Origin of the sequence: Paenibacillus sp. MZ04-78.2, from assembly GCF_024213375.1 — a bacterium.
Classification (GTDB): domain Bacteria; phylum Bacillota; class Bacilli; order Paenibacillales; family NBRC-103111; genus Paenibacillus_G.
In genome coordinates this window covers 170,543-285,885 of the sequence record NZ_JANAVJ010000002.1, presented here as the reverse complement: position 1 = coordinate 285,885, position 115,343 = coordinate 170,543, and the positions used below count along the sequence as shown (strand labels likewise).

108 protein-coding genes, 1 tRNA gene and 4 pseudogenes (2 of these 113 running past the window's edge) are annotated in these 115,343 nt (G+C 54.1%); 79 read left to right on the top strand and 34 right to left on the bottom strand.

The features are described from left to right. Both NLX71_RS03020 and NLX71_RS03015 read right to left on the bottom strand, forming a co-directional pair. Window positions 1-952, bottom strand: partial view of a SulP family inorganic anion transporter gene (locus tag NLX71_RS03020; protein WP_254362008.1) — the 5' portion only. 776 nt of this gene lie to the left of the window's left edge; 952 of the gene's 1,728 nt are visible here — the first part of the coding sequence; its start codon is at window positions 950-952; its stop codon lies beyond the left edge, outside the window. Window positions 953-1,141: 189 nt separating this feature from the next. After that, the gene (locus tag NLX71_RS03015; protein ID WP_254362007.1) at window positions 1,142-1,468 is read right to left on the bottom strand and encodes an ArsR/SmtB family transcription factor; all 327 of its coding nucleotides are present in this window, start codon (window positions 1,466-1,468) and stop codon (window positions 1,142-1,144) included. Between the two features lie 164 nt (window positions 1,469-1,632). On the opposite strand from NLX71_RS03015, the gene NLX71_RS03010 reads away from it, so the two are divergent. Then, window positions 1,633-2,211 (top strand): hypothetical protein, encoded by a 579-nt coding sequence (locus NLX71_RS03010; protein ID WP_254362006.1) that lies wholly within the window; start codon window positions 1,633-1,635, stop codon window positions 2,209-2,211. Window positions 2,212-2,474: 263 nt separating this feature from the next. Here NLX71_RS03010 and NLX71_RS03005 read toward each other — a convergent pair whose 3' ends face one another. From NLX71_RS03005 to NLX71_RS02995, 3 genes are all read right to left on the bottom strand, one after another. Continuing rightward, complete coding sequence (locus NLX71_RS03005) at window positions 2,475-3,950, bottom strand: ABC transporter substrate-binding protein (protein ID WP_254362005.1); 1,476 nt, start codon at window positions 3,948-3,950, stop codon at window positions 2,475-2,477. Window positions 3,951-4,266: 316 nt separating this feature from the next. Next, a complete protein-coding gene (locus NLX71_RS03000) occupies window positions 4,267-5,736 on the bottom strand; it encodes an ABC transporter substrate-binding protein (protein WP_254362004.1) in 1,470 nt (489 codons plus the stop codon). A 321-nt stretch (window positions 5,737-6,057) separates the two neighbouring features. Next, a complete protein-coding gene (locus tag NLX71_RS02995) occupies window positions 6,058-7,536 on the bottom strand; it encodes an ABC transporter substrate-binding protein (RefSeq protein WP_254362003.1) in 1,479 nt (492 codons plus the stop codon). 315 nt (window positions 7,537-7,851) lie between these two features. Between NLX71_RS02995 and NLX71_RS02990 the strand changes: the two genes are divergently transcribed. The 7 genes from NLX71_RS02990 to NLX71_RS02960 all read left to right on the top strand — a co-directional run bounded on the left by NLX71_RS02990 (window position 7,852) and on the right by NLX71_RS02960 (window position 13,464). Continuing rightward, the gene (locus NLX71_RS02990; protein ID WP_254362002.1) at window positions 7,852-8,613 is read left to right on the top strand and encodes an IclR family transcriptional regulator; all 762 of its coding nucleotides are present in this window, start codon (window positions 7,852-7,854) and stop codon (window positions 8,611-8,613) included. Between the two features lie 18 nt (window positions 8,614-8,631). Beyond that, window positions 8,632-9,405 (top strand): SDR family NAD(P)-dependent oxidoreductase, encoded by a 774-nt coding sequence (locus NLX71_RS02985; protein WP_254362001.1) that lies wholly within the window; start codon window positions 8,632-8,634, stop codon window positions 9,403-9,405. A 54-nt stretch (window positions 9,406-9,459) separates the two neighbouring features. Beyond that, the gene (locus NLX71_RS02980) at window positions 9,460-10,371 is read left to right on the top strand and encodes a fumarylacetoacetate hydrolase family protein (protein ID WP_254362000.1); all 912 of its coding nucleotides are present in this window, start codon (window positions 9,460-9,462) and stop codon (window positions 10,369-10,371) included. A gap of 28 nt (window positions 10,372-10,399) precedes the next feature. Next, complete coding sequence (locus NLX71_RS02975) at window positions 10,400-10,714, top strand: UxaA family hydrolase (RefSeq protein WP_254361999.1); 315 nt, start codon at window positions 10,400-10,402, stop codon at window positions 10,712-10,714. A gap of 24 nt (window positions 10,715-10,738) precedes the next feature. Further along, complete coding sequence (locus NLX71_RS02970) at window positions 10,739-11,899, top strand: UxaA family hydrolase (RefSeq protein WP_254361998.1); 1,161 nt, start codon at window positions 10,739-10,741, stop codon at window positions 11,897-11,899. A gap of 31 nt (window positions 11,900-11,930) precedes the next feature. Further along, window positions 11,931-12,725, top strand: a complete 795-nt coding sequence (locus tag NLX71_RS02965; RefSeq protein WP_254361997.1) for an SDR family NAD(P)-dependent oxidoreductase — start codon at window positions 11,931-11,933, stop codon at window positions 12,723-12,725. A 154-nt stretch (window positions 12,726-12,879) separates the two neighbouring features. Continuing rightward, window positions 12,880-13,464 (top strand): hypothetical protein, encoded by a 585-nt coding sequence (locus NLX71_RS02960; protein WP_254361996.1) that lies wholly within the window; start codon window positions 12,880-12,882, stop codon window positions 13,462-13,464. Window positions 13,465-13,535: 71 nt separating this feature from the next. On the opposite strand, the gene nagA is transcribed toward NLX71_RS02960, so the two are convergent. From nagA to mtnK, 5 genes are all read right to left on the bottom strand, one after another. Next, the gene (gene nagA, locus NLX71_RS02955; protein WP_254361995.1) at window positions 13,536-14,720 is read right to left on the bottom strand and encodes an N-acetylglucosamine-6-phosphate deacetylase; all 1,185 of its coding nucleotides are present in this window, start codon (window positions 14,718-14,720) and stop codon (window positions 13,536-13,538) included. Further along, the gene (gene nagB, locus NLX71_RS02950) at window positions 14,717-15,445 is read right to left on the bottom strand and encodes a glucosamine-6-phosphate deaminase (protein ID WP_254361994.1); all 729 of its coding nucleotides are present in this window, start codon (window positions 15,443-15,445) and stop codon (window positions 14,717-14,719) included. The genes nagA and nagB overlap by 4 nt, the downstream gene beginning before the upstream one ends. A 3-nt stretch (window positions 15,446-15,448) precedes the next feature. After that, window positions 15,449-16,309, bottom strand: a complete 861-nt coding sequence (locus NLX71_RS02945; protein ID WP_254361993.1) for a MurR/RpiR family transcriptional regulator — start codon at window positions 16,307-16,309, stop codon at window positions 15,449-15,451. Between the two features lie 254 nt (window positions 16,310-16,563). Continuing rightward, window positions 16,564-17,652, bottom strand: a complete 1,089-nt coding sequence (gene mtnA / locus NLX71_RS02940) for an S-methyl-5-thioribose-1-phosphate isomerase (RefSeq protein WP_254361992.1) — start codon at window positions 17,650-17,652, stop codon at window positions 16,564-16,566. A 21-nt stretch (window positions 17,653-17,673) separates the two neighbouring features. Further along, complete coding sequence (mtnK, locus tag NLX71_RS02935) at window positions 17,674-18,879, bottom strand: S-methyl-5-thioribose kinase (RefSeq protein ID WP_254361991.1); 1,206 nt, start codon at window positions 18,877-18,879, stop codon at window positions 17,674-17,676. A gap of 210 nt (window positions 18,880-19,089) precedes the next feature. Here mtnK and NLX71_RS02930 point away from each other — a divergent pair, with 210 nt between their 5' ends. Then, the gene (locus tag NLX71_RS02930) at window positions 19,090-19,269 is read left to right on the top strand and encodes a hypothetical protein (protein WP_254361990.1); all 180 of its coding nucleotides are present in this window, start codon (window positions 19,090-19,092) and stop codon (window positions 19,267-19,269) included. 77 nt (window positions 19,270-19,346) lie between these two features. On the opposite strand, the gene NLX71_RS02925 is transcribed toward NLX71_RS02930, so the two are convergent. Next, on the bottom strand, window positions 19,347-19,514 hold the full coding sequence (locus NLX71_RS02925; RefSeq protein WP_254361989.1) for an asparagine synthase: 168 nt from the start codon (window positions 19,512-19,514) through the stop codon (window positions 19,347-19,349). A 159-nt stretch (window positions 19,515-19,673) separates the two neighbouring features. Between NLX71_RS02925 and NLX71_RS02920 the strand changes: the two genes are divergently transcribed. The 7 genes from NLX71_RS02920 to NLX71_RS02890 all read left to right on the top strand — a co-directional run bounded on the left by NLX71_RS02920 (window position 19,674) and on the right by NLX71_RS02890 (window position 27,205). After that, window positions 19,674-20,249: a DUF1802 family protein gene (locus NLX71_RS02920; RefSeq protein ID WP_254361988.1), complete on the top strand. Its 576-nt coding sequence runs from the start codon at window positions 19,674-19,676 to the stop codon at window positions 20,247-20,249. Between the two features lie 131 nt (window positions 20,250-20,380). Further along, complete coding sequence (gene sufC / locus NLX71_RS02915; RefSeq protein ID WP_254361987.1) at window positions 20,381-21,211, top strand: Fe-S cluster assembly ATPase SufC; 831 nt, start codon at window positions 20,381-20,383, stop codon at window positions 21,209-21,211. Between the two features lie 29 nt (window positions 21,212-21,240). Then, window positions 21,241-22,554, top strand: a complete 1,314-nt coding sequence (gene sufD, locus NLX71_RS02910; protein ID WP_254361986.1) for a Fe-S cluster assembly protein SufD — start codon at window positions 21,241-21,243, stop codon at window positions 22,552-22,554. After that, the gene (locus tag NLX71_RS02905) at window positions 22,551-23,777 is read left to right on the top strand and encodes a cysteine desulfurase (RefSeq protein WP_254361985.1); all 1,227 of its coding nucleotides are present in this window, start codon (window positions 22,551-22,553) and stop codon (window positions 23,775-23,777) included. Before sufD ends, NLX71_RS02905 begins: the two co-directional genes overlap by 4 nt. Then, entirely contained in the window at window positions 23,764-24,192 is a 429-nt protein-coding gene (gene sufU / locus NLX71_RS02900) for a Fe-S cluster assembly sulfur transfer protein SufU (RefSeq protein WP_254361984.1), read from the top strand. Before NLX71_RS02905 ends, sufU begins: the two co-directional genes overlap by 14 nt. Before the next feature lie 15 nt (window positions 24,193-24,207). After that, entirely contained in the window at window positions 24,208-25,605 is a 1,398-nt protein-coding gene (gene sufB / locus NLX71_RS02895) for a Fe-S cluster assembly protein SufB (RefSeq protein WP_254361983.1), read from the top strand. A 436-nt stretch (window positions 25,606-26,041) separates the two neighbouring features. Beyond that, window positions 26,042-27,205 (top strand): C40 family peptidase, encoded by a 1,164-nt coding sequence (locus tag NLX71_RS02890; protein WP_254361982.1) that lies wholly within the window; start codon window positions 26,042-26,044, stop codon window positions 27,203-27,205. 62 nt (window positions 27,206-27,267) lie between these two features. Here the strand turns inward: NLX71_RS02890 and NLX71_RS02885 are convergent, their stop codons facing one another. From NLX71_RS02885 to moaD, 3 genes are all read right to left on the bottom strand, one after another. Next, window positions 27,268-28,335: an HD-GYP domain-containing protein gene (locus NLX71_RS02885; RefSeq protein ID WP_254361981.1), complete on the bottom strand. Its 1,068-nt coding sequence runs from the start codon at window positions 28,333-28,335 to the stop codon at window positions 27,268-27,270. 165 nt (window positions 28,336-28,500) lie between these two features. Then, window positions 28,501-29,577 carry a ThiF family adenylyltransferase gene (locus NLX71_RS02880; RefSeq protein WP_254361980.1) on the bottom strand — a complete coding sequence of 359 codons (1,077 nt, stop codon included), beginning with the start codon at window positions 29,575-29,577 and terminating at the stop codon, window positions 28,501-28,503. Then, entirely contained in the window at window positions 29,574-30,290 is a 717-nt protein-coding gene (gene moaD / locus NLX71_RS02875) for a molybdopterin converting factor subunit 1 (protein ID WP_254361979.1), read from the bottom strand. The genes NLX71_RS02880 and moaD overlap by 4 nt, the downstream gene beginning before the upstream one ends. Before the next feature lie 247 nt (window positions 30,291-30,537). Here moaD and NLX71_RS02870 point away from each other — a divergent pair, with 247 nt between their 5' ends. The 8 genes from NLX71_RS02870 to NLX71_RS02835 all read left to right on the top strand — a co-directional run bounded on the left by NLX71_RS02870 (window position 30,538) and on the right by NLX71_RS02835 (window position 39,339). Then, window positions 30,538-31,980, top strand: a complete 1,443-nt coding sequence (locus NLX71_RS02870) for a bifunctional metallophosphatase/5'-nucleotidase (RefSeq protein ID WP_254362031.1) — start codon at window positions 30,538-30,540, stop codon at window positions 31,978-31,980. A gap of 96 nt (window positions 31,981-32,076) precedes the next feature. After that, window positions 32,077-32,883 carry an undecaprenyl-diphosphate phosphatase gene (locus tag NLX71_RS02865; protein WP_254361978.1) on the top strand — a complete coding sequence of 269 codons (807 nt, stop codon included), beginning with the start codon at window positions 32,077-32,079 and terminating at the stop codon, window positions 32,881-32,883. A 194-nt stretch (window positions 32,884-33,077) separates the two neighbouring features. Continuing rightward, entirely contained in the window at window positions 33,078-34,172 is a 1,095-nt protein-coding gene (locus NLX71_RS02860; RefSeq protein WP_254361977.1) for an HD-GYP domain-containing protein, read from the top strand. Between the two features lie 174 nt (window positions 34,173-34,346). Beyond that, window positions 34,347-34,673, top strand: coding sequence for a winged helix-turn-helix transcriptional regulator (locus tag NLX71_RS02855; RefSeq protein ID WP_302058056.1), 327 nt, complete (start codon window positions 34,347-34,349; stop codon window positions 34,671-34,673). A 110-nt stretch (window positions 34,674-34,783) separates the two neighbouring features. Next, the gene (gene yfkAB, locus NLX71_RS02850) at window positions 34,784-35,920 is read left to right on the top strand and encodes a radical SAM/CxCxxxxC motif protein YfkAB (protein WP_254361975.1); all 1,137 of its coding nucleotides are present in this window, start codon (window positions 34,784-34,786) and stop codon (window positions 35,918-35,920) included. Window positions 35,921-35,966: 46 nt separating this feature from the next. After that, complete coding sequence (locus tag NLX71_RS02845) at window positions 35,967-37,334, top strand: hemolysin family protein (protein WP_254361974.1); 1,368 nt, start codon at window positions 35,967-35,969, stop codon at window positions 37,332-37,334. Window positions 37,335-37,348: 14 nt separating this feature from the next. Next, window positions 37,349-38,398, top strand: coding sequence for a sporulation integral membrane protein YtvI (gene ytvI, locus NLX71_RS02840; RefSeq protein ID WP_254361973.1), 1,050 nt, complete (start codon window positions 37,349-37,351; stop codon window positions 38,396-38,398). A 56-nt stretch (window positions 38,399-38,454) separates the two neighbouring features. Further along, window positions 38,455-39,339 (top strand): YitT family protein, encoded by an 885-nt coding sequence (locus tag NLX71_RS02835; RefSeq protein WP_254361972.1) that lies wholly within the window; start codon window positions 38,455-38,457, stop codon window positions 39,337-39,339. Between the two features lie 74 nt (window positions 39,340-39,413). Here the strand turns inward: NLX71_RS02835 and NLX71_RS02830 are convergent, their stop codons facing one another. Then, window positions 39,414-40,106 (bottom strand): C40 family peptidase, encoded by a 693-nt coding sequence (locus NLX71_RS02830; protein WP_254361971.1) that lies wholly within the window; start codon window positions 40,104-40,106, stop codon window positions 39,414-39,416. 122 nt (window positions 40,107-40,228) lie between these two features. Between NLX71_RS02830 and NLX71_RS02825 the strand changes: the two genes are divergently transcribed. From NLX71_RS02825 to NLX71_RS02810, 4 genes and pseudogenes are all read left to right on the top strand, one after another. Continuing rightward, a complete protein-coding gene (locus NLX71_RS02825) occupies window positions 40,229-40,432 on the top strand; it encodes a spore coat associated protein CotJA (protein ID WP_254361970.1) in 204 nt (67 codons plus the stop codon). Window positions 40,433-40,452: 20 nt separating this feature from the next. Then, a complete protein-coding gene (locus NLX71_RS02820; RefSeq protein WP_254361969.1) occupies window positions 40,453-40,716 on the top strand; it encodes a spore coat protein CotJB in 264 nt (87 codons plus the stop codon). A gap of 33 nt (window positions 40,717-40,749) precedes the next feature. Next, complete coding sequence (locus NLX71_RS02815; protein WP_254361968.1) at window positions 40,750-41,319, top strand: manganese catalase family protein; 570 nt, start codon at window positions 40,750-40,752, stop codon at window positions 41,317-41,319. Between the two features lie 142 nt (window positions 41,320-41,461). Continuing rightward, a pseudogene (locus NLX71_RS02810) lies at window positions 41,462-42,143 on the top strand (HAD family hydrolase). Between the two features lie 48 nt (window positions 42,144-42,191). On the opposite strand, the gene NLX71_RS02805 reads toward NLX71_RS02810, so the two are convergent. The 5 genes from NLX71_RS02805 to NLX71_RS02785 form a co-directional block, all read right to left on the bottom strand. Then, on the bottom strand, window positions 42,192-43,361 hold the full coding sequence (locus tag NLX71_RS02805; protein ID WP_254361967.1) for a YheC/YheD family endospore coat-associated protein: 1,170 nt from the start codon (window positions 43,359-43,361) through the stop codon (window positions 42,192-42,194). 15 nt (window positions 43,362-43,376) lie between these two features. Further along, window positions 43,377-44,585, bottom strand: coding sequence for a YheC/YheD family endospore coat-associated protein (locus tag NLX71_RS02800; RefSeq protein WP_254361966.1), 1,209 nt, complete (start codon window positions 44,583-44,585; stop codon window positions 43,377-43,379). Continuing rightward, window positions 44,586-45,953, bottom strand: a complete 1,368-nt coding sequence (locus NLX71_RS02795) for a YheC/YheD family endospore coat-associated protein (protein ID WP_254361965.1) — start codon at window positions 45,951-45,953, stop codon at window positions 44,586-44,588. Between the two features lie 165 nt (window positions 45,954-46,118). Beyond that, window positions 46,119-47,288 (bottom strand): YheC/YheD family endospore coat-associated protein, encoded by a 1,170-nt coding sequence (locus NLX71_RS02790; RefSeq protein ID WP_254361964.1) that lies wholly within the window; start codon window positions 47,286-47,288, stop codon window positions 46,119-46,121. 122 nt (window positions 47,289-47,410) lie between these two features. After that, window positions 47,411-48,781, bottom strand: a complete 1,371-nt coding sequence (locus NLX71_RS02785; protein WP_254361963.1) for a YheC/YheD family endospore coat-associated protein — start codon at window positions 48,779-48,781, stop codon at window positions 47,411-47,413. Window positions 48,782-49,270: 489 nt separating this feature from the next. On the opposite strand from NLX71_RS02785, the gene NLX71_RS02780 reads away from it, so the two are divergent. Further along, window positions 49,271-50,368 carry an acyltransferase gene (locus tag NLX71_RS02780; RefSeq protein ID WP_254362030.1) on the top strand — a complete coding sequence of 366 codons (1,098 nt, stop codon included), beginning with the start codon at window positions 49,271-49,273 and terminating at the stop codon, window positions 50,366-50,368. An 86-nt stretch (window positions 50,369-50,454) separates the two neighbouring features. Then, a complete protein-coding gene (locus NLX71_RS02775) occupies window positions 50,455-50,733 on the top strand; it encodes a hypothetical protein (protein ID WP_302058045.1) in 279 nt (92 codons plus the stop codon). 61 nt (window positions 50,734-50,794) lie between these two features. Here NLX71_RS02775 and NLX71_RS02770 read toward each other — a convergent pair whose 3' ends face one another. Next, entirely contained in the window at window positions 50,795-51,127 is a 333-nt protein-coding gene (locus tag NLX71_RS02770; RefSeq protein ID WP_254361962.1) for a hypothetical protein, read from the bottom strand. 149 nt (window positions 51,128-51,276) lie between these two features. On the opposite strand from NLX71_RS02770, the gene NLX71_RS02765 reads away from it, so the two are divergent. Further along, a complete protein-coding gene (locus NLX71_RS02765) occupies window positions 51,277-52,623 on the top strand; it encodes a DRTGG domain-containing protein (protein WP_254361961.1) in 1,347 nt (448 codons plus the stop codon). A gap of 121 nt (window positions 52,624-52,744) precedes the next feature. Here the strand turns inward: NLX71_RS02765 and NLX71_RS02760 are convergent, their stop codons facing one another. The 3 genes from NLX71_RS02760 to NLX71_RS02750 all read right to left on the bottom strand — a co-directional run bounded on the left by NLX71_RS02760 (window position 52,745) and on the right by NLX71_RS02750 (window position 53,961). Beyond that, window positions 52,745-53,032 carry a YtpI family protein gene (locus NLX71_RS02760; RefSeq protein ID WP_254361960.1) on the bottom strand — a complete coding sequence of 96 codons (288 nt, stop codon included), beginning with the start codon at window positions 53,030-53,032 and terminating at the stop codon, window positions 52,745-52,747. 90 nt (window positions 53,033-53,122) lie between these two features. Continuing rightward, window positions 53,123-53,632, bottom strand: coding sequence for a sporulation membrane protein YtrI (locus NLX71_RS02755; RefSeq protein ID WP_254361959.1), 510 nt, complete (start codon window positions 53,630-53,632; stop codon window positions 53,123-53,125). After that, entirely contained in the window at window positions 53,629-53,961 is a 333-nt protein-coding gene (locus tag NLX71_RS02750; protein WP_254361958.1) for a YtrH family sporulation protein, read from the bottom strand. The genes NLX71_RS02755 and NLX71_RS02750 overlap by 4 nt, the downstream gene beginning before the upstream one ends. A 141-nt stretch (window positions 53,962-54,102) precedes the next feature. On the opposite strand from NLX71_RS02750, the gene NLX71_RS02745 reads away from it, so the two are divergent. From NLX71_RS02745 to ppk1, 13 genes and pseudogenes are all read left to right on the top strand, one after another. Further along, window positions 54,103-57,792: a DNA polymerase III subunit alpha gene (locus NLX71_RS02745; RefSeq protein WP_254361957.1), complete on the top strand. Its 3,690-nt coding sequence runs from the start codon at window positions 54,103-54,105 to the stop codon at window positions 57,790-57,792. A 110-nt stretch (window positions 57,793-57,902) separates the two neighbouring features. Continuing rightward, entirely contained in the window at window positions 57,903-58,397 is a 495-nt protein-coding gene (locus NLX71_RS02740; protein WP_254361956.1) for a phosphatidylglycerophosphatase A family protein, read from the top strand. A gap of 129 nt (window positions 58,398-58,526) precedes the next feature. Next, window positions 58,527-58,718 carry a hypothetical protein gene (locus tag NLX71_RS02735; protein WP_010496159.1) on the top strand — a complete coding sequence of 64 codons (192 nt, stop codon included), beginning with the start codon at window positions 58,527-58,529 and terminating at the stop codon, window positions 58,716-58,718. A 33-nt stretch (window positions 58,719-58,751) separates the two neighbouring features. Beyond that, on the top strand, window positions 58,752-59,672 hold the full coding sequence (gene accD / locus NLX71_RS02730) for an acetyl-CoA carboxylase, carboxyltransferase subunit beta (RefSeq protein WP_254361955.1): 921 nt from the start codon (window positions 58,752-58,754) through the stop codon (window positions 59,670-59,672). Further along, window positions 59,665-60,639 carry an acetyl-CoA carboxylase carboxyl transferase subunit alpha gene (gene accA, locus NLX71_RS02725; protein WP_254361954.1) on the top strand — a complete coding sequence of 325 codons (975 nt, stop codon included), beginning with the start codon at window positions 59,665-59,667 and terminating at the stop codon, window positions 60,637-60,639. The genes accD and accA overlap by 8 nt, the downstream gene beginning before the upstream one ends. After that, window positions 60,632-62,389: a pyruvate kinase gene (gene pyk / locus NLX71_RS02720; protein WP_254361953.1), complete on the top strand. Its 1,758-nt coding sequence runs from the start codon at window positions 60,632-60,634 to the stop codon at window positions 62,387-62,389. The genes accA and pyk overlap by 8 nt, the downstream gene beginning before the upstream one ends. Window positions 62,390-62,490: 101 nt before the next feature. Then, window positions 62,491-62,892, top strand: a complete 402-nt coding sequence (locus NLX71_RS02715; protein WP_254361952.1) for an acyl-CoA thioesterase — start codon at window positions 62,491-62,493, stop codon at window positions 62,890-62,892. A 165-nt stretch (window positions 62,893-63,057) separates the two neighbouring features. Next, complete coding sequence (locus tag NLX71_RS02710; protein ID WP_254361951.1) at window positions 63,058-63,933, top strand: LysR substrate-binding domain-containing protein; 876 nt, start codon at window positions 63,058-63,060, stop codon at window positions 63,931-63,933. A 128-nt stretch (window positions 63,934-64,061) separates the two neighbouring features. Beyond that, window positions 64,062-65,192 carry a citrate synthase gene (mmgD, locus tag NLX71_RS02705; protein ID WP_254361950.1) on the top strand — a complete coding sequence of 377 codons (1,131 nt, stop codon included), beginning with the start codon at window positions 64,062-64,064 and terminating at the stop codon, window positions 65,190-65,192. A gap of 24 nt (window positions 65,193-65,216) precedes the next feature. Beyond that, window positions 65,217-66,677: a bifunctional 2-methylcitrate dehydratase/aconitate hydratase gene (locus NLX71_RS02700; RefSeq protein ID WP_302058044.1), complete on the top strand. Its 1,461-nt coding sequence runs from the start codon at window positions 65,217-65,219 to the stop codon at window positions 66,675-66,677. Between the two features lie 45 nt (window positions 66,678-66,722). Further along, window positions 66,723-67,631, top strand: coding sequence for a methylisocitrate lyase (gene prpB, locus NLX71_RS02695; RefSeq protein WP_254361949.1), 909 nt, complete (start codon window positions 66,723-66,725; stop codon window positions 67,629-67,631). Between the two features lie 358 nt (window positions 67,632-67,989). After that, window positions 67,990-68,166 (top strand): annotated as a pseudogene (locus tag NLX71_RS02690) (transposase); the annotation flags it as partial. A gap of 253 nt (window positions 68,167-68,419) precedes the next feature. Further along, window positions 68,420-70,513: a polyphosphate kinase 1 gene (gene ppk1, locus NLX71_RS02685; RefSeq protein ID WP_254361948.1), complete on the top strand. Its 2,094-nt coding sequence runs from the start codon at window positions 68,420-68,422 to the stop codon at window positions 70,511-70,513. Here ppk1 and NLX71_RS02680 read toward each other — a convergent pair. Continuing rightward, window positions 70,479-72,020, bottom strand: coding sequence for a Ppx/GppA phosphatase family protein (locus NLX71_RS02680; protein WP_254361947.1), 1,542 nt, complete (start codon window positions 72,018-72,020; stop codon window positions 70,479-70,481). The two genes, ppk1 and NLX71_RS02680, sit on opposite strands and share 35 nt — an antisense overlap. A gap of 386 nt (window positions 72,021-72,406) precedes the next feature. On the opposite strand from NLX71_RS02680, the gene citZ reads away from it, so the two are divergent. The 7 genes from citZ (at window position 72,407) to NLX71_RS02645 (ending at window position 80,495) form a co-directional block, all read left to right on the top strand. After that, window positions 72,407-73,519 carry a citrate synthase gene (citZ, locus tag NLX71_RS02675; protein WP_254361946.1) on the top strand — a complete coding sequence of 371 codons (1,113 nt, stop codon included), beginning with the start codon at window positions 72,407-72,409 and terminating at the stop codon, window positions 73,517-73,519. 190 nt (window positions 73,520-73,709) lie between these two features. After that, complete coding sequence (gene icd, locus NLX71_RS02670) at window positions 73,710-75,005, top strand: NADP-dependent isocitrate dehydrogenase (RefSeq protein WP_254361945.1); 1,296 nt, start codon at window positions 73,710-73,712, stop codon at window positions 75,003-75,005. A 103-nt stretch (window positions 75,006-75,108) separates the two neighbouring features. After that, the gene (locus NLX71_RS02665; RefSeq protein WP_254361944.1) at window positions 75,109-75,309 is read left to right on the top strand and encodes a hypothetical protein; all 201 of its coding nucleotides are present in this window, start codon (window positions 75,109-75,111) and stop codon (window positions 75,307-75,309) included. Between the two features lie 104 nt (window positions 75,310-75,413). Continuing rightward, a complete protein-coding gene (mdh, locus tag NLX71_RS02660; RefSeq protein ID WP_254361943.1) occupies window positions 75,414-76,355 on the top strand; it encodes a malate dehydrogenase in 942 nt (313 codons plus the stop codon). Between the two features lie 232 nt (window positions 76,356-76,587). Next, the gene (locus NLX71_RS02655) at window positions 76,588-76,866 is read left to right on the top strand and encodes a hypothetical protein (protein ID WP_254361942.1); all 279 of its coding nucleotides are present in this window, start codon (window positions 76,588-76,590) and stop codon (window positions 76,864-76,866) included. After that, the gene (locus NLX71_RS02650) at window positions 76,863-79,988 is read left to right on the top strand and encodes an efflux RND transporter permease subunit (protein ID WP_254361941.1); all 3,126 of its coding nucleotides are present in this window, start codon (window positions 76,863-76,865) and stop codon (window positions 79,986-79,988) included. The genes NLX71_RS02655 and NLX71_RS02650 overlap by 4 nt, the downstream gene beginning before the upstream one ends. Window positions 79,989-80,075: 87 nt before the next feature. Beyond that, window positions 80,076-80,495, top strand: a complete 420-nt coding sequence (locus tag NLX71_RS02645) for a hypothetical protein (protein WP_254361940.1) — start codon at window positions 80,076-80,078, stop codon at window positions 80,493-80,495. Between the two features lie 85 nt (window positions 80,496-80,580). Here the strand turns inward: NLX71_RS02645 and serS are convergent, their stop codons facing one another. Continuing rightward, window positions 80,581-81,870: a serine--tRNA ligase gene (gene serS / locus NLX71_RS02640; protein WP_254361939.1), complete on the bottom strand. Its 1,290-nt coding sequence runs from the start codon at window positions 81,868-81,870 to the stop codon at window positions 80,581-80,583. A gap of 605 nt (window positions 81,871-82,475) precedes the next feature. On the opposite strand from serS, the gene NLX71_RS02635 reads away from it, so the two are divergent. Further along, the gene (locus tag NLX71_RS02635; RefSeq protein WP_254361938.1) at window positions 82,476-83,255 is read left to right on the top strand and encodes an SDR family oxidoreductase; all 780 of its coding nucleotides are present in this window, start codon (window positions 82,476-82,478) and stop codon (window positions 83,253-83,255) included. A 6-nt stretch (window positions 83,256-83,261) separates the two neighbouring features. Then, the gene (locus NLX71_RS26500; RefSeq protein WP_302058043.1) at window positions 83,262-83,393 is read left to right on the top strand and encodes a hypothetical protein; all 132 of its coding nucleotides are present in this window, start codon (window positions 83,262-83,264) and stop codon (window positions 83,391-83,393) included. On the opposite strand, the gene NLX71_RS02630 is transcribed toward NLX71_RS26500, so the two are convergent. Next, a complete protein-coding gene (locus NLX71_RS02630) occupies window positions 83,380-83,682 on the bottom strand; it encodes a hypothetical protein (protein WP_254361937.1) in 303 nt (100 codons plus the stop codon). The genes NLX71_RS26500 and NLX71_RS02630 overlap by 14 nt on opposite strands. Window positions 83,683-83,787: 105 nt before the next feature. Here NLX71_RS02630 and NLX71_RS02625 point away from each other — a divergent pair. Next, window positions 83,788-84,042 (top strand): annotated as a pseudogene (locus NLX71_RS02625) (sporulation membrane protein YtaF); the annotation flags it as partial. 134 nt (window positions 84,043-84,176) lie between these two features. On the opposite strand, the gene yfbR reads toward NLX71_RS02625, so the two are convergent. Next, window positions 84,177-84,758: a 5'-deoxynucleotidase gene (yfbR, locus tag NLX71_RS02620; protein WP_254361936.1), complete on the bottom strand. Its 582-nt coding sequence runs from the start codon at window positions 84,756-84,758 to the stop codon at window positions 84,177-84,179. A gap of 384 nt (window positions 84,759-85,142) precedes the next feature. On the opposite strand from yfbR, the gene NLX71_RS02615 reads away from it, so the two are divergent. The 11 genes from NLX71_RS02615 to phoU all read left to right on the top strand — a co-directional run bounded on the left by NLX71_RS02615 (window position 85,143) and on the right by phoU (window position 97,098). Continuing rightward, window positions 85,143-86,678 carry a fumarate hydratase gene (locus NLX71_RS02615; protein WP_254361935.1) on the top strand — a complete coding sequence of 512 codons (1,536 nt, stop codon included), beginning with the start codon at window positions 85,143-85,145 and terminating at the stop codon, window positions 86,676-86,678. Window positions 86,679-86,995: 317 nt separating this feature from the next. Next, entirely contained in the window at window positions 86,996-88,795 is a 1,800-nt protein-coding gene (pnpS, locus tag NLX71_RS02610) for a two-component system histidine kinase PnpS (RefSeq protein ID WP_254361934.1), read from the top strand. A 98-nt stretch (window positions 88,796-88,893) separates the two neighbouring features. Further along, on the top strand, window positions 88,894-89,613 hold the full coding sequence (locus NLX71_RS02605; RefSeq protein WP_254361933.1) for a response regulator transcription factor: 720 nt from the start codon (window positions 88,894-88,896) through the stop codon (window positions 89,611-89,613). Between the two features lie 88 nt (window positions 89,614-89,701). After that, complete coding sequence (locus NLX71_RS02600) at window positions 89,702-90,148, top strand: aminoacyl-tRNA deacylase (RefSeq protein WP_254361932.1); 447 nt, start codon at window positions 89,702-89,704, stop codon at window positions 90,146-90,148. A gap of 52 nt (window positions 90,149-90,200) precedes the next feature. Beyond that, window positions 90,201-91,205, top strand: a complete 1,005-nt coding sequence (locus NLX71_RS02595; protein WP_254361931.1) for a Gfo/Idh/MocA family protein — start codon at window positions 90,201-90,203, stop codon at window positions 91,203-91,205. Window positions 91,206-91,350: 145 nt separating this feature from the next. Next, window positions 91,351-92,433, top strand: coding sequence for a Gfo/Idh/MocA family protein (locus NLX71_RS02590; RefSeq protein ID WP_254361930.1), 1,083 nt, complete (start codon window positions 91,351-91,353; stop codon window positions 92,431-92,433). 263 nt (window positions 92,434-92,696) lie between these two features. Beyond that, window positions 92,697-93,626 (top strand): phosphate ABC transporter substrate-binding protein, encoded by a 930-nt coding sequence (locus NLX71_RS02585; RefSeq protein ID WP_254361929.1) that lies wholly within the window; start codon window positions 92,697-92,699, stop codon window positions 93,624-93,626. A gap of 193 nt (window positions 93,627-93,819) precedes the next feature. Next, window positions 93,820-94,758: a phosphate ABC transporter permease subunit PstC gene (pstC, locus tag NLX71_RS02580; RefSeq protein WP_254361928.1), complete on the top strand. Its 939-nt coding sequence runs from the start codon at window positions 93,820-93,822 to the stop codon at window positions 94,756-94,758. Next, window positions 94,755-95,612, top strand: coding sequence for a phosphate ABC transporter permease PstA (gene pstA, locus NLX71_RS02575; protein ID WP_254361927.1), 858 nt, complete (start codon window positions 94,755-94,757; stop codon window positions 95,610-95,612). Before pstC ends, pstA begins: the two co-directional genes overlap by 4 nt. A 2-nt stretch (window positions 95,613-95,614) precedes the next feature. Further along, entirely contained in the window at window positions 95,615-96,403 is a 789-nt protein-coding gene (gene pstB / locus NLX71_RS02570; protein WP_254361926.1) for a phosphate ABC transporter ATP-binding protein PstB, read from the top strand. Between the two features lie 35 nt (window positions 96,404-96,438). Then, entirely contained in the window at window positions 96,439-97,098 is a 660-nt protein-coding gene (phoU, locus tag NLX71_RS02565; protein WP_254361925.1) for a phosphate signaling complex protein PhoU, read from the top strand. A 182-nt stretch (window positions 97,099-97,280) separates the two neighbouring features. Here phoU and NLX71_RS02560 read toward each other — a convergent pair whose 3' ends face one another. Next, window positions 97,281-98,051, bottom strand: coding sequence for an HAD family hydrolase (locus tag NLX71_RS02560; protein ID WP_254361924.1), 771 nt, complete (start codon window positions 98,049-98,051; stop codon window positions 97,281-97,283). A 182-nt stretch (window positions 98,052-98,233) separates the two neighbouring features. On the opposite strand from NLX71_RS02560, the gene polA reads away from it, so the two are divergent. The 5 genes from polA to NLX71_RS02535 all read left to right on the top strand — a co-directional run bounded on the left by polA (window position 98,234) and on the right by NLX71_RS02535 (window position 103,815). Beyond that, entirely contained in the window at window positions 98,234-100,921 is a 2,688-nt protein-coding gene (gene polA, locus NLX71_RS02555) for a DNA polymerase I (RefSeq protein ID WP_254361923.1), read from the top strand. 44 nt (window positions 100,922-100,965) lie between these two features. Next, the gene (gene mutM, locus NLX71_RS02550; RefSeq protein WP_254361922.1) at window positions 100,966-101,829 is read left to right on the top strand and encodes a DNA-formamidopyrimidine glycosylase; all 864 of its coding nucleotides are present in this window, start codon (window positions 100,966-100,968) and stop codon (window positions 101,827-101,829) included. An 86-nt stretch (window positions 101,830-101,915) separates the two neighbouring features. Then, window positions 101,916-102,599, top strand: a complete 684-nt coding sequence (ytaF, locus tag NLX71_RS02545) for a sporulation membrane protein YtaF (protein WP_254361921.1) — start codon at window positions 101,916-101,918, stop codon at window positions 102,597-102,599. Between the two features lie 41 nt (window positions 102,600-102,640). Then, window positions 102,641-103,237 carry a dephospho-CoA kinase gene (gene coaE / locus NLX71_RS02540; RefSeq protein WP_254361920.1) on the top strand — a complete coding sequence of 199 codons (597 nt, stop codon included), beginning with the start codon at window positions 102,641-102,643 and terminating at the stop codon, window positions 103,235-103,237. Next, complete coding sequence (locus tag NLX71_RS02535) at window positions 103,234-103,815, top strand: lytic transglycosylase domain-containing protein (RefSeq protein WP_254361919.1); 582 nt, start codon at window positions 103,234-103,236, stop codon at window positions 103,813-103,815. The genes coaE and NLX71_RS02535 overlap by 4 nt, the downstream gene beginning before the upstream one ends. Window positions 103,816-103,890: 75 nt before the next feature. Here NLX71_RS02535 and NLX71_RS02530 read toward each other — a convergent pair whose 3' ends face one another. Continuing rightward, on the bottom strand, window positions 103,891-104,115 hold the full coding sequence (locus NLX71_RS02530; RefSeq protein WP_010496076.1) for an alpha/beta-type small acid-soluble spore protein: 225 nt from the start codon (window positions 104,113-104,115) through the stop codon (window positions 103,891-103,893). Between the two features lie 99 nt (window positions 104,116-104,214). Here NLX71_RS02530 and nrdR point away from each other — a divergent pair, with 99 nt between their 5' ends. Then, window positions 104,215-104,697 (top strand): transcriptional regulator NrdR, encoded by a 483-nt coding sequence (gene nrdR, locus NLX71_RS02525; protein WP_254361918.1) that lies wholly within the window; start codon window positions 104,215-104,217, stop codon window positions 104,695-104,697. 30 nt (window positions 104,698-104,727) lie between these two features. Here nrdR and NLX71_RS02520 read toward each other — a convergent pair whose 3' ends face one another. Further along, the gene (locus NLX71_RS02520; protein ID WP_254361917.1) at window positions 104,728-105,351 is read right to left on the bottom strand and encodes a hypothetical protein; all 624 of its coding nucleotides are present in this window, start codon (window positions 105,349-105,351) and stop codon (window positions 104,728-104,730) included. Between the two features lie 190 nt (window positions 105,352-105,541). Here NLX71_RS02520 and NLX71_RS02515 point away from each other — a divergent pair, with 190 nt between their 5' ends. The 3 genes from NLX71_RS02515 (at window position 105,542) to imm9 (ending at window position 107,568) form a co-directional block, all read left to right on the top strand. Next, window positions 105,542-106,204, top strand: a complete 663-nt coding sequence (locus NLX71_RS02515; protein WP_254361916.1) for a pentapeptide repeat-containing protein — start codon at window positions 105,542-105,544, stop codon at window positions 106,202-106,204. A gap of 165 nt (window positions 106,205-106,369) precedes the next feature. Further along, window positions 106,370-107,032 carry a phage tail family protein gene (locus NLX71_RS02510; RefSeq protein ID WP_254361915.1) on the top strand — a complete coding sequence of 221 codons (663 nt, stop codon included), beginning with the start codon at window positions 106,370-106,372 and terminating at the stop codon, window positions 107,030-107,032. Between the two features lie 59 nt (window positions 107,033-107,091). Further along, the gene (gene imm9, locus NLX71_RS02505) at window positions 107,092-107,568 is read left to right on the top strand and encodes an Imm9 family immunity protein (protein ID WP_254361914.1); all 477 of its coding nucleotides are present in this window, start codon (window positions 107,092-107,094) and stop codon (window positions 107,566-107,568) included. Between the two features lie 80 nt (window positions 107,569-107,648). On the opposite strand, the gene NLX71_RS02500 is transcribed toward imm9, so the two are convergent. After that, window positions 107,649-107,724: transfer RNA gene (locus tag NLX71_RS02500), tRNA-Ala, on the bottom strand. A 237-nt stretch (window positions 107,725-107,961) separates the two neighbouring features. On the opposite strand from NLX71_RS02500, the gene NLX71_RS02495 reads away from it, so the two are divergent. From NLX71_RS02495 to NLX71_RS02485, 3 genes and pseudogenes are all read left to right on the top strand, one after another. Further along, the gene (locus NLX71_RS02495; RefSeq protein ID WP_254361913.1) at window positions 107,962-108,186 is read left to right on the top strand and encodes an AbrB/MazE/SpoVT family DNA-binding domain-containing protein; all 225 of its coding nucleotides are present in this window, start codon (window positions 107,962-107,964) and stop codon (window positions 108,184-108,186) included. Window positions 108,187-108,275: 89 nt separating this feature from the next. Next, a pseudogene (locus tag NLX71_RS02490) lies at window positions 108,276-108,638 on the top strand (Rpn family recombination-promoting nuclease/putative transposase); the annotation flags it as partial. 260 nt (window positions 108,639-108,898) lie between these two features. Then, a complete protein-coding gene (locus tag NLX71_RS02485; RefSeq protein WP_254361912.1) occupies window positions 108,899-109,372 on the top strand; it encodes a YfbM family protein in 474 nt (157 codons plus the stop codon). 81 nt (window positions 109,373-109,453) lie between these two features. Here the strand turns inward: NLX71_RS02485 and NLX71_RS02480 are convergent, their stop codons facing one another. Both NLX71_RS02480 and NLX71_RS02475 read right to left on the bottom strand, forming a co-directional pair. Next, window positions 109,454-110,341, bottom strand: a complete 888-nt coding sequence (locus NLX71_RS02480; RefSeq protein ID WP_254361911.1) for a fructose bisphosphate aldolase — start codon at window positions 110,339-110,341, stop codon at window positions 109,454-109,456. Between the two features lie 117 nt (window positions 110,342-110,458). Beyond that, window positions 110,459-111,700 carry a helix-turn-helix domain-containing protein gene (locus tag NLX71_RS02475; protein WP_309248916.1) on the bottom strand — a complete coding sequence of 414 codons (1,242 nt, stop codon included), beginning with the start codon at window positions 111,698-111,700 and terminating at the stop codon, window positions 110,459-110,461. 146 nt (window positions 111,701-111,846) lie between these two features. Here NLX71_RS02475 and NLX71_RS02470 point away from each other — a divergent pair, with 146 nt between their 5' ends. After that, window positions 111,847-114,123, top strand: a complete 2,277-nt coding sequence (locus NLX71_RS02470) for a glycoside hydrolase family 3 C-terminal domain-containing protein (protein ID WP_254361910.1) — start codon at window positions 111,847-111,849, stop codon at window positions 114,121-114,123. 19 nt (window positions 114,124-114,142) lie between these two features. Continuing rightward, a protein-coding gene (locus NLX71_RS02465) for an MFS transporter (RefSeq protein ID WP_254361909.1) crosses the window boundary here: on the top strand, window positions 114,143-115,343 show its 5' portion. Its footprint extends 116 nt past the window's final position; only the first 1,201 of its 1,317 coding nucleotides appear in the window; its start codon is at window positions 114,143-114,145; the stop codon falls past the right edge of the window.

The window sequence follows — 115,343 nt, the reverse complement described above, 5'->3', positions numbered from 1 at the left end:
ACACGGGGCTTGCCGCCCCGTTCTTAATATTCGCCGCGGTTCTGGCAATCGCGCCCGTCGCCGGAATGCCGCCGAACAAAGGGGTGACGATGTTCGCAATCCCTTGTCCGATCAACTCGCGGTTGCTGTGATGGCGGCTTCCTGTCATGCCGTCGGCTACGACCGCTGACAAGAGCGACTCGATTCCTCCGAGCGCCGCGATGACGCAGGCCGGGCCAAGAAGCGGGATGATTTTCTCAAGCGTCACCTCCGGCACGTGAAACTGGGGAAGCGTCCCGGGAATGGCGCCGTACGTCGACCCGATCGTATGGACCTGCCCCTCGAACAGCACAACCGACAGCACGCTGGATACGAGCAGGCCGACGAGCGATCCGGGCACTTTCGGCAGCAGCTTCGGGGTCGCCAATAACAAGGCGAGACACACGACAGCCGTAATGACGCTGTATGGGTTTACCGTCGACAGGTGCAGCCCGATCTCCTTCATGTTAGATATAAAATCCTCATGCTTGCGGATGCCGCTCAGCCCCAGAAAACTGGCGATTTGGCCGGTGAAAATAAGGACGGCGATTCCGGCGGTAAAGCCGATCGTCACCGGACGGGGAATAAATTGAATCAGCGCTCCGAGCTTGAATACCCCCATCAAGACAAGGATGATTCCCGCCAGCCCGCCGGCGATCAGCAAATTTTCATACCCGTACTGCATCACAATAGCGAACAAACTCGGAACGAACGCGCCTGTTGGCCCGCCGATCTGGAATTTGGACCCGCCGAGCAGCGAGATGAGAAATCCGGCAATCACCGTCGTATAAATGCCGTACTGAGGCTTAACTCCCGCCGCAATGGCAAAAGCCATCCCTAAAGGAATGGCTATAATCCCGACAATCGAGCCAGAGATCAGATCCCGGCGAAAATCATTTGCGCTGTACCCGTCAAATCTTCCCGACCGCTTCATGACAAGACCTTCTTTTCATATATTTGATTATTTGAATATATGGGGAATATACACCCGGGAATCCGTTCTTGTCAATGACGGACAGGTGCCGATTTTTGCCGCATCAACGGATAACACCAAAAAACCGGCCTCCTTGTTATTAACAACAAGAGCCGGTTTTTGCCATTTTTCTTTCATTCGTCTGCAAGATTATTCGTTGCGTATGTTTTCAAGCAGTGAGATGGCGTCCACCAAATGATTATCGAAGATTTGTCTGGTTACCCCGAGGAGGTCTTTAATCAGAGGATCGCGTAACGAATAAATGACGGAAGTTCCCTCTTTGGTTCCGCTTACTACATTTTTGCTGCGGAGCACGGCCAACTGCTGCGATACGGCGGAGCCTTCGCTTCCCAGAATAGCCTGAAGCTCGTTGACGTTTTTGTCCCCTTCGCACAGCACCTCAAGAATCCGGATTCGCATCGGATGCGCCAACGCCTTGAAAAACTCCGCTTTAAACTGCTGGATTTCACGATTCATCGATCTAAGCCCCTTAAAACGTTGAACGTTTGAATATATAAATATCATACCACAGATAAGAAGCGGGTTGTAAAACAAACCGTAACCGTATAATATTGTTACATTCAAATAATCAAAGATTTAACAAATTTGAGTGGCTATTTTCTAGAAAGAGGCGATTGCATATGTCCGGCTTTCGGACTTGGGAACAAAAAGAGCTTGCCCGCCCGACGACCAAACAAGAAGTGATCGAAGCGGGTTTGGCTTACCTCGAAGGCGTGGGGGCGGATCTGATCTGCAAAGTTTGTATTCCGAGCGGCGGCTCCTGCTGCATAAGCTGCCCGTTTCTGGCCGACCGCGTCGGCTGCGGACAGCGCAATACGAGCTGTACGGCTTGGCTGTGCGGTTTCTTGAAGTATATCTATTACGAAGCCGGCTTGATTCGGGAATGGGAAGGCTTCTGGGATGAAGTACCGGGGCAGCAGTTCCGGTACGATACGACCCCGCGCCACTTTGCCGTCCACGGCTGGCTGGAGCCGCCGAAGATCCGTTTTTTATCCGAAGCCTTCGCGGACGATTTGCAGCGGCTCCGGCGGGATCGTCCCGCTGCCTGGCTTGTGGAGTTAAAAGGGAAGCTGGACTGGTATATCGACGAAATATTGGACAGCACCAACCCGAAATTCGTGAAAAGAAAAGAAGCCAAGCTGTACCGTTTGACCAGCGATTTCCAGCGGTTTCATCAGGCCAAGGCCCAGCTTAACTAGTCCGTAAATCTGTTCCGGATAGCGAAAAAGCGCCGTTTCCGGCATCCCGTAAGCATCCCCCGATTCACCCCGCGCCCAAAAAGAAGTACAATAAGCTTAACCTTAACGAAAGCGGCTGAAACGATCTTCCGGGGCTGATCGAACTCGTTCCGGCTGCGTGCGAGATACGAGGGGTTGCAAAAACGGTTCGTTCTGTAAAATAAGGAAAAGAACAGCGGCGTCCGGGGTTTTGTATCCCCAGACGCCGCTGCGTTGTTTAAGCTTTAGTTCTTAGCCGGTTCGGCAGGCTTCTGATCTTTGCCTTCCTTCGCATCCTTGGCATCCTGCTCCTGCTTGGCTTTAATATAAAATTCCTGCCCTTTGTCCTGCATCGTCTTAAGCGCGTCGTCCACCGATTTCTTGCCTTCGACCACGGACATGATTTCGGTTCCGGCCAACTCTCTGAACGGTCTATCAAATCCCATCGGTATTTTGCCAAAGTTTTTGTAAAAGTTGTTCTCGCTCATTTTCAGCATATAGAACGGCTCCATACTGTGTCCGTCGCGTTCCTTAACGTAAGCCGTTCGCGAAAGGAGAGAGCCGTCTTCGGATTTGGCTTGCAACTTCGCCATTTCTTCGCTGTTAATGTACTTGACGAGCTCCCAAGCGGCTCTAGGATTGGACGTGTTAGCGTTGACGGCAAACAGACCGCTAAGGGAGACGGAGTTCGAGACATCCGGATTTTTGGGATCGACCGGTACGGTGACGATATCCCAATTAACCGGCGTCACATCTTTCAGCACTTCCTTGGTGCGTTGAAGGCTGCCCATGGTAAAGGAGTATTCCAACGACATCGCGACTCTTCCGGTGGCGAACAAATCTTTCCTATAATAGTCTTCCATGGTCTGCGATTTATTCGGATCGAATTTTTCGTCGTTGCCGGGAAATACCGCGCCCGATTTCAACGCTTCAACAGTTGTCACAAGCGCATTTTTCCAGCCATCCGATTGGACAGTGACCGTCCCTTTGTCCGGATCGACGACCGATAATCCGCTGGTCAATCCGATGTTGTTCATATATTGATAAGCAAGCTGCTTCTTATCTCCGAAGGCATAAGATGAGTTCTGGGCAAAGCCATAGATCCGGTTATTGCCTTGCCCGTCCTTCGGAAACCGCTTGGCGAGGTCCAGCACTTCGTTCCAGGTCATCTTGTTTTTCGGCAGCGGGACGCCATGCTTCTCGAATAAATCCTTATTATAAAATAACGCTTGACTGTAGAAGGAAGGGGTCAACCCGTATATATTTCCGTTGCCTTTCGCTTTGATTTGCTCTACGAGGCTTGGCAAAATATTTTCGATATCGAACTTGTCCTGCCGGATAACGTCGTCGAGCTGGTACAGCTTGCCGTCATTGGCCCATGTTTCGAACATATCCGGCGTTTGAAACATCAGCACGTCCGGCTTCTCGTCGTCGACAAGCTTCTGGAATTCCTCGTTCATATCCTTGCCGTTGCCGAGGGAGATCCCTTGTGTAGAAACAACTTGTACGTCAATATTCGGAAATTTCGCCGAGAACAAGTTACCGTACTGCTGGAAAAAGGAATTTTTATCCCAGAATACGACTTTGATACTTGCTTTCTCGTCTTTGCCAAGCTCCTTCAGCGTCTTGGACGGTTTGGCTCCTCCGGAATTGGAATTACATCCAGCGATCAGCACGGCTACAGCCAGCCCGGCCGTGAGCCCAATACGACTTCGTTTCATATTGCTTCCCCACCTTTTCCGAAAGACAGCACAATCCCTTACTGTGCCGTCTTTTCCAATTATTTCCCCACCAAACACTATAGACGGATGAAAAGCTGAAAAGCATTCACTTTTTTTCTAAATTTTTCTTTATAATTGCTTTTCAATCCGTTCTTAGGAGAAAAAGAAACGCGAGGAAGAAACAAGTGCTGGTTATCCAGTGGCTGAATGCAAGATACGAGGGGTTGCAAAACTGTTCGTTCGATCTGTAAAAAAAGGAAAAAAACAGCGGCGTCCGGGGCTTTGTATCCCCAGACGCCGCTGCGTTGTTTAAATTTTAGTTTTTAGCCGGTTCGGCAGGCTTCTGATCTTTGCCTTCCTTCGCATTCTTGACATCCTGTTCTTGCTTGGCTTTAATATAAGCTTCCTGCCCTTTTTCCTGCATCGTCTTGAGCGCGTCGTCCGCCGATTTCTTGCCTTCGACCACGGATATGACTTCGTTTTGGGCCAACTCGTAGAACGGTTGAAAAAATTCGCCCGGGATTTTGTTGGGGTTTTTGTAAAGGGTGTGCTCGTTTATTTTCAGCATATAGAACGGCTCCATACTGCGGCCCTCGCGTTCTTTGGCGTAAGCCGTTCGGGAAAGCAGCGTCCCGTCTTCGGACTTGGTTAGCAATTTGGCCATGTCATCGCTGTTGATAAACTTGACGAGCTCCCAAGCCGCTCTCGGATTGGACGAGTTGGCATTGACGGCGAACAGCGAAGAAAGGGAGATGGAATTCGAAACTTCCGGGTTTTTCGGATCGACCGGTACGGTAACGACATCCCAATTGACAGGCGTTACGTCTTTCAGCATTTCCTTGCTGCGTTGAAGGCCGTTAATCGTGTAAGACCCTCCAACCGTCATCGCGAGTTTTCCGGTGGCGAACAAATCTTTCTTCATAGGGTCTTCCGTCATCGGCTTACTCGGATCGAATTGTTCATTGTTGCCGGCAAACACCGCCCCCGATTTTAAAGCTTCCACTGTCGATAGAAGCGCCTCTTTCCAGCCGTCCGATTGGATCGTGACCGCTCCTTTGTCCGGGTCGACTATGGATAATCCGTTGGTTTTTCCCATAGTGGTCATCATTTGAAGAGCAACCTGCTTCTTATCCGAGTAAAAAGAGCCGTTATCCGCATAGCCGTAGATCCGGTTATCGCCTTGCCCGTTCTTCGGGAACCGCTTGGCGAGGTCCATCACTTCGTTCCAGGTCATCTTATTTTTCGGCAACGGGACGCCGTGCTTCTCGAATAAATCCTTATTATAAAATAACACCTGACTGTCAAAGGAAGGGGTCAACCCGTAAATATTGCCGTTGCCTTTCGCTTTGATTTGCTCCACAACGCTCGGCAAAATATTTTCGATGTCGAACTTGTCCTGCCGGATGACGTCGTCGAGCTGGTACAGCTTGCCGTCATTGGCCCACTTCTCAAACATTTCCGACGAATCGAGCAACAGCACATCCGGCTTTTCTTCTTCGACAAGCTTCTGGAATGCCTCGTTCGGGTCCTTGCCACTACCGTAGATGTTTTGCGTAGAAACGACTTGCACGTCAATATTCGGAAATTTCGCCGTGAACATATTGCCGTACTGTTGGAAGAAGTAATTTTTATCAAAGTATAGGACCTTGATGCTTGCTTTCTCGTCTTTGCCAAGCTCCTTCAGCGTCTTGGATGGTTTGGCTTCCCCCCCGGAATTGGAATTACATCCCGCGACTAGCACGGCTACAGCCAGTCCGGCCGTGAGCCCAATACGACTTTGTTTCATCTCTTTTTCTCCACCTTTTCCGAAAGACAGCATATTACCTTACCGCGCAGTCTTTTCCAATGATTTCTTTATCCCATACACTAATAAGACGGATAAAGGGCAGAAAAGATTCGTTCTTCTTTCTGAATTTTTCTTAAGAATTGCTTTACGCTCTGTTCTCGGGAGCGAAAGCAACGTGGGAAGAAACAAGTGCTGGGTATTCAGTGGCTGCGTGCGAGATACGAGGGGTTGCAAAAACTGTTCGTTCGCTTTGTAAAAAAAGGAAAAAAACAGCGTCGTCCGGGGCTTTATATCCCCAGACGCCGCCGCGTTGTTTAAGCTTTAGTTTTTAGCCGGTTCGGCAGGCTTCTGATCTTTGCCTTCCTTCGCATTCTTGGCATCCTGCTCTTGCTTGGCTTTAATATAAAATTCCTTCCCTTTTTCCTGCATCGTCTTGAGCGCGTCGTCCGCCGATTTCTTGCCTTCCATGACGGACTGAATTTCGTTTTCGGCCACCTCGTTGAACGGTTTGTAAAAAAGCTCGTACGAGACTTTGTTGTAGTTTTTGTAAAGGCTGTTCTCGCTCATTTTCAGCATATAGAACGGCTCCATACTGCGACCCTCGCGTTCTTTGGAGTAAGCCGTTCGGGAAAGCAGCGACCCGTCTTCGGACTTGGTTAGCAATTTGGCCATGTCCTCGCTGTTGATATATTTGACGAGTTCCCAAGCCGCTCTCGGATTGGACGAGTTGGCATTGACGGCGAACAGCGAGGAAAGGGAGACGGAATTCGAAACTTCCGGGTTTTTCGGATCGACCGGTACGGTAACGACATCCCAGTTGACAGGTGTTACGTTCAGCGTTTCCTTGACGCGTTGAAGGCTGTTAATCATATAAGGCCCTCCAACCGTCATGGCGAGTCTTCCGGTGGCGAACAAATCTTTCTTCATATGTTCTTCCATCGACATCTGCTTATTCGGATCGGATTTTTCGTTGCCGCCGTCAAACACCGCCCCTGATTTTAAAGCTTCGACTGACATCAGAAGCGCCTCTTTCCAGCCGTCCGATTGGATCGTGACCGCTCCTTTGTCCGGGTCGATGAGGGATAATCCGTTAGTCGCTCCGATACCTTTCATCATTTGATAAGCAATCTGCTTCTTATTATCCATGAAAGCATACGATGCGTTATCCGCAAAGCCGTAGATCCGGTTATCGCCTTGCCCGTTCTTCGGGAACCGCTTGGCGAGGTCCATCACTTCGTTCCAGGTCATCTTATTTTTTGGCAGCGGGACGCCGTGCTTCTCGAATAAATCCTTATTATAAAATAACGCCTGACTGCCAAAGGAAGGGGCCAACGCGTAAATATTGCCGTTTCCTTTCGCCTTGATCAGCTCCACGACGCTTGGCGAAATATTTTCGATGTCGAACTTGTCCTGACGAATGACGTCGTCGAGCTGGTACAGCTTGCCGTCATTGGCAAACTTCTCGAACGTATCCGACGAGTCGAACAACATCACATCCGGTTTTTCTTCGTCAACAAGCTTCTTGAATTCCTCGCTCGGGTCCTTGTCGCTCATAAGGATGTTTTGCGTAGAAACGACTTGCACGTCAATATTCGGAAATTTCGCCGAGAACATATTGCCGTACTGCTGGAAGAAGGAATTTTTGTCCCAGAATAGGACCTTGATGCTTGCTTTCTCGTCTTTGCCAAGCTCCTTCAGCGTCTTGGACGGCTTGGCTTCTCCCCCGGAACTGGAATTACATCCCGCGACTAGCACGGCTACAGCCAGTCCGGCCGTGAGCCCAATACGACTTCGTTTCATCTCTTTTTCTCCACCTTTTCTGAAAGACAGCATATTACCTTACCGTGTTGTCTTTTCCAATGATTTCTTTATCCCACACTAAGTAAGACAGAGGAACGGCGGAAAAGATTTCATCTTTCTTTCTAAATTTTTCTTTAGAATTGGTTTACAATCTGTTTTCTTTCGACGGCGATTTTATTATAAACGCTTTCATCCCGCCTCCCGTAGGGCCATATTCCGATTGACACCTTCGAAAGCGCGATGGTACTATGAAAGTGTCAATTATATAAAACCTTGGTTTTATATACAAAACCAATTGTTTTTTTTGGAGGAAGCATGGACAAGAAATATTGGGTACCTGCCCTCGAAAAATCCAACCTTGTGCTCCAAGCGATCTCGGAGCAGCCCTCCAGCCTGAAACTGATCGATCTGTCGAAGCGGCTCGGAATCAACAAGAGCTCGATGTTTTCCCTGCTTGCCACAATGGAAGCGCTGGACTGGGTCGTACGGGAGGAGGACGCGACGTATTCGCTAGGGTCCAAGCTGGGCTACATTGGAAACGCTTTTTTCAAGCAATTCAGCTTGATCGACCGGTTCCGCAAGGAAGCCTCCGTCACCAAGCACGTCATCAAAGAAACGATTCAGCTGGCGAAGCTGGAACGGAACGAGGTGCTTTATTTGGCGAAGGAGGAGATGCCTTCCCCGGTGCGCTTATCGTCGGAGCCCGGGATCAAATATCCCGCTCACGCGACGGCGCTCGGCAAGGCGATGCTGGCATGGGTCGATGAGCCCGAGTTCGGGGCGCTGTACGCTTCGGAAGCGCTCGATCCGTGCTTGACGCCGCACACGCTGCAGCAGCGCTCCGACCTGATTCGTCAGCTTGAGGACGTGCGGACGAGCGGCTACGCGTATGACTTGCAGGAGGCGGTCATGGGCTTCTGCTGTGTGGCTGCTCCGGTTCGTTCCGGCAACGGGGAGGTCGTCGCGGCGATCAGCTGCTCCATGTTTCAGCACGAATGGGAGGCGAAGCGGGAGCTGGCCCGGCACGAAATATGCGCGCTCGCCGAGAGACTGTCGCAGTATCAAACCACCACTTAACCGAAGGATGTGAGCCCCGTGAGATTGCACAATAAGGTAACGCTCATTACCGGGTCCGGCTCGGGCATCGGGAAAAGCACGGCGCAGCTGTTCGCCCGCGAAGGCGCGACGGTCATCGTCAACGATTTGGCGGAGGATAAAGGGCTGGAGACTGTCGAAGAGATACGCCAGGCCGGAGGGAACGCGCTGTTCGTGCAAGCGGACGTGACGAATCCCGAATCCGTTCAAGCACTGGTGGATACCGTCATCTCCAAGTACGGCCGGATCGATGTGCTGTTCAACAATGCCGGCATCAGCGGCGTGGGGGCGATCCACGAAGTGGAGCCCGAAGCGTGGGACCGCGTCATTACGGTTAATATCCGCGGCACGTTCCTGCCGTGCAAGTACGTCGTGCCGCATATGATGCAGCGCAAAGAAGGCTCGATCATTAACATGTCCTCCTGCATCGCCGAAATCGGGCTGGCGCGCAGGGCATCGTACTCCGCAACCAAAGGAGCCGTGCTGGCGCTGACCAAATCGATGCAGGTCGATTACGCTCCCTATAACATCCGCGTGAACGCGCTGCTGCCGGGGACGATCCTGACGCCGTTCGTGGAAAATTATTTGCGGACTTCCTACGACAACCCGGAGGAAGCGTACGAATCGCTTAAAAAACGCCAGCTAAGCGGCGACTTGGGACGCCCGGACGACGTGGCCAATGCTGCGCTGTTCCTCGCTTCGGACGAATCGAAATTTATGATGGGCTCCCCGCTATATATCGACGGGGGCGCCGTTTTTGGCAAGAACGCGTAACGCATCGACTTTTTTAGACTAAATTAACAATAAGCCAAGGAGGCATATTCAAATATGAAACTGCTTACTTTTATTGAAGACGGACAGGAACAACTCGGCGTCAAGACCGACCGCGGCATCGTACATGTTGCTAAAGCGCTTGCAGCGATCCCTGCTGGAAACGCAGACGTGCCGCAGACGGTGCATGAAGTCATCGAAGGCGGATTTTCTGCGGCTACGGCTCTGCAAGCTTACGTGGACCAAGCGCTGACGGCCGGTGGCAGCGAAGCGTATATCCTGGACGAGGCCGGACTGACTTACGCCCCGTGCGTTCCGCATCCGAACAAAATCATCTGCGTCGGGCTGAATTACCGCAAGCATGCGGAAGAAACGAACTCGCCGATTCCGCAGTATCCGATCCTGTTCAACAAATTCAACAATACGCTGACGGGCCACGGACAGGACGTGCCGCTGCCGGTCAGCGTGACGAGCAAGGTGGATTACGAGGCGGAGCTGGGCATCGTGATCGGCAAGAAAGCGAAGTACGTATCCAAAGATGCGGCGCTGGATCACGTGTTCGGCTACTGCAACGTGAACGATTTGTCCGCCCGCGACCTGCAAATGCGCACCCAGCAATGGCTGCTCGGCAAGTCGTGCGACGGCTTCAGCCCGCTCGGGCCTTACCTGGTGACGGCCGATGAAGTCGGAGATCCGAACAACCTTTCCATCCGCTGCGTTGTGAACGGCGAAGTGCGCCAGAACTCCAACACGTCGGATATGATCTTCCATTGCGACGAAATCGTCAGCTACATTTCGCAGCATATGACGCTGGTGCCGGGCGACGTCATTTTGACCGGCACTCCGCAGGGCGTCGTACTCGGATATCCGGTAGAGAAGCAGGTTTACCTGAAAGACGGCGACGTCGTCACGATCGAGATCGAGAAGCTGGGTTCGCTGACGAACCGCATGGTTAACGAGCAGGCGTAACGGCAATCGATAAAAGGAGGAACGGCGGATGGCAGGACCGATTATCGCAGGAGCGGACGCGCTTGTGATGGACCCGCGCGATCATGTGGCGACGGCGATCAAAGATTTGAAGCAGGATCAGCGGATCACCTTCCGGGTGCAGGAGCAAGTTCAGGAAATAACGCTGCTGGACGGCGTTCCGTTCGGGCATAAAATAGCGATCCAAGACATCCCGGCCGGGACGGATATCCGCAAGTACGGCGAAGTGATCGGACGGACGTCGGTCCCGATCCTTGCAGGGCAGCATGTTCACGTGCATAACGTCGAAGGAATTCGCGGTCGCGGGGATCAGGCGAAGGCGTGAGAAGCGAAGGGAGAACGAATACTCATGAATCACATGATGGGCTATAGAAGACCGAACGGCGACGTGGGCATCCGCAATCATTTGCTTATTATCCCGACCGTCATTTGCGCCAACCAAGTGTGCACCCGGATCAACCAGATGGTTCCGGACACGGTGTCGATCCCCCATCAGCACGGCTGCAGCCAGATCGGCGCGGACAAAGACCGCACCTTCGACGTATTGGCGGGAACCGGCCGCAATCCGAACGTCGGCGGCGTGATCATCATCAGCCTCGGCTGCGAAGTCGTCGACCCGCATGCGCTGGCTGAGGCAATCCGTCCCACGGGCAAGCCGGTCGAAGTGTTCGACATTCAATCGGTCGGCGGTTCCGTGAAAGCGATCCAGCACGGGGTGGAAATCGCGCGGAAAATGCGCGCCCAGCTCGATGACATGAAGCCTGAGCCGGTGCCTTTCAGCGAGCTGATCATCGGGGTCAAATGCGGCGGCTCGGACGCCACCTCGGGTCTCGCTTCCAATCCGGCGCTCGGCGCGGCTGCCGATTCGCTCATTCAGCAGGGCGGCGGCGTCGTGATCGGGGAAACGACGGAAATTATCGGCGCCGAGCATGTGCTCGCCTCGCGCTGCGCCACGCCGGACATTTCGGAGAAGCTGTATCATATCGTCGACCGCTTCGAGAAGGAAGTCGAGCGGATGGGCGCCGACATGCGCGGCGGCAATCCGAGTCCGGGCAATATTGCCGGGGGACTGACGACGATCGAAGAAAAATCGCTCGGCTGCATCAGCAAGTGCGGCAGCGCTCCGATCAAAGGCGTCATCGAGTATGCCGAGGACATTCCGAAGCACGGGCTCTATTTCATGGATTCGCCGGGCAACGACATCGAATGCGTCTCCGGGATGGCGGCGGGCGGCGCGCATCTGGTCTGCTTTACGACGGGGCGGGGGACGCCTACCGGAGCCGCCGTCATTCCGGTCATCAAAATTACTGGCAACAAAAGGATGTTCGAGAGAATGTCGGACAACATGGACGTCGATGTCAGCGATATGCTGGAAGGCACGCTCAGCCTGGAGGCGGCAGGTGAAGTCGTCTGGGAGGAAATTCAAGCGGTCGCGAACGGAAAGCTGACGAAGGCGGAAATTTTGGGCCATACCGAATTCAGTATTAACCGGATCGGACCGAGCTTATAAGCTTACTGCATAACGAGGGAGGCACGGATTCATGGGAAGATTGGCAGGACGGGTTGCGCTCGTTACGGGGGCAAGCCGGGGCATTGGAGAAGCGATTGCCATTCGTTTGGCGGAGGAAGGCGCGCATGTTGCCATTAACTTCACTTCCGAGCGTTCGCGCCCGCTGGCGGAGAGCGTGAAGAAGCAGGCGGAAGCGCACGGAGTCAAAGCGATGGTGGTTCAAGCCGACGTAGGCAGCAAGCAGCAGGCGGAAGATATGTTCCGGCAGGTGCGAGAGCAGCTGGGCGATGTGGAAATTCTCGTCAACAACGCCGGGATCGCGCCGTTCGAATCGTTCTTGAAATGTACGGAAGAGACATGGGACCGAACATATAATACGAACGTCAAATCGATTTTCCTCTGCTCGCAGTTGGCGGCGAAGTCCATGATCGAAAAGCGCTACGGCAAAATCGTCAACGTCTTGTCGACCGCCAGCCTCGTCGTCACGAGCCCGGTCATTCCGCATTACCAATCGTCCAAAGCGGCGGCGAACATGCTGACGAAGGGGATGGCGATCGAGCTTGGCAAATACAACATCAACGTCAATGCGGTCGGCCCGAGCACGGTCGATACCGATATGTGTACGGACTATTTGGCCGACGATGTCATCCGGTCCAAAGAAATCGAAGCGAATCCGATGAAGCGTCTCGGCACCGCCCGCCAGATCGGAGATGCCGTCGTGTTCCTGGCCTCCGATGAAGCGATGCAGGTCAACGGCCATCTGCTCATGGTCGACGGCGGTCTGACTGTCAAAGCGGCCCAGCCGGATGATCAAATGGAGCATTAAGTAGCAGCAAAAAATGGAGCCCTCCGCAAGCCGGGGGGCTTTTTGGCACACAACGACACCAAGCGACATCAAATCTAATAATCTCCTAATATGGAACTGAAACTTTCATAATTATTCGGAATTATAGTAGAGATATCAAGCGGAGGTGATTGGTATGAAAGACATGAAGCTGCTGCATCAGGGGAAAGTTTACAAGGGGCAAGTGTCCTACGAAGGTTCGGATTTAATGGAAGTTTCCTTCACGGAGCCGTCCTCCTTTACGGGCGGGGAATCCGTCATCTGCTTTGATTTTCAGAAAAGAGTGCAAATGCGCGTGCTGCAGGTTTCCAAATCCAAGCTGATTTTAGTCCCGGCGGATTCGGAAATTTTCAATATAACAGCGAGACCCGATGCCGTGCTGGACGATATGTACCGCGACGAAAACTTGGCGTTTCCCAGCTTCAAGCTGAACACGTACGGCACGCTGATCGACGATTTTCGTACGATGACGGTTCGTTTTTGCCGGATCAGCCGTCTCGGGTTCGGATTCGAAATTAACGATTTCTCTGTCAAAATGAACCATGTCTACGACACGATGATCATGTGCGACGAAGAAACGATTCATCCGAAGGTTGTGGTCCGTTACGCCCATATTCAAGAAAAAACGATCAGCTACGGCGCCGAAATTTACAGCATCTCGGCCAAAGACTTGAACAAGCTCCGCTTCTACATCGTGACGCAGCAGTTTATGGCGCAATAGGCGATATTCCTAAAAAACAATCCGGCTGTTCCGTTCGATAAAACGGAAGCAGCCGGTTTTTTGTGGTGCGATTATTGGTGCAATTCTCTTCCTTGAACCCAGACGCGCTTGAGGTCGAGCTCCGGCGTGACGAGCAGCAGATCGGCCTGCTTGCCGGTTTCGATGCTGCCGGTTTCCTCCAGAAGCCCGAGCTGCTTCGCCGGGTTCCAGCTGGCCATCCGGCTGGCTTCCTCGACGCTGACTCCGACCGTGTTGACCACATAGCGGAAGGCCCCGATCATCGTCAGCGTGCTGCCTGCAAGGCTGTCGCCGTCGCGGAGCCTTGCGACGCCGTCCTTCACCACGACGGCGAGTCCGCCGAGTTCAAAATCGCCGTCCCCGAGTCCCGCGGCGGACATGGCGTCGGTGATGAGCAGCAGATTATCGCTGCGCTTCGTTTGGGTCAGCAGCCGGATGCAGGCCGGATGAACGTGATGTCCGTCGGCGATAACCTCCGCGCAGATTTTGTCCTCGGTCAGCACGGCGCCGACGACGCCGGGCTCGCGGTGGTGCAGCCCTTTCATCGCGTTGAACGTATGCACGGCATGACTCAGTCCATGCTTGACCGCTTCGCCGATTTGCGCATAGGTCGAATCCGTATGCCCGCAGGCGACGACGATGCCTTGTCCGGCGAGGAAGGCAATGACCGGCAAAGCTCCTTCCGTTTCCGGGGCAAGCGTAACGAGGCGAATCAAGCCCGGGTAGCGGCTGGTCCATTCCTCGACCCATTCGAGCTTCGGCGTGACGATAAAGCTCGGATTTTGCGCGCCGGGCCATTTCGGACTGATGAACGGTCCTTCCAGATGCACGCCAGCCAATTGCGCGTAGGGCATCCCTTTTTCCCGGTACGCCTTGACGCTCTCCAGCACTTGACCGATCCCTTCGGGGGAAGCAGTTACCGTGGTCGCCAGCATCGTGGTCGTCCCGTGGCTGGAGTGAAACCGGGTAATATTCTCAAGCGATTCGATCGTTCCGTCCATGAAGTCGCTGCCGTAGCCGCCGTGCACATGCACGTCGATAAATCCGGGCAGCAGCCAGCTTCCGCGGGCGTCGATTTTCGTGCCGGTCGCTTCAGCCAGCGCTTCGTTCAGCTCGGCCATCGAGCCGAGCGCTTCGATCTTTCCGTCTTTGACCGCGGCGTATCCGGCGGGAATGACCGCATCCGGCGTGACGACTTTGGCGTTAACGATCAGGGTATCCCATGCTTCGCGGCTCATTTTAACAGGCCTCCCGCTTCGGAATCCAATAATACGACGACGTGCGGATGCGTCTGCAGCAGCGAGGCCGGGCAATCCGTCGTGATCGGGCCTTGCAGCGCCCGCTGTACGATTTCCGCTTTATCCGCGCCGCGGACGACGAGCAGAATCATTTTCGCTTTCAGAATCGTGCCGACTCCCATGGTCAGGGCATGCGTCGGCACCTGCTCCGGCTTGTCGAAAAACCGCGCGTTCGCCGAGCGGGTCGATTCTTTCAGCTCGACGAGATGCGTGCCTCCCTCGAGCGTAGCGTCCGGCTCGTTGAAGCCGATGTGCCCGTTATGGCCGAGACCGAGCAGCTGCAGGTCGATCTGTCCGTACTCTTCCAGCAGGCTGTCGTAGCCGGTGCATTCCGCCTGCAAATCCGTCGCGGTGCCGCTTGGAATATGGCATTGCTGCGGGGGGATGTCGACGAGACCGAGCAGGTGCTCCTGCATGAACGTATAATAGCTGGCCGGATGCCCCGGCTCAAGACCGACATATTCGTCAAGATTGAACGCCGTCGCTTTGGCGAAGCTGACCAGCCCTTGCCGGTGCGACTCGACAAGCTCTTGGTAAATACCGATCGGCGTGCTGCCTGTCGCAAGCCCGAGCACGGCTCTCGGATTCGTTTGCAGCAGTCCGGTAATGATGCCGGCGCCGGCTTTGTTCAATTCTTCTTGCGTGCGGAAAGTTAAAATGTTCATGGCTTATCTCCCTTTTTCTTTGCGGTATTTTTTCACTTCTTGAAACGATTGCTCCAGAAGCGGAACATAATCGTCAAAGTGCAAGCTGAGCAGCGCGGTAAACAAGATGTCCACCACGTGCAGCTGAGCGATCCGCGAAGCCATATCGCCTCGGCGCATTCCTTCTTCGAGCGAGGAGGCGTACAGCCGGATGTCTGCGAGCTGCGAAATCCGATTGGCCCCGAACTTGGTGAGCGAAATCGTCGTGGCTCCCCGTTCCTTGGCGCACAAGAGGGCGTCGAGCGTTTCGGGGGTTTCGCCGGAGTAGGAAAATGCAAACGCCACGTCACCCTCGCCGAGGCTCGTTGCCGACGTAATCTGCATGTGGGAATCGGCCCAGTGCTGCGCCATTTTGCCGATGCGCACCAGCTTTTGCTGGCAATCGTACGCGACCATCCCCGAGGTCGCCATCCCGTACAAATCGATGCGCCGGGCATCGTGCAGCGCATCCACCGCCCGCTGGACCTCCGTGAGGTCGAGCTGCCGCGTCGTATCCGAGATCGAACGCAGATGGTTCGTTTCAATTGCTTGGGCGATGCTGTGAAGCGTGTTGCCCGCGACAATGTCCTGGTAGGACGGCTTTGCCGAAACAGGCTGGACGAGCTCGGCGGCCAGCTTCATGCGAAAATCCCCGTAGCTCTTGAACAGCAGGCTGCGGCAAAATCGGGACACCGTCGCAGCGCTCGTTCCCGAACGTCCGGCCAGCTCCGTAATGCTCAAATGAACGGCCTCGTGGGCATGCTCCAAAATGAACTGCGCGAGAATTTGTTCCTTCGGATTCATGTGGTGCTGCTGTTCCCGTAAGGCTTGCAGAATACCGGACATCGGATCACCTGCTTTGCAAAGATTTTGTAAATAATTTTCTTCATACTGATAAAAATGATGAAAATTATTTTCTTCTTCATCATAGCCAATATCGCTGGTTTTCGCAACTGTTTTCGGCCTAAATCCGGCGGCGTCTTAAGACTTGCGGGACCTTGCGGATGGAGGAACCGGTTTCTAAAATAAAACAGCCGTTTCCCGTGCATAGGCGCACGAGAAACGGCCGTTTTTATCGTTGTTCAAACGCCGCGATTATTCTATTCCGTAAACAGCTTCCGCAAATTGTCCCCATACGGAGCCCGAATGATGCCTTTTTCCGTAATAATGGCCGTCACGTACTCGTTCGGCGTCACGTCGAACGCCGGGTTGAACACCTTGACGCCCTGTGGCGCGGTACGCTTGCCGAACCCTTGCGTAATCTCGTCCTCATGCCGTTCCTCGATCGGAATATCGGCCCCGGTCGGCGTGTTCAAGTCGATCGTCGATATCGGGCACGCGACGTAGAACGGAATGCCGTGGGCTTTGGCCAGCACGGCGACGCTGTAGGTGCCGATCTTGTTGGCTACGTCGCCGTTGGCGGCTACGCGGTCGGTACCGACGATGACCGCTTGTACCCAGCCCTTCGCCATGACGGCGCCGGCCATGTTGTCGCAGATCAGCGTCACGTCGACGCCCGCCTGCTGCAGCTCGAACGCCGTCAAGCGCGCTCCCTGCAGCACCGGCCGGGTTTCGTCCGCGAACACTTTAAGCGTGATGCCTTTCTCCAGCGCCAGGTACATCGGCGCCAGCGCCGTCCCGTACCTTGCGGTCGCAAGGCCGCCCGCATTGCAGTGCGTGAGGACGCCCATGCCGTCCTCGAACAAAGACAGCGCGTGCTCGCCGATCAAGCGGCACGTTTCCTCGTCCTCGGCCTGGATGGCCCGAGCCTCATCCAACAGCGCTTGCTGCGCGGTCTCGACCGTCGTACCCTCCGGGGCGGCTGAGCCAAGCAGCGCCTCGGCCCGCGCCCGCATCCGGTCCAGCGCCCAGAACAAATTCACCGCCGTCGGGCGCGATGTCGCGAGGTAATCGCATTGGCGGTTCACTTCCGCCAGCAGCGCATCCCGGCTTCCGGAGAAGCTCCGCACGCCGAGATACACCCCGAACGCCGCCGCAATGCCGATGGCTGGCGCGCCGCGAACGGCGAGCTGCTTGATCGCATCCCAGACTTGCTCGGAGGTCGTCAGCTCCAAATAGACGATTTCGTCCGGCAGGAGCCGCTGGTCCAGAAGATCCAAGCGGTCCTCCAGCGAATTCCAGCGGACCGATTGCAGCCAGTCAGCTTGTTTGGTTTGTTCCGTAGTCAAGGTGTCAGCACACTCCTTTATCTATTTCACGGCCTTTTCGGCGATGTCGATCATTTCTCCGATGGAAGACGCCTGACGGTTAAATTGAATGAGCGCCGTGCCGATGGTGAGCGCCAGCCGTTGGGCACGCTCTTTGGCCGCTTCGTCTTGAATTTGATTGATATCGGCCACCTGCGCCAGGCCGTGTACGCGGCGCACCATCTTGCTGCCGGCGAAGCCGAACGTGTCCCGCAGCACTTCTTTCATGTACCAGTCCTGGTAGCCCGGCGTCCGCGCGATCCGGTCGGACCCGTGCCGGTTCCACAGCTCCCGGAACTCGCGTTCGAACGTCTCCCATACGTCGCGGATCGTGCCGGTCAAGTAGCCGCGGAAATCTTGGCGCGAAGCCTCGTCCTCGCCCCAGCCTTCCTGCGCGGCGAAGTTCAGCAGCAGGTTGGCGAACATCGCGCCGATATCGAAGCCCATCGGGCCGTAGTAGGCGAACTCCGGGTCGATGACCTTGGTCGAATCCGGCTTGATGAAGATGCTGCCGGTATGCAGATCGCCGTGCAGCAGCGCCTGGGCATGGGTCAAAAACTTCTCGCGCAGAATCGCCACTTCCAGATGAAGCCCGGTATCCTGCCAGATGGCGGCAACGGCGTCACGAATGGCCGGCGGAACGTTGTTGTTCGGCGAATCCGTATATGGATCGTCAAAAATCAGGTCCTCGGTAATTTTGCACAGCTCCGGGTTGATGAACCGTTTGACCCGTTCTTTTTTCTCCTGCTGGTTCATGCCGAGGTCGGACGTGTAAAAAAGGGTACGGGCCAAAAACGTTCCGATGTGCCCGGCGAACAGCGGGTATTTGTTCCGCTCGATCAAGCCTTTGCGCATAATGATATGGTCGCTCAAATCCTGCATGACCGTGAGCGCCAAGTCCGGCTCATAGGCGTATACGTGCGGGACAAGGTCGGGGCACAGCGATTCCTGAATCATCAGCGCTTCGCTCTCGATCCGGGCGCGGTCCAAGGTTAGCGGCCACGATTCGCCTACGACTTTGGCATAGGGGAGCGCTTGCTTTAAAATGATGCTTTTCCCGGTGGAAGGCTCGGAAATATGGAACACCAGATTCAAGTTGCCGTCTCCGATTTCGCGGCTCGTGAGCTCGGAATCGGACTGAAACAGGTCAGGTAATGTTCTTGCATATGCGATAGCTTCCGATTCCGTCAGCGGATGATATGCGGACATGAGATGAATTCCTCCTTTTTCCATATGAAAACTGCCATTCCTCTAGTATAAAGCAATTTGGTTTGCGTTGGAATAGAGGAAATGCGGTTTCCTGAACTGCGTTTTGTCCGGTCTTGGCCGTGCTTTTACAAAATGTTCATACCCCGATAATACGCGCTTAACGCTGGGAGATACAATAAAGGTAAATACGTGGAGCTGGAGGTTTTTGATATGGAGAAACTACTCGGTAGATTGCTGTTGGCCGCGGGGTGCTTCGCCATCCTGTGCGTGCTCGGGTGGACCTCGCCGGAAAATCCGTCCGCAGCCCTGCATGCCAATCCTCTAAAAGCAAGTCACGAGCAAGGCCAACGAATCTCGGCTTTCAATTATTATGTACAGAACGGAAACTGATCGGACAAACGATTGCATAACAAAAAGGGGAGGCATGGGCGCCTTCCCTTTTTGTTTGCCGGAACAAAGGTCCGGGGCTACTGCGTTCTTCCGCGATGCTCCACCAAGTCAATGGCTCCCAGCACGACGTGTGCGAGCCCAAAACCGACGACCGCCGCGGCCGCCATCGGGAATCTGTTTCGCATAGCCGCGCCGGATGCTGCGACAGCTGTACCGAGAACGGTTGGAATTAGACCTTCGCGCATTGTTCTTACCCCTCCTCGCAGCGGATTGAATGATGTAGCGTTTTTAGCATCGATTTTTGCGATCGTTTTTATGCTCTTTCGGAATTGCAATGTTTTGGCTTGAAATCTATAATATCGTAAACGAATGGGCTAAACTAACCAAGGGAGGAAACGCAAAAGATGATACGGAGAGGACAGGCGGTCGGACTGAAGGAATGGGCCGTGGCCGTCGAGGCTTTGAAGCAGGGGAAACAGATCCTGATCATGCGTAAAGGCGGCATCCGCGAGGAAACCCGGGATTTCCAAGTGGAATCCGACAGCTTTTATTTGTACCCTACCTACGAGCACCAGCGCAAAGAGCTGATCAAGCCGGAGTACGCGGAGCGGGTGGACGACCAGGCCCCCGAATGGAGCGGTGGGCAAGCGGAAATCGGATGCTTCGCCGAGCTTGCCGAGGATATCCTAATCGAGACCGAGGAACAGCTCGCGAAGCTGAAGCCGTTTCACATTTGGTCGGACCGGCTGGCCGAAGAGCGGCTGAAGTGGAAGCGGACGAAGCCGCTGCATGTCATGCTGCTCAGGGTGTATGCGCTGGACGAGCCTGTGCGAATCCCGGTGCTGGACGAATATAACGGGTGCAAATCGTGGATCGGGCTCCCCGAATCGCTGCATGGGGCTCCGCGCCGGCCAGTGCTGACAGACGAAGCTTTTGCGATCGAGACCAACCGGATTCGGGAGTCGCTTGCGCAAAAATAGTTTCGGGAAATCCGCGGCTGGGCCTTTCTTGATTTTGCATATTGAGATATACTATTATTATTGAGAATCATTGATAATCAATTTGTAATGATTATCATTAAATAATTATTAAAACTCGGAGGCACGAAACTATGGCAAACGTACCGCATTTTACTATAGACGGTTTGAAAGCGACTGTCGAAGGCAAAGAGATTTTGAAAGGTCTCAACTTGACGATTAAGGGCGGCGAAGTTCATGCGATCATGGGACCGAACGGAACGGGCAAAAGTACGCTGGCGTCCGCTCTCATGGGCCACCCGAAATACGAAGTGACGGAAGGCGCCGTAACGCTGAACGGCGAGGACGTGCTTGAGATGGCGACGGACGAAAGAGCGCGTGCGGGCCTGTTTCTTGCCATGCAGTATCCGAGCGAAATTGCAGGCGTGACGAACGCGGACTTCCTGCGCAGCGCGATCAATGCCCGCCGCGAGGAAGGCAGCGAAATTTCGCTGATCAAGTTCATCCGTCAGATGGAAGCGAAAATGAAGGAACTGGAGATTAACCCGGAGTTCATGCACCGCTATTTGAACGAAGGCTTCTCCGGCGGCGAGAAGAAGCGCAATGAAATCCTGCAAATGGTGATGCTGGACCCAAGCATCGTTATTCTTGACGAGATCGACTCGGGTCTCGATATCGACGCGCTGCGCATCGTGGCGGCGGGCGTGAACGCGATGCGTTCCGAAGACCGCGGCTTCCTGATCATCACCCACTACCAACGCCTGCTGAACTACATCACGCCGGACTACGTTCACGTGATGATGCAAGGACGCATCGTGAAATCCGGCGGACCGGAGCTGGCTCAGCGTCTGGAGAACGAAGGGTATGACTGGGTGAAAGAAGAGCTTGGAATCGTGAACGAGCGGGTAGGCCAGGACGAAGAGGAATTCAAGATTCCGATGAATACGACGGCTCCGAAATACTAAGCAATCGAAAGGGAACAGGAGGATTAATCATGAGTACACAAACCGTTCTTCCGATCGATCGCGCAAGCTTGGTAGAGCTGTCCAAAGCGAGACAAGAGCCGGAGTGGATGACGACTCTGCGCGGGCAAGCGCTGGAGCTTGCCGGAACGCTCGAATTGCCGACATTGGAGAAAACAAGAATCGACCGTTGGAACCTCACTTCCTTCGGAACCTATAAAGCGGGCGCGAAGCTCGCATCGCTCGAAGAGCTGCCAGCCTCGGCCAAGAGCCTGCTGCAGAACGACGGGCAAGGACACCCGGACAATCTGATCGTACAGAAAAACTCGGGCATCGTGTACAGCAGCGTCTCCGAGACGTTGAAGCAGCAAGGCGTCGTATTTACGAGCCTCGAAGAAGCGCTCCAAACGCACGGCGAGCTGGTGCAGAAATATTTTATGTCTGTCATAGGCAAGGATGAAAACCGCCTGACGGCGCTGCATACGGCGCTTTGGAGCGGCGGCGTGTTCCTGTACGTTCCGAAAAACGTGCAGGTGGAAGTACCCGTCCAAGCGCTGTTCGTGACGGACGACGCCGAAGCGAGCTTTTCGCCGCACGTCTTGATCGTTGCCGAGCAGCATGCGTCGGTGACTTACGTTGACAACTTCGTTTCCGAAGGCAGTTTGAATGGTCTGGTGCAAAACGGCGTTGTGGAAGTCGTCGTCAAGCCGGGAGCGAAGGTAACCTTTGCCTCGGTGCATAATTTGAACGAATCGGTCACCGACCTGACGTACCGCCGCGCTCTTGTGGAGAATGACGGAAGCATCGAGTGGATCGTCGGCGAGATGCATTACGGCAACGCGATGTCGGATACGACTTCGATTTTGAAAGGCAACGGCTCCACCTCCGATGCGAAGGTGATCTGCGTCGGTACCGGCGAGCAGAAGCTGAACGTGTCCACCCGGGCGGTTCACTTCGGCAAAAGCTCCGACAGCCAGATGATTACCCGCGCAGTTATGCGTGACGGGGCAACGGCCATCATCAACGGCATTACCAAAATCGAGAAGGGCGCGACCAAAGCGAACGGCGAGCAAACGGAAAAAGTGCTGATGCTCAGCCCGAAAGCGCGCGGCGACGCCAACCCGATTCTGCTGATCGACGAGGACGACGTCACGGCGGGCCATGCAGCCAGCGTGGGTCAAGTGAATCAAGAACAGGTATACTATATGATGTCGCGCGGCGTTTCGCGTGAAGAAGCCGAACGGCTGATCATTTACGGCTTCCTGGCACCGGTGGTGTCTCAAATTCCACTGGAGCAAATCGCGTCACAGCTGCAGCTTCTTGTGGAAAGGAAGCTGGGACAATGAATACGGCGGACATACGCAGTCAATTTCCCATTCTTCATCAGGATGTGAACGGACATCCGCTCGTTTACCTGGATTCGGCAGCCACATCGCAAAAGCCGGTGTCGGTGATCGAAACCGTCAAACGTTACTACGAGCTTGATAATGCGAACGTGCACCGCGGCGTCCACACGCTCGGCTCCCGCGCGACGGACGCTTATGAGGGCGCGCGCGAGAAGGTGCGCCGCTTCATCAACGCTTCGTCTACGGAAGAAATCATCTTTACCCGCGGGACGACGACAGCGATCAATCTGGTCGCTTCAAGCTACGCGCGGGCCGTATGCGGCGAAGGGGACGAAATCGTCATTACGCCGATGGAGCACCACAGCAATCTCATTCCATGGCAGCAGGTCGCGAAAGCGACCGGCGCTGTCTTGAAATATATTCCACTACAGCCGGACGGAACGATTCGTCTGGAGGATGTGGAAAAAACGATTACCGAGCGCACCAAAATCGTATCGGTCGTATACGTATCCAACGTGCTCGGCGTTGTTAACCCGGTGAAGGAAATCGCGGAAATCGCCCATCGCCACGGCGCAAAAATGATGGTGGACGGCGCACAAAGCACGCCGCACCTCAAGGTGGACGTGCAGGCGCTGGGCTGCGATTTTTATACGTTATCCGGCCACAAGATGTGCGCTCCTACCGGCATCGGCGCTCTTTACGGCAGGAAAGAGCTGCTGCTGGAAATGGAGCCGATCGAATTCGGCGGCGAGATGATCGACCATGTCGGCTTGTACGACTCTACATGGAAAGACCTGCCGTGGAAATTCGAAGGCGGCACGCCGATTATCGCAGGCGCCGTCGGGCTGGGAGCGGCAATCGATTTCCTCGAAAGCATCGGCTTGGAAGCCATAGAGCAGCATGAGAAGCAGCTGACGGCTTACGCGATGGAACGGATGCTGCAAATCGATGGCTTAACGGTCTACGGTCCGCAGCAAAATCGTGCGGGGCTGATCACGTTCAACTTGGACGACGTGCATCCGCATGACGTGGCCACCGTGCTCGACGCCGACGGGATCGCGGTACGTGCCGGCCACCACTGCTGCCAGCCGCTGATGCGCTGGCTGAACGTCACGGCAACCGCCCGTGCGAGCTTCTATCTGTATAATACCGAAGCCGATGTAGACCGGTTGGTCGCTTCCCTTATTAAAACAAAGGAGTACTTCGGCTATGCACTTGGATGATTTATACCGCAGAGTCATTATGGATCATTACAAAAATCCCCGCAACCGCGGCACGTTCGAGAATCAGTCCGTCAGTATCGATCTGAACAATCCGACCTGTGGCGATAAAATCCAGCTTCAAATGCAGGTCGAAGACGGCAAGGTCAAAGCGGCCAAATTCGTAGGCGAAGGCTGTTCGATCAGCCTTTCTTCCGCTTCGATGATGACGGAGGCCGTAAAAGGCAAGACGCTGGAAGAAGCGCTGGAAATGGCCGAGAAGTTTTCCGGACTGATGAAAGGCGAGCCTGTGGAATTCGAATACGAGGACTTGGAAGCTCTGTCCGGCGTGAACAAATTCCCTGCCCGGATCAAGTGCGCGACACTCGCTTGGAACGCGCTGCGCAAAGGAATCGATCAAGTAAACACCAACAAATAAGGAGGTACGGTACCCATGGCAAAGAAAATGCCTGAGATGGAAGAATATAAATATGGGTTTCGCGACGAGCACAAAAACATATTCCAGAGCGGAAAAGGCTTGACCCGTGAAATCGTGACCGAGATTTCCAGAATGAAAGGCGAACCGGAATGGATGCTGGAGTTCCGTCTGAAGTCGCTGGAGCAGTTTTTGAAAATGCCGATGCCGCGTTGGGGCGGCAATATGGACGATCTGGATTTCGACGACATTCAATACTATGTGAAGCCTTCTGAGAAGCAGGGGAAAACGTGGGAAGAAGTGCCGACGGAAATCAAAGAAACGTTCGACAAGCTTGGTATCCCGGAGGCGGAGCAGAAGTTCCTGGCGGGCGTATCCGCTCAGTACGAGTCTGAAGTCGTTTATCACAGCATGCAGAAGGATCTGGAAGATCAAGGCGTGCTGTTTATGGACACGGATAGTGCGCTTAAAGAGCATCCGGAAATTTTCAAGAAGTATTTCGGGACGATCATTCCGCCGAGCGACAATAAATTCGCAGCGCTCAACAGCGCGGTATGGTCCGGCGGCAGCTTCATCTACGTGCCGAAGGGCGTGAAGGTGGAAATTCCGCTGCAAGCTTACTTCCGGATCAACTCGGAAAACATGGGGCAATTCGAGCGTACGCTCATCATCGCCGACGAAGGCAGCTTCGTGCATTACGTCGAAGGTTGTACGGCTCCGGTGTACAGCACGAACTCGCTGCACAGCGCCGTTGTTGAGATCATCTGCCTCAAAGATTCTCGCGTTCGCTACACCACGATTCAGAACTGGGCGCCGAACATTTACAACCTGGTTACGAAGCGTGCGGTTGCGGAAGAAAACGCGACGATGGAATGGGTTGACGGCAACATCGGCTCCAAGCTGACGATGAAATATCCTGCGGTTGTGCTGAAAGGCCGCGGCGCGAAAGGCATGGTGCTTTCCATCGCTGTTGCGGGCAAAGGCCAGCATCAGGATGCCGGTGCGAAAATGACGCACTTGGCGCCGGACACGACATCGACGATCGTCTCCAAGTCGATCAGCAAGCACGGCGGCAAAGTCACGTACCGCGGCTTGGCTTCGTTCGGACGCAACTCGGAAGGCTCCAAAGCGAACATCAAGTGCGATACGCTCATTATGGATAACGAATCGACTTCCGATACGATTCCATACAACGAAATCATGAACGACAACATTACGCTGGAACACGAAGCGACCGTCTCGAAAGTATCCGAGGATCAGCTGTTCTACTTGATGAGCCGCGGCTTGACGGAAGCAGAAGCGACGCAAATGATCGTTATGGGCTTCATCGAGCCGTTCACGAAAGAACTGCCGATGGAGTACGCGGTCGAGATGAACCGTCTCATCAAGTTCGAGATGGAAGGCTCGATCGGCTAAGTTTAAATTTTCGGGGAAACATGCAAATACGTATCCGCGGTGACGTTTACGCTTAGGTGTAAAGTCGCCCGGATACGTATTTTTTTATAGGGTAAATAAATAAAGGAGCAACTGCGTTAAGCCGAAGATGAAAAACTTCCATCGCCGCCTTAAGGAGCAAAGTGGCTGTGGAGGTTTTAACGTTCCTAAGGAACGGCGTCTTTGATTGGTTATTTATAACCCAAATAGGCAACGACGGTGAAATCACCCGGGGAGTTCAAGACAAGTCGATACTGCCCGTCGGGTTGATTTTTCATGAAAACTATTCTCGCAATGTATGCAGGAGAACTGCGCTTATTTGTTTCCAGCATACCGGATGCATAGGCCCCTGACTCCTGCTTCATCCTATAAAGGGACCGAATTCTGGCGAATTCACGAATGAGAGGAGCATGGTGCGATGATCGGATCATGGCGGCGTCCGGTGGCGGCCTCGTTGATTATGTGCTTGCTGGCGGCAGGTTGCGGGCCTCAATTATCCAAGGAACAGCGGCTTTCGAATCAACAGGGTATTCCGAGCAACCAGGGTCAAGCCGCAAACCGGTTAAAAAGCGAAGAAATGAACGGAAAAACGACAACGATCGGCCTGAACGGCGGAATTATTCGCATGCTGCCGCAGGGCCGGGTAGAAATGACGATTCCCACCGTGACGATAGGCGGTACCGCTTATGTGGTCGGTTCCGATTTTGCCAAAATTGTCGGATTCCGGTCCAATTGGGATCAGTCCAGGGGAGTATTTCAGTTGGGAGAGCACGATGCGTCTTACGAGCTGAAGCCGGGCCAAACGTCGGCGCTGAGAGACGATGAGACACTGGCGCTTAAGGAAGCGCCTATTGTTTTTAATTCCCAGATACATATCCCCGTGTCGGCGTTAAACCCGGTGTTTGAGAAAGATTTTTCATTCGAAATCAAGGAACAGGCGGCGGTCGTCCAAGCCACCGACTGGACGGTTAGCGGGGCGATCGACGGCCCGCTGGAGGCGAGTACGGGAGCGGAGCTTGACTTCGGCGACGATCCGAAGGACCCGTTTCAAGGAACGGGAGGGGCTTCGGCGATGAGGCTGGAGCGTGACCCGCGGCTGGAGGCTTCCGATGCTGTGGAGGCCATGAGGGGGCTGGAAGGTTTTTCCGGAAAGGAAGACATGGCGGTCCCCGTTCTAAGGCAGGTCGATATGAACGCTTTGCTGACGCGGGCGCAGCGATACGTCGGCGTGAACTATGAGTTCGGCGCCGCGCCTTATGCGACCTCGGGCAAGTTCGACTGCTCCACGTTTACGCAATATGTGTTTGCCAAATCCGGTATGACGCTGAACCGGACAGCTCGGGCCCAAGCCAAGCAAGGCAACGCAGTCGACCGAAAGCAATTGCGGAAAGGCGATCTATTGTTCTTTTACGTTCCCGGCAAGTTTCGCAGCCAGAAGACGATCGGCCATGTCGGCATCTATTTAGGGAACCAGAGAATGATTCACGCTGCTCCGGAGCTAAAAGACGGCGTGCAGATTACCCATATCAACAATCTGTATTGGAAGCAGACGTTTTTGGCTGCCAAGCGGGTATCCCCTTAAGAAAGAAACAGCCCAGTCGGTTATCCGTCAGGGCTGTTCTTCTTATGTAAGGCATTCGTTCATTAATCCGCGAAAATATGCTCGACTTCCAAATCCGTCCGTTCCGATAAATCGATGAATGTGCCGTCAAAATTAACGAGCGGCCGGAAAACATCGGTCGGATGGGTGAGTATGATGGTGCCCGTTTCGCCGGAGGCAAGCTGAACTTTTTTGCCGATAAAATTCGGGACCATGTGCTGGATAAATAACTGCGTAATTTGGGGATCAATTTGCCCGAAGCTACACTGGTGAAGCTCGCGCAGGACGAACAGCAGATCGCGTTTTTTCTGGTATACCCGGCTTGAGATCATGGCGCTGTAAATGTCCGCAACAGCGACGATCTTGGACAGCGGATGAATTTCTTCTCCGCCCAGACCGTATGGATAGCCGGACCCGTCGAGCCGTTCATGATGCTGTAAAGCAGCCAAGCATACTTCCGCGGGCAACCCCGAACGCTGCAGCAGCTCGTATCCGTAGACCGTATGCTTTTTCATGCGTTCATATTCTTCCGCCGTCAATTTTTCGGGCTTCCGAAGAATGGCCGGATCGATGAGGCTTTTGCCAATGTCATGTAAATAGCCCGCTTTGCCGACAAGTATTGCATCCGATTCCGATTGCCCGAGCCACTTGGCGATATAATAGGAGATCATGCCTACTTGCACGCTGTGTTGATACGTATAATCGTCCGTATTGTTTAACACGAGCAGAAGCGAAACGACGTCCCTCACCTGATGAACTTGCTGGACAAGCGGATTAAAACCGTTATCAATTTGGTCCTTGTACACAATGCCTTTTTGAATCGCTTGCTCAAAAATGTTTTTCATGCCGTCCACTGCTTCATGGTAGGCTGTTACCGCGGCAGCTGAAGCAGCGTGCATCGTCCGCGCGGGTGGAGATTCGTCTATTGCTGCGTCGGGCTCCGGGTCATCCGGAAAAGCGATGTCCACTTCGTCGATTTTGTGCAGCTTCAGCTTCTCGATGTCATCGACGGAAAGCTCGGTATGTGCGGATAGGACCAGCAGTCCGTACCCGTTAAACGTATCAGAGCCGAGCCGATCACCAACTTTGACTTGATGGATCGATATGAGCACAACGGGTTCACCTCTGTCCTGGGGTCACGGGGCTTTACCGGAGTAAAAGTCCCTTTTGTCTCATGATAACAGGAAAATGAACCCAAGGCACTCGAATTTTGTCGAATGAAGTAAAAATTAATTAATATTTTTAACGAATTTTCGTATTTTGTATTTGTAAACGAATTACATTCCGATATAGCGGCTGTACAAGCTTTTGGCCAGAATAGGGTCTTCGGTGCCCTGTACGATCATTCGTCCGTCCGGGAAAAGCACCAATGTCAACGATTCGTCCAAACGAAGCTTGAGGAGAAACGGATTTTTCTCGACCGGTCCAAGCGGCTGAAGCCGTTCGGCCCATTCTTCCAAAGATAGCGCTGCAGGGGCAACGGGCTGGATTTGGACGGAATTCCGGCCGCACAGCGTCTGGATCGTATCTTCCTCCAGCGAAGCATCCAGGTATTCGAATTGACGTTTCGCGCAGCAAGGGCAATCTGCTTTGCGCGCTTTCGACACGTCGATCGCGGCGTATTGGTTGTACCAGAGATCCCAATGGACCATCTTGCGGCTTAGCTGCTGATGGACCCCCACAAGCAGCTTGAGCGCTTCGGCCGCTTGGTGGGAGGCGACCGTATGAATGATCGATCCGATCACGCCTGCCGTATCGCATGTTTCCGTCGTGCCACGCGCGGGCGGTTGGTCGAACAAGCACCGCAGACAAGGCGTTTCGCCGGGAATGACGGTATGCGAGACGCCGCGGGAGCTTACGGCGCCGCCGTAAATCCACGGAATTTCGTGCTTGACGCTGACATCGTTAATTAAAAAGCGCACCGCAAAATTGTCCGTGCCGTCCAGAATAAGCTGGACGTCGGACAGCCATTGCTCGGCATTGGCGAAGTTCAAGTCAGCCACGACCGGTTCGATGACAACGCCGGAGTTCGCCGCGCCAAGCCGGGCCGCAGCCGCTTCCGCTTTGGGCGCGGAGCCGGCCGCATCCGCTTCGTCGTAAAGCATCTGCCGCTGCAGATTGCTCCGCTCGACGAAGTCGCGGTCGATCAGGCGCACGAAGCCGATACCGGCGCGCACCATATGATTGGCGAGCACCGTTCCGAGCGCGCCCATACCCACGATGGCGATACGGGCTTGCAGCAGCTTGGCTTGGCCGGTTTCCCCGATGGGGGCGAACAGCATCTGCCGCGAATACCGTTCCCGGTCTGCGACTTGTACGTTCTGCTGCTCCGTCATGCTGTCGGATACATTCATGCCAGCGTCTCTCCTTCCTGCGGAAGACCGGCTGCCGGATTCCAGGGACCTTGCTGATGTCCCTTCCACTCCGAGCCGTCTTCCCATATTTCCTTTTTCCAGATCGGCACGATTTGCTTCAGCCGCTCGATGGCATAACGGCTCGCTTCATAGGCGGAGTCGCGGTGCGGGGAGGATACGGCAATGACGACGCTCGTCTCGCCTGCCGGCACCGTACCGAGCCGGTGCGTAATCGCGAGCCGCGTACCCGGCCACCGCGAGGACAGCTCGTCGCCGATTTGACGCATCGTTTTCAGCGCCATCGGCTCGTAGGCTTCGTATTCCAGCATCACGGTCCTTTTGCCGTGGGTAAATTCCCGGGTGGTGCCGACAAACGCCAGCGTCGCGCCATGGTCCGGGTGCAGCACTTTAGCCGTTACCTCATCGGTACGGATCGGATCGCGGGTGATGGCGTAGGGCTCCGGCTCGCCGCCGGAAACCGGCGGGATGAGCGCGACTTCGTCTTGCCCGGTGATGCGGACCGCATCGTCCGCATATTGCTGATTCACCGCGACGAACGCTTGCTTAAGCACGTCCGATGCCGTGGGGTAGCGGGCGGCCAGCAGCGCTTTGAGCTCCTGCGGCGTCAGCCCGTCTTGTTCTATGTCCAGCTCCAGTACCGGAGAACCGAAATGCTCGGCCAATCCGGCGAAAAGCAGCAGCTTCAGCTTCATGGTTGCTCTACTCCTTCGTTCTAGCGGCCTTTCGAAGTCCGGCGAATGGAGCCTCAGTGCGGCAGAGGGTTGCTCCGGCCGCCGTCAAGCTCGCGATTCACCGGCTTTGCGGGCTGTTCTTTTAAGTTTCAGCATACCATATTTTTAGCGAAAAATGATATAATGGTTGGTGATGTTTCAAGGGAGATGGAGGTTGCTCCGTTCATCTACTCGCTACTTGAAGGAAGGTGCCTTTGTGATCGAACGAATGAGGCTGCGCGTCCTTCATACGAACGATATTCACAGCCACTTTGAACAAATGCCCCGCATCGCCTCCGTCCTGCGGAGGCTTCGCGCGGAAGCCGGAGAAGAGCGGACGCTTACGCTCGATATCGGGGATCATATCGACCGGATGCGTCCGGAAACCGAAGGGACGGACGGCCGGGCGAACATCGCGGTGCTGAATGCATCCGGGTATGAAGCGGTCACGCTCGGCAACAACGAGGGATTGTCCTATACGGAGGACGTGCTTTCGGAGCTGTATGGCCGACAGGCCAGCTTCGCCACCGTCCTCTGCAACCTGCCGTCATCGGCTACGGGAGCGCTGCCACCTTGGGCGGTGCCGTATCATATCGTCCGAAAAGCGGGCTTGCGCATCGGGCTGATCGGAGTCACCGCCTGCTTTCCCGAGTTTTATAACCTGCTCGGGTGGGACGTGCGGGAGCCGTTCGACGCCGTGCCGCCCCTTGTCCGGCAGCTTCGTCCCGAAGTGGACGTGCTCATCGTCATGTCCCATCTTGGGCTGCGCAACGACGAGCGCATGGCGGCCGAAGTGCCGGGCATTGATTTGATCTTAGGCGGGCATACGCATCATCTGCTCGAAGAACCGCTGCGCATCGGCGGGACGCTCGTCTGCGCCGCGGGCAAATACGGACAATACGTCGGAGTCGTCGATTTGGAATGGGACCCTGCGGAAAAGAAGCTGGCGCGTGCGGAGGCTTCCGTACAAGCGGTGGCTATCGAGCCGGAGGATGAGGAGATCCGCAGCCTGATCGGGCAGTATAGCCTTCGCGCCGCCGCCGAATTGGACCGCGAGGTGGCCCGCCTGCCTGTCGAGATGCCGTTCGATTGGTATGGCGAATCGCCGCTCGGGAATTTGCTGGCCGGGGGATTGCGCCGGTGGACGGGAGCCGAGATCGGCCTGGTCAATGCCGGACAGCTGCTCGGCGGGCTGCTGCAAGGCCCGGTATCGGCCGGTATGCTGCTTCAATTATGCCCGTCGCCGATCAACCCGTGCCGGATGAAGCTGACCGGAACGCGGCTGCTTCGCGCGCTGGAGGAATCGCTGCTTCCCGAGTTTATGGACAAACCGCTGTACGGCTACGGCTTTCGCGGCAAAGTGCTCGGGACGCTGTGCATGGACGGACTTACGGTACATTACGACCCGGAAGGGGCCGATTATGCGAAAATTCGCGCCGTGGACGTCGGCGGGCAGCCGCTGGAGGCGGAGCGGCAGTATTGGGTCGGCTCCATCGACATGTTTACGTTCCGGGTCGGCTTCACGTCTCTCGGAGAAGGGACGGAGCCTCAATTCTTCCTGCCGGAATTTTTGCGCGATGTGCTGCTCCGGGAGCTTTGCGACGAAACGTCGCTTCAGCGCAGCTTTTCCCGGCGATGGCGCACGGTCGGAGAATCGCCGCACGATACTTAATTCCCGGTGTGTACAATCCGCGGCAAACAAGCTAGAATATAAAAAGCGATAAATGATACGAACTGGATCAATTCGTGGGAGAGAGTGGAGGATCGTATGCACGATTGGTGGGTAGCGGTGATTATCGGCATCGTGGAAGGCTTGACGGAGTTTTTGCCTGTTTCGTCCACGGGCCACATGATTTTGACAAGCACGCTGCTGGGGATTCCGGATACGGATGAATTGATCAAAACGTTCGAGATCGTCATTCAGCTCGGCGCCATACTGGCCGGGGTCGTCGTGTATTGGAAACGGATTTTGCGGCTCTTCGGCCTCAGCAAGGAAAAGCCCAAAGCAGGCAAAGGGATGAACTTGCTGCATATTATGCTGGCGATTGTGCCGACGCTGGCGATCGCGTATTTGACGAAAGACTTTATTAAAGCCCACCTTTTCTTGCCGTCCACCGTGCTTATCGGCTTGATCCTCGGAGGTGTGCTGCTCATCGTCGGGGAGAAGTTCCAGCCAGAGGTAACGGCGCACGATGTCGACGAGCTGACGTACAAGCAGGCGTTCTTCATCGGTCTATGGCAGATCATTTCGATTTGGCCGGGCTTCTCCCGTTCGGGATCGACGATTGCCGGAGGGATGCTGGCCGGGGCGAGCCGCAAGGCCGCCGCCGACTTTACGTTTATTATCGCCATCCCCGTCATGGTAGCGGCTACCGGATACGAGCTGCTAAAAAACCTCGATATGTTCTCTTCCGGCGCTCTCGGATTTTTTGCCATCGGCTTTATCGTTTCATTCATCGTAGCGCTGCTCGCGGTCGTCACGTTCATCAAATTCGTACAAAAGTTCAGCATGTCGTATTTTGCGTATTATCGCTTTGTCGCCGCCGCGCTGTTCTGGATTTTCGTGCTGCGGTAGCATTGTTCGGAATTCGACAATATTTTGCCGGAAATTGAGGGGTTTCTCTCGTTTTCGGCTTTTTTTGTCAGCAGATCATATGAATTTTGTCAAAACGCGAAAAAATATATTGCTCTTTTTATTCGAATTCGATACGCTTAATCATATTGATAATTTTCTAAATTTTTCTTTTAGAAAGAAGACGTGGTTCGTAAATGCGTTTGCTTCCGCTAAGCATAGTCAAACCCGGCATGCGCCTTGGAAAAAAAATATACAACTCGGATGGGTTGACACTGCTTGGCGAGCGGGTGGAATTGACGCAGGCGCTTATTACCCGCTTGGGCAAGCATGGTGTAGACTTTGTATATATCGACGATCCTCGAACCCGGGATCTGATTGTCCGCGATGTCCTTAGCGAAGAGACGCGGCTCCATGCGATTACCCAGATCCGGACCTCCTTCCGTAAAATGATGGAGGATCAGGTCAAGCGCAAGCTGGTGGGTCAGCTGCAGGTCGGCAAAGCGTTTCGCGGGATGATGAGCATGATTTTGGACGATTTGAGCCAGCACAAGGATGCCATGATTATGCTGACCAATATAAGCCTCATGGACGAATATTTGTTCCAGCATTCACTCAATGTGTGCATCTATGCGACGATGCTTGGCATGGCGCACGGGTACGAGCGGGAAGAGCTGATGACGCTCGGCCTTGGGGCGCTGCTCCACGACGTGGGCAAGACCCAAATTCCGCTTGAGCTGCTGCGCAAAAAAGGAAAGCTGTCGGACAGCGAATATGAGCAGATCAAGCACCATACGGTATTCGGCTTTCAATTTCTGAAGGACGAGCCCAACATTCCGCTGCTTGCTGCGCACTGTGCCTTTCAGCATCACGAAAGACTGGACGGCAGCGGGTACCCGCGCGGACTGAAAGGCTCGGAAATTCACGAATACGCGCGCTGGATCGGGCTGGTCGATTCTTACGACGCCATGACGACCCACCGCGTGTACCGCAGCGCCATGCTTCCGCATCAGGCGATGGAAATTTTGTTTACCGGATCGGGCACCTTGTACGAAACCCAGCAGATCGAGCTGTTCCGAGATAAAATCGCCATCTATCCGATTGGCATTACCGTTACTTTAAACACGGGTGAAACGGGAGTGGTTGTCGATCTGAATGCGAACGTGCCGCAGCGCCCGGTCGTGCGGCTGCTGCAGGATGCGGAGGGACAGGAGCTGAAGGATACGCCCGAAATCGATTTGTCCAAAATGCTGTCGGTCATGATCACCGGCGTCAACTATAAACCTATATAGTTTCAGCGTATGCAGAGGCAGCTTCCCGGAAGCTGTCTTTTTTTTGATGTTGTCAGGCGCTTGGATTTTAATTTGAAGCATAGCTGATTTTTTAGTATAATGTTAAATTATAAACTAACTTCCCTTTCGTAAGGAGGTGATCGAGTGGACCCAATTTCAAACGAAGAGGAATGCATGGCTTCCGTGGAGGAGGCACTCCAAATTTTCGGAGGAAAATGGTCTTTCCTTGTCCTCCGTCAACTGTTTAAAGGTCCGCAGCGATTCAATCAATTGCGCCGTAATCTGGACCATATCAGCACCAAATCATTGACCGATATTTTGCGTCATCTGGAGGAGCATGAGATTATTCTTCGTCAAGTGTTTCCTACGGTACCGGTTACCGTCGAATATTCCTTAACGGATAAAGGCAAAGACTTTCAAACCATACTTGTGGAAATGGGAAATTGGGCAAGAAAATGGGCAAAGCCGCGCGGCAGCGACCTTTCCGAACAGCGGGAGTAAGGTACGATGCGGCAGGACGGCGGTTTTATTTTCAATCGTATTACGATACAATGGGTAATATATTATTGTTAGATTTTACTTTTTAAACAAGTCAGGTGTGAAAAAACAACATGTTCAACCGTTTAATCGTCAACGATGTGCCCGTATTGCCCCAGATAACGCCCGAATACGATCCGTGGGACCCGCTGCGCTCGTTGCAAACGCATGGCGAACACCGGTTGACGAGCGTCGAGCTGACCGTGACGAATTTATGCAACATGCGCTGCGAGCATTGCGCCGTCGGCGAATCGCTCATGGTATCGGAAGGACCGCGCATCCCGCTGAATGTCATCTTGAAGCGGCTGGACGAAGTCGAGGGATTGGAGACGATCAGCATCACCGGCGGGGAGCCGAGCTATCACGAGCAGACGGTGCGCGACTATATCGTCCCCCTGCTGCGTTACGCCAGGGAACGGGGAGTCCGTTCGCAGATCAATTCCAACGTGACGCTGGACCTTTCACGATACGAAGCGATGGCTCCTTATCTCGACGTGATGCATATTTCATTCAACTATTTGAACGCCGACGATTTCTACGAAGTCGGGTTCGTCCGGACAGACCGAAGAGTATCTGCCACGACGGCGGCCAAGCTATATGAACGGATGGTCGAGAATGCGAAAGCGCTCGCTAGCGGCGGGATGTTCGTTTCGGCGGAATCGATGATCAATTACCGGACGCACGGGAAGCTAAGCGGAATCCATCGGCTGATTCAAGAGATGGGATGCCGCCGCCACGAGGTGCACCCGATGTATTCAAGCGCTTTCGCCTCCAATTTGCCGGTGCTGACACTGGATCAGACGCGGGCCGCGATTCATCGGCTGCTCGACGACCGCGACCGTGATTTATGGATGCTGTTCGGCACGCTGCCCTTTTATGCTTGCAGCCCGCTGGAGGAGGACCGGGAGCTGGTAACCCGTCTTCGCCGCGAGCCGAACGTGACCGTGCGCAACGACCCGGACGGCCGCAACCGCCTTAACGTGAATTTGTTCACGGGCGATGTTTTCGTCACCGATTTTGCGGATGTGCCGGCGCTTGGCAACATTCATGCGGATCGGCTCGATCAAGTCTTCGAGCGCTGGAAAGGACATCGCCTGAATAAAGTCGTGAGCTGCCATTGTCCGGCGGCGAACTGCTGCGGACCGAATCTTCTGGTCGTCGATACGTATTATAAAGATGTCGATTTCGGCAAGCGGAAAGCATTTGTGTAATTCAGTCATTATCTCATTTTACTTTTGCAAAGGAGACTGATCCTTCTTGGAAAGTCACAGTACGGGGTTCGATTTCGGATTAATTTCGCTTAATCTTTTACTGGTCTTGTTTTTGGTGCTGCTGAACGGTTTTTTTGTCGCAGCGGAGTTTGCATTGGTGAAAGTCCGGACTACGCGCCTGCAGCAGTTGGAGAGCGAGGGAAACCCGAAAGCCAAGTATGCGCTCGCCGTAACCCAAAAGCTGGATGCTTACCTGTCCTCCACGCAGCTTGGCATTACGCTGGCGTCGCTGGGCTTGGGCTGGGTAGGCGAACCGGCTATCTCGCATCTGATCGTCCAACCGGCTTTGGCCGTGTTCGGACTCGAAGAAGCCTGGTATGCCAATGCCTTGTCGTTTGCGATCGGATTCGCCGTAATCACCTTCATGCATATCGTGCTTGGCGAGCTAGCGCCCAAATCCATGGCTATTCAGAAATCGGAAGCAACCTCTCTATGGCTGTCGGCTCCTTTAATGCTGTTTTACAAACTCTTTTATCCGGTAATCTGGCTGCTGAACGGCGCCGCGAACAAGCTCTTGAAGCTGGCCGGGTTTCGGCCTGCTATCGAGCAAGAAGCCCATACGGAAGAAGAAATTCGGATTTTGATGGACCAGAGCGCCCGGAGCGGTCATATCGACAAAGACGAGCTGGCGTTATTCGCTAATATATTTGAGTTTTCCGATCGGGTCGCGAGAGAAATTATGCTTCCGCGGACCGATATGGATTGTTTGTTTACCGAGCTCAGCTTTGAGGATAACTTAAAAATCGTTTACGAAACGAAGCATACGCGCTATCCGGTGGCCACGAACGATAAAGATGAAATCATCGGATTTGTCCATATGTCGGACGTGCTCACTTGCGATCCGGACAAGAAACACGATCTCAAAGATTTCTTGCGTCCGGTGATTATGGTGCCCGAATCGATGGAAATCAGCCACGTACTTCGGCTAATGCAGAAGAAGCGTTCCCAGTTCGCCGTCGTGATCGACGAATACGGCGGAACGGCGGGGCTGATTACCACCGAAGACATTCTCGAAGAAATCGTCGGCGAGATTCACGACGAATTCGACGAAACGGAGCTGCCCGAGGTGGAGAAGATCGGAGATGCTTACTCCGTTGACGGGCGCGTGCTGCTGGAGGATCTTGACGAACGGCTTGCCCTCGGGATCGAGGACGACGAGGTGGATTCGATCGGAGGCTGGCTGTTCAAGCAGTTGGAGGGCTCCGTCTCCAAAGGCCGAAGGCTGGAGCAGAACGGCTTCTTGTTCGAAATTACGGAGGTCGAGCGTTTGCGTATTTTGCGTGTAAACATTCAACCTGTTCAGAAACAGCACGTTTTGGGTCCGCTTGCTGCTCAAAACCATCCTAACGAATAGGGGGTACCCGTTCGATGTCGCTTAGAACGATCGTATTTTGCGTACTTGGCGCCGTGCTTTTGTACGGACTATTCACCATCGGCTTCCCGTTTTTGCTCGCCATGTTGATTGCCCTGTTGCTTGAACCGATTGTTCTGCTGCTGACACGAATGTTCCGCGGCAGGCGTGTGACGGTTTCCGCCGTGGTCTGCACTCTTTTTACCGGCTCGCTGCTTGGTTTCGTCTATCTGATCGGCTTCAAAATCGTCACGGAGCTCATTCAATTTTGGAATTACGCTTCCGTTTATTTGAGCGACGCCAAGCTGCTTATTGAAGACTCGTCGGCAAGAAACAAATTGTTCTATAAGCTGCTGCCGTATGACGTTGCCGAGCAGGTGGAGCGCTACGTGGAAGCGGGAGCCGGGATGCTTACGGAAAACTTGAAAAGCATCATTGCCGCTGTCTCCGGCTATTTCCTCGACGTGGCCAAAGCGATTCCGAATCTGCTCGTGTTTTCTGTCGTGTTCGTGATCGGTCTTTACTTGATTTCGTTCGGCTTGCCGAAGCTGCATCAGTCGTTTCTGAATCTGTTCGAGTCACAGTCGAGACCGAAGGTGGCTGCGGTGCTGAACGATCTGCGCCGCGCTCTTCTAAGCTTCCTGTTCGCGCAGGTGCTGATTAGTCTGCTAACGTATGTGGTGACCTTGGTCGGGTTGCTTGTTTTGAAGGTCAATTATCCGCTTGCCGTTGCGCTGCTTATCGTGCTTGTGGATATTTTGCCGGTGCTTGGCACAAGCGTCGTGCTCGTTCCTTGGGCGGGATACAGCATGCTCGCGGGAGATATGCGGCTCGGAACCGGGCTGATCATCCTGCTGCTCGTCATCATGCTGTTCCGCCGTCTGATCGAACCGAAAATTATCGGCGACGCCGTCGGGATCAATGCTTTGGCGGCGTTAGTCAGCATGTATGTGGGCTTCCAACTGGCCGGAGTGATCGGTCTGATTCTGGGCCCCGTGTTAATTATCGTGTACCAGGCGCTTCGCCGGGTCGGTTTGCTTAAAATCAACATCAAGTTGGAACAGTAACTATAACTAAAATTTGTCGTTCATACGGTTTTACGGCAATCTAAGGGGGAGAGGCAATGCAGGCAGGTCTTAAAAATGCAAAGCAGCATTCCAAATTAAAGTTGCCCAAACTGGTAATGCGCGCCTTCTTTATTGTATTGGGGGCGGCGCTCGTCTCGGTCGGACTGGAAAACTTTTTGGTGCCCAATAAAATCATTGACGGGGGAATCGTGGGCATCTCGATTATTAGCTCCCATTTATCAGGTATTCCGATCGGCGTATTTCTCTTATTACTCAACCTTCCGTTTCTGTTTATCGGCTATAAGCAAATCGGTAAAACGTTCGCATTATCTACCTTATTTGCGGTTGCCCTTATGTCCTTGGGCACATGGCTGCTTCATCCGGTTCCTCCGTTAACAAACGATCCGTTGCTTGCGGCGGTGTTCGGGGGGATTATTGTCGGCATCGGCGTCGGCATGGTCATCCGTTCGGGCGGCTCGCTCGACGGCACGGAAATTTTGGCCATTGTATTCAGCAAGAAGATGCCGTTCTCGGTCGGCGAAGTGGTCATGTTTTTTAACCTGTTCATCCTGAGCAGCGCCGGCTTCGTGTTCGGGTGGGATCACGCGATGTATTCGCTGATCGCGTATTACATCGCCTTCAAGCTGATCGACATTACGATCGAAGGCTTTGACGAATCCAAATCCGTCTGGATCATCAGCGAGAACAGCCGCGAGCTCGGAGACGCCATTATGAACCGTTTGGGCCGCGGCGTCACGTATTTGCAAGGCGAAGGCGGCTTTACCGGCGGCAACAAGCTGGTCATCTTCTGCGTCATCAACCGGCTGGAAGAAGCGAAGCTGAAGTCGATCGTCGAGGAGACTGATGAAGCCGCGTTTCTCGCAGTCGGCAATATCCACGACGTGCAGGGCGGACGCTTTAAGAAAAAGGATATTCACTAAAGAGAAAAACCGTCACGGCCATTCAAGGCTGCGGACGGTTTTTTTGTCATGAAACAAAGGAGGACCGCCAGCAATCAATAGTAGCGGCGGGCGCCGAGGTATTTGGGCCCCCAGTAGCTGCTGTTGTCCAGCTTTTGTACGGCGATTCCGGCTGAGCGGGTGGCGGAGATAAACTCGCCGTTGCCCATATAGATGCCGACATGGGAGACGACGCCGGGCTTGTTTAATCCGAAGAATACCCAATCGCCGGGCATGAGACGGTCCCGGTCAACCGCAAAGCCCATACCGGCCATCACGGACGAACTGGTCCGGGGCATGGGGACTCCCTGCTTCGAGAGCAAATAATAGATAAAACCGGAGCAATCGAAGCCGGCAGGCGTGCTTCCGCCCCACACGTATGGCGTGCTTATGTATCGTGTTGCATCGGCGAGGATGGATTTCTTCACAAGAGCGCGGGACAGCGCGGTTCGCGTCGTTCCGTCAGCGGCGCCGGTAACCGGCAAACTATAAGCTTGCTGAAAGGAGCGGATGGCTTGCACCGTAAACTGGCCGTAATATCCGGTAGCGTGCGGGTAGGTGAAATACCCGAGCGTTTGAAGATTTTGCTGCAGCTCCGTCACCGCCGTTCCCGATACGCCTTGGGACAAGACGGCTGTGGTTTGTTCGGCAGCCGCGTAAGTTGAATGCGGGAAAGCGGAGGGGACCGCGATCAGGCAAGAGGCGGCGATCGTTAGCAGTAGTCTTTTTGAGAACGCTTTCTTAAACAAGCTGCTTCAACTCCTTTTTTTCTTCTGCAGGGGGCAGATGAAGTTTTTGTCATTTTATACGTATAATGGACGAGCGGCAATGAATAAATATTGGTAGATTGCTAAAGGAGGCATTTCCGGCCATGGATCTTGAGAAAGAATGGTATCCGTATGTCAGTCCCTTCGACCCTTGTCCGCCGATTATGGTTAAGACCTATGTTATTCCGCCAAATCTGTACATTCAGTTTCAACCGCCGGGGCTTCCTCAATATCCCCCGCTTCAGGCGCTCCGGTGCGGTACACTCTGGCCTGCGCTGTATAGTCCTTACGAAGCCAAACATTGCTGAAAAGACAGGAGGTGAACGGCATGAAACAACCGCTGCCCCCCCATTACTACACGCTTCTGGAGGAGCTGCAAGCGATCGATTTCGTGCTGGTGGAGCTGACACTTTACTTGGATACGCACCCTGGAGACGCCCAGGCGTTGGAGCAGTTTAATCAATGTGCGCAGCAGCGCCAGCTTCTGGCCCAACGGTACGAGTCCGAATTCGGTCCGCTTTTGCAGTATGGTCACAGCTATTCGAGATATCCATGGCAATGGTGGGAGCCGCCGTGGCCGTGGCAGGTCTGATTCAAGGCCGAACGAGGAGAGGAGACTTGAGCGATGTGGATTTATGAGAAAAAGCTGCAGTACCCGGTCCGGGTCAGCAAGTGCGATCCGCGCATGGCAAAGCTGCTGATCGAGCAGTACGGCGGTGCGGACGGCGAGCTGGCGGCGGCGCTGCGGTATTTGAATCAGCGATATACGATACCGGATAAAGTGATCGGGGTTCTGACGGATATCGGGACGGAGGAGTTTGCTCATTTGGAAATGATTGCAACAATGATCTATAAGCTGACCAAGGATGCCACGACGGAACAGCTGAAGGCCGCAGGACTAGACGAGCATTACGTGAATCACGATCGAGCGCTGTATTACAGCAACGCGGCGGGCGTGCCGTGGACCGCTACCTATATTCAGGCGAAAGGCGATCCGATCGCCGATTTGTATGAGGACATCGCCGCGGAGGAAAAAGCTCGCGCCACTTATCAATGGCTGATCGACATGACGGATGACACGGATTTGCAGGACGGTCTGAAGTTTTTGCGCGAGCGCGAAGTTATTCATTCGCTTCGCTTCCGCGAGGCGGTGGAGATTTTGAAGGCGGAGCAGGGGGCGAAAAAGGTGTTTTAAGCGAACAGGGCAGCCTATCTTGGCGTGCCCTGTTGGTATGTTTTGATGAAGTGTCCGAGTGATTCATCCGTTTGACAATCTGTGGCAATCATGATTCTATAAGACGTGATATGTTTATGCGGATGTCAGGAGGAGTAAGGGAATGTCGACGAACAAGAGAACACCGGAAGCGATGATATTCGATTTGGACGGGACGCTGTTTCAGACGGAAACGCTGCTGCTGCCGGCTTACCACGCTACATTCGAACAGCTGCGTGCGGAAGGGCTGTTTCAAGGGGAAACGCCGGATGAGAAACACATACTGAGCGGGCTTGGCATGCTGCTGGAGCACATATGGCAGCTGGTGATGCCGGATGTCGATGTGACGGTTCACCGTCGCGCGGACGAGCTATTGCTGAAGCTGCTAGTAGAGGGAATGGCGCGCGGGGAAGGCAAGCTGTATGACGGCGTTGCCGACACGCTGCGGGAGCTGCGCCGGAGGGGCGTGCGGCTGTTCATTGCCAGCAACGGTCTGGAGGCTTACGTCAAAGGCGTCATCCGTCACCAAGAGCTGGAACCGCTTTTTTGAAGGCGGAGGTTTATATAGCGCAGGGGAATTTGCGACCCGCTCCAAGGTGGATCTGGTGCGGCAACTGCTGGACAAGCACGGTATCGCAAACGCTTGGATGGTCGGTGACCGTTCCTCGGACGTCGAGGCGGGACATGCGAACGGGCTCTTCGTTGTCGGCTGCGACTATGCGGGGTTCCGCAAAGAGGGAGAGCTGGATCAGGCCGACGTCCGCATCGCGGATTTCCGTGACCTTCCGACGTTGCTCGAAGCGTAAAGGAGCGGACAAAACCGGAAATCTGGCAAAAAAGAAAAGACCGCTGCATTAAACAGACTGGTCTTGGTTAGATTCGCTTTGTTGGGATTGCGGAACAAGTTCAAAAGGTTTGGTATTGGCTTTAGTCGCCGCTCTTTTTTGGAGCAGATAGAGAGCAAATTCGATGGGCCGGCGAATCGCACTGCGGTACGTCTGCAAATCTCCGGTTCGTCGGAATACGTCGCGCGAAGGCTTCGGATTGACCTCCAGCAGCCAGACATGCCCCGACGGATCGACCGCCAGATCGATGCCGGCTTCGCAAAACGTGCCGAACTTGGCTTCGAGATGCTGCGCGATATGGAGCCCGAGGGTATAGGCGGTTTCCTGGATGCTCTTTACTTTCTCTTCCGTCCCGAAGCGGCTTTTGAGTAGCGATTCCATCGAGATCGCTGTCCCGCCCCCGTGCAGATTGGAAGTGACGGAAAACGGCGGTCCGATGCGGCCGGCGCATCCGGTTACCTGCCACTTCCCTTGACCGTCTTTTTGCACCAGCATCCGAAAGTCGTGCACCCGGCCGTCCTTCAGCTCGAGCGGAATGCCCTGCTGCACGATGTATTTGCTCTGCAATCCCCAGCCGGCAAGCCGCGCCGGAATTTGCGCTGCGGTTACCTTGTTCGCCGGCAAAATGCGGCGCTCCGCATCCCTCCCCTGCATGAGATAACTGCGGCCTCCCCGCAGCTGCTGCAAGCGGACAATACCGCGCCCCCCGGTGCCGCTTTTCGGTTTCATATACACGATCGGGTGCTTTTTCAGAAACTGCTCCAGCTGTTTCCGGTTTTTGTAATGAATGGTGGAAGGCAAGTACGGAGTGATGTTTTCATTTTCCGAGAGCAGGCGGTGAATGGTCCATTTGTTGGCAAGCGGCCGGCTCAGGTAGCGGAGCTTGGTATACTTTTGCCGGAAGCGCGTGATCTTGCGGTAATTGTCCGCCCCGTGATACCGGCAACGGTCATAGACGATAGGCGGAAAGCCGACCCACCTGCGGGTCCATGAGCGGGTTGCTTGGTTATAGGCGAGCGCGTAGATTCGCGATCGGTTGTCATCCACATCGTCTGGAGTGAACACGAACACATCGACCCCAAGTTTTTGTCCGCATACGCTCAGTTTGCGATAAAACGAAAGCTCTTCCAGCTTCTTTCCCGGCATATACATAGCCAGCACGCCAAGTTGGGTACTCAAGTGCCGCTCACCTGCCTATCTTTCCAAGTTATCTCGCTCGGCGTTTGGTTGAGTTCGAAGGGGAAAGGCAGCCGTTTTTTTGAGAGGGCTTTTCGGTTTGTGTTTAAACAAATAGATGGAGTACAGGATCAGATTTTCAAGCGATTTTTTGCGGATCGGCGGCTCATCGAATTTCATCGGCTTGGAGTTTGCCTCGAAAAACCAAATGTGCCCTTCTTGATCGACGCCAAGGTCCATAGACATCTCGCCTAACGTATGGCCGCTGGACTTCTCGATCTGCTTCGCGATGGTGAGCGCGGCTTTTTTGGCGCGGGTGATGATTCGTCTGCTTTCGGGCCCGCCGAAGGAGTACGTAAGCAGCTTGGCGGGATCGTCAATCGAGCCGCCCCGTGGAACGTGGGTCGTGATGCTGAGCTTTCCGGCCAGTCTGGCGCCGACCCCTGCGACGCTCCATAGGCCCTTGCCGTTCTTTTGCACGAGTAACCGCAGATCGAACGGACGCTGCTTATAGCTGGAGAGGGAAATTCCTTGTTGAATGATGTAGTCCTTGCTCCCGATCAGCCCCTGTACTTCCGACCACAGCCGGGAGACGCTCGGGTAACGGGAGATATGGCTTTTCGTTTTTTCCTGAATGCTTAGCTCAAATATTTTGGACTTCGTATCGAGAAGGCTTCGGCTTACTTTCATGATGCCCTTGCCGGCTTTGCCGCGAATCGGCTTGAGATACAGAAACGGGTACTCGGCAAGCAGCTTATCGAGCTCCTCGCCGGAGGAGAGACGTTTCGTGACAGGAATATAGCTCCGCGTATTCTTGGCGTGGTTGAGCCATTCGAACAAAGTCCATTTATTAAAGAAGGATGGGTTGAAAAAACGGATCCGTCTCTGCCGCATGCAGGTTTGAATCACCTGCTGCACCTCGGGGAGCAGCTCGAATTTGCGGTAAGGAATCCGGTTATAAATGACGTGGGGGGCAGGGAACAACCTTCTTCTCCACGTTTTGTCGGCCGCATTGTAGGTGTATCCGACGGCTTTGCGTTCGGACAGCTTGAAATCGTTCGTCGTCATGACGTAGACGAGAACGCCGCGCTCTGCACCGGTTTGGATCAGGTCGATAAAATTTTCTTGATTCCCGCGAAAAATTCGCGTTTCATCCGAGTGAGTAAGAATGGCCAGCGTCGGATATTCGCGCTTGGACGGTGCGTTGGTGTTGGTGTTGGTATCCACTCAGGAATCCCTCCTTGACCGAAATCGGCTCAAGTAGAGGCAGTAGTCGTGAATATTTTGCAGCGAGGCTCTTCCTTGTTCCTTCAGCGCCGGATGCTTGAAAATGGACCGCCCCGGCTTGGAGTTCGCCTCAAACATCCAGAGGTGTTCGTTCTGGTCGATCCCGATATCGAAGCCGAGCTCGCCCAAGGTATGACGGTAATTTTTTTCGATGTCCTCCGCCAGCTTGACGGCGGTTTCTTTGGCGTTCGTCAGCACCGCATCCGCCCGGTTGCCGAGAATTTGCCGAAGCACCTGATCGGGAGTCATCAGCTGACCGCCGGTGCGCACGTGGGTCGTGACGCTGCCTTTGCCTGCTTTCTTGGCCCCGATGGCGGCGACGACCCATTGGTTATTGCCGTTCTTGGTCATGTGAAAACGGAAATCGATCGGACAGCTGTCGATTTCGATCAGCCGAATCCCCTGCTGGGCAACGTAGTTGTTCAATCTTCCACTCTGCCGGTTGAGCAGCGACATGAGAGCCTCGAACCGGCTGAACCGCAGCAGCACATTGCGTCCCCCGCGCCGGAAACGGACAAAGTAGCCGCGCTTCGGATTGTACGTCAGGCGGAAAATGCCGATGCCGAGGCTGCCGCCGGTCGGTTTCAAATAAATAAATTTATGTTTCTCCAGCATTTCCTTAATTTGCGAAGAGGAGGGGTTGATCTGGGATTCGGGAACGAAGCGGGAAGCTTCGGTGCCTTCCAGCAAATTGTAGACATCCCATTTGTCGAAAAAAGTCCAGTTGAACAGCGGAATCCCTCTGCGAATAAACCGCTGTTTGAAAGCGTTCATTGATTCGAGCCGCTCCGCCTTCCGGCTGGGCAGCCGGTTGTAGACGACATCGGGCAGCGGTACCGTTTTGCGTACCCAGCCGCCTTCGCCGCGCGGGAGAATGGCAGTAACGGTCGCTTGAGACCAATTGACGCTTTGGGGGGAAAAGCCGAAGTAGAATGCTTTGTCGGAGCCGACACGCATAAATTGCCGGATAAACTCCGTCCGATTGCCGAACGGGGTGCTGTTCCCTTCCGTAACGTTGGTCAAGATCCCGATCAGCGGGCCGATGCGGATGTCTTTGCCGTTGCTGCACGTGATCATGCTGGTACCGGCCCGGGGAATGCGAAGCTGCGTGTAAAGGAATGACGGCAAATACAGATGGTAGCCGCTCTTTTTCAGCAGCTTCAAACCTGCGTATACGCTTTTGCTGCCGAGGTGCAGATGTATGTTTCGTGTCTTGGATACTTTAAGCGCCCGCGCCAATTCGCCGGAGAGGTAGACGACCCGCTCCTGACGCTGGGTGACATGAATCGTGCAAGTTGTCAAGCTCATGTTGAACCTCCTAAGAGTTTTGCCGCAGGCAAAACTTTCTCCGAAAGCATAGGCTGAGTTTTGCCGCAGGCAAAACTTTCTCCGAAAGCATAGGCTGAGTTTTGCCGCAGGCAAAACTTTCTCCGAAAGCGTGGGCTGAATTTTGCCGGGCATTCGTCAAGGCTGCTATCGTCTGACGTTTGCCTGCGCACGCGGCTGCTGCAGCAAATACCGCGCGTAGCGCAGCGGGTTGGTCAGTGCGTCCAGTTTGGCTTGGTCGTCTTGTAAATAAGTAAAGATGGAGCGGCCGGGTTTGGAATTCACCTCAAGAATCCAACTATTGCCGTCCATGTCGACACCGAAATCAATGCCGAGCTCGGCGAGCCGCCCGTGAAAAGATTCCAGCGCTTCCGGAAGCCTCATAGCGAGCTGCTTCAGCTCGTGAAGGAGCCTCTCGGCGCGTGCCGGCCCGAACTCGCGGGCCAAGAACGGTCCGATGGGTTCCACCGTGCCCCCGCCGTGCAGATTGGAGGTCAGGCTGCCGTTCTGCCCTCGGCGGACGGCCATGCCGGTCAGCTTCCAGCGGCCGTCGCCGTCTTTCTGCACGAGCGCGCGGACGTCGTACGCGTCGCCGTTTTGCGACTGCAGCGGCAAATACTGCTGCAGTAAATAGCTGCGTTGCGCGACGAAGCGGCGCAGCCAGCGAAGCAGCGCCCCGGCGTCGGCGAAGCCGCACGCGACGGCGCGGTTGCGCGGATCGCGCCCGCGAACGGTGAACGCCGCTCCGGCGGCGTTCACCGTGCCCGCAGGGGACGCGCTTTCGCGGCGCACGAGCAGCACGCCGCGGCCCTGGGAGCCGCCACGCGGCTTCAGAATCGCTTCGCCGCGCCGCCGGAGCCAATCCGCGAGCGTGCGCATGCTGCGCAGCGGCTGCGTCTCCGGCAGATGGCGGTCAAACCGGCCATCCCGCCGAAGCGCTTGCTGAACGTCCCACTTGCCCTTCAAGCCGTGGCCGAGCAGCCGGACGGAGGACTGCTGCTTCAGACCGTGCAAGGCGATCCGGTAATCGGCGTACTGCCTTCGGGCGGTGAAAAAGCAGCGGTCATATACGACAGCCGGCAGGTCGAAGGTCCGGCTGACCCATTCCTTGAGTGCCGGATCATAGACATACCCGGTCACTTGCGGCCGGGACCAGTCGATGCCCGGCGGAGTAAATACGAATACCGTCAAGCCGCTGCGGCTCCCGTGGATGCATAAACGGCGGTAGAAATTACGGTTGGCAAAAGGCGGATGTTCATCGGTTTGCGTCGTCATGATGCCGACGGTACTTTTGTTCGGGCGGTCTGGTTTCATCATGCGCTTTACCTCGATCTGTTGGAGCTGTGTCGTCGCAGGACCCCGAAATAACCCATATTTGGGGGGCAGTTATCGGGGGAGATCCGCTTTCCGGTTCGCCGATTCGGAAGCTTGGCGAACGGTCAAAACTTCGCCACGAAGCGGGCGTATTGCACCAGCTTCTTGACGGAGGGTCGGATCTTGCGCCCGGCCGCCAACGGCGTATTGTCCTCCTTCGACGGCTTCGAGTTGACTTCAAGCAGCCATACCCGGCCATTCGTATCGATCGCGAGATCGATTCCGAGCTCGGCATAATGTCCTGGGACCTGCGCTTCGATGCCCTTGGCAATTTGGATGGCCGCCCGCCTCAGCTTGCCTACGCCACCGGCCGCCGCGGCAGCCCCGGAGCGTCCCAAAGCGTCCTTGGCCGTTGTCAGCGTGCCCCCCCGCGCCAGATTGGAGACGAAGTGATGCGTGCCGGCTATGCGGGCTACGATGGACGTAATGCCCCATTGTCCGGTTTCCCCGCGCTGCACCAAGGCCCGAAAATCGATGGGCCGGCCGTTTACGGTCAGCAAGTCGAGCCCTTGCTGAATTTGATAGCGTCGGCTTTTCAATTTGCCCGAGATGGTGCTGAACAGCTTGCCAAGGGTCGCAAAGGACTGCTTACGGGCGCCGCCCAGATTCGTAAAATGACAAATGTATCCGTCCGGCTGTTTTTTAATCCGAATGATGCCTTTCCCGAGACTGCCGGTAATCGGTTTGAGAAACACGGTCGGATGCTTGGCGCACATCGATTTGAGAAGCGGGAGGTTCCGCAGCAAATACGACTCCGGCAAGTACTTCTGCAGACCCGTTTCCTTGTGGAGGGCATCGAATACTTCCGTCTTGTTTAAATACTTTTCGTTGAAGAGCACCGCATTATGGCGGCTCTTGGCTTGCGTCACAAATTGCTGCACATTGGCCCGGTTTTCCAGCTTGCGCGAGGTCAGACGGTTATACAGCACGTGCGGCATCGGAAACGTCGTTTTTTCCCAGTCGCCGGTTGCCTTGACGCGCCACCCCCGAACCTCGTCGCGCTGTCCGCGCAAATCCTCCGGCGTGCTGAAAAACACCGATGCGCCATACAGCCTGCACGCCTCGGAAAGCTCGTGGCTAAAGGCGGTATTCGCCCCGAACAGCTTGTCGGCGGAATTGGCGTAAACGCGGCTGACCATGACACCGATCAGCGGGCCAAGATGAATCGTACGGGTTCCGGTTTTGTATTGAAGACAGAGCTCATCCCCGTGGGCAAGACTCCATTGTGAAGCTAACGAACCGGTCAAGCGCAGCACGCCGGCCTTGGACGAAGAGTTGACCGAAACCTCCTCCCGGCTGGAGCCGAAACGGAGCTGGAGAGGCTGCTGCAGCGGAATCTTCCACTTTTTCACTACAGATTCGCTGAGCGTCAGAACGGAACCGTCCGAGGAAGTGCCGGCGCTTTGGATCTGGATCGTCACCTTTGTTCTTTTCATGCGGAACTCCTTCCCAGCACCGGCTTGCCGCAAGACATGCCGCAACATGCTTTGAACATTGAGAAGCGAACTACTTCATCATATGAGGGCGTCTAACCCTTGGTGAAAGAAACTACCTATATCGGGCAAGTGCCTGCAAGCATCGGGCAAGTGCCTGCAAGCCCATCGACTCCCGCCATGACTGGAATTCTTCATGTCGGAGCAAGATCCTTTTGTGCCTTCTACAAGGTGAACGTCAAACAGCCCCCGGTGTGCCTAGCTAAGCTAGCCGCGCTGGGGGCTGTTTGACGCTTACTCTACAGCAAACCGTCTAACCAGGGCCAAGTGACTAGACTGTCACATTCAAGTCACTGTAAAGTCACTTCGGGCAGATATACTAAACCCATCGACAAGCATATGGAGGGTTCAGCATGAAAATTCTGAGGATCAAACATAGTATAAATGCCTATGAACTTCTGTAAGAAGGGAAGAGAAACGCACGTGACAGAAATGAAACCGATATCGAAGCCGAAGCTGTTGGAGCTGGACATCGTCCGGGCCATCGCCATTCTCGCGGTTGTGATCATTCATTCGACGGCCGACCCCACGGTCGATCTGCGGCCGGGCAGCGTACCCTATGCGGTGTATCTGACGCTCAACAAGCTTTCCAGTTTTGCCGTGCCGGTATTTATCCTGATCAGCGGTCTGGTATTGTTTTACCGCTATCAGGACGACTTCGGCGGCAAGCAGGCGCTGCAGTTTTATTTGCAGCGTGTCAAGCAGGTGCTGTACCCGTATCTGGTCTGGTCGCTCTTTTATTACTTGTACAACCAGTGGATTTTTTTCGGGGGAAACCTGCACTGGAAAACGAGAGAATTTTTGGGTTTGCTAAAGTGGGGGGAAGCTTCGTATCACTTGTACTTTTTGATCATTATCATCCAGTTTTATTTGCTGTTTCCGCTGTTGATGTGGCTGTGCCGGACATTTCCCTGGTTCCGCAGCGGCTTGATTTGGATCGGCCTACTCATTCAGACCGGGTTTTATGCGTATCACATCTGGGTGAAGCCGATCGGTCACATGCCTGCGCTCGCTATCAACTATTTCAGCCTGTTTACGCTGGGCGGATGGATCGGTCTCCATTACGAAGCGTTCGCGGCTTGGATTCGCAAGCACTTCGTCTGGGTGCTGCCGCTGACGGCGGTGCTCGGCTTCGGCTTCATGGGCTTGTCCCAGATAGAGGTGCGGCTGAAAGTTGATCTGGCCCACCCCTGGAAACACGTCTTGTATTACGTTTATGCGGCTTTTGTCGCCATGAGCTTTATCCGATTGGGCCAGTTGCTGCTGGAGCGGGCCAAAGCGGCGGCGCGCGTGCTCATGACGCTAGGTGCCGCCTCGTTCGGCATTTATTTGGCGCATCCGGCGTTGATGACCTATTACAAAACGCATGTCCTCCCGTTCAGCAGCGCTATGTGGGCTTATCATGCCTATATATTTGAGGTGTTCGCGCTTTGTCTGACGATTCCGTGGATCGCATTGTTCTTGTACGGTCAAGCCATGCGGTCGTTCCGGCGCAAGAAGATGAATCCAAGCCCCGGCGGGAGCGCTTAGCGAAGTTAAGGAGCCGTTAAGGTGCTATTTTGGCCGGGACCCTCATACAATGTATCGTACAAGTTGTACGAGGGGAGGCTGGAATTTTGAAGGGGACCCGTCATATCATTGGGTTGGCCCTGGCGCTGGGCATGATGCTTTACGCCGTACCAAGGCTCGATTTCGGCGGGGGCTGGACGCTGGCTTCCGTTTTCGGCGCAGGATGGATCGCTTTTGCGCTGCTCGTCATTGCTGCACATTTGCACGAGCTGCTTGGCGTGGAGGAGGAGACGAAGCGGCAGCTGCTCAAGATCAAACGAATGAAGAAATGGCGGCTGGAGCAATCGCTGCAGGGAAGGCGCAGCCTTTTACAAATCAAAAAATAGCGAAAAAAGTCCGTTTTCACCCCTTGTGCGGTGGGAAACGGACTTTTTTTCTGCCCCTCGGCTACACGATGAGCGAGATCGCCAACAGATCGAACAGGACGAGCGGTAAGATCACATTGCTGTAGTAGGGATTGTAGAACGAATAAGCACCTGGGCCGGGAAGCAGGGCGCGGCCGTGCTCCGGGGACATTTGCAAATACACATAATGATCGTCGATATGTACGATCGCGCCTTCGTAGCTGTGCCCGTGAACCGTATAGACGCGTACGGGCCTCTGCAAATATTCGGTGCATATGCTGTGAATGCGGTTCTTGCACCGGTTGAATGCCTCCGCGTCGCGCGTATCAAGCTCGTAGACGGTCCGCGTCTCGCCTGCGAATGGGTTGTCTGACATACGGATTCCACACCTCCTATGGGGTTTCGCCTAATCCATTGTATGCTGACGGGCTGCTTTTCTAGTCCTGAGTGCAGTTTTTTTTGTGCAAAAAAAATGATAAGATATAGTACAGAGTGATACAGAATTAGAATGGATCGGTGAAACAGATGAGTGAAAACGAAACGACCAACGTGCAGGAAGCCGCAACCAAGCACGAACAAATCCTGAAATATATCGAGAGCTTGAACATCGGCAGCAAAATCTCCGTCCGCAAAATCGCCGAGATGCTTGGGGTCAGCGAAGGGACGGCATACCGCGCGATCAAGGAGGCGGACGCGATCGGACTGGTGGCGACGAAGGAGCGGGTAGGCACGGTTCGCGTCGAGAAAAAGCTGCGCGACCAGATGGATAAGCTGACGTTCGCGGAAGTCGTGAATATGGTCGACGGCGAAGTGCTCGGCGGCATGGCGGGCCTGGACAAAACCTTGAACAAGTTCGTCATCGGCGCGATGGAGCAGGATGCGATGATGCGCTATATCGATCCGGGCAGCCTGTTGATCGTCGGAAACCGGAGCACGGCGCATCTGGGCGCGCTGGAGCAAGGGGCGGGCGTGCTGGTTACAGGCGGCTTCGGGACGAGCGAGGAGGTCAAGGAGCTCGCCGACCGGCTGGAGCTTCCCATCATTTCCAGCAGTTACGATACGTTCACGGTCGCATCCTTGATCAACCGGGCGATTTACGACCGGCTGATCAAGAAGAAAATTTTGCTGATCGAGGACATCGTCCCCAAATCGATGCAGGTGTACGCGCTGAAGGCGCACCATACGCTGAAAGACTGGCAGCGGCTGCACGAGGAAACCGGGAATAGCCGTTTTCCGGTAGTGGACGAGTGGAACCGCGTCATCGGCATGATTACGTCGAAGGATTTGATCGGCGCCGAGCCGGGCCAGACGATCGACAAGCGGATGACCCGGGGACCGGTGACGGCAAACGCCAACACGTCGGTAGCGGCGGCGGCCCATCTGATGGTATGGGAGGGCATCGAACTGCTGCCGATCATCGACATGAGCCGCAAGCTGACCGGCGTCATCAGCCGCAAGGACGTGCTGAAGGCGATGCAGCATATTCAGCGCCAGCCGCAGCACGGGGAGACGTTCGAGGATTTGATCTGGTCGGGCTTCTGCGAGGAGAAGGACGGGGACGGGCACCCCGTGTTCCGCGGGACGATTACCCCGCAGATGACGAACCGGCTCGGTACCGTCTCCGAAGGCGTGCTGACGGTGCTGATGACGCAGGCTGCTTATCACGCGGTGCAGGATGTCAAGAAGGGCGATCTTGTGCTGGACAACATGGCTTCGTATTTTATCAAGCCGGTGCAGATCGACAGCGCGGTGGAAATACGTCCCCGCATTATCGAGGTAAGCCGCAAATTCGGCAAAATCGATGTCGAGATGCATCTGGACGGCGCTTTGGTGGCCAAGGCGATGCTGACGGCGCAAGTATTCGAGCCTTAAGAGGAGAGCGGAAAAAGGGGGCTGTGAAGCCGTTCAAGCCCGCGAATGGCTTCACGGGCTTGGTGGGCGGCCGGAAGGACATCGTCCTCCGGTGCCGTCCGGAGATTTAGGCGTTGCCGGTCTATTTCCGGCTGAACAGATTGTGATTGCGGATGCCCGCAAACAGATTGAACAAGCCGAGCAGCAGGCAGACGGTTCCGAAGATGCGGCGGGTTGCGGAATCTTCGAAGAAGAACAGCTGGGATACGGCGATCACGACAAGCATAAGCCCCATGAAGATGTTCATCCGGGCCGAATACAGGCCGCGCCGTTTCGGCTCCTGTTCCCGGCGGTAACGCACACTGAAATAGAGCGAAAATGCGAGGAAGATGACGATCAGCACGCTGAGCGTCCATTGCATGGTTTGCATTTTGAGCGGCACATCCTTATGTACAGTTATGTACGGGTTCTGCTTCCACTTTAGCGATTTACGCGCGGGAAATCAACCGGGTGTGGAAGATTACGAGAGCGGGATGCGCTTCCACTCTTTGACCGTGACCCATACCTTAAGCTCCGTTTGGGTCAGCACGATCCATTTGACGGTTTGTACGACGTAATCCTTATCCAGCACGCCGACGTAAGGCTTCTCCGTCAAAATTTGCTCGTAGACGTCAGGCATCGCGGCAAAGTCGGATATTTTGCGGCCGACGACGATTTTTTTCAAGTCGCCGTGAATGCGGCGCTTCAGCTCGCTTTCCGTCACCTTGTCGAGCGTCGTATGCTCTCCGGGCTCAATATAAATGTTCAGAAGATTGATCGTCGTCTGCTGATTTTTCGTTTTGGTCAAATCGGCGATCTTGACTTCCAGATCCACCTTGGCGGAGAGCAGCTCCCGGTTCTGCTCGATCATCATATTCAAGCGTTGATTGTACGCGCTCAGAAACAGGGCGGCGCCGATGACCATCCCGGCGATAAGGAGGCCCGCCGCATGCAAAAAACCGCCGGACGAACCGGAAGCGGGCGTCTTCACCCCTCGCCCCCTCCTTTGCAGATCCACTGGATCAGGGTCGAGCCCATATGCGCGCCGACGAAGGCGCAGACGATGTACATGATTTGTTTGATCGCCGGGGAGATATGTCCCTCGATAAAATGCGTCTCAATTGCGCGGATCGGATCGATCGTTCCGCCGATGGCGGCGACGATCGCCCAAATTTTGATTTGCTCCGCGACGCTCGTCATCCGGTACACCGGCGGTTCGAGCGTTAGTACGGCGCTAATGCCGGCCAGCATCGTCCCCCCGAGCACGACTCCGAACGCCACGAAAAAATCAAGAAAGCATCTGGATACAAATGGAGACATCGTTCCTCATCCTTTCCGGACTGTTGAGCCGTTCCCAGCCGTTCGGGGCTTGGCCGACTTCGCCCTACTAAATATATGGCACACTTGTTCGCATTATGCTAAACTATGGATAAATATTTCAAACGCGGGGAGGCGGCCCGGATGGGCGATTTCGTACATTTGCATGTGCACAGCGAATATAGTCTGCTCGATGGCGCCGCGCGCATCGACGATTTGGTCGGCCGTGCGGCCGAGCTCGGCATGAAGGCGCTGGCGCTGACGGATCACGGTGTGATGTACGGCGCCATTCCTTTTTATAAAGCGTGCAAGCAGCGGGGGATCAAGCCGATTATCGGGTGCGAGGTTTATTTCACTTCGGGCTCCATCCGGCAAAAAGGCAGCCGTCAAGAGCAGCCGATCTATCACCTGATCCTGCTCGCCAAAAATAAAACCGGCTATCAAAATCTGATGAAGCTGTGCTCCATTGGACATTTGGAAGGCTATCACTATAAGCCGCGGATCGATCTGGAGCATCTGGAGCGCTATGCGGAAGGGCTGATCTGCACCAGCTCGTGTCTTGGCAGCGAGGTGTCCCAGCATCTGCTGCACGGACGCTACGACGAGGCGAAGGCGGCGGCGCTGCGCTACCGCGCGATCTTCGGAGACGATTTTTTTCTGGAGCTGCAGGACCACGGCCTGACGGAGCAAAAGAAAGTGATGCAGGACATGCTCCGGCTTGCCCGCGACACCGGCATTCCGCTGGTCGCGACCAACGACGCGCATTACGTTCGCGAGCCGGATCATGCGGTGCAGGACATCCTCATTTGCATAGGCACGGGTAAAACGATCGACGATGAAGCGCGGCTTAAGTTTCATACATCGCAGCTTTATTTGAAAAGCCCGGACGAGATGGCAGAGCTGTTCGCCCATGCGCCGGAGGCGCTTGCCAATACGCTGGAAGTAGCCCGACGGTGCGACCTTGAGCTAGAGTTCGGGCAGTCGATTTTGCCGGAATTCGCTCCGATTCCGGACGGCATGACAGCCGGGGCGTATCTCGCCCAGCTTTGTCGGCAGGGCCTCGAGCAGCGGTACGGCGCGGCCGAGGAATGGAACGACGCGGAGTGGCGGAGCAAGGTGGATGAACGGCTGCATTACGAGCTGTCCGTCATCGAGCGGATGGGGTATTCGGATTATTTTCTGATCGTATGGGACTTCATCCGTTTCGCTCACGAGCAGGGGATCGCGACCGGACCCGGACGGGGGTCGTCGGCGGGGAGCCTCGTCGCCTACGTGCTGCGCATCACCGATGTGGACCCGATCCGCTACAACCTGCTGTTCGAACGGTTCCTGAACCCCGAGCGGGTGTCGATGCCCGATATCGATATTGACTTCAGCGACCTCCGGCGCGACGAGGTGATTGACTATGTCGTGCGCAAGTACGGCCGGGACCGGGTGGCGCAGATTATCACCTTCGGAACGATGGCCGCCAAAGGGGCGGTGCGCGACGTCGGCCGGGTGCTGAACATGCCTTACGGCGAGGTGGACCGCGCGGCCAAGCTGATTCCGCATCAGCTCGGCATGACGCTGGAGGAGGCGCTGCGCGCGAGCCCCGACCTGAAGGCGCTCGCCGCGAAGCAGCCGAAGACGGCGGAGCTGCTGGAGCTGGCGATGAAGGTGGAGGGGATGCCGCGCCACGCCTCCACCCACGCCGCGGGCGTCGTCATTTCGCGCGAGCCGCTGACGCAGTACGTGCCGCTGCAGGAAGGAACCGAGCAGACGGCGCTGACGCAGTATACGATGGAGCATCTGGAAGCGATCGGCCTGCTGAAGATGGACTTTCTCGGACTGCGGACGCTGTCCATCATCGAGCGTACGCTGGAATGGATTTGCGAGCAGACGGGAGCGCCCTTCGACTGGACGAAGGTGCCGGACGACGATCCGGCCACATATGAGCTGCTCAGCCGGGGCGATACGACGGGCATTTTCCAGCTGGAGTCGGCCGGGATGCGCCGCGTGCTGAAGGAGCTGCGGCCGTCGAACTTCGAGGACATCATCTCGGTGCTCGCGCTCTACCGGCCGGGCCCGATGGAATTCATCCCGAAGTATATCGCCTACAAGCACGGACAGCAGCCGGTGGAATACCCGCATGAAGCGCTGGAGCCCATCCTGCGGGATACGTGCGGGATCATCATTTATCAGGAGCAGATCATGCAGATCGCTTCGAAGATGGCCGGCTTCAGCCTTGGCGAAGCGGATTTGCTGCGCCGGGCGGTCAGCAAGAAGAAGCGGGAAGTGCTGGACAAGGAGCGCGACCACTTCGTGAAAGGGAGCCTAAGCCAAGGCTATAGCGAAGCCGAGGCGAACCGGGTATACGACATGATCGTACGCTTCGCCGACTACGGCTACCCGCGGGCGCATGCGACGGCTTACGGCGTGCTGGCATTCCAGACGGCGTATCTGAAGGCGCATTACCCCGTGCCGTTCATGGCGTCGATGCTGACGGCAGTGACGGGCAGCCATCATAAAATCGCGGAATATGCCGACGAATGCCGCCGCATGGGCATCGCCGTGCTCCCGCCCGACGTGAACGAAAGCGGCTTTCTGTTTACGCCGATTGCGGCAGAGAACGGCGGCGCGATTCGCTTCGGCCTCGCGGCGATCAAGAACGTCGGGACGCACGCGATTGAATCGATCATCGCAGAGCGACGTACGGGCGCCTATGCCAGCTTGATCGATTTCTGCCGGCGCGTCGACCTGCGCGTCTGCAACAAGCGCGTGATGGAGTCGCTGATTCAAGGCGGCGCGCTCGATTCGCTGCCGGGCCATCGGTCCCAGCAGCTTGCGATGCTGGAAGACGCCGTCGATGCGGCGGTCAAGTGGCGCAAGGACCGCGAAGATTTGCAGCTTGTGCTCGACGGCTTCACGGAGGAGGTCAACTGGGAGGTGGAATACCCTCAGATTCCTCCGTTTACGCTGACGCAAAAGCTGGAGCTGGAGCGGGAGCTGCTCGGCCTGTACATTTCCGGCAGTCCGCTCGACGATTTCGATGCGGTGCTGCAGAAGCTGGAGATAGACCTGCTGTCCCGGCTTCAAGAGTATCCGGATGGCAGCGACGTCATGGTTGCCGGGCTGGTCGTCTCGAACAAGACAATCGTCACGAAAAAAGGCCAGCCGATGGCGTTCATGGAGCTGGAAGACCGTGTCGGCAAGGCGGAGGTCGTGCTGTTCCCGGAAACGTGGAAAAAGTACGCCCCGCTGGTGCAGAAGGGCAAGCCCGTGCTGGTCGTCGCCAAGCTTCAGCTCGGGGACGAAGACTACAAGCTGCTGGCCGACCAACTTATTGCGCTGGATGATCCGCATCTGGAGCAGAAGGCGGTCAAGCCGGCGCCGCTCCCGGCAGGGGCCTCGCGAAGCGGTCAGCGGCGCGCTTCCGGCTCTGCGCCCCGCGGCACCGCTTCAGCGGAGGCTGCGCGCGACTCGCGAAGCCGATACTCGGCGGCAGCTTCCCCGGCGGCGTCTCAAGCGTCCAGCCCCTCGCCGGGCGGGGCGGAGCGCAAGGCTGCGGACAGGCCTGAACGGCCCGCTGAAGCTGCCGCCGCCCGCGGTCCCCGCGCCGCAACGACGGGTCAGCGCGTCTACATGCGCATCTCTCCGCAGCGCGAGCAGCCGGCGGTGCTTGAATCGCTCAAGCGGCTGATCGCCGGGCATAGCGGTCCGCTGCCGGTCGTGCTGTACTACGAGCGGACCCAGAAAACGCTCGGCTTAAGCGACCAGTACAAGGTGAAGCCGTCTCCCGAGCTGTTCGCCCGCATTGAAGAGCTGCTTGGCAAAGACAGCGTGAAAGTGAAATAAATCGCGCCTCCTCCGCATACATTTAGTAACCTGCACCCTTTCGGCGAGACGTGAGACTCGCCGGTTTGCACGCGTTACGAAATGGAACCGGAGGAGGCGTTATTTTTTCTATGTCCTGCCAACACATTGTCGAATGTTTGGAGAAACGCGGCGTTACTGTCGAACAAATAGCGGACATTGTGCGCGAATTGCAGCTTCCCTATAATCCCGCGCTTTCCGCGGAGGCGTGCATTGAGAGCGTGCTGATGGTTCTCCGAAAGCGCGAGGTCCAATACGTGCTTTATACCGGAATCGCGCTGGACGAGCTGGCCGAACGGAAGGAACTGCCCGAGCCGCTGCAGGGACTGATGGAGACGGATGCGCCCTTGTACGGCGTGGACGAGACCTTGGCGCTCGGCATCGTTCACGTATACGGCATGGTCGGGCTGACCAGCTTTGGCTATTTGGATAAGAGAAAGCCGGGCATCATTCGCGAGCTGAATGACCACCCGACGCGCATTCACGTTTTTTTGGACGACCTGGTGGCGGGGCTGGCCGCCGCGGCTTCGGCCCGGATCGCGCACAAGCATCAGGATGAGGCGGACGGACTTTCGACGCAAACCTGACGTCGAGATTTGCCGAAACGGCGCACCTTTTACCGATAAAGACCTCCCCTCCGGCATACCGAACTTCGGTTGCGGGAAAAAGTGCACTTATGATATCATTATTGCATTATGTTCGGGAGGTCCTTTTCCATGTGGACGGTTATCTATATCGCTCCGACCGCTAAAATCGCTGAAAGAATCAAGCAAAGACTTACGGAGGAAGGCTTCCTTGTTCAAGTCCGCGCTATCAACATGACCAAAAACCAATTTGAGATCGTCGTTCCCGAAGGTGAATTGGAAGAGGTTCAGGAAGTGCTGAATTCCATTTTGCATAGATCCTAAACAAGTCCCCAATACCGCAAGCGAGGTGTAATTGTGCAATTTAAAGACTTGTTTCAGAAAAGAAAATATGCCACGGTTCCTTCCGTGGACAGGAGGGCTCCGAACCGGGTGATGGACGGAGCCATCGACGTTCCCGAAGAGCGTCCGAAACGCGAAATCCCGGAAGGCCTGATGAACAAGTGCCCCAAGTGCGGGACGATCCAGTATAACAAAGAGCTTGATAAAAACTTAAAGGTATGTACCGCTTGCGAGTACCATTACAAGCTGAATGCCGTAGAGCGCATCCAGATGACGATGGACGATGGCTGCTTTGTGGAGTTTGACAGCGAGATGGCATCCGAGGACCCGCTCGAATTTCCCGCTTACATAGCCAAATACAACAAAGCGGTCGAAGCTACCGGCATGCAGGACGCCGTTATTACCGGCGAAGGAACGATCGGAGGGTATCCGGTTGTCGTAGCGGTGATGAGCTTCGACTTTATGGGCGGTACGCTCGGATCGGTTGTTGGCGAAAAGGTGACGAACGCGATCGAGCATGCGACCCGGACGAACCGGCCGGTTATCATTTTCTCCACATCGGGCGGCGCGCGGATGCAGGAAAGTATTCTCAGCCTGATGCAGATGGCGAAAACGAGCGCGGCGCTCGCCAAGCTGAACGAGCAGGGCGGCCTGTACGTTTCCGTCATTACCGACCCGACCTTCGGCGGCGTCAGCGCGAGCTTCGCGATGCTTGGAGACTACATTATTGCCGAGCCGGGCGTGGCGTTCGGCTTTACCGGCGGACGCGTCATCGAACAGACGATGAGAATCAAGCTGCCCCCAGGCTTCCAGACGGCGGAATTTAACCTGAAGCATGGACAAGTGGACCTGATCTCGCACCGCAAAGAAATGCGGAGTACGCTGACCCGTCTTCTTGGCATGCACGCGGTAAAGGAGGAAACCGTTAATGGCTAGTGAAATGCCTTTTGAGCAGCCGCTAGTCGAGCTTCGCGCCAAAATCGACGAGCTGCGCAAGTTCGGAGCGGACAAGCAGATCGATTTCTCCGAGGAAATCAAGCGTTTGGAGCAGCGGCTGGAGCAGCTCGAAACGGAATTGTACGCCGGCATGTCGACCCGGCAAAAAATGCAGGTCGCCCGTCATCCGCAGCGCCCGACGACGCTGGACTACATTCAGCATTTGTTCACCGATTTCATCGAGCTGCACGGGGACCGTTTATATGGCGACGACTTGGCCATTGTGGGGGGCATCGCACGATTTAACGGCATTCCGGTGACGGTGGTCGGCCATCAGAAAGGGAAAGACACGAAGGACAACATTGCGCGTCACTTCGGCAGCCCGCATCCGGAAGGCTTCCGCAAAGCGCTGCGTTTTATGAAGCAGGCGGACAAGTTCAAGCGTCCGATCATTACGTTCATCGATACGAAAGGCGCTTACCCCGGCAATGCGGCGGAAGAGAGAGGGCAAGGGGAAGCGATCGCCCGGAATCTGATGGAGATGGCATCCTTGCGAGTGCCCGTCTTGTGCGTCGTCATCGGCGAAGGCGGCAGCGGCGGCGCTTTGGCGCTTGGCGTAGGCAACCGCGTATTTATGCTTGAGAATGCGATTTATTCGGTTATCAGCCCGGAAGGCGCAGCCTCGATTTTATATAAAGACGCTTCAAAATCGATGGAGGCCGCCGAAGCGATGAAGATTACGGCGGACGAAATTTTGAAGATCGGCGTTATCGACGCGATCATTCCCGAACCGAAGGGCGGCGCTCATCGGGATGTTGTCGCGCAAGCGGAATCGATTAAGCAAATGTTGTGGACCCACTTGCAGGAATTGCTCAAGATGACAGAGAATGAATTAATAGAAGACCGTTATAATAAATTTAGACAAATCGGTCGGTTCACCACGATCCAGGAGGGAAATCATGCGTAAAACAAAAATTGTGTGTACCATCGGACCGGTCAGCGAATCGCTGGACATGTTCAAGAAGCTCATTGATGCAGGGATGAACGTTGCTAGGCTGAACTTCTCCCACGGCGATTTCGAGGAGCATGGCAACAGAATCAAGAACGCGCGTCAGGCTTGTCAGGAGCTCGGCAAAAGCGTAGCCATTCTGCTTGATACCAAGGGACCGGAAATCCGGACCGGCAAGCTGAAGGACGATCAAAAAGTTGAGCTGCTTCAGGACAATCTGATCACCTTAACGACGGAAGAAGTACTCGGCGATGCCGAGCGCGTTTCCATCACATACAGGGACCTTTACAGGGATGTAAAGATCGGTTCCACCATTCTGATCGATGACGGCTTGATCGGACTGACGGTCGAGGATATTCGCGGAACGGATGTCGTGTGCCGGATTAAAAACGGGGGATTGCTTGGAGGCAAGAAAGGCGTGAACGTGCCGGGGGTGAAAATCAACCTGCCGGGCATCACGGAAAAAGACGCGAACGATATCATTTTCGGCATTCAGCAGGGAGTGGATTTTATCGCTGCTTCTTTCGTGCGCAAAGCAAGTGACGTCCTTGAAATCCGTGAAATTTTGGACCGCCATAACGCAACGCATATTCAAATCATTTCCAAAATCGAAAACCAGGAAGGCGTGGAAAACCTCGACGAAATTCTCGAGGTATCCGACGGTCTCATGGTAGCGCGCGGCGATCTCGGCGTGGAAATTCCGGCTGAAGACGTGCCGATCGTGCAAAAAGCGATGATCAAAAAATGTAACCAGGCCGGCAAACCGGTTATTACGGCTACGATGATGCTGGATTCCATGCAGCGCAACCCGCGCCCGACGCGTGCGGAAGCAAGTGACGTGGCGAACGCGATCTTCGACGGCACGGACGCCGTGATGTTGTCCGGTGAAACGGCAGCAGGGAAATACCCGGTGGAGTCGGTACAGACGATGGCCCGCATCGCCGAGCGTGCGGAAACCGCGCTGGAATACCGGGAAATTTTCATCCGTCAAAGCAATGCGCAGCAGAAGACTGTAACCGAGGCGATCAGCCAAGCGGTAGCGAACTCGGCGCTTGATCTGGACGCCAAAGCGATTCTGACTTCGACGGAAAGCGGCTATACGGCGCGTATGGTATCCAAATACCGTCCGAAAGCGCCGATTATCGCGGTAACGCCGAACGACCGCGTGCTGCGCCGTTTGTCGCTCGTATGGGGCGTTATTCCGGTGAAAGGTGAAACGTGTACTTCGACCGACCAATTGTTCGAGCATGCCGTAGATGCCAGCGTGAAATCAGGCCTTGTCAGCTTGGGCGATCTCGTCGTGATTACCGCAGGTGTGCCGGTCGGCCGCTCCGGAACGACCAACTTGATCAAGGTTCATCAAATCGGTGAAATGATCGCCAAAGGGCAAGGGATCGGCACGCAAATCGCCACAGGCCATGTCGTGACGGCCCGCTCCGCCGAGGAAGCGAATGCGAAGACGACCGAGGGCTGCATTCTGGTTACTATTACGACAGATAAAGACTATATGCCGGCCTTCGAGAAAGCGGCAGCGGTCATTACCGAGACAGGCGGGATTACGTCCCATGCGGCAGTTGTCGGCATCAGCTTGGGCAAGCCGGTCATCGTCGGTGTGGACAACGCGATCGGCATCCTGAAAGACAACGACGAAGTATCCATCTATCCGGAAGTCGGCGTCATCTATTCCGGCCGCGCCCGCGTGCTGTAAATAGAACATCGTCGAAGCCTTACGATACAGAACCATCGGAGCGAAATCGAACAGCGGTTTCGCTCCTTTGCTTTATAACTATAAGGATTCAGGAGGTTCGTATGCAGCATGCTCTACGTGTCCGCTATCAGGAGACGGACCAGATGGGTGTCGTGTATCACGCCAACTATTTGAATTGGTTTGAAGTCGGCCGGACGGAGATGATCCGCGAGCTGGGTATGCCTTATCAGGCGCTGGAGGCCCGCGGTCTGCTGCTGCCGGTGATCGAAGCGGACCTGAAATTCCGCTCGCCCGCCCGTTACGATGATCTGGTGACGATTGACACCAAAGTTGTCGAGTTGAGGAGTCTTCGGCTCCAGTTCGCTTACGAAATTAAACGCGGCGAGGAAGTGCTGGTCACCGGGAGAACGCAGCACGTCTGGTTGAACCGGGATTGGAAGCCGGTGCGGATCGACAGAGAAGTACCGGATTTATATGCCCTCCTTTTCAAAGCCATGGGCTAAAGCGAAAGCGCATCTCGAATTCCGCTAACCTACAGATAATGAAGGACTTGGCCTTTCTTGGTCAGGTCCTATTCCTGTTTATGCTATATTTTCCAAAATGATTCGTGCCTATTGTATAATTGAAGTACAAGCGGAAGGATAAAGCGATCAAAGGGGAGAGGCACAGTGGAACTGCGTCATTTGCGATACTTCGTTACGGTTGCGGAGGAGCTGCATTTCGGCCGGGCGGCTGCACGCCTCAATATGGCGCAGCCCCCGTTAAGCCAGCAAATCCGCAAGCTGGAGGAAGAGCTCGGATTCTCGTTATTTTCCCGAAGCAAGCAGCACGTGGAATTAACGGATGCGGGGAAAGTATTCCTGGAGGAGTCGCGGTCGGCGTTAGCGCGTGTGGAGCAAGCGCGCGAGACGGCGGAGAAAGCGAGCCGCGGGCAAACGGGCAGACTGGTGATTGGCTTTGTCGGTTCGGCGACCTATCACATCGTTCCGCTGCTGCAGCAGTATCGGCTGCGTTTTCCTTCGGTGGAATTAAAGCTGCATCAAATGAAGAGCGGGAACCAGCTGCAAGCGCTGCACGAAAAAAGCATCCATCTCGGAATTGTAGGCGCCTCGATTCACAGTCCGTATTTGAATACGGAGCTGTTTATACGCGAGCCGTTTATGGCGGTGCTTCCCGAGGCGCATCCGTTGGCCGGCCGGCAAGCGCTTAGCGTCCGCGATCTGGAGGATGAGCCGTTTATTTTGTCTCCCAGGCAAAACGGTTCTACCTATCACGATGCGGTCATCCATTTGTGCTATAAGGCCGGATTTTCGCCTAACCTTGCGCTGGAAGCGCCTGAAATTTTAACCGTTGTCGCCTTCGTAGCCGAAGGGATGGGGGTTGCTTTGGTTCCCGCGTCATTTCGGCACCAGCAAAATCAAGGGGTCGTTTACCGGGACATTCGGGAAGCCGCCGTTCTGGAAACGGCGTTTATTTGGCGGAAAGACGAGACGTCGCCGGTGCTGCATGAATTTTTGAAGCTCGGCCAAGCGTTCGGCGATTGAGCGGGTGTCTTTTGCCCGCTTGATATGTTTTGCGTATCAGGAAGGACTTAACGGATATTGGACGCGGTTTCCAGAGGGTCGATATACTGAAGGGGCAAAGTCAAACCATCGGGAGGAGCGAAAGAACGATGAGCGGATCATTCCAGCCCGGCCTTGAAAACGTTATCGCAAGCGAGACCGAAATTTCTTATTTGGATGTCGAAAAAGAACAAATTGTGCTGAGGGGTTACGATCTTATCGAATTGGCCAAAACCGTGACTTATTTGGACGTCGTTTCGTTAATGCTTGACGGCAGTCTGCCGACACCCGAATGGCGGAAGGCTCTTGAGCTGAGCTTCAAGACGGAGTACGGATTGCCGGAGGATGCGCTGTCGATCCTGCATCTGCTTCCGAAGCAAACGCATCTGATGGACGCCCTGAGAACGGGAATTTCCGCCATCGCTGGCTATGATCAGGATATCGAGGACCGGTCGCGGGAAGCGAATTACCGCAAATCGATCCGGCTGTTGGCCAAGGTGCCCCAGATTGTGGCGAACAGCTATCATGCGTCCATGCGGCAGCCTCTGGTGGAGCCCCGCCAAGACCTGTCGTACAGCGCCAACTTTTTGTACATGATTACCGGGAAGGTTCCTTCCGAAATGGAAGAGAAGACGTTCGATCAGTCGCTGATCGTCTACAGCGAGCACGAAATGCCTAACTCGACCTTTGCCGCGCGCGTCATTGCGTCCACGCAGGCCGATCTGTACGGGGCGCTGACCGGCGCCGTCGCTTCGCTGAAAGGCACGCTGCATGGCGGAGCGAACGAAGCCGTCATGAAGATGCTGCTGGAAGCGGGAGATGAGGACAGCATGGAGCCGCTGATCCTTGGCAAATTGACCCGCAAGGAGCGCATCATGGGCTTCGGCCACCGGGTGTACATGAAGAAGCCGGACCCACGAGCGGTGCTGATGAAAGAAGCGCTGGCCCTGCTTGCGGCCGCCAAAAACGAAGAGAATCTATACCGCATGTGCGTCATCGGCGAAGAGGTGATGAACCGCGAAAAAGGTTTGTATCCGAACCTCGATTACTATGCTGCGCCGGTTTATTATTTGCTGGGCATTCCGATCGACCTGTTCACCCCGGTCTTTCTTGCCGCCCGGACCGTTGGCGTCTGCGCGCATGTCATGGAGCAGCATGCGAACAACCGGCTTTTCCGGCCTCGTGTTCTGTACAAGGGACCGCGCGATCTGCATCCCAATTCGGCCTCGATCGGCACTTAACTGGTAACGGGAGGAGACATCGATATGGCAGCAAACCCATCCATGGCTTATGAACAAGGACGAACCGCGTCCGCTGCGGATCAACTGTTAGTGGACATCGCGGATTACGCGCTGGAATACGAAGTCCAAAGTCCGGAAGCCCGGCGCATTGCGCAGCACGTCGTATTGGATTCGCTCGGCACCGCCATGTTGGCGCTGCGCTTTCCGGAATGCGCGAAGCATCTCGGACCCGTCGTACCGGGCGTCACCGTGCCTCACGGCTGCCGGGTGCCGGGAACCCGCTATGAGCTGGACCCCGTACACGGGGCGTTTAATATCGGGTGCATGATCCGCTGGCTCGATTACAACGATACGTGGCTGGCCGCGGAATGGGGCCACCCTTCGGACAATTTGGGCGGCATTTTGGCGGTAGCCGACTATCTCAGCCGCGTCCGGATCGCGGAAGGCAAAGCCCCTTTACTTATGGGGGACGTGCTGGACGCCGCCGTGAAGGCGCATGAAATTCAAGGAGTGCTCGCACTCGAAAACAGCTTCAACCGGGTGGGGCTGGATCACGTGCTGCTGGTGAGGATCGCTTCGACGGCCGTCGTTACGGCGATGCTGGGCGGCAGCCGGGACGAGGTGATCAACGCGCTTTCCAACGCTTGGCTGGACGGCGGCAGCTTGCGCACGTACCGGCACGCGCCGAATACAGGATCGCGCAAATCGTGGGCGGCCGGAGACGCGACCAGCCGCGCGGTCCGTCTTGCTCTCATGGCCGTCAACGGCGAAATGGGGTATGCCACCGCGCTTTCGGCCAAAACGTGGGGCTTCCAGGACGTATTGTTCCAAGGCAAGCCGCTGAAGCTTGCGCGCCCGCTCGGCTCTTACGTGATGGAGAACGTGCTGTTTAAAATTTCCTTCCCAGCCGAATTCCACGCCCAGACCGCCGTCGAATGCGCCTTTGCACTGCACCCGCAGATCAAGGATCGGCTGGACGAGATCGATCGGATTACGATGACGACGCACGAATCGGCCATCCGCATCATCGATAAGAAAGGCCCGCTGCATAACCCGGCGGACCGGGATCACTGCCTTCAATACATGGTGGCGGTAGGCTTGCTGCATGGCGAGCTGACGGCGGAGCATTACGAGGATGAGGCGGCCGGCGACCCGCGAATTGATGCGCTTCGGGAGAAGATGGTCGTCACGGAGAATCCGCAGTACAGTCGGGATTACCTCGATCCGGACAAACGGTCGATTGCCAATGCCATCCAAATCCACTTCACGGACGGGACGGAGACAGCGAACGTGGAGTGCGAATACCCGATCGGTCACCGCAGACGGCGTGCTGAAGGGCTGCCGAAGGTGATCGACAAATTCGAAGCCAATCTGCTGACCAGGTTTCCTAAGCCAAAAGCGGCGCAAATCCTCGAACTGTCGCTTGACTTGGAGCGGTTGGAGCAGATGCCGGTAAACGAATATATGAATCTGTACGTCATTTAGTTTAACGGCAAGGCTGCGGAATAAGACTTCCCGGGAGGAGTAACGATGGCTTGGTTGATGGAGCAGGAAAAGGACCAACGGGAGCTGGCGGCCGCTTTTCGAAAACGGTTGGAAGTCGGCCCGATTCTCAAAATTCCGGGTACGCACGATGGAATGGCGGCTAGAATAGCGAGGCAGTTCGGCTTCGAGGCGCTTTATTTGTCCGGTGCCGCCTATACAGCCAGCCGGGGCCTGCCCGATCTCGGGCTGATTTATTCGAATGAAGTCGCGGACCGGGCCCGCGAGCTTGTTCGCGCCTCGATGCTTCCGCTGCTGGTCGATATTGACACCGGCTTCGGCGGCATCTTGAACGCGGCCCGGACGGCCAAGGAAATGGTCGAAGCCAAGGCGGCCGCCGTCCAGATCGAGGATCAGGAAATGCCGAAGAAATGCGGCCACTTGAACGGTAAAAAGCTTGTTTCCACCGAAGAAATGATGCAAAAAATCAAGACGATCAAGGAAATCAGCCCAACGCTTGTCGTCATAGCCCGCACGGATGCCAAAAGCGTAGAAGGCTTCGAAGCGGCGGTTGATCGGGCCAAGCATTATTTGGCAGCGGGAGCGGACGGGATTTTTCCGGAGGCGCTGGAGAGCGAGGAAGAGTTCAAGCGGTTCCGTGCCGCTATCGACGCGCCGCTGCTGGCGAACATGACGGAGTTCGGAAAAACGCCGTTTTATACCGCAGAGCAGTTCGAGGCTTGGGGCTTCGATATGGTCATTTATCCGGTAACCTCGCTGCGCGTAGCGGCCAAAGCCTACGAGCGGGTATTTTCGGAAATCAGCCGCACCGGGACGCAAGCGGGATCGCTCCAGGACATGCAAACCCGCAAGGAGCTGTACGATACGATCCGCTATTACGATTACGAAGCCTTGGACGGGAAAATCGCTAAAACCGTTCTGCCGCCAACCGAATAGGTCCCAACGATTATCACGTAAAGAGTTCCTGAAGAGGTTAGTTCCTTCGGGAGCTCTTTTCGTTGTATATAATAAAGCTCTTTTTGAATAAGCCTTGGATAAAATTTAGGTGTATTTTCCCTTGCGTTTACATATCTTAGCCGAGAAAGCCCTTGCCTTTAGGCATGGGATGAATCGGCTTAGGACAAGGGCTGTCTTTAGACAGCTTAATTGTCCTACATTGTTTCATGTTGTTGCAGTTTTTAAGTTTAAACTGACGCAATCGGTGTATGGGATAACAATATAGAAGAACGACAACAAGTACACTCATCAACTATCATTTTGTGTGGTAAAATTAAAAGGTACGACCTCGTGATGTTTGCGTCAAGAATTTAAGCATTTGGAGCATCTGCCAAGCCTTTGGACACGTTCCTATTTTGTCAGCACGGCAGGGAATGTTTCGAGCGAAACCATCAAACGTTATGTTGAAGAACAGAAGAAAAGGGGACAGAGTTGGAGCGATCAACATCCTGCACCAACCTGTGATAGATGGTAACAGTCTATCCGCCTAGATAGCTATACGCTCTGATCTGGGATGGCTAATGAGCTAGCTCTTAACTTAGCAGTCTGCACAAAACAGAAATGGCCTGCGTGCGTTAACTAGCTAAGAATCCCACGGCTTTAGCCGTGTTGGAGGCTCAAATAAAAATAACAAAAAGAGCGCGCTCGCTTAACATTGTCCAATTACGATTTAGAAAGTAAACAAAACGAAGCTAAACGGTGAATGACCATGGAGGGTTTACTACCTTATGAAGGACACTGCTGCGCGTGAGACGGCCAACCATTATCTGAACCGCGATTTAAGCTGGATCGAATTCAACTGGCGCGTGCTGGAGGAGGCGCAGGACCCCGAGACGCCGCTGCTCGAACGCGTCAAATTTTTATCGATCGTTTCTTCCAATTTAGACGAGTTTATGAGCGTCCGCGTAGCCGGGATCAAGGATCAGATCAAAGCGGGCCATACGAAAAAAGATTTTACCGGCTACACGCCCGCCGGACTGTTCAAACGCGTCATGAAGCGCTCCTCCAAAATGGTAACGGAGCAGTACAAGACGTACCGGGACGTGATCCGGCAGCTTGGCAAAGAAGGCATCATTTTTACCGAATACGACGATTTGAATGCGACCCAGCGCAAATCGATGGACGAATATTACCACGACATCGTCTTCCCTGTGCTGACGCCGATGGCGGTCGATCAGGCGCGGCCGTTTCCGCTGGTGCGGACTCAGGCTTTATATTTGGCGGTCGTGCTGATGAAGGAAGGCGATGATCCCGAGGACGAACCGTATTTTGCCATCCTTCAGGTGCCGTCCAATTTAAGCCGTTACCTTGTGGTGCCCGGACGGGCCAACAGCAAGAAGCGCGAATTCATTCTCATGGAAGAGCTTATCGAAAAGCACATCCATACGCTGTTCAGCGGCTATATTCCGATCTCGGTCCATGCGTTCCGGCTGACGCGCAACGCGGACTTGACGCTGGACGAGGAAGGCGCGGAGGATTTGCTGGAGGAGATCGAAATCCAGCTCCGCAAGCGGCGCTGGGGGACGCCGGTCCGGCTGGAGGTGCAGAAGGGCATTCACCCGTATGCGCTGGAGCAGCTGACGGAGGAGTTCGAGATTGCCGAAAATATTTTTGAAATCGACGGGCCGCTCGACCTGACGTATTTTATGAAAATGGCGTCGGCGCTCCAAGGCTTCGATTATTTGCGCTACAGCCCGATCCAGCCGGTATATCCTTCCGAGCTCGACGATGTCGAGGATCTGTTCGCCAAGCTGCGGCAGCAGGATGTGCTGGTATACCACCCTTACGAGTCGTTCGATGCCGTCACCGATTTTGTACTCCAAGCGGTTTACGATCCGCAAGTGCTCGCCATCAAAATGACGCTGTACCGGGTCAGCGGCAATTCCCCGCTCATCCAAGGGCTTGCCCGTGCGGCGGAGTCGGGCAAGCAGGTGACGGTTGTGGTGGAGCTGAAGGCGCGGTTTGAAGAAGAGCGCAACATCGCTTGGGCGCGCAAGTTGGAACAGGCGGGCTGCCATGTCGTTTATGGGCTTGTGGGGCTGAAGACGCATGCCAAAATTACGCTGGTCGTCCGGCAGGAAGCCGATGGGCTGAGGCGGTACGTGCATGTGGGCACAGGGAATTACAATGATAATACGGCCAGATTGTACACCGATGTTGGCTTGTTTACTTCGCATAAGGAAATCGGGGAGGACGCTTCCGCGTTGTTCAACGAGGTGACCGGATATTCGGCGCCGCACAATTGGAAAGCGTTCGGCGTGGCGCCTACGGACATGATGGATAAATTGTTCGAGAAAATCCGCCGCGAAGCGAAGCACGCTGCCGAAGGCAAGCCTGCGCGAATCATCGCCAAGTTCAATTCGCTCTCGAACCAGCAGATGGTCGACGAGCTGTACGCGGCCTCGCAGGCGGGGGTCGAGATCGATCTGATCGTGCGCGGCGTATGCTGCCTGCGGCCCGGTGTTCCGGGACTGAGCGAGCGGATCACGGTGCTCAGCATCGTCGACCGGTTCTTGGAGCACTCGCGCATTTTTTATTTCGAGAACGGCGGGGAGCCGGAAGTGTATATCTCCAGCGCAGATTGGATGACTCGGAACCTGACGCGGCGCGTCGAGCTGATGTGTCCCGTGTTTGACAAAAGCATCCAGAAGTCGCTGATCCATATATTGCGGCTCAGCTTGAAGGATAACGTGAAGGCGCGGCGACTCCAACCGAACGGCATGTATGAGCATGTCCGCGCGGAAGGAGGCGGGCTGCAGCTTCGCAGTCAATTTGTTGCCATGCGTATCAGTTCGTGGAAAACGACGACTCGTGAACTTTGAGCTGCTGTCCCCACGTATTTTTAAATTCTTTTTGCAGTCCGAGGGCCTCTCTGTATTCTGCGGAGGGGTCGTGCTTTGCTTTCAGCCGCAAATGCAGCGCCTTGCTCTCCGAGAATGCGGTCGTCACTTCCAGCGCTTGCGTCTCGCTAATATCGAGAGCGACGGCGAGCTTGAGCAGCGTGCCGAGCTTTGCGATCAGATCGGTATCGGTATTTTTCAAAATATCTTTGTGATGCTGCACGGCCTGTTGGGTCCGTGCTTTTGTTTTGTACGAAGCGGTGAAGGCGCAAATGAGAATCTCTCGGTGGGTCAGACCGTCGATGCGCGTGTGCGCAATCATATGGAAGGAATGCTTCGGATACTGGTAATAGCTAAGCGAAGCCCCGATCCGGTACAGCTTGGCCGCTACGATCAGACACAGACGCGCGCGCGGATCGAAACGCTGCTTCCCCGCCTCCGTCAAGGCGTCGAACAGTTTTAAGGCTGTCCGGCTCACCTGCGAGAGATGCGCCCGGGGGGCCGTCGAATGAAGGGCGAGCAGGTTGTCTGCGCTTCGCTCGGCCATATGCTTTAGCTCCGTGTCGACAGGATAAAAGCTTTCGAAGAACAGGCCATCTCGCAGGCCTGCGCCGCTGACGACATAGTGCGAAGCGCCGGCTGCCTGAAAGATCGTCTGAAGAATGAGCAGCCCCGGGATGATAATATCGTAGCGGTCTTTGGATAGACCGTCGATTTTTTTGCGTTTTTCTCCGGGCATGAGCGGGAGCCAGGCGGCGAGCTCGTCCACTTCGGCCGCGGGAATCGTATAATTATGCGTAAGAGGCAAGGAATATTTGCGCTTGCGCTGGTTGATTTTGCATAGCGTCCGGACGCCGCCTCCGAGCCCGACGAGCGGCAGGCCGGGAGACTGTCGAATCCAGGGCTCGCGGGCAATCGCGTCCTCGACCATCTGGCGGATGCCCTGCAGCTGTTCTTCTTGGAATTCGCCGTCTGGCGCGAATTTGCGCGTCGTATTGACCGCCCCGAAAGGGAACGATACGCTGCGGATCAAGGTGCGGTCGCGGAAGAGCGAAATTTCAGTGCTTCCCCCGCCGATGTCGACAAGAAAGCCGTCCGAGATATCCATCGTTTGGATCATGCCCAGGAAGCCGAGTCTGGCTTCGTCCTCTCCGGACAGCAGCTCGACGTGAAATCCGCTTTCGCGCCGCAGCGTGTTCAGAATCTCCTGAGAATTCGCCGCATTGCGAATGGCCGCCGTGGCGGCTACCCGGTATTCCGTCACTTCGTGAGCGTGACATATCCGTTTGAAATGCGACAAAACCTTTACGATCACCTGAATATCCGCTTGAGCCAACGTCCCGTCGGCGCCGATCCGCTGGCTCAAGCGAGCGGACTCCTTGAATTCGCCGATCACGCGGTACGCTCCGCCCGTCGTCTGTTCGTTTACGGCCAACCGGATTGAGTTGGAGCCGATATCAATGATGCCGATTCGCCGGCTGTTGTTCATGGCTGGTCCTCCTGCTAACGGGTGAAAGTTAGTTTTATTTTACCGTTACGGCGGAGGGAAGTCCACTGAGCCGCCCCCGATAAACTTCCCCTAAGGGACAAAGAAACGAACTGCTTACTCCATCGGTCTTCGCCGCGTTTTTCCGCTTCTTCTCCATAAAGACATTGATTCATTATGATTTTTTATGAGTTAATATGAGTATAATGAAACTGGATGAAGCCTTTCCAGACGGGTCTTTTAGTCGTATGAGTACATAGGATTCAGTCGACAGATAGCATCTGTTTATGGTGCTGATAATGAACTTTTATGTCTGAATTTGTTCACTTTAGTATCTAAATACTTTATATTAGACTTATGTGAATTCGAACGCTAAAGGAGAGATTATCTTGACTGCTACCAAAGGTTTGGAAGGAATTGTAGCCACAACGTCCTCCATCAGCTCCATTATCGACGGTGTGCTCACCTATCGCGGCATCAATATCGACGACCTCGCAGAGAACGCCACGTTCGAAGAGGTCGTATACTTGTTATGGTACGGCAAGCTTCCTAATCGCTCCGAGCTGGATCAATTAACGAAAGAACTGAGCGACAACGCTTCGGTTCCTGCCGAAGTGATCGAACAAATCAAGCTTTACCCGAAAGACGTCAACTCCATGGCCGCGCTTCGTACCGCCGTTTCCAGCTTGGCGCTGTACGATGCTGAGGCAAACGATATGACTCCGGAATCCAACCTCCGCAAAGCGATCAAGCTGCAGGCGCAGCTGCCGACGATCGTAGCGGCATTCTCTCGCATCCGCCAAGGTCAAGAGCCGATCGCGCCGAAATCCTGTACTTCCGTTGCCGAGAACTTCTTGTATATGCTCACGGGCAAACAACCGGAAGCCATCGCCATCCAAGCTTTGGACAAAGCTTTGGTGCTTCATGCCGACCACGAGCTGAACGCTTCGACGTTCGCCGCGCGCGTAACCGTTGCGACGCTGTCCGATATTTATTCGGGCGTGACGTCCGCGATCGGCGCGCTCAAAGGCCCGCTGCACGGCGGCGCCAACGAAGCGGTTATGGCGATGCTCGAAGAAATCGGCACGGCGGACAACGTGACCAGCTATATCAACGATAAGCTGGCCAACAAGGAGAAAATTATGGGCTTCGGCCATCGCGTCTACAAAAACGGCGACCCGCGCGCGAAGCATCTCCAAAAAATGTCCCAGGAGCTCGGTAAAATTACCGGCGACATGAACTGGTACGACATGTCCATTCAAATCGAAGAAATCGTGACGGGCCAAAAAGGGCTGAAGCCGAACGTAGACTTCTACTCCGCTTCCGTCTACACGTCGCTCGAGATTCCGCGCGACTTGTTTACGCCGATCTTCGCGATCAGCCGTACGTCCGGATGGACGGCGCACATTCTCGAGCAATTTGACAATAACCGCCTCATTCGTCCGCGCGCCGAATATACGGGACCTTCGCATCAAGTCTTCGTTCCGATCGAGCAGCGCTAATCCGGCACGGGATGCCCGCATCTGCGGAAGAAATAAAAAAGCAGCTATCCTACGGGTGGCTGCGGCGTTACCGGTCTTCTGAGAAGGGGACGGGCGCCGCTGCTCCCGTATCTTTTTGACATCATCATCCCTATTCCTTGGAGCTCGTGTTGCAGCGGCTCCAAACCAATCCAAGGAGGCTTACCTATTCATGGCACAATTCGAACAATACGCACTTCCGACTGAAGGCGAACGCATCACGATCACAAACGGCAAACTGAACGTTCCGAACAATCCGATCATTCCTTTCATCGAAGGCGACGGCACAGGTCCGGACATTTGGGCGGCTTCCAAGCGCGTATTGGATGCAGCGGTAGAGAAAGCATACAAAGGCGAGAAAAAAATCGCATGGTACGAAGTATTTGCAGGCGAGAAAGCCTTCAACAAATACAATAACTGGTTGCCGGGCGATACGCTGACGGCGATCCGCGAATATATCGTAGCGATCAAAGGACCTCTGACGACGCCAATCGGCGGCGGTATCCGTTCCCTGAACGTTGCGCTTCGTCAAGAGCTGGATCTGTATGTGTGCTCCCGTCCGGTTCGCTACTTCAAAGGCGTGCCTTCCCCGGTTAAACGTCCGGAGCTGGTGGACATGGTTATTTTCCGTGAAAATACCGAGGATATCTATGCCGGCATCGAGTGGGCTGCAGGTTCCGACGAAGTGAAAAAAGTGCTTGCTTTCATGCAAAACGAAATGGGCGTAAACAAGATCCGCTTCCCGGAAACGTCCGGTATCGGAATCAAGCCGGTATCTTCCGAAGGCTCGAAGCGTCTGATCCGCGCCGCGATCGAATATGCGATCGAGCATAACCGCAAGAGCGTGACCCTGGTACATAAAGGGAACATCATGAAGTTTACCGAGGGCGCGTTCAAAAACTGGGGCTACGAGCTCGCCGAGCAAGAGTTTGGCGACAAAACGTTTACTTGGGCTCAATACGATAAAATTAAAGAAGAGCAAGGCGTTGACGCGGCGAACAAAGCGCAAAAAGACGCGGAAGCTGCCGGCAAAATCATCGTAAAAGACGCGATTGCCGACATCGCCCTGCAGCAAGTGCTTACTCGTCCGACGGATTTCGACGTCATCGCTACACTCAACCTGAACGGCGACTACCTGTCCGACGCTCTGGCTGCTCAAGTCGGCGGTATCGGTATCGCTCCAGGCGCAAATATTAACTATGTAACCGGTCATGCGATCTTCGAAGCAACGCACGGTACGGCTCCGAAATACGCAGGTCTCGACGTTGTAAACCCGGGCTCCGTTATTTTGTCCGGCGTTATGATGCTGGAGCACTTGGGCTGGCTGGAAGCAGCTGACCTGATCTACAAAGGAATGGAAACGGCAATCAACAACAAAACGGTAACTTACGATTTCGCCCGTCTGATGGAAGGCGCAACCGAAGTGAAATGCTCCGCATTTGCCGACGAGATCATCAAGAGTTTCTAACCCTCCAAACCTCCCTTACAAGGGAGGCCCCAGGGGTTTCGGCCCCTGGACGACGAAAGCTGTCGGCTTGCAGGGTAGAGTCGCACCCATGGGGCGTTTGTGAATGGAACGCGTTTGTCTGCGGGCGGCCAGGCTGAAGCCAGGCGCCCGCAGACACGCTTTCATGCGTGCCGGGGCGTTCGAACGGCAGGTTGGTGTAGGAACGCGTTTGTCCTCGTGCGCACGAGCTGGCGCCGTGCTGCACAAGGACACGCTTCCATGCGCTTCCATGCGCTACTATGCGTCACTGATCATACGTCATTGATCATGCTTCAATGATAAAGACTAAGCCAAAGTCATATGCTAATTCCCGAAATTGAAACATAAAATTAATGTGTGATAAAGCACAATCTATGGGAGGAATTGATTATGGCAATCCAACGTAAAAAAATTACGGTTGTCGGCGCAGGCTTCACTGGTGCGACAACAGCGCTGATGCTGGCGCAAAAAGAACTCGGTGACATCGTATTGCTGGACATCCCTCAACTGGAGAACCCGACCAAAGGGAAAGCGCTGGATATGCTCGAAGCTTCCCCGGTGCAAGGGTTCGACGCGAACATTGTCGGCACGTCCAACTATGACGAGAGCAGCGGTTCCGACATCGTGATTATCACGGCAGGGATTGCCCGCAAACCGGGCATGAGCCGCGACGACCTCGTGAACACGAACGCAGGTATCGTGAAATCCGTTTGCGAAAATATCAAGAGAACGAGCCCGCAATCGATCGTGATCATCCTGAGCAACCCGGTAGACGCCATGACGTACGTCGCTTACCAAACGCTCGGCTTTCCGAAAAACCGCGTGATCGGCCAATCCGGCGTGCTGGATACGGCCCGTTACTGCACGTTCATCGCGCAAGAGCTGAACGTTTCCGTAGAAGACGTGCGCGGCTTTGTACTCGGCGGCCATGGGGATGACATGGTTCCGCTCGTTCGTTACTCCAATGTTGGCGGGATTCCGATCGAGAAGCTCATTCCGGCTGACCGCATCGAAGCGATCGTGAAGCGTACGCGTACCGGCGGCGGCGAGATCGTGAACCTGCTGGGCAACGGTTCCGCTTACTACGCACCGGCTGCTTCCATCGTGCAAATGACGGAAGCGATCTTGAAAGACAAAAAACGCGTTCTGCCTTCCATCGCTTTGCTCCAAGGCGAATACGGCTATGACAACCTGTTCATGGGCGTACCGACGCTGCTTGGCGGCGACGGCATCGAGAAAGTGTTCGAGCTTGAGCTGCTTCCGGAAGAGAAAGCGGCACTCGACAAATCCGCAGAATCCGTGCGTAACGTCATCAAAGTCGTTACGGGCTAATCGCAGCATAGTATCTGTTCAAAGAAAGACCCGTTTTCGCCGAAAAAATAGGCCGAAGCTGGTCTTTTTTTATTTTCAGGAAGGAACGAGATCGGACTACATTCGGCTGGAGCGGCAGAAGAAAAGGGATTGAGGGCCTCGGCAATCCGTGGTACGATACAAAATGACTGACGAATCAGTCATAATGTCGGGAACTGCCGTGAAGAGAGTCTCAGGAAAGGAGAATTCGCCGTTGGCCGCCTCTCCGGAAATAGCGGACATCTCGAAGCAGTTTTACGGCAATGTTTGCGAGGTTGTCAAGGGCATGTTCAAGCATTTCAACGTTTATCCCGGGTATACGGAGGAGCAGCTGCAAATGACCGCTTATGCAGAGATTGGGATGGTGGAGTTGGTCGCTTACCAGTGGTTCATCGAAAAAGGATACGGTCTGGAAAAGATTGACCCGCTTGCCGAGGTGCTCGTCGGGATCAACGTCAACGCCCTGTCGGAAACGGATGTGAATAGAGGATGATCGCGAAGCTGCTGAAGTACCGCAAGGTGACGCTGCTTTTTTTCGTTATAGCGGTTGTGCTCGGGGTGTTCAATATTTTCACCTTGAAGCAGAGGGAGAATCCCGAGATCGAGATCACGTATGCGTTGGTGAAAACCATTTATCCGGGGGCTTCGCCGGAAAAGGTGGAGCAGTTCGTCACCCGTCCGCTGGAAAATAAAATTAAGGAAATCAGCGGAATCAAGGTTATCAGCTCCACTTCGGCCGCTAACTTGTCGGTCATTCAAGTCGAGCTGAAGTCGGATACGGATATCCGCCGGGCGTGGGACTCGCTGCGTCAGAAAGTGCAGTCCGTACAAGGAGACTTGCCGGAAGGCGCGCGCCAGCCGGAAGTGAACGACGACTTAAGCAAAATTGCGGCGCAAATTTTGCATTTTGTCGTGGAGACGCCGGAGGAGCTGGAGCCGCTGCGGACGACGATGGACTACTGGAAAAAGCAGCTTGCGACCGTCCCCGGCGTGAGCAACGTCGACGTCGTCGGACTGCCAAAGCAGGAAGTGGCGATTGCGCTCGATACCGATAAGCTGGATACGCTCAGGCTGCCCTGGGGCATCGTAGCGCAATCGCTGAAAAATAAGCATGACCGGGTGCCGCTCGGTACGGTGAACAAGGACGCAAAGCAGTATTACGTCAATATGGGCGGAGAATGGAAATCCGCCGAGGATATTGCGAATACGGAGCTTCTGGGACTGCCCCCCGGCAAAGCGCTGAAAATTAAAGATGTCGCCGACGTTAAACTCAGCACCAAGAAAAAAGAAGTTTCCATCTTACATAACGGAAAGCCTGCCGTCGATCTGGTCATCAATGCGGAGAAAGGCACGGATGTTCCGTCGCTGCAAAATCGCATCGACAAGAAGGTCGCGGAGCTGAAGCCGAAGCTGCCGTCCAACGTGAAGATCGAGTCGCTGTTTACGCAAAAGGAAAGTCTCGACCATCTGTTTAACAAGCTGGGCAAAGAACTGCTAATGGGGATTCTTTCGGTTATCGTCGTCTGCTCCCTCGGACTGACGTTAGGCACTTCGCTGATCGTGGCTTTAGCCATTCCGGTATCCATAACGGTCGGTTTTATTCCCGTCGAGGCCATGGGAATCGATCTGAATCAGATTACGATCGTTGCGATTGTCATCGTGCTCGGCATTCTGGTCGACGACGCCATCGTCGTGAACGATAATATCCAGCGCCGCCTGCAACTGGGCGACGATCCGGCTACGGCCTCGCTGGAGGGAAGCCGCGATGTCGCTATTTCGATCCTGACGGCGACGATTGCGACGGCTGCCGCGTTTTTGCCGCTGTTTTTCCTGCAGGGCAACATCGGCAGCTTCATTCGCCCGCTCCCTGTCGTCATTTCGTTATCGCTTGCGGCTTCCATGGCGATGTCGCTGACGATTGTTCCGATTTTCCGCCAATGGGCGGGTGAACGGCGGCTTCGCCGCCAAGGCTCCAAGTCCGAGCCAGCTAAAGGGACGGGTGCGGCGGCCGGAAGCGAAGGAACGGAAACCCCGGGTCTGCTCGGCAAGCCGATCGCAAGGCTGAGCGCCTTTTACGGAAAGCAGATTCATCACTTCTTGCGTCGTCCGCTGCTGACCGGGCTCGCTGCGCTGCTGCTGGGCACCTCCGCCTTCGGATTGCTGCCGCTGCTTGGGGCGGAGTATTTCCCGCCTGCGGAGAAGGAAGAGATGCTCATCGATTTCAAGCTTCCGTCCGGCCGTCAGTTTGCGGAAACGGAGTTTACGATCCGCAAAGCCGCGGCATGGATGGAAGAACAGCCGGGTGTGCGTTTTGTCTCGGCTTATGCCGGGCGGACGGCTCCGCATTTTTACTACTCGGAAGCGGATCAGACGGGCATTTTGATCGGGCAGCTGTTCGTTAAGGTCGATGCGAAGCATCTGAACATGAAAGCCGCCGTCGTGCAGTGGCGGGAGCAGCTGAAGGCGATGTTCCCCTCTGATGTGGAGATTACGCCGCGGAAGCTGGAGCAAGGACCACCTGTCGGCGCGCCGATCGCCTTGCGCATTAGCGGCAGCGAGCTGTCGGAGCTTCGCCAGATTGCGACAGACATTCAAGGGATGCTCAAAGAAATTCCGGGTACGATCAGCGTAACCGACGATGTTGGAGAGGCCATGAACACCTACGAGGTGGAGCCAGACCCGGCGAAGCTGAGTTTATTCGGCGTGAACGAGAAGGAGCTTTCCACGACGCTCAGAATTGCAACCGAAGGGCTGGAAGTGTCGGAGATGCAGAAAGACGAGGACCTGATCGACGTGACTCTGTACGCCAAGATGCGTTCCGCCGACCCGGTGGAGACGATGAAGAAAATGTACGTCTCGACGCAAAAAGGCGGTACGGTGCAGATGCGCGAGCTGGGAGATATCCGCACCAGCCAAATGATCAAGTCGATTCATCACCGTGACCAGACCCGGACGATTACCGTGCGGAGCTATACGCAGGACCGGCTGGCCGACGATATTGTGAAGGATTTGCAAGCCAAGCTGGGAAGCTATAATGTTCCTGCAGGCTATGCGATTCAGTTCGGCGGGGAAAACGAGGAGCGTAACGAAGCGTTCGCCTCGATCGGAAAGCTAGCAGTTGTCGTTATTTTGCTGATTTACATCATTATGGTCATGCAGTTTTACTCGCTGTCGATTCCGCTGCTTATTCTTTCAACCGTCTATTTGGCGGCAGGCGGCGCAATCATCGGTCTGTTCCTTTCCGGTTCGCCGATCGGCTTCATGGCGCTCATGGGGCTCGTCAGCCTGGCGGGCATCGTGGTGCGGAACGGGATCATTCTGATCGAATTTATCGAGCAGGCGCGCGAACGCGGACTGCCGCTGTACGAAGCGGTAGTGGAAGCGGGGAAAGCGCGGCTCCGGCCGATTCTGCTGACGACGGCCACGGCGATCGGCGGCTTGCTGCCGATGACGATTATGGGCGGAAATTTATGGCGTCCGATGGGGATTACAATTATTTCCGGCCTGCTGTATTCGACCATGCTGACGCTGATCGTCGTGCCGTCGCTGTACGTGATTTTGCAGAAATGGCGCGATAAACGCGCGGCGAAAACAGGTAAAGCGGTTCATCCGTAAGCCCGGTTTGCAGTTGCCTATGGAGCTCGTATTCTTGTATACTAGGGGAGAGAGAAAACGAGGTTGAATAGGGAGGGTCCCGGGATTATGCAGCAAGTGTTTTTGTATTTACATGTGCTCGGCGCCATAATGATGGGCTTTTATCTCCTGTTGCCGTTTTTGGCGATGCGGGTGGAGGCGCTGCAATCGGGAACGGCGCAGTTCGGTTTTTTGAATGTGTTGTTTGCCGCCAACCGAGCAGGGCAGCTGGCGCTCGTGATCACATTTTTGTCCGGCGGTTATCTGGTCAGCAAGGCGCCCTATTCGGTGCTGTGGATGGTGCTGGCTATCGTTCTGTTCCTCGCGATCGGGGCGCTGACAGGCATTCTCGGCAGCAAAATGCGCAAGTCGCTGCAAGATCCGGCAGGCGGCAATATCAAGGCTCACATCGGTTCTATCAAGTCGCTTAGCGTGATCAACGGCATCATCTTCTTTATTGTCGTTACGCTGATGAAGTTCCCATTTTAGTTCAGGTTAGAGTATAAAAAGGTCGGGATAACAACCCCGGCCTTTTTTGCGTATCTTTATTCGCTGGAAGTGACGGACAACGGGTTTATTCTTCCGACGGAGGGAGCAGTCGCTCCATGCCGTTCATGTACGGGCGCAGCGCCGGCGGAATCCGGATCGAGCCGTCCTCGGCCTGATGATTTTCCAGCAGCGGAATTAGGATTCTCGGCGAAGCGACGGCCGTATTGTTGAGCGTATGGCAGTAGCGCAGCTTGCCGTCCGAATCGCGATACCGAATGTTCGAACGGCGCGCCTGGAAGTCGAGCAGATGGGACGACGAATGGGTTTCGCCGTAGGCTTGGCGGCTCGGCATCCAAGTTTCGATGTCGTACTGCTTATACGTTTTTTGTGACATATCGCCGGTGCAGACGGCCATCACCCGGTAGGGCAGCTCCAGAAGCTGCACAAGCTCTTCCGCGTTGCTCGTGATGGCCTCCAGCAGCGGCTCGGACCGGTCAAGCTCGGCTTCGCACACGATAACCTGCTCCACCTTGGAAAATTGATGCACGCGGTATAAGCCTTGCACGTCTTTGCCTGCCGAGCCGACCTCGCTTCGAAAACACGACGAGACGGCGGCAAGCATGAGCGGCTCGCGCACATCGACTACCTCATGGCTGTAATACGAAACAAGCGGCACTTCCGAGGTGCCGACCAGCCATTTGTCCTCGTCCGCGATTCGGTACACCTGCTCTTGCCCGAAGGGGAAGTAGCCCGTATGGGTCAAAGCATCGGCGCGTACAAGCAGCGGAACCTCCAAGAGCGTAAAGCCCCGGCTTAGCAGCAGATCCACCGCAAGCTGCTGTACGGCGCGGTGCAGCAGGGCTCCGGGGCCCCGCAGGTAATAGTTGCGGGTTCCGGCTGTCTTGACGCCGCGCGGGATGTCGATCATCCGGTGAAGCTCCCCAAGGGCTACGTGATCTTTCGGCTCGAAAGCGAACGCTGGCGGCGATCCGTTTCGCCGAATTTCAATATTGTCGGCATCCGAACGTCCGACGGGCATGTCGAGAGAAACGACGTTCGGGATGCGCAGCATCAACTGATCGAACTGCTGCTGCGCCTCGGCCAGCTCCGGTTCGGTCTCCGCCAAGCGGCTACCCAGATCCTTCACGTTGCGTTTCAACGGCTCGGCTTCTTCATGGCCTCCCGAACGGACGAGTGTGCCGATCTCCTCCGACAGCTTGTTTCGGGCATGGCGCAGCTTCTCGGTCTCTTGAAGCAGAGTGCGTTTCTTCTCGTCCCAGGCGAGCAGCTCGGCGACGGAAACGGCGATTCCTTTTTGATCGGCGACTGTTTGTACCCTCTCGTGATTTTGGCGAATCCAGTGAATGTCCAGCATTGTGATACCGCTCCTTTTTGTGGAAAATGACAAAAAGCGCCCTCGATCCTTTTGGGACGAGAAGCGCTTGTCTCGCGGTGCCACCCAACTTGACCGGACAGCATGGCGGTCCGATCCGCTTTGGTTCCGCGCTAACGGGCGGGCCCGGTTCACTTGAGGGACGGTATCGGTCCCTTTAACAAGAACGCCTCCGAGTTGGATGCTCTTCATAGGCAAATGGTCAGTCATTCAATTTGTTGTAGTATAGCTTATTCGGGGAAAGGATTCAAGAGCAGAGCAGCAAAGAAACCGTCAGAACGGGTTCAGGCTGGCTTCGGATTGACCGGTCACTGCCGTTCTTGTACAATCAGGCTAGAGATGCAGGAAAGGGGAATTTACCCGATGGCAGGCACTTTGTAGTGGTTGACGAACCGGATAGCGCACGATCCCGAATGGTTTTACGGGAGAGGTGTGCCTGTCTGTCGCCATTACAGGGACGCTATGGGAACGAGCTCGACACCCGGCACGCGGATACCTTATGGTATCCGCTTTTTTAGTTCAGCCGGGAATGGTTGCATCTCCGGCAGCTCACACTATCGCGTCCCCATCTACATGGAGGGGATCGTATGAACGAGAAAAGACTACAAGGCAAAATCGCCATTGTGACGGGAGTGAGCCGTCGGAGCGGCATCGGAAGCGCCATTGCCCGCGCGCTGGCGGAAGAGGGTGCCGATCTGTTTTTTACCTATTGGCACAAATATGACGAAGCTCAGCCTTACGGAAGCGAGCGGGAGTGGCCGAAGCAGATAGCCGAGGAGCTTGTCGCGCTAGGGGTAAGGACCGCGTCGATGGAGCTGGATTTATCTTACAAAGACTCGGCGATTCGGCTGCTGGATGAAGTGCAGCACCGGCTGGGCACCCCATTAATATTGATCAATAACGCAACACATTGCGAGGAAGTCGGCTTCGAGGCGCTGAATGCAGATATTCTCGATGCGCATCACGCTGTCAATGTTCGCGGCACTTGCATGCTTTCAGTGGAATTTGCCCGCAGGTTAAAAGGCGGGAGCGGCGGACGGATCATTAATCTGGTATCGGGACAAGACAAAGGTCCGATGCCGGGAAATCTGGCCTATGTTGCGACCAAAGGAGCCATCTCGGCGTTTACCGTCTCGCTCGCGGCGGAGCTGGCTCCGCACGGGATCACGGTCAATGCGGTCGATCCCGGACCGACCGATTCAGGATGGATGGACGAAACGCTGAAGCGGACCCTGCTTCCCAAATTTCCGATGGGACGCATCGGACAGCCGGAGGATGCTGCAAGGCTGATCCGTTTTCTGGCCGGCGACGACGCCCGTTGGGTGACGGGACAAATCATTCACTCGGACGGCGGATTTTGGGGCTAGGAGCAGTTGCAGAGAGATTGCGGCTTCGACGAATTGATGATCGTGACGCTGGGGCCCGATTACGAAAGCCGTCTACGTTCGTATGAGCTGCTGGCGAATGCCGTATGGGGAGCTGCGGGAGGCGTCAGCACAGCTTGAACCGTTCGATGTGCTCTCCAAGCCCTTCCTTTTGCAAAATTTCGATCTGCTTCGGTCCGATCAGGTCGTAGTGCGGGAAGCTTTCGCGGTCGTGGATATATCGGGGATTCAGTCCGTTGGCTTCGCACCATGCGCCGAGCCGCTCCATATCCGAGCATCCGACCTTGGTGACCGAATGAAACTGCGGGAAACGCGGGTCGAACCAAAAATGGGTTAAAAAGGCGATCTCCCCGCGCGTAACCGCTTCTTTCCACTGATCGAGTTCTTTTCTTTTAATGCCGAATGCCATAATCCGCTCATCCTTATCGATGATTTCATTTTGTTTTATTATGACGGATGGAACGGTCCACTTCAAATATAAAGGAGAAAGCGGAAATGAAAGAGAGAAAAAGAAGAGATCAGGATTCTGGGCATCGCGCTTTCGGCGAATGCCGTCACGAACGGCTTGAGCGCAGGGCTGCTCGGCTTGTCGCCACTGGCCATCTCGCTGACAGCCGCGCAAGGAAGCTTCATTTCCGTATGGTTCGGCGTTATTATAGGAAGGAAAGTTGCGGGAGTTCGCATCGGGGCCTTCACCTTGGGACAATTCGGCACGTTGATCAGCGGGGTTATCCTTCTGGTGATTGCAGGCAACTCGTTGTTTGGCTAACGGTAGCTGTCCCTCCCAAGCTACTTGTCTTTACTATACTACGGGCAGCGGATACTTGTTATGACAGGAACGGAACGAAAGATAGGAGAAAAGCAGTCTGGCGCTGTTCGCACCGGACTGCTTTTTCGTTAGGGCTATAGTTCGTCGAGCGTCTTCTCCAGGCTCGGGGCCAAATGCTGCAGGAAATAGTCCAGCTCGGGCATGTTCATCGCCTCAATCGATTGTTCGATCTGCTTCTTCGCCATGGTAAATTCGCGGTTGCCGGCGGACAGCTCGGACACGCATTTGAGATAGGCGTCCAGAAGATCGGCCCCCTTGACGTATTGTTTCAGCTCGGGATCGGCATCCTTCTTCGCAACGATCAGCGGGTCGTACACGTGTCGCAGCGGCTCCGGAACCATGTCCAGCAGACGCTCGGCGGCAAGCTGCTCGATCTCGCGGAAGTTGGAGAGTATCTTCGGATTGTGGTGCTTTACCGGCGTCGGAATGTCTCCCGTGAACACCTCCGTCGCGTCGTGAAACAGCGCCATGCTGACGGCGCGCTCCGTCGGCACCTGCTTGCCGTACACTTCGTTGGCGATCGTGCAAAGCACATGAGTCAGAATCGAGACGTGAAAAGAGTGCTCGGCGACGTTTTCCTTCAGCACGTTCCGCATCAGGCTCCAGCGCTCAATATATCGCAGCCGGTACAGATAAGCTAAAAAATGACTTTCCATCCATCATCATCCTAAAGTATGAATTCAGCTTCGGCTTCCTGCGTGCATCCGATCACGGCTTCTTTTATCGATCGTTTGGCGCAAGGCGAAGTTTTGTACATTTGGATTATACACGATTTGTCCCCCGACCGCCTGTTCTAAATCTTCAGTGTGATAAAGATTTTATTGTTTTTCGATGTCAGCGTCCGGCCGTCCGTCGCGGCCAGCGGCATTTCGCTCGTCGTCCGCATCGGGGCGAAGCCCCGCTGTAACGGGCTTTCCTCCCCTTGGGAATAGCGCAAAAACGCGGTGTTGGTCCCCGTTCGAATATGCTATTATAGAGTTATGCGTTTCCATGTTATCAAGTATCGTTTTTGCGAAAAACGAAAGGAGTCTTGTGCCATCATGCAGCATTTTCAAGAGAGCATTTACCAATTGATCGTTGAAACGTCCACGAACCTTCCGGCCGACGTCCGGGAGGCGATTCAGTCCGCCCGCGCCCGGGAGGATGCAGGTACGCGCTCCGCGCTTTCGCTGTCCACGATTGCAGACAACATTCAGATGGCGGAGTGCAACGTGTCGCCGATCTGTCAGGATACGGGAATGCCGACGTTTATCGTTCATTGTCCGGTCGGCGCAAACCAGATCGAGATGAAAAAGCAGATTATCGCCGCTGTTGCCCAAGCGACGAAGGACAGCAAGCTGCGGACGAACTCCGTCGATTCGCTGACCGGCGCGAACAGCGGGGACAACATTGGTCCGGGTACCCCGGTCATCCACTTCGAACAGTGGGAACGGAATGAAATCGAAGCGAAGCTGATCCTCAAGGGCGGCGGCTGTGAAAATAAGAACATTCAATACAGCCTGCCGACCGAGCTCGAAGGCCTCGGCAAAGCGGGCCGCGACCTCGACGGCATCCGCAAATGCATCCTGCATGCGGTGTATCAAGCGCAAGGCCAAGGCTGTAGCGCCGGGTTCATCGGCGTAGGCATCGGCGGCGACCGTACGACCGGCTACGAGCTGGCGAAGCACCAGCTGTTCCGGGCGGCGGACGACGTCAATCCGAACGATGAGCTCCGCAAGCTGGAAGACTATATTATGGATAACGCCAACAAGCTCGGCATCGGAACGATGGGCTTCGGCGGTCAAGTGACGCTGCTCGGCTGCAAGGTCGGCGTCATGAACCGGCTGCCCGCAAGCTTCTTCGTCTCCGTCGCGTACAACTGCTGGGCGTTCCGCAGACAAGGCGTGCTGCTTGATCCGGCAACGGGCGCGATCACGAAGTGGGCCTACCGCAAGGGCGAAGAGCTGCCGATGCAGAAGGACGAGCCGGCCGCCGCGTCCGGGTCGGACGAGCGCCGCGAAGTCGTGCTGCAGACGCCGATCTCCGAGGAGCAGATTCGTCAGCTCCGCGTCGGCGACGTCGTGATTATCAACGGACTGATGCATACGGGCCGCGACGCGCTGCACAAATATTTGATGGACCACGATTCTCCGGTGGATCTGAACGGCGCGGCGATTTATCACTGCGGACCGGTTATGGCCAAGGATGCGGAAGGGAATTGGGTCGTGAAAGCGGCAGGCCCGACGACCAGCATCCGCGAGGAGCCTTACCAAGGCGACATTATTAAGAAGTTCGGCATTCGCGCAGTCATCGGCAAAGGCGGCATGGGCGCCAAAACGCTCAAAGCGCTGCAAGAGCATGGCGCTGTATACTTGAACGCCATTGGCGGCGCGGCGCAATACTATGCGGAATGCTTTAAGAAAGTGGAAGGCGTCGACTTTATGGAATTCGGCATTCCGGAAGCGATGTGGCATCTCCAAACCGAAGGCTTTGCGGCCATCGTCACCATGGATTCCCACGGCAACAGCCTGCATGCGGACGTCGAGCAGGAATCGCGCGAGAAGTTGGCCCAGTTCAAAGAACCGGTCTTCGTATAAGGCCCGCCATGGGCATGGGTTCATTCGGTATCAGGCTGAGCGTTTGGATGAAAAATATTTGTCCGTCATTGTCCCGGTATCGTTGATACTGGGGCTTCTTTTGTCTCATGATATGAATAGCTGGACGGCGGCGGTACCGCTGTTGTTCGCATACTTGACCTTCGTCATGGCATCATTTTGCTCGGGCTTGTGCTGGCGCTCGTCCCTTTACATAAAATTAACTGGCGCTCCGTAGGCTCAACAAGTACGATATGGAGTAAAAACGTTTGTCGGGACCTTGGCGCCCGCGAAGCTCGCTTGGAGGGAAAACGCACCGTATGAAGATGTTCCGCGCCCGGTTGACCTTGATTTTTATCGCTTTGATCGGCGCTTCCGTGCTGATGGCCGGTTTGTTCATGGCCCGAATGCTGCAGCAATCGTATATCGACTCGCTCAAAACGAATATGGAGCGGGAGCTGCGAATCATCCTCGCGACGATGGATTGGAGCCACCAGGGATCGGAGCCGGAGCTGATGAAGGAGTTCTCGGAGCGGGCCGCCCAACTGAAGCAGTTTGCCGACGCCAGGGTCACGTATATCCGCGGAGACGGCAAGGTGATGGCGGATTCGGATTCCAATCCGGCGGAGATGGAGAATCACCTGCACCGCGAAGAAATCGAAGCTGCGACAAGCTCGGGGAAAGTCGGCTACGCCCAGCGCTACAGCAGCACGATCGGTCAAAACATGCTCTACGTCGCGATTCCCTTGCAGATGGGGGATAAGACCGAAGGCTATCTGCGCCTCGCGATGAGTCTGGCGGAGGTCGAACAGTCGATCCGCAAAGTATGGTACGTTTTGCTCGGCGGGCTGCTGGCGGTGTTCCTGCTGGCCGGTCTGATCAGCTACCGCGTCGCTTACGGCATTACGCGGCCAATCGAGCTGATCACGAGCGTCGCGAAGCAGATTACGGACATGAATTACAAGTACCGCGTCCGGCTCAACAAAAAGGACGAGATCGGGCAACTGGGTCATGCCATCAACCTGATGGCGGACAGTCTGCAGCTGCAGATGAATCGCATTCTGGAGGACGAGAACCGGCTCAAGAGCGTGCTGGAGAACATGATCAGCGGCGTCATGATGATCGACCGGGAAGGCCAGATCGTGCTTCTGAACCGTTCGGCGGAAGACATTCTCGGCTTTTCCGCCCAAGAGCTCCTGGGGAAAAAATTCGATCAGGCCAAGCAGCAGTTTGAGTTTACCCAGTTGATCCAGGAATGTATCGAGGCCCGCGAGCATATCCGGGACGAAATGATTTTCTACTATCCAAGCGAGCGGATTCTGGAGATTAACCTGAGTCCGGTCTCGGATTCGAGCCAGGAATGGATGGGGCTTCTCATCGTACTGCACGATATCACCGCCGTCCGGCGGCTGGAGCGGATGCGCAGCGAATTCGTCGCCAATGTGTCCCACGAGCTGAAAACGCCGATTGCCGCGGTCAAGGGCTTCGCCGAAACACTGCTGGCGGGGGCGCTGAACGATAAAGAGACGGCGCGGTCGTTTCTCCAGATCATATTCGACGAGAGCGAGCGGCTTAACCGGCTGATCGGGGACATACTGGAGCTGTCCAAAATCGAATCGAAGCGCATTCCGCTGCAGTTCTCGCCGGTGCATCTGGAAACGTTCGTCGGTCATTGCGTCAATGTGATGCGGACGGAGGCAGCGAAGAAATCGATCGAGCTGGACATGCAGGTGCCCGAAGACATTTATATGGAAGCGGACGAGGATCGGCTGCGGCAGATTTTGATCAACCTGCTGTCCAACGGCATCAACTATACGCCGGAGGGCGGCAAAGTGAAAGTGAAGGTCGAGCAGTTGCTGGGCGGAACGTCGGAGGCGGCGGACGACAAGGTCCGGTTCACGATTGCCGATACCGGCATCGGCGTTCCGAAGAAGGACCTGCCGCGCATCTTCGAGCGGTTTTATCGGGTGGACAAGGCGCGTTCCCGCAGCTCCGGGGGCACGGGACTCGGGCTGTCGATCGTCAAGCATCTGGTGGAGCTTCACAAGGGAACGATCCGGGTCGAAAGCGAAGTCGGCGTGGGGACGAAGTTCGAGATCGATATGCCGATGATTCACTGAACGCAGGCCGATGGGGCCGAAAAAAGCCATTTGCCGTTTGTCAATAAATATAGGCTATGTTAAGCTTTAGATATTGAATAAATGCCCGGGGGAGTACCATGCCGCAAAAAATTTTAGTTATTGAGGACGAGCCTACACTGGCGAGGCTGTTGTCTTATAATCTTACGCAAGAAGGCTACGAAACCAAAGTGGTCGATCACGGAAGCGACGGATTGCAGGCAGCGCTGCAGCATCAGTTCGATCTCATCGTTCTGGATATTATGCTTCCCGGGATGAACGGCTTTGAGATTTTATCCAAGCTCCGGCAAAAAGGAAACAAAACGCCGGTGATCATCCTGACCGCCCGCAATGCCGAGGAAGAAGTCGTGCAGGGACTCAAATACGGAGCCGACGACTATATTACGAAGCCGTTCGGCGTGGCGGAGCTGTTGGCCCGGGTATCCGCCGTGCTGCGGCGGACGACGGCTGATGACGGCCTGCAGGATAAGCCCGGAAGCGGGGAAAAGGTCATCGCCGCGGGCGACCTGTATATTTATCCGGAAAAATACGAGGTGCTGCTCGGCGGCGAATCGATTCCGCTTCGGCCGAAGGAGTTCGAAGTGCTGCTGTATCTCGTCCAGCGGCCGGGCGTCGTCGTTACGCGGGACGATCTGATGAATATCGTCTGGGGCTTCGACTATATCGGCGGTCAGCGGACGGTGGACGTACATGTCAGTTCCCTCCGCAAAAAGCTGGAGATGAACCAACAGTCGGTGCAGATCGAATCGATTCGCGGCGTCGGCTACAAGCTGGTCACTTCGGCAGGAAAAAAAGGATAGCTTATGCAGCAAGGAGGAGGCAGCAGACATCGCGGCTTCCTTTTCCTTTCTGCGTAAGCGGAGTTTGTGATGTTACCAGATTAGATACATGAATCAGATAGCGGCATTTTTACAGGAACGTCAAGCTTCGTTCGAGCTCTTGACTCATGAACGGCCCATTCGCTCAGCCAAGGAGGGCGCCGAGTATTTCGGGATCGAGCCCGGACAAACCGCACCCGCATTAATCCTGAAGTCGGGCGAACAATATTGGCTGATGATCGTTTCCGGAGATCGGGGGCGGGTGGACTTGGAAGACGTGCCGCACCGGCTAGGCTGTCCCGGTCTGAAAATGGCAAGTCCCCAAGAAGCGGAAAATGTTACAGGGTTTAAGGTGGGTGCCATTCCCTTAGTCGGACTATCGCTGCCTTGCATTATGGACCGGCGTCTTTATCGCTATACGCATATCTATGGAGGAACCGGGGAACTAACTTCGACACTGAAGATCTGCCCTGCGGACGTGGAGAAATGGAATCAAGAGGTCGCTTGGCTCGAATAATGTCGATCGATATCCATTTCCCAGGAAATAGGTCGAAAGGCGGGGTGAATCGATGTCGGATCGAATCAAATGGGGAGTCCTGGGAACGGGACGGATTATAGGCAAAGCCGGGTTGGCGTTAAAAGAAGCGGCAAACGGAATGTGGTACGGAGTAGCCGGAAGGACGGGAGAGAATGGACGTTCTGCCGCTGAGCGTTTCGGTGTGCCTTATTCTTATGAGAGCTATGAGGCCTTATTGCGTGATCCCGAGATCGATGCGGTGTACATTGCGTTACTCAATCACCTGCATAAAGAGTGGGCGGTGAAAGCGTGCGAAGCCGGAAAGCACGTGCTGCTGGAAAAGCCGTTTGCTTTGAGCGGGAGTGAGGCTAAAGCGATTGCCGACGCTGCCCAAAAGCATAATGTGCTGGTTCGGGAAGCTTTTGTATGGAAGTATTACCCCGGTTTCGAGCAGATGCGCGATTGGATCGGGGAAGGCGCGATCGGGCAATGGGCCCGTTTTTACGGGCGCTTTTCGTCTGTGGCCGACGAAGCCAGCAGCCGCTGGCGTAAAGACTGGGGCGGCGGCGCGCTGTACGATATCGGTTGTTATCCGGTCGCTTGGGCGCGGTACTTTACTCGGGAGGAGCCGGTAGCTGCGGATGCCGCTCTGGAGCTGCATCATCTTCATGGCGTGGACCGGCGGTTCGCGGGCACGCTCTATTTTACTCAGGGGCGCACGGCCCAACTGGATGCGGCGCTGGATCTGCCTCATGGCGCCAGCTTCGAGCTATGGGGGACAAAGGGGAAGCTGCAGGTGGAGCTCAGCGTGACCTCGGAGGAGCTGCGGATTCGTTGTCGGCTCGACAGTCGGCGGGAGGAATGGGTCACCGACCGGCTCACGCCGTTTCGCTTGCAGGTGGAGAGCTTCGCGGATGCGGTGCTGCTTCGGAAGCAAGGGCGTTCAGAAGACAGCGACGGAGCCGAAGAAGCTCTCCGCCAAGCGCGGGTTATGGATGCGCTGCTGAAGGCAGCCCGTACCGAGCGCAGAGTGCGCGTACAGGCATCGACCGAATGAGAAGCCCGATACCTAACGAACGAAGCGATGACACAATCGCATATAACGAACGCCAATTCCGAAATATCTTTTTGGTCGTAATTTGTCTATACTAAGGCTTGAGATTACGAATCAAACCGCGATTGACGAAGGAGGCGCCGTCTTCATGTCTAAAGTATACCGGATTGGAATTATCGGCTGCGGGGGAATTGCCAACGGCAAGCATATGCCTGCGCTGAAAAATCAACCTAACGCTGAAATGGTCGCATTTTGCGATATTGTCGAAGAGCGGGCGCAAGAGGCCGCAAGCAAGTTCGGAGCGCCGGGAGCGAAAGTGTACTCGGATTATAAGCAGTTACTGGCCGATACGACGCTCGATATCGTCCATATTTGTACGCCGAACGATTCCCATGCCGACATTACGGTCGACGCTCTGGAATCCGGCAAGCACGTGATGTGCGAGAAGCCGATGGCTAAAACCGTAGCGGACGCCAAACGCATGATGGAAGCGGCGAAGCGGACCGGCAAAAAGCTGACGATCGGCTATCAAAACCGTTTCCGCGCGGACAGCCAATATTTGAAAAAAGTATGCCAGGAAGGCGAGCTCGGCGACATTTATTACGCTAAAGCGCACGCGATCCGCCGCCGTGCCGTGCCGACCTGGGGCGTCTTTCTGGATGAAGAGAAGCAGGGCGGAGGCCCGCTGATCGATATCGGGACGCACGCGCTCGATTTGACGCTGTGGATGATGGACAATTACAAGCCGAAGGCCGTGCTCGGGACCGCGTTTCATAAGCTGTCGAAGAAAGAGAACGCCGCCAACGCTTGGGGCTCTTGGGACCCGGAGAAGTTCACGGTCGAGGATTCCGCGTTCGGCATGATTACGATGCAGAACGGAGCGACGATCGTGCTCGAATCGAGCTGGGCGATCAACCTGCTGCAAACGGGCGAAGCCAAAACGACGCTGTGCGGCACCGAGGGCGGCGCCGACATGTGGGACGGCTTGCGCATTAACGGCGAGAAGCACAGCCGCTTGTTCATGAACGAAATCCAATTGGATGCCAAAGGCGTCGATTTTTACGAAGGCAACGGCGAGAGCCCGGCCGATCTCGAAGCCCGCTTGTGGCTGGAAGCGATCGACAAGGATATCGATCCGGTCGTCACGCCGGAGCAGGCCTGCGTCGTGTCGGAAATTCTCGAAGCGATCTACGAGTCTTCCCGCACCGGCAAAGCCATCTATTTCGAATAAACGTAGGGAGCCCCGACTTCGCATTGGATGCGGAACCGGGGCTTTTCGTATGTCTACCGACTTCTTGGCATCAAACCGGCGATCAGCTTCTTGTTTAAGCGTCAACGCACCTGCCAGTTTCATAGAAACCCTCCTCTCTTTCTTTCTGGATTATCCCCCGAAGGATTTAACTTTTACATTCCGTTTACGTTCCGATGGTTTTTACTTAACAATTGGTTGGTACGATGTTCTAGTAAACAAAAACAAAGGGAGGACATGCTGAAATGTTGAAGCAGCTGTCAAAGAAAGGTTTAAGCTTGGCCATGGTTTCGATCTTAATGTTGGGGGTTCTTTCCGCTTGCGGTACGAAGACAGAACCGGCACCGAATAATGCGGCAGCAGGTGGAGACAAGACGGCAACAACGGGAGACAAAAAAACGACGGAGCAACCGGCTAAGACAGAAGAGATCACCGGCACGGTAACGGCTTCCGGCTCCAGCGCTCTCCTCCCGCTCGTTAAAGCGGCTGCGGAAGAGTTCATGAAGAAAAACGCGAAAGTAACGATCAACCCGACCGCTGGCGGTTCCGGTACAGGTCTTAAAACCGTCGCGGACGGCACGTCCGATATCGGCAACTCCGACATCGAAGCCGGTCCGGAATACAAAGACAAGGGTCTTGTCGACCACATCGTAGCGATTGCGCCTTTTGCCATCATCGTGAATAAAGACGTGACGATCGACAATTTGACGAAAGCTCAAGCAGCGGACATTTTCTCCGGCAAGATCACGAACTGGAAAGAAGTTGGCGGCAAAGATCAAAAAATTACGATCGTTCACCGTCCGGACAGCTCCGGTTCCCGTGCGCTCGTGAAGAAAATCGTTCTGGACGGCAAAGACTTCACGAAAGACGGCGTGACGCAAGAATCCAGCGGCGCTATGGCTACGACCGTTGGTCAAACGACCGGCGCGATCGGTTATGTAGACACGCCTTATGTTAACGATACTTTGAAAGCTCTGAAATTCGAAGGGGTAGCCTTCAGCAAAGACGCGATCAAAGACGGTAAATACCCGCTGTACGGCATCGAGCATATGTACACGAAGGGCGAAGCTAAAGGCGCAGCCAAAGCATTCATCGACTACATCATGAGCCCGGAATTCCAAGACAAAAAAGTCGAGGAGCTCAAATTCCTTCCGGCCAACCTGTTGAAAAAATAATCGTCCAGTCATCCACGAGAGCAGCGGCATAACGTCGCTGCTTTTTTATGTCCACGTCTGCCGATTTGTCGAAACCCGCGCAATTTTTACATTACCTTAACAATTCTCATGTTTTGTTATTACATTCGTACTCTATGATGGTCTTGAGCTAAGGAACACGTGTGGAACTATTCGAACCAGGGGGTAATAGCTGATGAATTCATTTGCCGATCAGCTGACGGAAAGTGTGAAGGAAGAGCGGAAGGAGCATCCGATGAACCGCTGGACGAGAGCGCAAAACAGAAGTGACCAAGTGATGAGATGGATATTTATAGGAAGCGCGTCGCTCGTAACGTTCATCATCTTTTCCGTCATCGTCTTCGTCGGTTGGCAAGGAGTCAAGACCTTTTCGGGGGTGACGCCGGTCGAGTTTTTTTTCTCGACCGACTGGACCCCGTCGCAAAATAAATTCGGCGCGTTCTCGTTTCTGTACAGCACGCTGCTGCTGACCTTCTTGTCGGTGCTTCTGTCGGTGCCTCTTGCGCTGTCGGGTGCGGTCTTTCTAGCTAAAATTGCGCCGAAGTGGGTGCGTGAAATTGTTCGTCCGGCCACCGACTTGTTCGTCGGGATTCCATCGGTCGTCTACGGCTTGATCGGTCTTACGGTGATCGTTCCGTTTCTCGCGAAGTTCAATGAGGGCTTCGGGTACGGGATTTTGCCGGCGGCCATCATCCTGGCGATCATGATTCTGCCGACGATCCTATCTATCTCCGAGGACGCGATCCGTGCACTGCCCGGCCGCTTGGAAGAGGCTTCGCTTGCGCTCGGCGCAACGCGCTGGCAGACGATTTGGCGCGTGCTGATCCCTGCGGCCCGGCCCGGCATTCTGACCGGGATCATTCTTGGGATGGGACGAGCGATCGGAGAAACGATGGCCGTGTTCATGGTCATCGGCAACTCGCCGCAAATGCCGGACTCGCTGCTCAGCTCGGCGACGGTGCTGACGACGGCGATCGTGAAGGACATGGGGAACACCCATTACGGCAGCACGTGGAACAACGCTTTGTTCCTGATGGCGCTTGTGCTGCTTCTCGTCTCACTGGCCATGATCCTGATCATCCGCATTGTTGCAAAGAGGAGTGAAGTGAAATGACGAGCAAAACGACCGACCGGATCGCCACGCTCTATTTTTGGGCAACGGGCGCTGTTATTATTGTGATTCTGGGCTGGTTTTTATTCCGGATCTTAGGCGACGGACTGCCGATGCTGAACTGGAATTTCATCACCGGCAAGCCCTCGGAGATTATGGCCGGCGGCGGCGTAGGCCCGCAGCTGTTCAACTCCTTCTATATTTTGTTCTTGTCGCTGCTGTTCTCGCTGCCGATCGGTATCGGCGCCGGCGTGTATTTGGCGATTTATGCGAAGAAGAACCGGTTTACGGACATCGTGCGCGTCTCCGTTGAAGCCTTGTCTTCCGTGCCGTCGATCGTCTTCGGCTTGTTCGGCTTCCTGTTGTTCGTCAACTGGATGGGTCTGAAATTTTCGATCATCGGCGGGGCGATCACCCTGTCGCTGCTCAATCTGCCCGTGCTTGTGCGGGTGACGGAAGAAGCGATCCGCTCCGTTCCGGAATCGTATTGGGAGGCGTCGCTTGCGCTCGGCTCGACCCGCTGGCAGGCGATCCGCAAGGTGCTGCTCCCGGCTTCGCTGCCGAGCTTAATTACGGGGATTACGCTTGTCGCGGGCCGCGCCCTCGGGGAATCGGCCATTCTAATCTATACCGCGGGGCTGTCGGTATCGCGCTTCTTCCCGGACTTCAATCCGCTCAGCATGGGCGAGACGCTGTCCGTTCATCTGTGGTACGTCCAATCCGAAGCGATCGTGCCGGACGCCAAAAACATTGCCAAAGGCTCCGCCGCGTTGCTGCTAATCGTCGTGCTGCTCTTTAACCTGTTCATCGGTATTCCAAGCCGTATGCTGCAGAAAAAATTGTCCGGAGGGAAATGACTATGGCGACAGCGAGTGCAATCGCGAATGCGAAGGTTGCAAATAAAATCAAAGTAGAGCAATTAAATTTATATTACGGTGAAAACCATGCGCTGCATAACATCGGGCTGACAATCGAGCAAAATTCCATCGTCGCGTTGATCGGCCCTTCCGGCTGCGGGAAATCGACGTTTCTGCGCACCCTGAACCGGATGAACGATCTGATCGACAACGTACGGATCACCGGCGACATCTATGTGGACGGCCAACATATTTACGGCCCGGAGACGGACGTCGTATCCCTGCGCAAGAAGGTCGGCATGGTGTTCCAGCGCCCGAACCCGTTTCCGATGAGCATTTATGATAATATCGCATACGGCCCGCGAATCCATGGCACGAAGAAAAAAGCCGCCCTTGACGAAATCATCGAACGGAGTCTGGTGCAAGCCGCGCTGTGGGACGAGGTCAAGGACCGCTTGAACAAGTCGGCGCTCGGTCTCTCCGGCGGTCAGCAGCAGCGCTTGTGCATTGCGCGTCTGCTTGCCGTCGAGCCGGATGTGCTGCTGATGGATGAGCCGACGTCTGCGCTCGACCCGATCTCGACGCTGAAGGTCGAAGAGCTGACGCAGGTATTGAAGGAGAAGTACACGATCATCATCGTCACCCATAACATGCAGCAAGCGGCCCGGATTTCCGACTATACTTCGTTCTTCCTGAACGGCGTGCTGGTCGAGTCGGACAAAACGGACAAAATTTTTACCACGCCTTCCGACCAACGGACGGAAGATTATATTACCGGACGGTTCGGATAAGTTCCCGGCCGTTCGGACAAAGGAGCGCACTATTCGTGGATAACCGGATCAATTTTCACCAATCGCTGGACCTGCTTCAAAAAGATCTGCTCGACATGGGCAACAATGTCGCGAGGCTGATCCGCCAAGCCGTCGAAGCGCTTGCGCGGCAGGATGAGGGCTTGGCCCGACAAACGATCGAAGAGGATGATCGGATCGACGAGATGACCGCCAGAATCGAAGAAGATTCGCTGCGACTGATCGCGCTGCAGCAGCCGATGGCCAGCGATCTGCGGATTATCAGCATGGCGCTGAAGATCGCCACTGATCTCGAACGCATTGCGGATCATGCCGTCGATATCGCCAAAATTTGCATCCGGTTGAACGGCCAAGAGCTGGCGAAGCCGCTCGAAGACATCCCGCGCATGGCGGAGCTGACCCAAAATATGCTGCAGGAGAGCCTACTGGCATATACCGAACGCGACGTTCACCGGGCGGCGGCGCTGGCCGAGAAGGACGACGAAGTCGACAAGCTGTACAGCGTCATCGTGAACGATATCATCATGCTGATGGGCACCGATTTTGCTAAAAACAGACAGCTGTCCCAGCTCATGCTGGCCGCCCATTTCCTCGAACGTGTCGCCGACCATTCGACGAATATCGGAGAAGGCGTGATCTTTATGGTCACCGGCAAACGCAAAGATTTGAACGTATAGTGGATACCGAACGGCCCCGGCCCGGAGTCCCGCCGCGCGGTTATGGTGCGGGCGGGACTTTTTGCTTTTTTGTCATTGTAAAAACAGAGCTCTCCTGTCGGCGGCCAAGATGAAGAAGCAGTCGAAAGCGCATCGTAGGAGCGCCTCAGCAGCAATGGGGTCGACGACAGGCTAATTGAAATTTAACCGAAAAGCTGGGGAAGCTGATCCAGCTGCTTGATCAGATACACCCTACGCTTTCCCAGCCGCTGCTGGGAAATTTTTTTATCGCCCGATTCGCCGGACGGACCGGCCGCTCCGGGATGAAGCCACACGGCATCCAGGCCCGCTTTGACGGCGCCGCACACGTCATGCTTCCACGAGTTCCCTACCATGACCGCCTGCCTTGGCGCAAGCTGCATCGTTTGGAGCGCCGTCTTGAAAAGATAAGGCGCAGGCTTCTTGTCCGCCGGCTTCTGCGCCGTGAAGATGCGTTCTTCGGGGAAATACGATTCCAGCCCGAACCGCTGCAGCATCATCAGCACTTCGCTGCGGGGGCTGTTGCTGATGATGGCGAGGCGGTATGTACGGGACAACTCCTCCAGCGTTTTTGCCGTTTGCGGCGCCATGGACTTCGCCGCTACCTGCAAGCGGCGGATATCCTGCATGAAGCTTCGCAGGACGCCGGAGGAAGCGGGAATCCTCAGCGCCTCGAAGGCTTCCCGCAGACATTGCTGCTGCAGCTCGTCGAGCTGCTTGAATGTCGTCCGGCCTTTTTTGCGCTGCTGCCAACGCGTAATATACTGCTCCCAGAGCGAATCCGCCTTCGGACGGTCCTCCGCCGCCCATCTGGCCGAATAATCGTCCCACACCTCTGCGAAGCATTGTTCGAAGCTGAGTCCCTGCTGTACCAGCGTCTGATTGACATCGAAAAAAATCGCGCGTTTTCCGTTCAAACGAACCGTTTCTTTCATGAACCCAGCCTCCGATCTCCTTTCCGCTCGAAAGGCACCGTCAAGGATCAAAAGTTAGTTCATTTTATGCGGCAAAAACGGCGCACACCCCTTTTTCGAGAAAGCTTTCCAAAGGTTTTTTTCTTATGCTGTCCTATGCTATCATGTATAGAGTAGGAAGACTGCCGAATGGGGTGTATCCATTGTCCAAGCTTATTTTGATCGACGGGAACAGCATTGCCTACCGCGCTTTTTTCGCGCTGCCGCTGCTGAGCAATTCCACGGGGCTGCACACGAACGCGGTCTATGGGTTCACCACCATGCTGCTCAAGCTGTTGGAGGAACAGAAGCCGACGCACTTTCTGGTTGCATTCGACGCGGGGAAAGCGACGTTTCGACATAAAGATTACGCAGAATACAAAGGGGGCCGCGAAAAAACGCCGCCTGAGCTGTCCGAGCAGTTTCCGCTGCTCCGGGATTTGCTCGGATCGTTCGGCATCCGCCAGTTCGAGCTGGACGGCTACGAAGCCGACGACATCATCGGCACGCTGACGCGTATTGCGGATGAGAAAGGCGGTATCGAGGTCGTCGTCGTCACCGGGGACAAGGACATGCTGCAGCTTGCAAGCGGGCAGGTGACCATCGCGCTGACGCGCAAGGGCATCAGCGAGGTCGAGCTGTTCGATCCGGCGCACATCGAAGAAACGTACGGCCTGAAGCCGCATCAGATCATCGACCTGAAAGGGCTGATGGGCGATACGTCCGACAACATTCCGGGCATTCCGGGCGTTGGGGAGAAGACGGCGCTTAAGCTGCTGCACGAATACGGCTCGGTCGAGAACGTGCTGGAGAACGCCTCGCAGATCAAAGGCAAGCTTGGTGAGAAGGTCGCTGCGAACGTCGACAGCGCCAGGATGAGCAAGGAGCTTGCGACGATTTTCCGGGAGGTGCCGATCGGTTTTTCATGGGACGAGCTAGCCTATCGCGGATATGAGGAATCGGAGCTTGCCACGATGTTCCGCAAGCTGGAGTTTAAGTCGCTGTTGGAGCGGCTGCAGCTACCCGCTTCCGGCGCTGCGGCGTCTGGGGCAGTAGAGGCGGAAGAAGCGGGAACCGAGCCGCCGGCCGTGCTGGTTACGGACGACAAGCTGGCCGAGCTGACCGCCGCGCTGCCGCATGTCCGTGCGCTGCATGTGGAAGCGGCCGGCGACAATCCGCATAACGCCGAGGTGATCGGCTTGTCCTTCTATAGCGAAGAAGAGGGCGCGGAGCCCGTGTGCTACTATGTGCCAGTGGGACGGCTTGAGCAGGATAACGCCTCTGCGGTGCGGGAATGGCTCGCTTCGGAAGACGAGCAGGAGGTTGCCATCTACGATCTGCACCGAGCGATCATCGTGCTGTCCTGGCGCGGGATCAAGCTGGGCGGCATCGGCTTCGATGCGCTGCTCGCCGGTTATTTGCTCGATCCGACGGAGTCGTCGCTGACGCTGGACGGCCTGACGTCCCGTTACGGGCTGCGTTCGCTTCCGGCTGACGAGGAAGTGTTCGGCAAGGGCGCGAAATTCAAGGTGCCCGAGGAAGACGTGCTGACCACCTATTTGTGTCGCAAAGCCGCCGCGGTCCATCGGCTGACGCCGAAGCTGAAGGAAGCGCTCGAAACGAGCGAAATGCATCAATTGTTTTACGAACTGGAGCTTCCGCTGGCGCTCGTGCTGGCTTCGATGGAGCGCAAAGGGATCAAGGTGGACGCAGAGGAGCTCAAAGCCTACGGCGCCGAGCTTGGGAGCCAGCTTGAGGGCATCATGCAATCGATTTACGACGAGTCCGGCGTCGAGTTTAACATCAACTCGCCGAAGCAGTTGGGGGAAATTTTGTTCGAGAAGCTCGGACTGCCGGTGGTCAAGAAAACGAAAACCGGCTATTCGACCGACGCCGAAGTGCTGGAGAAGCTGGAGCCGTACCATCCGATGGTCGGTCACATTCTTCATTACCGGACGCTGGCGAAGCTGCAGTCGACTTATGTGGAAGGCCTGCTTAAGGAAGTGCGTCCTTCCACCGGGAAGGTGCATACGTACTATAGGCAGACAATCGCAGCGACCGGACGGCTCAGCAGCCAGTATCCCAACTTGCAGAACATTCCGATCCGGCTGGAGGAAGGCCGCAAAATCCGCAAGGTATTTTTCCCTTCCGAGCCCGGGTGGAAAATCTTGACCGCCGACTACTCGCAGATCGAGCTGCGCGTGCTGGCGCACATTTCGCAGGACGCGAAGCTGATCGAAGCGTTCCGCGACAACATGGACGTTCATACGAAAACGGCCATGGACGTGTTCGGCGTATCCGAAGCGGAAGTCGATTCGAATATGCGGCGTCAGGCCAAAGCAGTCAACTTTGGCATTGTATACGGCATCAGCGATTACGGGTTGTCGCAGAACTTGAACATTACCCGTAAGGACGCGGCGAAGTTTATCGAGCAATATTTTGCCGTGTTCCAAGGGGTTCGCCGATATATGGACGATATCGTCAAAAAAGCCCGTCAGGACGGCTACGTCACGACGCTGCTGCAGCGTCGCCGCTACCTGCCGGAAATTACAGCCTCGAACTTCAACCTGCGTTCGTTCGCCGAGCGCACCGCGATGAATACGCCGATTCAAGGAACGGCCGCGGATATTATCAAGCTGGCGATGGTCCAATTGGACAAGCGGATGAAGGAAGAGGGCGTGCGCAGCCGCATGCTGCTGCAGGTGCATGACGAACTGGTATTCGAGGTGCCGGAAGACGAGATAGACTTGATGAAACGAATGGTCGCCGAATTGATGGAATCGGCCCTGAAGCTCGACGTGCCGCTGAAGGTGGACGTCGATGCCGGGGAGAACTGGTACGAGGCGAAGTAATCTGCCGGGCATCCACCCGGTGGAATGAAGGAGGGGAAGACATCATGCCGGAATTGCCGGAGGTCGAAACGGTGCGCCGTACGCTCAATCAATTAGTCATTGGCAAGAGGATCGAGAGCGTGTCCGTCCTGCTGCCCCGCATCATTCAGCATCCGGACGACATCCAGGCGTTTGCGGTCATGCTTGAGGGGGAAACGATCCACTCGGTCGAGCGGCGGGGGAAGTTTTTGCGGTTTATGCTCGATCAATATACACTCGTCTCGCATCTGCGGATGGAGGGACGCTATGGGGCATACCGCTCGGACGAACCGTTGGAAAAGCATACGCATGTCGTGTTTCATTTTACGGACGGCACGGAGCTGAGGTACAAGGACGTGCGGCAGTTCGGAACGATGCACGTCTATCCGAAGGATCGGGATTTGCTGGAGGCGCCGCTCAAAAAGCTTGGCCTTGAGCCGCTCGACGAGGCGTTTACGCCGGAAGTTTTCCGCGGGAAGATCGAAAAGCGCAAGACGAAGATCAAGCCGCTGCTGCTGAATCAGGAATACATTGTGGGCATCGGGAATATTTATGTGGATGAAGCGTTATTTCTGGCCGGTATCCATCCGGAGCGGGAAGCCGGGACGCTGAGCGCAGCGGAATCGGCCAAGCTGCATGAAGCGATTGTAGAAACATTGAAAGACGCCGTGGCGGCAGGCGGGTCGTCCATCAAGTCGTACGTCAACGGCCAAGGTGAGATCGGGATGTTCCAGCATCAGCTGAAAATGTACGGCCGCAAGGACGAGGCATGTCTGACTTGCGGCACGGCGATTGTCAAGACGGTGGTAGCCGGGCGCGGCACCCATTATTGTCCGGTCTGCCAGCCGCCGAAGCGCAAGCGCGGGAAACGGGAAGCGCTCGAAGACTAACGGGGCCTCCCGGAACGGCAACACGCACCCTCCGCCCAGAACAGCCATATAGTATGGTGTGCAGTTACTGGTGAGGAGGGAACGTCATGTTGTCTGTCGTCTCGTTGCTTCTGCTTGCGTTTGCCGTCAGTCTGGACGGATTCGGGGTAGGCGTCACGTACGGTTTTCGCAAAATCCGGATTCCGCTCACTTCGATCGCGATCATCGCGGCTTGGTCGGGTGTTATTATTTACGCTTCGATGCAAATCGGCGTCTGGATGAGTCGGTTTGTCGACCCGGCCGTGGCAAAAGATATCGGCGCCGTGATTTTGATGGGGATCGGCTTGTGGGCGCTGCTTCAACTGGTCCAGCAAAGACGGCAGGAATCGCAAGCGGGACAGGCGAACGAGCCGCAGCCGCCAGTCCCCGTTCCGGGGCCGGCGACGGCGAAAGAAGTATTTTATCTTGAACTGAAACGGTTCGGTCTGGTCATTCAAATCTTGCGTACGCCGTCCATGGCGGATGTGGACCGTTCCGGCAACATATCGGCCTATGAAGCGACGCTGCTGGGGCTGGCACTCTCGCTGGACGCTTTCGGGGCGGGGATCGGCGCCGCACTGCTTGGCTTCATGCCGTGGCTGACGGCGGCGGTCATTGCGCTGGCCAGCGGTACGTTTCTGGGTATCGGTCTGCAAATCGGATTGCGCTATGCGGAGCTGAAATGGATTCGCAAGCTGTCCGCTTTGCCCGGATTTGTCTTGATCCTGATGGGCATCATGAAACTGTTCTGACCATACAACAACATCATCTTGGATATAATAGGGGAATGACCATGAACATCGGATTAACCGGGGGGATTGCGTGCGGGAAAAGCACGGTGGCCGAGATGCTCGTCCGGCGCGGCGCGCTGCTGATCGATGCGGACCGGATTGCGAGAGAGGTCGTGGAGCCGGGAACCCCCGTTCTGGCTGAAGTGATCCGGCGGTTCGGAGACGATCTGCTGCTGCCGGACGGTTCTCTTCATCGCAAAAAGCTGGGCGAGCGGGTCTTCGGTAATCGTGAGGCGCTTCGCGATTTGGAAAATCTGCTGCATCCGCCCATTCGCGCATTCATACGCGAAAGAATGCATACTTATGCGGCGGAGCAGCCGGACAAGCTGGTCGTCGTCGACGTGCCCCTCCTGTACGAATCGGGGCAGCAGGCTATGTATGAGCAGGTGATGGTCGTCTATGTGCCGCGCGAAGTGCAGCTTCAGCGGCTGATGGCCCGGGACGGAATCACGGCGGAGCAGGCGGAGAAACGCTTGCTGTCCCAGATGCCGATTGAGGAAAAGAAAGGGCTTGCCGATTGGGTCATCGACAATTCGGGAACCCTGGAGGCAACGGAAAAGCAAGTTGAAGCTTTCTGGAACGAAAGGGGGCTATCATGAGCTTTTGGCGGAAAAAGCGGGTTTTCGCCTTGCTGCTGCTGACGTTTGTTATCTTTTTGTTCCTAAGCAGCAATTATGTAGGGCGCATGCTGTATCCGATCCATTACGAACAGGAAATACGCCAAAACGCCGCAAAATACGATCTCGATCCTTTTCTTGTGGCCGCCGTTATTCGGGTGGAATCCAACTATTTGACGGAAACGGAATCCAAGAAAGGCGCATACGGAATGATGCAGCTTATGCCGGATACGGCGGATTGGATTATTGACAAGGCGCGTTTTAGTGAAGAATTCAAAACTAGGCTTAACGATCCGGCGGTCAGTATCGAGCTAGGATCATGGTATCTTCATTGGTTATTTAAGCAGTTTAGCGGCAATCGCATAGCGGTTCTTGCGGGCTATAATGCGGGGCACGGCAAAGTCAACCGCTGGCTCCAGGAGAACGCATGGGACGGAACGCTCCAAAATGCGGATCGTATACCTTACGGAGAAACGAGACATTACATACAGCGTGTAATGTATTACTATAACAAGTATGTTAAATTGTATAGGGAAGAGTGGGAGAAGCGCGCCGCTTGACCTTACACGGCAAAGAAGTATCGGACAAGCTGAGCTTAAGCCCGATACTTCTTGCGTATTCTTCAAAACGTGTTATTATTTGAATTGACCGGCAAGAGACTGCTCAGCGATTTGCACCAGGCGACGAGTGATGTGACCACCGATCGCACCAGTATCACGAGTAGCCATGTGACCGAAGTAACCGTCCTGAGGGATCGCGATACCCAGTTCTTGCGCTACTTCGTATTTCAGTTGATCCAACGCTGCATTCGCTTGAGGCACTACCAATTGATTGCTGCTGCGGGATTGACCTGCACCCATGTCTGTTCACCTCCTTGTCGTTGGTAATCCTATTATGTGCGATTGCCCGGACTTCATGACAGGGAGCTATTGGGAAATAGGGAGAGGAAGAAACGATCGATGAAATGTCCATATTGCGATTACTCCGGCACCAAGGTATTGGATTCGCGTGCCGCCAACGAGAATAAATCGATCCGGCGCCGCCGCGAATGTGAGAAATGTCTGAAACGGTTCACGACCTTTGAGATGGTCGAGGAGACGCCGCTCATTGTCATTAAGAAGGATGGAAGCCGGGAGGAATTCAACCGGGAAAAAATGCTGCGGGGCTTGATCCGCGCCTGTGAGAAACGTCCGGTATCCGTCGAACGGCTGGAGATGATTGTATCCGAGGTAGAGAAGCAAATCCGCACGACGGCCCATGCCGAAGTAGACAGCCGTGACATCGGGGAGATTGTCATGAGCGAGCTGTATCCTGTAGACGAGGTTGCTTATATCCGGTTCGCGTCGGTGTACCGTCAATTTAAAGACATCGATATGTTTATGAAAGAATTGACCGGACTGCTGTCCAAGCATCAGTCCAGCGGAGAAACGAATAAGCTGTAGTGGTTAAAATAAGAGGCCAAAGGGCCTTTTTTATTTTTTCAGCGATATCCAATCAATAGCAATTCTAAGCACACTAGCTGAGAACACAAATGGGATAGCTAATAATCGGAATGTTAATTGATAAGATTTTCTTAACTCTTCGATGCTGGCATTGTATTCGAAAATGCTTTTAAATGAACTGAAATCGTTATCGATCATAGCGTATACTGTTGTAAGAGTTAGAATAACTACGAAAATAAATCTTATGATATCTAAGGATAGTTTGGAATGATCTATAAATTCTTTAAGATGATTTTTTCTATTGTAAAAGTATAGTAAGATGAAAATAAGTATGGATGTTAAAAAAATAGAAAATAAAAATTTCGAAATAGAAATGTTTAGAGGCAAGACCCAAATATTTAAAGTGAATGGAATCGTAAAGTATGTATACAATGACATGAATAAAATATTTCTGCTAAGAACTGTTTTAGGTTTAAAAAGCAATGTATAAGGAGTCAACAAAAAGAAGACAATAATACCAAAGTAAATATCCTCAGATGTCCCTTGAAGTACTACCACTGCCACTGTAATTGAAATAACTAAAATGATATTCATAATCAAAATTAAATGCATACGCCATAAAAAAGATCCAAATCTTGTGAGTAGATTTTGCATGATGTCCTCCTTATTGATAGCCCTACGGGAAATCATTATATAAAAAACGACTTAATATTACAAACAATTGAAAACCAAAAATTACCTCAGACTTCAAAACGGATTCATAGAGTTTCGTCTTGACTCCCACATTGCGTTCATCTATACTAGGAACTGATGTTCCCATTATGGGTGGGAGGGAGAAAACCAAATGAGCAACAAGAAAAAAGTAATGAAAATCGAATCGCCGATCATTATGAATGAACTGTCTGAACTATTGCCAGATGATGTTCAGTCCAATGCTTTTGTGGAAATGGGAATCGTGCAAAAATGCGTAATTGAGCAACTGACGGGTCAAAAAAAAACTTTTGATAAAATGATTTTTAAACAGGTTACCTTTACAGAATGTACTTTAACAGGTGTTGAATTGACCGATGTTATCTTTGAACAATGCGATCTATCCAATGTCGATTTCAGCGATGCCATTATTCATCGAACAGCATTCAAAAATTGCAAATTGATTGGAATCCATTTATCTGATTCGACATTGCGGAATGTACTTTTTGATCAGTGTATAGCCGATTACGCCACATTCCGATTCTGCAATACCAAGCAAGTGATTATTCAGGATAGTTCTTTGCGTCATACCGATATTAGTTTCTCTAAATTGCAAAAAACCGAATTATATCGTTCCAACCTGGATCAGGCTCAATTGTCGGGTACTAAGATGAACGGAATCGATTTAAGCGATTGCCAATTCAATGGGTTAGGCGTGGGAGTAGAGGATTTGCAAGGGTGTATCATTAACCGCGAACAAGCCTACCTTTTTGCAGCTATATTTGGGCTTGTTGTAAAGGATGATTCACTTGTATAAGCATGGTAAGAAAATCGGCAATAGATTGTATGTGAGAACGAAACAAGGAAATTGGATTGATCTTATTTTGTTAATCGAGGAGCGCTTATAAAGTGCTTTCTTTTTTTGGTAAAAGAAATTGTTCTGCTAATCTGAGTTTTTATCAGATGGGAGGAAATATGCCTAATGAAAAAAACGTATATTTCTGTAGCATTATTGCTATGCATGTCCATTTCAATGGTCGGCTGTGATTCAAGCCAATCTGTTACTAGTCCAGCTAAGGAAGAAGTGAAACCTAGTGCTTCTTCTATAGAAAGTAACTCGCCGTTGAAAGAAGACATTTTAAAAACTGAAGATGTAAATTTAGTTATATCCTTACTTGATAACTATTCACCATCTGTATTGGACGATAGCGTCCTGGAAGCAAAAGGTGATACATATAAGTGGATTTGGTTTAATAAGCTACAAATATGGACTGATGATTTAATTCGTTTAACACATGCAAAAGGCAAGCTGGAAGGAAAAGCGAAGGATGCTATCATTGCCCGACTGAATACATATTTTGTACCTGAAGAATCAGAAGAAATTTTTAATACTTATTTTAAGAAAGACTCTCAAGGAAATTACGAGTCGATTGCAACAGAAAGATTTGGAAAAGGAACCAGTGGTATTCATGCTGATCTAAAGGTGATTATTGAAAAGAAAGGGACGAAAGTCATTGTAAGAGTTACTGGGACTGAGTATGACTACTTCGATCCCCAAAATAAGCAAAAGAATAAAGTAGACGTTGAATTTGACCTAATTAAAAAAGAAAAGCACTATTATATAACCAAGATAGAGCACCATTAATTGTTATTTTTGATTTAAAGTGAAATAATGGGAAACGGCCATTGAGAGAAGGAGTACTCATGAAATTCAAATTATCATATCGTTCCAATATCATGTATAATGAACTCATTCAATTTGATTATGAAAAAATTAGTGTGGATTTTGATATTCTTGTGACTTCATTTGACCAAAGGATGTTGCAAGACTGGACAGTCTCTATCCATATACTTTATGACAGCGCTGAAAGAACTCGAAATTGTATTTGCATCGCTAAAAGAGGCGTAACATATTCCCCAAATAAAGAAAAAGAGCTTTCAATAATTATACCCTTTCCTAAAAGCAACGAAATTGATTGGGGTTTGCCAAAAAAGTGTTTTGTTACAGGTGTCCCACATATTGAAGAAAAATACTTTCATTTTATAGAAGTGGATTTTACGAGCTTTAAGAATATTGAAAATTATGTCCAATTCGCCATTTCAAAAGGGCTTCAAGAATTATTTGAAATCGGATTCACATTGAAGGGGAAAAAGGTTAGATTGGAGAATGAAAACAGATAGTTTGATGCGAATATAGGAACGTGATGAAATGTTTCAAGGCAAAATAAAAACCCTCCTTAGGAGGGTGTGAAGTGCGATAGTGGTGGAGTCTAGGGGGATCGAACCCCTGACCTCATCGCTGCCAGCGATGCGCTCTCCCAGCTGAGCTAAGACCCCTTATATACATTCATAGTTCAATTGAATTTTGTTCTGCTAGTGAAGTATTTTCCCACTGAACTATGGTCCCGTTTGCGACAAGATTTATTATATATTGTTGTCATGAAGAAGTCAAGCATGATTTACGGATGAAAATTATACACAAATAAATCAATTCACTTGATCGCTCAACCTTGATTTGAACTTCCTTCAAGAAAATGTATATACTATGTTTAAACTTTTGTGGGGGACGGTCCCATGATTCAGGTTCAAAAATGGGGTAACGGCTTGGGCATTCGCATCCCGAAGTCCCTCGCCTTGAAGGAGTTTTATTATCGAAAATTCCAAACGAAGAGAAAGACAGTATGTTTACTATTGCCGAATAGTTTTGAGGAAACCAGTTCCGATGTGTTGGGGCTGGTTTATGTAATTTCTGATCGAATCGCTGCCAGTGGGGAGATGGACCTTTTGTTTATCTCATGATACCGGAAGCCTGCTTGAATAAGGTTTCTCGTGCATCGCCTTACTTTCATGCATCCCCATGTTTCCGGCTGTTTTCGGGGGTTTTGTAACCCGTTACAGACAAGGACGCTCCGCACGATAAGCAGTCCATTCTCGACATTAAGGCGAAGACAGCCGAAGGCAAGCTGATTAACATCGAGATGCAGTTGTTTAACCCTTATCAGATGGAGAAGCGGACACTGTTTTACTGGAGCAATATGTACCACCATCAGATCAATGAAGGTGCCAACTACGGCGAATTGAAGAAATGCGTGACGATCAACATCTTGAATTACTCATGCCTACCGAATGATCGTTATCATAACGTTTTCCATCTGCGTGAAGATCATACCTTGATTCCGCTGATTGACGATATCGAAGTGCATGTCATGGAATTGCCCAAGCTAGAACAGCATCCGATTCCGGTGGAAGGGAGACAGACCTTTTGTTTCTCATGCCGCCCGAAGCCTGCTTCCATAAGGTTTTTCGGGTATCGCCCTGCCTTCGTGCATCCTCATGCTTCCGGTTGTTTTCAGGGGCTTCTGACCAGTATTACGACTGCGCTTGGAAGTTCTGGATAATATGTATTAGATTTGACGCTTACGTCCAATGTTCCTTGAAATGCAAATTCCCGGATGTTACATTTAGACAGGGTAGCACAGTCACTACTAAAAATGGAAAGAAGGAAGACAACATGGGAATGTACGGATATTACTATGCTATTGATGACAAACTGGTGCAGCAAATCGCCGCAGGCGAAATTGCATTGGTGGATTTGAACCCAAGCGATCTTCCCAGCCTGGACATTTATAGATCCTGGGAGGCGATTCACTACTTGCTCTGTGGAGATATTGCCGATGGAGAGCCTCCACTTGGCTATGTTGTTCCGATGACGTTAGACCAAGGCATCGATTTTGGCGAATTCGGGGCGTTTTTCTTGCGCGCCGAGCAAGTTGCAGAAGCGCTTCAGGCTATGACTGAACTGGATGAAGCGAAGCTCCGCTTGCGGTATGATTTCCCGGCCATGGTCAAGGACGAGGTATATGCTGTTTCTGGTGAGGATGAGGACTATTTCTTTGCCTACATGCTGCAGCATTTTAACGAAATCCGGCGTTTCTACAGCCAAACTGCAGCCGAGGGCAAAGGTCTCATCTTCTATATTCTCTGATTCCAATAATCTGAATCATCACAAAGTGTTGGACATAAGAAACGACCCCGAGCTAAGCTAAAGTTCGGGGTCGTGAAATTTTTATTTAATGGAGGCTTCATAAATGTCTTGAATGGATTTGGAAAGCAGCGCGTTGAACTCCTCGTCAGTTTGCCCGGCGGTGAGGTCCTGCGATAAAGCACGCGAGAAGCTCGCGATCAATCCGTGATTTTGTGCCAGCTTATCGTTGGCTTCCGCTTGCGAATAGCCGCCTGACAAAGCGACAATCCGTACAACGTGCGGGTCCTTCATCAGATCGCTGTAGAAATTGTTTTCCATCGGGATGGAAAGTTTAAGCATGACCTTCGCGTCTTTGTCGAGGGCCGATAATTGAGCAAAAAGTTCATCCTTCAACAGTTTTTCCGATGCTACCTTATCCGCGCTGTAAATATCCACTTCCGGCTCAATGATCGGAACCAGTCCCATCTCCACGATTTGCTTCCCGATGGCAAACTGCTGCTCAACGACTTTTTTGATTCCGGCAGGATTGGCTTCTTTGATCAGCGAGCGCATTTTCGTTCCGAAGATGTTGCGTTCAACCGCCCGCTTCAGAAGGTCGTTTAAATCAGGGATCGGTTTCATGAGCTGAACCCCGTCTTCCAGATCGGCAAGCCCTTTATCGACTTTTAGAAAAGGCACGATTCCTTTCTTCTCCCAAAGATAATCGGCGGTCAATTGACCGTCAATGGAGCGGTCCATTGTGTTCTCAAATAAGATCGCGCCCAAAATGTACCGGGAATCAAACGCGGGACTTTTGATAATGCGCGTTCTCATCTCATGAACCAAGGCATACATCTCTTCTTCATTGGAATAGCTCGATTCTTGAACGCCGTACTGGGCCAGCGCTTTAGGGGTGCTGCCGCCGCTTTGGTCCAAGGCCGCGATAAAGCCCTTCCCCGTATGGATTCGCTCCAATTGTTTTGTATTCATGAATAGTTCTCCTTCCTTATTATGGACTGGATAACATCTTGAATTCATTTATTATAGCACTTTTTTGGCAAACATACATTGATGAAGATCACCGGGTTTTCGTGAAATGGTCCGAAGTTAAAGGCTCTCTATTCGATTCTTATATTCTCCAGGGGTCAAGCCTATGAACTTTTTGAAGGTTTTCGTAAAATGGCTTTGATCATGGAAATTTAACAAAGTACAAATATCAGCCAAGGTATAGGTCGTGTAATCAATTAACGACTTGGCCTCCTCGATTTTTGTACGCTGAATGTATTGCTTGATTGTGGTGCCGACTTCTTTCTTAAACAGCGCCGATAAATAACTTGGATTCATGACCGTCATTTCCGCCAGATCGGTAAGCTTAATCTCATCGTAAAGATGAGAGAATATGTAATTCTTACAAGCGTTGATCGGCTTCGAGTATTTCTGTTCGCGATGCTTCTGTACGCGTTCGGCAAAATCGTGCAACGCACTATTCGTAAATTGATCAATGGTTCTGCTATCTTTAAGCTCTTCGAGATTTTGTATGTATAAGTCGCTGAGTGTATAAGCGATCTCAGGATGCAGTCCTCCTTGGACAGCTGCCCTTGTACCCAGTGTGATCGCGGCAATGGCCAAGTTTTTATTGCTCCGGCTGGAACTTGTTCTGGATAGCTTTCCTAATATTCCTTTTTCGGGATACGCTGTCAAAGCGGCAGTCAATTCTTCTTTTCTTCCTTCTGCAATGCTCTGGTATACCTTCTTTTCAAGGATGGAACTTTCGTGGAACCGATGATGCTGCCCACTCCCGGAAATATGAACATGAAGATGTTCGATTTCAATAGCTTCGGTATGGAGCAATTCATTTTGCTGCAGAATTTCAACCGTATCCAGCTTCATCTGGTATATCATATAATGCATGAGCTTGCTTATACTGATTACTTTCAGTTGATTTATCACTGGAAGTGCCGCGTAATATTCGCTCATTCTTTTTTTCTCTTTCGTTAATTGAAGTTCATTCAGCATACCTGTAAGCGATTCTTCATGAAGCGTCGAATAGAGAACGGGACCCACAATAATCATCCCTTGAAATGCTCCTTCTGTCCTGAGCGAAATTGAGAAAAAATTTTCCAGAAACGTCGTCGTTCTAAAAACTGGAAAATGGTGCGGATCATCCGTCACAAACAGCGGTTTAAGCATTTCCATTTTGGAGAAATACATTGGATGATGGATATACGCAGCGGATTGCTCGAACAGGAGTTCTCCATTTGCGTTCATCGTGTATACGGGCAGATCGAAAGTGGTATAGATCATGTTACATATATAATCCAGCTCATCGATGTGCGGATGATTCATCATAACCAAGCCTCCCAAATATGCTGCAAATGAACTGAAAAATATACTATTTATCTATATCATATACAATAAATCGATGGCAAAACAAGGTATCCTTGAGGTGGGAAAGCGGTTACTTTCTTAAAACACATAATAAGGAGTGCTTGAAAATGAAGAGAAATCTAAAAGAGATCATTTCCCAAATGACGCTTGAAGAAAAAGCCGACCTCTGCTCCGGCAAGAGTTTTTGGCGTACAAAAGATATTGAAAGACTTGGAATCCCTTCCATTATGTTAGCGGACGGACCGCACGGACTTCGGAAGCAAGAAGAAGGGGGCGACCACTTAGGCATCTATGATAGCGTTCCTGCAACCTGTTTTCCATCCGCTGCAGGGCTTGCGAGTTCCTGGAGCAAGGAGTTGGCCGAAAAAATGGGCGTTGCCCTTGGGGAAGAATCTCAAGCGCTCAATGTAGCCGTGCTGCTTGGACCTGGCGTGAACATAAAGCGTTCACCCTTGTGCGGAAGAAACTTCGAGTACTTTTCCGAAGATCCGTATCTTACTACAGAAATGGCAACGAGTCATATCCAAGGAGTCCAAAGCCAAGGCGTCGGGACATCAATCAAGCACTTTGCCGTCAACAATCAGGAGCATCGCCGCATGTCAACAGATGCGATTGTGGACGAAAGAACGCTTCGGGAAATCTATCTTGCTAGTTTTGAAACCGCTGTAAAAGAAGGTCAGCCATGGACGGTCATGTGTTCCTACAACAAAGTAAACGGCGAATATGCTTCAGAACACCCTTATCTTCTAACCGAAATTCTCCGCGAGGAGTGGGGATTTGAAGGCTTTGTCGTATCGGACTGGGGAGCCGTAAATGAGCGTGCGAACGGCCTCGCGAGCGGACTTGAGCTTGAAATGCCGGGCACCAAAGGCGTTGGCGCGAAGAAAATTATCGATGCCGTGGCCAGCGGGCAATTGTCTGAAGAGAAGCTCGATCTGGCAATTGAGCGTTTCCTGACGATCGTATATCGAGCCGTGGATAATCATAAATCGAATGCTTCATTTGACGAAGAAGCACATCATCAGCTGGCAAGAGAAATAGCGAGAGAAAGCATGGTCCTCTTAAAAAATGAAGATTCTATTCTTCCACTGAACAAGGCTGGGAACTTGGCTGTTATCGGAGAGTTTACGCAAAAACCCCGCTTTCAGGGGGGAGGCAGCTCCCATATCAAACCAACCAAGCTGGACAATATCCTTGAACAAATCAAGCAAGTATCCGGACCGGGAACCAAGGTCGCGTATGCGAAAGGGTATCGGTTGGAGCACGATGAAATCGAAGAAAGTCTGATTGAAGAAGCAAAGAAAATCGCGTCGGAAGCCGATACGGCCATTCTGTTCGTTGGATTGCCGGATCGCTACGAGTCCGAAGGCTACGACCGCGAGCACTTGCGCCTTCCGGATAATCATATCAAGCTAATTGAAGCGGTAGCCGAAGTACAAAGCAATATCGTTGTCGTTCTAAGCAATGGAGCACCTGTCGTTATGCCTTGGATCGATAAAGTGAAAGGCGTGCTGGAAGGGTATCTTGGAGGACAAGCGTTGGGCGGCGCTATTGCGGATCTGTTGTTCGGTGACGCCAATCCTAGCGGTAAGCTGGCAGAAACGTTCCCTGAAGAGCTGCATCATAATCCTTCCTATCTACATTTTCCTGGCGAAGGAGACAGAGTGGAGTATAGGGAGGGCGTGTTTGTCGGCTACCGGCACTACGATGCGCTGCAGATTGAGCCTTTGTTCCCGTTTGGATACGGGCTTAGCTATACGACTTTTGAATATAGCAATCTGGTGCTGGATCAAGACTCGATTCAAGATACGGAGACCCTCACGGTTAAGGTGAACGTTAAGAATACAGGCAAGGTTGCCGGAAAAGAAATTGTGCAGCTATACGTTCATGACAAAGTAAGCGCTGTCAAGCGGCCTGAAAAAGAACTGAAGGGCTTTACTAAAGTAGAATTGCAGCCGGGAGAAGAGAAAACGGTCAGCTTCACCTTGAACAAGCGATCTTTCGCTTACTATAACGTGGAACTGAAGGATTGGCATGTCGAAGAAGGCGAGTTCGAGATTCTTATCGGTAAATCTTCAAGAGACATCGTACTGAGAAATACGGTCTATGTAAAATCTTCAGTCAACCTCCGTAAACGGGTAACGCGGAATACGCCGCTCGGCGATTTGCTTGCAGATCCGGTACTGGCGCCAATCCTGCAAGAAATGTTGGCGCAAACAAAACGTGTCCCATTGATCGGAGACCAGGGCGTTGGAGAAGCGTCCGAGCTGAAAGCGGCCTTGTTCAAATATATGCCATTGCGCGGAATTGTTCATTTCAGTCAAGGCGCCTTTTCTGAAAAGATGCTGAACGAGATGATAGAACGTTTCAACAGACATGTGTGAACGGTAAGGGGGAAGAAATATGGGGGAACAAGCAGTAGAAGGCCAGATACAAACACCGTTTAAAAGATTAACCTTTGGCATCATGTTTGGGTATGTTTGTATGTTGATCGGCTTATTGACTCCGGCGATGTTGTTGCTCTCTTTTAAAATGATTGAGATTGATCCGACGAACTATCAGGTTTCGTATGGGATCGTCGCAGGAGTCGGGGCATTGTTCGCGCTTGTCGGGAATCCGCTTGGCGGAGCGATCAGTGATCGAACCAACATTGGCTTCGGGCGCAGACGCACATGGATTCTGGTCGGACCGCTGATGGGCTGCCTGGCCCTGGTATGGATTGGCTTCGCGACACAAATATGGCAGGTTATCGTCGGATGGTGTATAGCGCAGCTCTTCTTTAACTTTGCGATGGCGGCCTATACGGCGCTGATTCCCGACCAGGTAGAAGTGAAGAAGCAAGGAACCATGTCGGGACTGCTTGGACTCGCTATCCCCTTGAGCCTTACGATTGGAATGATTATGATGATGGCTCTGAAAACGATGCCAACCTCGTCCAAGTGGCTGCTGGTTTCGATCATTGGCGTCGCAGGCCCGATCATCAGCTTGTTTATTATCCGCGACAGCAAAGTGAAGATGGTAAAGAAAGCAAAAGAAAATATCTCTTTGAAAGAAAAGCTTGGGAAAATTTACCCCAATCCGCGTAAATATCCGGAATTCACATGGGCGCTCCTGTCTAAATTTTTGGTTAATATGGGTCTTGCCTATAGCCTTTATACGGCAATCATGCTTGTGAAACGTATGGGCTTATCTCAAGGGGAAGCTACCGATGTCGTAGGTACACTCAAGATTGTTGCCTTGATCGCAACCGCTATCACTAGCATTATTGGCGGCATATTGTCAGACCGATTCGGTAAACAGAAGCCGTTTATATATGCTTGCGGCATTATCATGCTTTTGGGACTGATGATATATTCTTTCGTCCCGAATACGACTGCATTTATTATAGCTTCCATCGTGATCGGTTTGGCCACAGGATGCTTTACATCCGTTGATATGGCGCTTGTCGCACGGATTTTGCCGAACAAGGAAGATTCGGCGAAAGACTTTGGACTCATGAACGTTGCTAACGCGCTGCCGCAATCGCTCGTTCCTGCCATTGCCCCTGTACTATTGGCTGCGGGAAGCATGACTGGAATCGGAGAGTGGGCCTTCTTTTATATCG

Bases quoted from the DNA above. Each gene is read 5' to 3' on its own strand.
- NLX71_RS02510 (WP_254361915.1), top strand. From the start codon at position 106,370: ATGAAAAAAACGTATATTTCTGTAGCATTATTGCTATGCATGTCCATT.
- NLX71_RS02470 (WP_254361910.1), top strand. From the start codon at position 111,847: ATGAAGAGAAATCTAAAAGAGATCATTTCCCAAATGACGCTTGAAGAA.
- sufB (WP_254361983.1), top strand. From the start codon at position 24,208: ATGGCAAAGAAAATGCCTGAGATGGAAGAATATAAATATGGGTTTCGC.
- NLX71_RS02975 (WP_254361999.1), top strand. From the start codon at position 10,400: ATGGCAGGACCGATTATCGCAGGAGCGGACGCGCTTGTGATGGACCCG.
- imm9 (WP_254361914.1), top strand. From the start codon at position 107,092: ATGAAATTCAAATTATCATATCGTTCCAATATCATGTATAATGAACTC.
- prpB (WP_254361949.1), top strand. From the start codon at position 66,723: ATGGCTTGGTTGATGGAGCAGGAAAAGGACCAACGGGAGCTGGCGGCC.
- NLX71_RS02925 (WP_254361989.1), bottom strand. From the start codon at position 19,514: ATGCGCGAAGGTCTAATTCCAACCGTTCTCGGTACAGCTGTCGCAGCA.
- NLX71_RS02615 (WP_254361935.1), top strand. From the start codon at position 85,143: ATGCAGCATTTTCAAGAGAGCATTTACCAATTGATCGTTGAAACGTCC.
- NLX71_RS02770 (WP_254361962.1), bottom strand. From the start codon at position 51,127: ATGTCAGACAACCCATTCGCAGGCGAGACGCGGACCGTCTACGAGCTT.
- mutM (WP_254361922.1), top strand. From the start codon at position 100,966: ATGCCGGAATTGCCGGAGGTCGAAACGGTGCGCCGTACGCTCAATCAA.
- NLX71_RS02650 (WP_254361941.1), top strand. From the start codon at position 76,863: ATGATCGCGAAGCTGCTGAAGTACCGCAAGGTGACGCTGCTTTTTTTC.
- NLX71_RS02700 (WP_302058044.1), top strand. From the start codon at position 65,217: ATGGCAGCAAACCCATCCATGGCTTATGAACAAGGACGAACCGCGTCC.
- NLX71_RS02590 (WP_254361930.1), top strand. From the start codon at position 91,351: ATGTCTAAAGTATACCGGATTGGAATTATCGGCTGCGGGGGAATTGCC.
- NLX71_RS02715 (WP_254361952.1), top strand. From the start codon at position 62,491: ATGCAGCATGCTCTACGTGTCCGCTATCAGGAGACGGACCAGATGGGT.
- NLX71_RS02835 (WP_254361972.1), top strand. From the start codon at position 38,455: ATGCAGGCAGGTCTTAAAAATGCAAAGCAGCATTCCAAATTAAAGTTG.
- mmgD (WP_254361950.1), top strand. From the start codon at position 64,062: ATGAGCGGATCATTCCAGCCCGGCCTTGAAAACGTTATCGCAAGCGAG.
- NLX71_RS02905 (WP_254361985.1), top strand. From the start codon at position 22,551: ATGAATACGGCGGACATACGCAGTCAATTTCCCATTCTTCATCAGGAT.
- NLX71_RS03005 (WP_254362005.1), bottom strand. From the start codon at position 3,950: ATGAAACGAAGTCGTATTGGGCTCACGGCCGGGCTGGCTGTAGCCGTG.
- NLX71_RS02880 (WP_254361980.1), bottom strand. From the start codon at position 29,577: ATGAATGTATCCGACAGCATGACGGAGCAGCAGAACGTACAAGTCGCA.
- NLX71_RS02765 (WP_254361961.1), top strand. From the start codon at position 51,277: ATGAGTGAAAACGAAACGACCAACGTGCAGGAAGCCGCAACCAAGCAC.
- NLX71_RS02485 (WP_254361912.1), top strand. From the start codon at position 108,899: ATGGGAATGTACGGATATTACTATGCTATTGATGACAAACTGGTGCAG.
- NLX71_RS02945 (WP_254361993.1), bottom strand. From the start codon at position 16,309: ATGTCCGGTATTCTGCAAGCCTTACGGGAACAGCAGCACCACATGAAT.
- NLX71_RS02740 (WP_254361956.1), top strand. From the start codon at position 57,903: ATGTCCTGCCAACACATTGTCGAATGTTTGGAGAAACGCGGCGTTACT.
- NLX71_RS02890 (WP_254361982.1), top strand. From the start codon at position 26,042: ATGATCGGATCATGGCGGCGTCCGGTGGCGGCCTCGTTGATTATGTGC.
- NLX71_RS03010 (WP_254362006.1), top strand. From the start codon at position 1,633: ATGTCCGGCTTTCGGACTTGGGAACAAAAAGAGCTTGCCCGCCCGACG.
- NLX71_RS02785 (WP_254361963.1), bottom strand. From the start codon at position 48,781: ATGAAAAGAACAAAGGTGACGATCCAGATCCAAAGCGCCGGCACTTCC.
- NLX71_RS02600 (WP_254361932.1), top strand. From the start codon at position 89,702: ATGAATCAGATAGCGGCATTTTTACAGGAACGTCAAGCTTCGTTCGAG.
- pyk (WP_254361953.1), top strand. From the start codon at position 60,632: ATGCGTAAAACAAAAATTGTGTGTACCATCGGACCGGTCAGCGAATCG.
- pstC (WP_254361928.1), top strand. From the start codon at position 93,820: ATGAATTCATTTGCCGATCAGCTGACGGAAAGTGTGAAGGAAGAGCGG.
- NLX71_RS02475 (WP_309248916.1), bottom strand. From the start codon at position 111,700: ATGATGAATCATCCGCACATCGATGAGCTGGATTATATATGTAACATG.
- NLX71_RS02815 (WP_254361968.1), top strand. From the start codon at position 40,750: ATGTGGATTTATGAGAAAAAGCTGCAGTACCCGGTCCGGGTCAGCAAG.
- NLX71_RS02855 (WP_302058056.1), top strand. From the start codon at position 34,347: ATGGCTTCCGTGGAGGAGGCACTCCAAATTTTCGGAGGAAAATGGTCT.
- NLX71_RS02795 (WP_254361965.1), bottom strand. From the start codon at position 45,953: ATGAGCTTGACAACTTGCACGATTCATGTCACCCAGCGTCAGGAGCGG.
- nrdR (WP_254361918.1), top strand. From the start codon at position 104,215: ATGAAATGTCCATATTGCGATTACTCCGGCACCAAGGTATTGGATTCG.
- NLX71_RS03000 (WP_254362004.1), bottom strand. From the start codon at position 5,736: ATGAAACAAAGTCGTATTGGGCTCACGGCCGGACTGGCTGTAGCCGTG.
- NLX71_RS02585 (WP_254361929.1), top strand. From the start codon at position 92,697: ATGTTGAAGCAGCTGTCAAAGAAAGGTTTAAGCTTGGCCATGGTTTCG.
- NLX71_RS02820 (WP_254361969.1), top strand. From the start codon at position 40,453: ATGAAACAACCGCTGCCCCCCCATTACTACACGCTTCTGGAGGAGCTG.
- mdh (WP_254361943.1), top strand. From the start codon at position 75,414: ATGGCAATCCAACGTAAAAAAATTACGGTTGTCGGCGCAGGCTTCACT.
- icd (WP_254361945.1), top strand. From the start codon at position 73,710: ATGGCACAATTCGAACAATACGCACTTCCGACTGAAGGCGAACGCATC.
- coaE (WP_254361920.1), top strand. From the start codon at position 102,641: ATGAACATCGGATTAACCGGGGGGATTGCGTGCGGGAAAAGCACGGTG.
- NLX71_RS02665 (WP_254361944.1), top strand. From the start codon at position 75,109: ATGGAACGCGTTTGTCTGCGGGCGGCCAGGCTGAAGCCAGGCGCCCGC.
- NLX71_RS02495 (WP_254361913.1), top strand. From the start codon at position 107,962: ATGATTCAGGTTCAAAAATGGGGTAACGGCTTGGGCATTCGCATCCCG.
- NLX71_RS02980 (WP_254362000.1), top strand. From the start codon at position 9,460: ATGAAACTGCTTACTTTTATTGAAGACGGACAGGAACAACTCGGCGTC.
- ppk1 (WP_254361948.1), top strand. From the start codon at position 68,420: ATGAAGGACACTGCTGCGCGTGAGACGGCCAACCATTATCTGAACCGC.
- NLX71_RS02520 (WP_254361917.1), bottom strand. From the start codon at position 105,351: ATGCAAAATCTACTCACAAGATTTGGATCTTTTTTATGGCGTATGCAT.
- NLX71_RS02745 (WP_254361957.1), top strand. From the start codon at position 54,103: ATGGGCGATTTCGTACATTTGCATGTGCACAGCGAATATAGTCTGCTC.
- yfkAB (WP_254361975.1), top strand. From the start codon at position 34,784: ATGTTCAACCGTTTAATCGTCAACGATGTGCCCGTATTGCCCCAGATA.
- moaD (WP_254361979.1), bottom strand. From the start codon at position 30,290: ATGAAGCTGAAGCTGCTGCTTTTCGCCGGATTGGCCGAGCATTTCGGT.
- NLX71_RS02930 (WP_254361990.1), top strand. From the start codon at position 19,090: ATGGAGAAACTACTCGGTAGATTGCTGTTGGCCGCGGGGTGCTTCGCC.
- NLX71_RS02920 (WP_254361988.1), top strand. From the start codon at position 19,674: ATGATACGGAGAGGACAGGCGGTCGGACTGAAGGAATGGGCCGTGGCC.
- NLX71_RS02865 (WP_254361978.1), top strand. From the start codon at position 32,077: ATGCACGATTGGTGGGTAGCGGTGATTATCGGCATCGTGGAAGGCTTG.
- NLX71_RS02995 (WP_254362003.1), bottom strand. From the start codon at position 7,536: ATGAAACGAAGTCGTATTGGGCTCACGGCCGGACTGGCTGTAGCCGTG.
- NLX71_RS02680 (WP_254361947.1), bottom strand. From the start codon at position 72,020: ATGAACAACAGCCGGCGAATCGGCATCATTGATATCGGCTCCAACTCA.
- NLX71_RS02595 (WP_254361931.1), top strand. From the start codon at position 90,201: ATGTCGGATCGAATCAAATGGGGAGTCCTGGGAACGGGACGGATTATA.
- nagB (WP_254361994.1), bottom strand. From the start codon at position 15,445: ATGAACATTTTAACTTTCCGCACGCAAGAAGAATTGAACAAAGCCGGC.
- sufC (WP_254361987.1), top strand. From the start codon at position 20,381: ATGGCAAACGTACCGCATTTTACTATAGACGGTTTGAAAGCGACTGTC.
- NLX71_RS02780 (WP_254362030.1), top strand. From the start codon at position 49,271: ATGAAACCGATATCGAAGCCGAAGCTGTTGGAGCTGGACATCGTCCGG.
- NLX71_RS02560 (WP_254361924.1), bottom strand. From the start codon at position 98,051: ATGAAAGAAACGGTTCGTTTGAACGGAAAACGCGCGATTTTTTTCGAT.
- NLX71_RS02990 (WP_254362002.1), top strand. From the start codon at position 7,852: ATGGACAAGAAATATTGGGTACCTGCCCTCGAAAAATCCAACCTTGTG.
- pstB (WP_254361926.1), top strand. From the start codon at position 95,615: ATGGCGACAGCGAGTGCAATCGCGAATGCGAAGGTTGCAAATAAAATC.
- NLX71_RS02790 (WP_254361964.1), bottom strand. From the start codon at position 47,288: ATGATGAAACCAGACCGCCCGAACAAAAGTACCGTCGGCATCATGACG.
- NLX71_RS02645 (WP_254361940.1), top strand. From the start codon at position 80,076: ATGCAGCAAGTGTTTTTGTATTTACATGTGCTCGGCGCCATAATGATG.
- NLX71_RS02530 (WP_010496076.1), bottom strand. From the start codon at position 104,115: ATGGGTGCAGGTCAATCCCGCAGCAGCAATCAATTGGTAGTGCCTCAA.
- NLX71_RS02535 (WP_254361919.1), top strand. From the start codon at position 103,234: ATGAGCTTTTGGCGGAAAAAGCGGGTTTTCGCCTTGCTGCTGCTGACG.
- NLX71_RS02750 (WP_254361958.1), bottom strand. From the start codon at position 53,961: ATGTCTCCATTTGTATCCAGATGCTTTCTTGATTTTTTCGTGGCGTTC.
- accA (WP_254361954.1), top strand. From the start codon at position 59,665: ATGGCTAGTGAAATGCCTTTTGAGCAGCCGCTAGTCGAGCTTCGCGCC.
- pstA (WP_254361927.1), top strand. From the start codon at position 94,755: ATGACGAGCAAAACGACCGACCGGATCGCCACGCTCTATTTTTGGGCA.
- NLX71_RS02870 (WP_254362031.1), top strand. From the start codon at position 30,538: ATGAGGCTGCGCGTCCTTCATACGAACGATATTCACAGCCACTTTGAA.
- mtnK (WP_254361991.1), bottom strand. From the start codon at position 18,879: ATGTCCGCATATCATCCGCTGACGGAATCGGAAGCTATCGCATATGCA.
- NLX71_RS02960 (WP_254361996.1), top strand. From the start codon at position 12,880: ATGAAAGACATGAAGCTGCTGCATCAGGGGAAAGTTTACAAGGGGCAA.
- serS (WP_254361939.1), bottom strand. From the start codon at position 81,870: ATGCTGGACATTCACTGGATTCGCCAAAATCACGAGAGGGTACAAACA.
- pnpS (WP_254361934.1), top strand. From the start codon at position 86,996: ATGAAGATGTTCCGCGCCCGGTTGACCTTGATTTTTATCGCTTTGATC.
- sufD (WP_254361986.1), top strand. From the start codon at position 21,241: ATGAGTACACAAACCGTTCTTCCGATCGATCGCGCAAGCTTGGTAGAG.
- NLX71_RS02480 (WP_254361911.1), bottom strand. From the start codon at position 110,341: ATGAATACAAAACAATTGGAGCGAATCCATACGGGGAAGGGCTTTATC.
- NLX71_RS02825 (WP_254361970.1), top strand. From the start codon at position 40,229: ATGGATCTTGAGAAAGAATGGTATCCGTATGTCAGTCCCTTCGACCCT.
- NLX71_RS02515 (WP_254361916.1), top strand. From the start codon at position 105,542: ATGAGCAACAAGAAAAAAGTAATGAAAATCGAATCGCCGATCATTATG.
- sufU (WP_254361984.1), top strand. From the start codon at position 23,764: ATGCACTTGGATGATTTATACCGCAGAGTCATTATGGATCATTACAAA.
- NLX71_RS03015 (WP_254362007.1), bottom strand. From the start codon at position 1,468: ATGAATCGTGAAATCCAGCAGTTTAAAGCGGAGTTTTTCAAGGCGTTG.
- NLX71_RS02760 (WP_254361960.1), bottom strand. From the start codon at position 53,032: ATGCAAACCATGCAATGGACGCTCAGCGTGCTGATCGTCATCTTCCTC.
- NLX71_RS02970 (WP_254361998.1), top strand. From the start codon at position 10,739: ATGAATCACATGATGGGCTATAGAAGACCGAACGGCGACGTGGGCATC.
- NLX71_RS02860 (WP_254361977.1), top strand. From the start codon at position 33,078: ATGCGTTTGCTTCCGCTAAGCATAGTCAAACCCGGCATGCGCCTTGGA.
- NLX71_RS02965 (WP_254361997.1), top strand. From the start codon at position 11,931: ATGGGAAGATTGGCAGGACGGGTTGCGCTCGTTACGGGGGCAAGCCGG.
- NLX71_RS02605 (WP_254361933.1), top strand. From the start codon at position 88,894: ATGCCGCAAAAAATTTTAGTTATTGAGGACGAGCCTACACTGGCGAGG.
- NLX71_RS02630 (WP_254361937.1), bottom strand. From the start codon at position 83,682: ATGGCATTCGGCATTAAAAGAAAAGAACTCGATCAGTGGAAAGAAGCG.
- ytaF (WP_254361921.1), top strand. From the start codon at position 101,916: ATGTTGTCTGTCGTCTCGTTGCTTCTGCTTGCGTTTGCCGTCAGTCTG.
- NLX71_RS02635 (WP_254361938.1), top strand. From the start codon at position 82,476: ATGAACGAGAAAAGACTACAAGGCAAAATCGCCATTGTGACGGGAGTG.
- ytvI (WP_254361973.1), top strand. From the start codon at position 37,349: ATGTCGCTTAGAACGATCGTATTTTGCGTACTTGGCGCCGTGCTTTTG.
- nagA (WP_254361995.1), bottom strand. From the start codon at position 14,720: ATGAGCCGCGAAGCATGGGATACCCTGATCGTTAACGCCAAAGTCGTC.
- yfbR (WP_254361936.1), bottom strand. From the start codon at position 84,758: ATGGAAAGTCATTTTTTAGCTTATCTGTACCGGCTGCGATATATTGAG.
- NLX71_RS02735 (WP_010496159.1), top strand. From the start codon at position 58,527: ATGTGGACGGTTATCTATATCGCTCCGACCGCTAAAATCGCTGAAAGA.